Below are 115,343 nucleotides of genomic sequence, written 5' to 3'. Positions count from 1 at the left end.
TTCGCGATCGCTTCCGCGCCCTGAAAGCGGTGCTGAAGCCGGAAACAGAAACCGGCATGCACGCGCATCACAACCTGAGTCTTGGGGTGGCGAACTCGATCGCCGCCGTGGAAGAGGGCTGTGACCGCATTGACGCCAGCCTGGCGGGAATGGGAGCCGGGGCGGGCAACGCGCCGCTGGAAGTCTTTATTGCCGCGGCCGATAAGCTCGGCTGGCAGCACGGCGCCGATCTGTATGCGCTGATGGACGCCGCCGACGATCTGGTGCGCCCGTTACAGGACCGCCCGGTGCGCGTGGATCGCGAAACCCTCGCGCTGGGCTATGCCGGCGTGTACTCCAGCTTCCTGCGTCACTGCGAAGTGGCGGCGGCACGCTACGGCCTGAGCGCGGTCGACATCCTCGTCGAACTGGGGAAACGCCGGATGGTGGGCGGCCAGGAAGACATGATCGTCGATGTGGCGCTGGATCTGCGCAACTGTCAATAAATAAGAATGATGCGGCTGGCAACGTATCAGCCGCCATTCACCTGCCCCGTGAACTCAGAGGGAGATCTTATGCATCCTCGTCCCTACGCTACATCGCGCCTGATGCTGACCATCGGGCTGTGTTTTCTGGTCGCCCTGATGGAAGGGCTCGATCTCCAGGCCGCCGGTATCGCCGCCGTGGGCATCGCCCGGGCATTCTCGCTGGATAGCATGCAAATGGGCTGGATCTTCAGCGCCGGGATCCTCGGCCTGTTACCCGGCGCGCTGGTCGGTGGCATGCTGGCGGATCGCTATGGACGCAAGCGCGTCCTGATCGCCTCCGTGGCGCTGTTCGGCGTGTTTTCGCTGGCGACCGCCCTGTCGTGGAATTTCTTCACGCTGGTGTTTGCCCGCCTGATGACCGGCGTGGGCCTGGGCGCCGCGCTGCCGAATCTGATTGCGCTCACCTCCGAAGCCGCGGGGCCACGCTTTCGCGGCACGGCGGTCAGCCTGATGTACTGCGGGGTTCCTATTGGCGCCGCGCTGGCGGCAATGCTCGGTTTTGCCGGTGTCGCAACGGCCTGGCAGACCGTCTTCTGGGTGGGCGGCATGATTCCGCTGCTGCTGGTGCCGTTGCTGATGCGCTGGCTGCCCGAGTCGGCAGTATTTGCCGGTCAAACCCCGGGCGCGCCACCGTTGCGCGCGCTGTTTGCCCCGGCGACGGCCAGCGCCACGCTGCTGCTCTGGCTGTGCTATTTCTTCACCCTGCTGGTGGTCTACATGCTGATCAACTGGCTGCCGATGCTGTTGGTGGAACAGGGATTCCAGCCTTCGCAGGCGGCGCGGGTGATGTTTTCCCTGCAAATCGGCGCGGCGGCAGGCACGCTGATCCTCGGGGCGTTGATGGACAAGCTGCGGCCGCTGACCATGTCGCTTCTGATCTATAGCGGGATGCTGGCCTCGCTGCTGGCGCTGGGCACCGTCTCTTCCTTCAGCGGTATGCTGATGGCCGGATTCATCGCCGGGCTGTTCGCCACCGGCGGGCAAAGCGTGCTCTACGCGCTGGCGCCGCTGTTCTACAGTACCGACATTCGGGCGACAGGGGTCGGCACCGCCGTGGCGGTCGGGCGCCTCGGAGCGATGAGCGGGCCGCTGCTGGCCGGGAAAATGCTGGCGCTCGGCACCGGTACCGTCGGTGTGATGGCGGCGTCAGCGCCAGGGATCCTGCTGGCGGGACTGGCGGTGTTTGTGCTGATGAGCCGGACATCGCGCCGCCTGGCGGCTGGCTGAGTTTTGCATTCCGCCCGTAAACACGGTATAACAAACCTTCTTTGGATGTTTAGATGTCCATACGTTTAGAAGGTTATATGCAAACAACACAACAACATGCGCCACTGAAGCGCACCATGAAAACCCGCCATCTGATTATGCTGTCTCTGGGCGGCGTAATCGGTACCGGCTTATTTTTCAATACCGGATACATTATTTCGACCACCGGGGCGGCAGGGACGCTGCTGGCTTATCTGATTGGCGCGCTGGTGGTCTGGCTGGTGATGCAGTGTCTTGGCGAGCTGTCGGTCGCGATGCCGGAAACCGGGGCGTTTCACGTCTATGCCGCGCGCTACCTCGGTCCGGCGACGGGGTACACCGTGGCATGGCTTTACTGGCTAACCTGGACTGTGGCGCTCGGCTCCAGCTTTACCGCCGCCGGATTTTGCATGCAGTACTGGTTTCCCCAGGTACCCGTCTGGATCTGGTGTGTCATTTTCTGTCTGGTGATATTTGGTCTGAACGTGGTGTCCACCCGCTTTTTTGCCGAAGGCGAGTTCTGGTTTTCACTGGTGAAGGTGATCACCATCATCGCGTTTATTGTTCTCGGCGGGGCGGCGATTTTCGGTATCATTCCGATGCAGGACGGTTCACCCGCGCCGGGGTTAAGCAATATTACCGCCGAAGGCTGGTTTCCACACGGCGGTCTGCCGATTCTGATGACCATGGTGGCGGTGAATTTCGCCTTTTCCGGCACGGAGCTTATCGGCATTGCCGCCGGTGAAACGGAAAACCCGCAAAAAGTCATCCCGGTGGCGATTCGTACTACCATTGCGCGGCTGATCATTTTCTTTATCGGCACCGTGTTCGTACTGGCGGCGCTGATCCCAATGCAGCAGGCGGGGGTTGAAAAAAGCCCGTTTGTGCTGGTATTTGAGAAGGTGGGCATTCCTTACGCGGCGGATATTGTGAACTTCGTGATCCTGACTGCGATCCTGTCGGCGGCAAACTCCGGGCTGTACGCGTCCGGGCGGATGCTGTGGTCGCTGTCTAACGAGCGCACGCTGCCCGCCTGTTTTGCGCGGGTGACTCGCAATGGCGTGCCGCTTACCGCGCTGTCGGTGAGTATGCTCGGCGGCGTGCTGGCGCTGTTTTCCAGCGTGATCGCGCCGGATACGGTCTATGTCGCGCTGTCGGCGATTTCCGGCTTTGCTGTGGTGGCGGTGTGGCTGAGTATCTGCGCGTCACACTTTGTTTTTCGTCGTCGTCACGTTCAGCAGGGCAAAACGCTTGATGCGCTACAGTATCGCGCCCCCTGGTATCCGTTGGTGCCCGTGTCCGGGTTCGTCCTTTGCCTGGTGGCCTGTATCGGGCTGGCTTTCGATCCGAGTCAGAGAATTGCGCTGTGGTGCGGTTTACCGTTTGTGGCGCTGTGTTATGGTGTTTATTTCCTTACTCAATCGCGAGATAAACAACAGGAGTCTGAACATGTCGCAGAATAATCCGTTAAGCGCCATTCTCGAAAAGCACGATTTTCTGTTGCTGGACGGGGCAATGGCGACGGAGCTGGAAGCGCGGGGGTGCGATCTTACCGACAGTTTGTGGTCAGCCAGGGTGCTGGTAGAAAACCCGGAGCTGATCCGCGAAGTGCATCTGGACTATTTTCGCGCCGGGGCCCAGTGCGCGATTACCGCCAGCTACCAGGCCACGCCGGAAGGGTTTGCGGCGCGCGGACTGGATGAAGCGCAGGCCAAAGCGCTGATCGGCAAAAGCGTGGAGCTGGCGCGTAAAGCTCGCGAAGCCTGGCTGGCGGAAAATCCGCAGGCGGGCACGCTGCTGGTGGCGGGATCGGTCGGCCCGTATGGCGCGTTCCTGGCGGACGGGTCGGAATATCGCGGTGACTACGTGCGCACCCCCGAGCAATTTCAGGCCTTCCACCGTCCGCGCGTTGAGGCGCTACTGGATGCTGGCGCCGATCTGCTGGCCTGTGAAACGCTGCCTAACTTTGTTGAGATTCAGGCGCTGGCGGCGCTGTTGACCGACTACCCGCGCGCCCGCGCATGGTTCTCTTTCACCCTACGCGACAGTGAACATCTGAGCGACGGCACGCCGTTGCAGGAGGTGGCCGAGTGGCTGAATCATTATCCGCAGGTGGTCGCGATTGGCATTAATTGCATCGCGCTGGAAAACACCACCGCCGCGTTACAGCATTTGCGCGGCGTAACGGCGCTGCCGCTGGTGATTTACCCGAATTCGGGTGAGCATTACGATGCGGTGAGCAAAACCTGGCATCATCATGGTGAAGCGTGCGAGACGCTGGCGGATTATTTGCCGCAGTGGTTAGCGGCGGGGGCGAAGCTGATAGGCGGCTGCTGCCGGACGACGCCAAAGGATATTGCCGAATTAAACGCCCGGCGCTGAGGGTGCGCCGGGTGGCGTCGCGCCACCCGGCAACGATCACGCCGCGTCCGCTAACATAAACATGCCGTACGGGTGGATTTCGAGGTAGTACTGCTCGCCGACGTCCGGCTGTAAGCGCGTAGCGTTGACCTGTAATAAAATCTCCTGCCCGTGCCACTCCACCGTTACTTCATACTGTGGCCCCATATAGGCCACGTGCCGGATGGCGCAACGCTGACTCTCTTCCCCACGATCGCTTAAGGTGATCGCTTCCGGACGCACGCCCACGGTCCCGGCGCCTTCAGCCACAAAGTGCGCGGGGCGCGGCAGGCGATAACCGTAAATATTCACCGCTTCCGGGGTGAAGGTGGCCGGGAACAGGTTGGCATCGCCCATAAAGCTCGCCATAAAACGTGACGCGGGCTGGCGGTACAGTTCCTGCGGCGAACCGATCTGCATAATATGTCCTTTGTTCATCACCAGCACGGTGTCGGAAACGGCAAAGGCTTCGCTTTGATCGTGGGTGACGTACAGTGAGGTAATATCAAACTGCTTTTGCAGTTCGCGGATCTTGTCACGCATGCTGCGCCGGAGGTTAGCGTCGAGGTTACTCAGCGGCTCATCGAACAACAGCACCTTTGGTTTGAGGATCAAGGCGCGCGCCAGCGCCACGCGCTGCTGTTGGCCGCCGGAGATCTGATCGACATAGCGCGCTTCAAAGCCGTCAAGATCGACCATCGCCAGCGCCTCCTTCACCCGGGCGTTGACTTCCTGCCGTGAGACGCCGAGCATCTTCAGGCCGTAGCCAACGTTTTCTCCCAGCGACATATGCGGGAACAGAGCATAGGACTGGAACACCATACAGATATCGCGCTGCTGAATGGAACGGTGGGTAACATCTTCGCCATCGATAAAAATCTGCCCTTCACTCGGTTTTTCCAGCCCGGCGACCAGACGCAGAATAGTGGTTTTACCGCAGCCGGAGGGACCGAGCAGCGTCACCATTTGTCCCTGCGGAATCGTGAGAGTGATATTGTCGATCACCGTGTTGCTGCCGAATCGTTTGGTGACGTTGCGCAGTTCAACAAAATTTTTCTGACTCATAGTGCGCTCCATTACGCCTGATTTTTCGCTTTCGAACGGGAGATACGCGCTTCCCCGATCAGCCAGTCAAAGATGAAAATGATTGCCAGCATCACCACGATCAGAATCGAACCGTAGGCAATCGCCACCCCGTATTCGCCGTCTTCTACGCGGTTTAAAATGTAGGCCGTCGCCACCCGGGTGTCCGGCGTCACGAGGAACACAATGGCGCTGACGGTGGTAATGGCGCGCACAAAGCTGTAGATCAGCGCGGAGAGGATCGCCGGGCGCAGCAGCGGCAGCAGAATGTGGGTAATGGTGCGTAAACTCCCGGCGCGCAGACTGAGCGAAGCTTCATCCAGCGATTTATCGATTTGTCCTAAGCCCGCAATTCCGGCGCGAATCCCTACCGGCACATTCCGCATCACCATTGAGATAATGACAATGGCCGCCGTACCGGTGAGATACACTGGCGCGCTGTTAAAGGCGAGAATGTACGACACGCCCGCCACGGTGCCGGGTACGGCAAAGCACAGCATGGTGGTGAACTCGATGGTCTTCTTGCCTTTGAACTGCTGGCGCACCACGATCCATGCGATAAGCAACCCGAAGGCGGCGGTGATTGGCGCGGCAATCCCGGCGTAAAGCAGGGTATCCAGTAGCGAAGGCCATGCGCCGTCACTCATGCCCTGGCCGAACAGCTTAATAAAGTTATCCAGCGTCAGGGTGTAGTCCACGCCCCAGTTAACGGTAAAGCTGCCGTAGAAAATGCTGCCGTAAAGCAGGGCGTTAAAGGCCACCCACACCGCCAGGATCACCACCACGCTCCACACGAGCGTCACCGGCAGCGGCTGCACATCACCGCGATACGATTTACCGGACACGGTGACGTAGGAGCGCTTACCGATCCACATGTACTGGACGCAGAACACCAGCAGCGAAAAGAGCAGCAAGAACGCACCGAGGGTACTGGCGGCCTGATAATCCAGTTGTGAACCGGTAATGTAAAAGTAGATTTGCGTGGCCAGAACGTCGAAGTTACCGCCGAGAACCAGCGGGTTACTGAAGTCGGCCAATGACTGCACAATGACGATCAGAAACGCGTTCGCCAGCGCCGGTTTGAGCAGCGGCACAAACACGCCGTTAAACGTCTGCCAGCGGCTGGCGCGCAGGGTATAGGAAGCCTCTTCCAGCGATGGATGAATGGTTTTGATCGCGCCATCGAGGATCATAAACGCCATTGGGGTAAACGCCAGCACCTGCGCCAGCCAGATGCCGGTAAAACCGTACAGCCAGTTGGTATTGGTCAGCCCGAACCAGTCGACCATCCATTCAGTGACATAGCCGGAGCGGCCCATCATCAGCGTCACCCCCAGCCCCACGACGAACGGCGGGGTGACGATCGGCAATATTGAAAAAATACGGCCAATAATGGCGCTGCGGCGGGCGATACGGGTGGTGTAAATCGCCAACACCAGACCAAAAAACGTGCAGCCGACGCCCACCGCTATCGACAGCGCGATAGAGTTGATAATGACCTGGATGATGTGTGCCTGTGACAGCACGGTCAAAAACGCCAGCGGCGCGAATTCACCGGTATCGCCGGTGAACATCGGAATAAAAATAGCGATGCTTGGCCAGACGATAAACACGCCAATCAACGCCACGATGGCGACCAGCGAGCCGATGACGAAACGGTCGCCGCCCAGCCATTCCAGACGGGTCAGCGCCAGGGTCATCATCGCGCCCAGCGCCACAAACAGTACGAGGGTCGCGTAGCCTAAGCCGCGACCTTCCACAGTGGCGCTGATGACAACAAACGCCATACAGAATAACGACCAGCCTGCGTCGAGGTAATGGCGGTTGCGCTGCTCCCGCGTGGCTTCCTGAAAAGGACGTATCAGCAGCAGGCCTGGCAGCAGATACCACAGCCAGCTAACATTAACCTGCGACCAGCCGTAGGCGTCGACAATCTCATCGCGCGTCGACTCCAGCAGGCCATAATCCAGGCTCCAGCTCGGCAGCAGCGCAAATGCCAGCCAGCTCAGCAAAACCCAAAGGAATACCGCATCCCGTTTTTTCACGGAATGGCGTGCAAGTGTGTGTGACATAGCGGTTCCGGTGTTGAGGAAGATCCTGGCCGGGTAGGGCGTAGCCGCCACCCGGCATGACCGCAAAAGTGGGCTTATTTACCCATTTTCACTTCGCTGACCCATTTATTGATGAGCGCTTTGCGAACATCCGTTGAGCCATATTTATCCATGTCGTAATTGATCAGCTTCAGGCCGTCGAGTTTCAGTGAGTTAGGTGACGTTTCCGCGGTGGTATTGGTCAGGATCTGATAAGACTTACCTTTCTTCCATGCCAGTTCCTGCGCCTCTTTCGACAGCACCCAGTCGACGAACAGTTTGGCGTTGTCGAGATTGCGCGCGCCTTTCAGAATGCTGACGCCGCCGATTTCGTAGCCGGTGCCTTCACACGGGGAGATCAGCTCCAGCGGTGCGCCTTGCTCTTTTTCCAGCGAGTAGTCATGAAGGAAGCCGATACCGATAGCCGTTTCACCGCGCGCGGCGTTTCGCGCCGGGGCGATACCGGACTTGGTGTACTGAGAAACGTTGCTGTTTAGCTGTTTCAGGTAATCAAAGGCCTGATCTTCCCCCCACAGTTGCGCAAAAGTCGCCAGTGCGGTGTACGCCGTTCCGGAACTTTGCGGGTCGGCAATTTGAATTTCGCCTTTGTATTCTGGTTTAGTCAGATCCTTCCAGCATTTTGGCACCGGCAGGTTTTTCTCTTTCAGGCGTTCGGTGTTAACGCCAAAGCCGAGAATGCCCACATACACCGCCGACGAATAATTTCCTTTCAGTTTGGCAGGGTCGCGGAACTGTGTCATGACCTGCTCAAGGTTGGGCGATTTATACGGTTGCAGCAGACCCATTTCCCCAGCCTGAGACTGCGGATCAAGCGTACCGCCGTACCAGACGTCAGCCTGCGGGTTTTTCTTTTCGGCATCGACTTTCGCCAGCGTGCTGCCCGAGCCGTTGCGGATGAATGACGTTTTCACGTCGTACTTTTCCCCAAAAGCTTTGGTTTCTGCTTCGCACATTTCATTGGTAGCGCTGCAATAGACCACCAGACGACCTTTCGCCTGCGCCGCGCCGGAAAGTGTTGCCAGCGCCACGGCAGAGGCAATAAGGGTAGAGGTAAAGGTCATTTTCATTGTTTTATCCTTTGACTGAGTGGGGTGGTGATGCCCGACATCAGCAGGGGCATCAGCAGTAAACCCATTAATACCGCGGCGATCGAGAGCAAACTGAACATCCCCGACCAGCCGTAGCGTTCTATGACCAGCGACAGAGGCCAGCCCGCCAGCGCTGCTCCCAGATAGGCGAACAGGCCGAGAAACCCGGTGATCGACCCGGCCGCTGCTTTGTGTCCGCACTCCACCGCAGCAAGACCGATCAGCATTTGTGGGCCAAAGACAAAGAAACCCACCGTAAAGAAACAGACCGCCAGCAGCGCGTAATGATGCACCGGCGCCAGCCACAGCGCGGCGACGGCCACCATCAGCCCCAGCGTGAACAGCAAAATCATCGGCGCCCGCTGGCCGCTGAACAGTAAATCTGACCCCCAGCCAGCAAACAGCGCGCCGAGCAGTCCGCCCACTTCAAACAGCATAACCGTGGCGTTGGCGCTCAGCAGATTGACGCCGTGACTCTCGGTCAACCAGATGTTGCCCCAGTCGTTCAGGGCGATGCGGATGAGATACACCAGCACATACGACACGCCTAACAACCAAATCATCGGGTTTTTCAACATGGTGGTTCGCAGCATCTGCCACAGCCCCATCGGCGGGCTTAACTGCTCCTGGCGCAGTTCCAGTGGGTCGTTACGCCAGGCGCCGACTGACGGTAATCCCTCTTCGCGGGGCGTTCCTGTCAGTTGCAGTGTTAACCAGATACCCAGCGCCATGCTGATGATCCCCGGCGTCAGCATCGCCGCCTGCCAGCCCCACCAGTGGGCGGCAAAGGCGCTAATCAGCGGGATAATCGCCCCGCCGATGTTGATCGACATGTTCCAGCAGCCCCACCAGAAACCGCGTTCATTGCGTGAATACCAATGGGTCAGCAAACGGGCGCACGGCGGCCAGCCCCAGCCCTGAAAAAATCCGTTCAGCGTCCAGACAGCAAGAAGAAGCGTCAGTGACTCGCCAAACGCGAACGCGACGTTCAGAACGCCGGTAGCGAAAAGTCCCGCGCCCATAAATCCACGCTGTCCGTGGCTGTCGTGCCACAGTCCGGCGGTGAATTTCGACAGCCCGTAGCTGAGGTAAAACAGCGATCCCAGGAGACCGATATCGCCTTTATCCAGCCCCAGATCGGTTTGTAACGCAGGTAACACATAGTTCACGCTTTTGCGCGTCAGGTAGAACGCCGCGTAGCCAATCACCATGCACAGCAGTAATCTCGGGCGCAGCGTCCGGTAACGTTGTTCAATGTCAATCGCTGGGCGTGCGTGCATACCGTCTCCGTTTTTCTGACTATAAAAAAATGAAACCGAAAGGGGATGAGAGAAAGTCCGGAGTGACTAAGACTTTTTCCTGGTTAAAAGGCGATTTGTTGCAAATTTGTGGGCAAGTTAACACTCACCCGCGTGCCGTCCCGTGACTCCAGGGTCAGTTCACCGCCGAGCGCGCTGACGCGTTCGCGCATTCCCTGAATACCGAAGCCAGACATGCGCGCCACGTCGATGCCCACGCCGTTGTCTTTTACGTCCAGATACACCGTCTCACCGCGCTGGCGCAAAACAATCGAGACCTCACTGGCGGCGGCGTGCTTACAGACGTTGTTCAGCAGTTCCTGCAACAGACGGTAGAGGGTAAAGCGCACCGTTTCGCTTTCGGGCGTGGAGGGCAACTGATAGTCAAACCGGCAGCGGATACCGCGCTCCTGAAAAGCAAACTCGTTGAGCAAATGATGCAGCGCCTCTTTGAATGACAGTTCATCCAGCGCGGGCGGTCGAAGCTGGCGCAGAAGCTGACGGGTAGAGTGGTGAATGCGCTGGGCCAGTTCGTTAATCTGGCTGGCGGCGGCCTGGGTGTGCGCCGGATCGCGCGCCCGTTTTACTAATTGTGACTGGATCTGTATGGCGGTAATGTTCTGGCCGATTTCATCGTGCAGCTCGCGCGCCAGACTTTTACGCGTGTCTTCCTCTGTATGGATCAGCTTTTCAGTCAGCGCCCGTCGCGCCGCCAGTTCGGCCTCCAGCCGTTGCCGGTAATGGTGCAGGTTTTGCGCCAGATGCTGCTGACGGCTGATGGCGATCCCCAGCCCGATGCCCAGCAGCGACTGGGTGGCGAGGAAGATCTCCAGCTCAATCAGGTTACTGAATCCAACCCCAACCTGACGGGCGAGAGTGATCATCATGCTGCCGAGCAGGCCAGAAAGCACGCCGCCCTGCCAGCCGAATTTCCATGCCATCACGACGTTGGGGAGAAAGACCACAATCAGCAGCAGCCGTTCAATTTCCGGCGAAAGCACCATCTGGGTACCGATGCCAATGATAAAAAACAGGCTGCACCAGATAATCAGCGAGGTGCGCAGCGGTGGATTAGTGGTGTCCAGCCCCAGCAGATGATAACGGTGCTGCTGGCGAAGAAATTCAAAAATCAGATAAACAAACGGCGTCAGCAGTACGCCGCCAGTAAATGAGGCCAGCCCGAGCAGTAATGCCGGGCTTTTCACAAACGGAGAGAGCAGGACAGTATTCAGAAGAGAAGCGACGGTGACCGTCGCCAGCAGCAGGGTGAGCCGCTGCCAGTAAAGTGGGAAACGGCGCCAGTACTGCTGCGCGAGGCTGGCGGGAAGCAGGCCGATCAACGGTGCGACCGTCAGCAGATAGCCATTCAGTAAGTGTTCGCTGTGCAGCCAGAAGAGCATCGCTATGGGGGGTAAGACCAGCGCGGGCCAGTAACGACGCGAAAGCAGGATCAGCAGCGCCAGATAAACGCCGTGCGGTAAAAACAGCGCCGCTTGTTGACCGTTGTGGGTCAGGTAAAAACTGAGCGTCCACAGCATCAGCCAGCCCGTTCCCCAGGCCAGCAGGATAAACAGCGAAATGACGACGTGGCGAACGCCGCGCGACATCAGTGCCCCGCCAGCAGTTGGTGGTCGAGCGCAAAATGCACCAGCTCAATGGTGCTGTGACAGTTCAGCTTGCCGAGCACGTTGGCGCGATGCACATGTACCGTTTTATGGCTCAGGTCGAGCTTAAAGGCGATCGCTTTCACGCTATCGCCCTTCACCAGCAGGTCGAATACCTCGCGCTCGCGTGGCGTAAGCGCTTCCAGGACCGGTGACGACTGTTTCCCGCCGCGCAGCGCGCGTAGCGCATCGGCGCAGAGATAGTGCCCGCCCATGCCGACGGAACGTACGGCCTGAACCAGTTCCTCCGGTCCACAACGCTTGGTGAGATAGCCGCTGGCGCCTGCATCCAACGCGCTTTGCACAAAGGTCGGCGAGTCATAAATACTGAGAATAATGGCGCGGAACTGCGGTTTTTGCGCCCGCAGTCGCTTCAGCAGGCTCAGGCCGTTTTCATCCGGCATGGCGATATCCATCACCGCCACGTTGACCTCCTCGCGCAGCAGCGCAGGCCACGCTTCTGCCGCGCTGCTGTACTGGCCCGCGACGTCCAGATCGTCTTCAAGACTCAGTAGCTGCGCAAAACCGGATCGCACCACCACATGGTCGTCCACCAGCACCACACGTATCATCTTTTTGCTCTCTTGCCGGATCATATCGCTATGATGCCTGCCGCCGCTGCGCTGGCAATCAATCAGGCGTAGTTATGGAATGGACGTAACAAAAACGTCATGCAACCTGACAGAGACGTCGTTTGGGGTAATGCGCGAAATCACTAACCATTGCCGATTTTTTTCTAAAAACGCTTTGCTATTAGCAAGACTTTTTAATTCCTTTATCAATTTCTTTTGCGACGAAATACTGCCTCTATAACAAGACAAGGGAGCAGACCTATGGCACGTTCATCGCATTATTCACTTCTTGCCGTTCTGGCATTCATCGCGTTTCAGGCGCAGGCGGTTAACGTCACCGTCGCGTATCAGACCTCCGCTGAACCGGCAAAAGTCGCCCAGGCGGACAGCACGTTTGAGAATGCGAGCGGCGCAACCGTCGACTGGCGCAAGTTCGACAGCGGGGCGAGCATCGTACGCGCGTTGGCCTCGGGCGACGTTCAGATTGGTAATCTCGGTTCCAGCCCGCTGGCGGTCGCAGCCAGCCAGCAGGTGCCTGTCGAAGTTTTCCTGCTCGCCTCTAAACTCGGCAGTTCCGAAGCGCTCGTGGTGAAGAAGAACATCCACACGCCCACGGATCTGATTGGCAAACGTATTGCGGTACCGTTTATCTCCACCACCCATTACAGTCTGTTGGCGGCGCTGAAGCACTGGGGAATAAAGCCTGATCAGGTACAGATTATAAACCTGCAGCCACCGGCAATTATTGCCGCCTGGCAGCGTGGCGATATTGACGGCGCGTATGTCTGGGCGCCCGCGGTTAATACGCTGGAAAAAGAGGGCAAGGTACTGACCGACTCCGCTCAGGTTGGGGAATGGGGCGCGCCGACGCTTGATGTCTGGGTGGTGCGGAAAGATTTTGCCGATTCACATCCGGAAGTCGTGAAAGCCTTCGCCAAAAGCGCGCTCGACGCGCAGCAGCCTTATATTGCAGATCCGGACGCGTGGCTGAAGCAGTCGGAGAACCTCCGCAAGCTGTCGCGCCTAAGCGGGGTGCCAGAAGCCGATGTGCCGGGTCTGGTGAAAGGTAATTCTTACCTGACGGCGCAGCAGCAGATAGCGGAACTGAATGGGCCGGTGAATAAAGCGATTATCGACACGGCGCAGTTCCTGAAAGCGCAGGGCAAAGTTCCCGCCGTGGCAAGCGACTACAGCCAGTTCGTTACCGATCGCTTTATACCGTAAAGGAGGCGAGGATGCTGCAAGTCTCTCATTTATATGCCGATTACGGCGGAAAGCCCGCGCTGGAAGATATCAGTCTGACGCTGGACAGCCGCGAACTGCTGGTCGTGCTGGGCCCGTCCGGCTGCGGTAAAACCACGCTACTGAATCTGATCGCCGGGTTTATGCCGTATCAGCGCGGGACGATACAACTGGCAGGGAAGCGTGTTGACGGACCGGGGGCGGAGCGAGGCGTGGTGTTTCAACAGGAAGGACTGCTGCCGTGGCGCAACGTGCAGGACAACGTCGCGTTGGGTCTGCAACTGGCGGGCGTGAAAAAAGCGCAGCGTGATGACATTGCGCAGGCGATGTTGAGGAAGGTCGGATTGGACGGGGCCGGCCAGCGTTACATCTGGCAGCTTTCCGGCGGGCAACGCCAGCGCGTGGGTATTGCCCGCGCGCTGGCGGCAAACCCGCAACTGTTGCTGCTCGACGAACCTTTTGGCGCGCTGGATGCGTTTACCCGCGAGCAGATGCAAATCCTGCTGCTTAAGCTCTGGCACGAGACGGGAAAACAGGTGCTGCTCATTACCCATGATATTGAAGAAGCAGTATTTATGGCCACCGAACTGCTGTTGCTCTCTCCCGGACCTGGGCGGGTGCTGGAACGGCTGCCGCTCGACTTTTCCCGGCGCGTTGTCGCGGGGGAAAGCGGGCGTAGTATCAAGTCCGACCCACAGTTTATCGACACCCGCGAGTATGTATTGCAGCGCGTTTTCGCCGAGCGGGAGGCCTTTTCATGAGCGTGTTGATTAACGATAAACCGCGCCCGCGCGCGCTGAAATGGCGCAGGCCATTCTCCCGCCAGTTCACGTTGAGCATTGCCACGCTGGCGGCGATCCTTCTCGCGTGGTGGGCAGTGGCGGCGATGCAACTGGTGAGTCCTTTGTTCCTGCCGCCGCCGGAGCAGGTACTGAAAAAGCTGATTGCTATTGCCGGGCCGCAGGGGTTTATGGATGCCACGCTGTGGCAGCATCTGGCAGCCAGTCTGAGCCGCATCGCGCTGGCGCTGCTGGCGGCAGTCGCTGTCGGTATTCCGGTGGGGATCGCGATGGGGCTTAGCCCGACGGTGCGCGGCATGCTTGATCCGATCATTGAGCTGTATCGGCCCGTGCCGCCGCTGGCGTATCTGCCGCTAATGGTGATCTGGTTTGGCATCGGCGAAACCTCGAAGATCTTACTGATCTATCTCGCGATTTTTGCGCCAGTGACGATGTCGGCAATGGCCGGGGTAAAAAGCGTACAGCAGGTGCGCATTCGCGCGGCGCAGTCGTTGGGCGCCAGCCGGCTTCAGGTACTTTGGTTCGTGATCCTGCCGGGAGCATTGCCGGAGATCCTGACCGGCTTGCGTATCGGACTTGGCGTCGGCTGGTCGACGCTGGTGGCGGCGGAGCTGATCGCCGCGACGCGGGGCTTAGGATTTATGGTGCAGTCGGCAGGGGAATTTCTCGCGACCGACGTCGTGTTGGCAGGGATCGCGGTCATTGCGGTTATCGCTTTTATTTTAGAACTGGGTTTGCGCGCGCTTCAGCGCCGCCTGACGCCCTGGTATGGAGAAGTCCAATGAGTGAACGTTTAGCAATTACCCCGCTGGGGCCGTTTATTGGCGCACAGATTTCCGGCGCGGATTTGACCCGTCCGCTAAGCGATAATCAGTTCGAGCAGCTTTACCATGCGGTACTGCGCCATCAGGTGGTGTTTTTGCGCGGGCAGGCCATCACGCCCCGGCAGCAGCGCGCGTTGGCTCTGCGGTTTGGCGATCTGCATATTCATCCTGTTTATCCCCATGCCGACGGGGTGGATGAGATTATCGTGCTGGATACGCACAACGATAATCCACCGGATAACGACAACTGGCACACTGACGTTACCTTTATTGAGACGCCGCCAGCCGGGGCGATACTTGCTGCCAAAACGTTACCCGATACCGGCGGCGATACGGTGTGGAGCAGCGGTATTGCCGCCTATGACGCGCTTTCTGAACCATTTCGCCTGTTATTGCGCGGGCTACGGGCGGAGCACGACTTTCGCAAATCTTTCCCTGAGTATAAATACCGCCGGACGGAGGAGGAGCATCAGCGCTGGCGGGAAGCCGTGGCGAAACATCCGCCGCTGCTGCATCCGGTGATTCGCACCCATCCGGTAAGCGGTAAACAAGCGCTGTTCGTCAACGAGGGATTCACCACGCGCATTGTCGATGTCACAGAGAAAGAGAGTGAGGCGCTGCTCGGTTTCCTGTTCGCCCACATGACGAAACCGGAGTTCCAGGTGCGCTGGCGCTGGCAGCCGAATGATGTGGCGATTTGGGATAACCGGGTGACGCAGCATTACGCCAACGCCGATTACCTGCCGCAGCGACGAATTATGCACCGGGCCACTGTTCTCGGGGATAAGCCGTTCTTCCGGGCAGGTTAAATTAAAGCGCTACGTATGCGCGCCGATATAACGCGCGTAGCGGTTGGCCTTCAGTCGGGTTAAATCCACCAGGACCAACCCGTCCACGCAGTTGTTGAAATCCGGGTCACGGCCAAAATCGATAAACTGCACGCCGCCCGGTTCGCACAGCTCGGAATATTGCTTATACAGCGGCGGGATCCCGCAGCCGAGATTGCCCAACAGCGATTTCAGACGGGTGAGATCTTCGGCGTAATCGTTGCCGGTAAACTGCGCCAGCACATCGGGAAGCGATGCCGGACAGGGTTGGCGGGAGACGGCCAGCGGATGCGTGGGCGGGAACCACAGACGATAGAACGCCACCAGCAGATCCCGGGCATCGGGAGGCAGTCCGCCGGAGATCGACACCGGTCCGAACAGGTAACGGTACTGCGGATTGCGCGCGAGCCAGGCGCCGATGCCGGACCACAGATAGTCCAGCCCCCGTCGTCCCCAGTAGCGCGGCTGGATAAAGCTGCGCCCCAGTTCAATACCTTGCTGCATAATGTCCGCCATGCGCGCATCGTAGTCGAACAGGCTGTGGCTATACAGACCGTCAAGCCCCTGTTTTTGTTGCACCAAAGCGCAGGGGGCAAAGCGGTACGCGCCAACAATCTCCAGATCGTCTTCATCCCATAAAATCAGGTGCAGGTATTCATCGTCGTAACGGTCGATGTCGCGGCGTTTACCACTGCCTTCACCGACCGCGCGAAAAGCGATTTCCCGTAACCGTCCCAGCTCGCGCAGGATGGTCGCGTCTTCTTGCCCGTTACGTTGCCAGAGATAGATGATTTTGCCATCTGCTGTACGGCCCAGACACTCCGCGTTTGCCAGTTGGCGTTTCAACCGCGCTCTGTTCTCTGGCGGCGCGATGGTGCTTTCGGTGCGAAACACGCCGGCCCGGTTCTGGCCCAGCGCAATGACGTGCTCACGGCACTTCCCGGCCAACTCGCGAACGGTGCGTTGGGGGGCGGACCACTGCGTCCAGGCAATCTGCTGTCCGATACGCACGGGCAGGGTGCTGCCACGGCGACGAAACATTTGCTGCATTAACAGCAGCAGCGAGGCCTGCGCGGAGATAAGGCCGCAGGCATAGAACAACGGGCTGTTACGTGCGTGAATGTAAACGGGCAGCAGCGGCGCGCGGTACTTCTCCGCCATTCTGATGAACCCGGAATGCCAGTGCCGCTCCGCTATCCCCTTCAGGGTCAGGCGGGAAACTTCTCCGGCGGGAAAGAACACCAGTGCGCCACCCGCCTGCAGATGCGCATCCATTTGCTGCAATGAGGATTTCGGCGTACGGCCATGAATATTGTCTACCGGGATGAACAACGAGCGGAGCGGGGTAAGGTGTGAAAGCAGTCGATTCGTCACGACTTTGATATCACGTCGGGCGCGGGAGAGGGCATAGATCAGCGCCAGTCCGTCCAGCGTGCCGGTGGGATGGTTGGCAATCACCACCAGGGGACCCGATTCGGGAATATTTTCAATGTGATGTTCGGGGATCTCGCAGCGAATCTCCAGATGTTCAAGGACCTGTTCGACCATATCCACCCCTTTGAGATGGGGATGGCGTGTCGCAAACTGCTGAAACTCTTTTTCATAGAGCAGACGCTGTAATAATGACTTCTGCCACGGCGTGGTCCTCGCCTCGGGCCAAAGGTCGTTGAGTACGTTCTCGAGACTAAACATAGCATCCCCTCCATCTGTCCTGAGCAGACAGTAGAAGGCGTAAGTGTCGCTTGTATGACGGTCGGGTGACGTTTTGGGGAAAGGCCGGATGGGCACGCCATCCGGCAAAAAGCAGGAACCTTAGCGGAGGATGTTTTTCTCCGCCAGATCCAGCGCGAAGTAGCTGAAGATCAGGTCCGCGCCCGCGCGTTTGATCGCGCCTAAGCTTTCCAACACCACTTTTTCTTCATCGATCGCGCCCGCCATGGCGGCAAATTTGATCATCGCGTACTCGCCGCTGACCTGATACGCGCCGAGCGGTAATTCGGTGCGTTCACGGATATCGCGCAATACGTCAAGGTACGCGCCAGCGGGTTTCACCATCAGGCAGTCCGCGCCCTGTGCTTCGTCGAGCAGGGATTCACGGATCGCTTCTCGGCGGTTCATCGGGTTCATCTGATACGTTTTACGATCGCCTTTAAGCGCGGTACCTGCCGCTTCACGGAACGGGCCGTAGAACGATGACGCGAACTTGGTGGAGTAGGACATGATCGCGGTGTCCGTAAAGCCCGCGGCGTCCAGCGCCTGGCGAATGGCCTGTACTTGTCCATCCATTGCCGCGGACGGCGCGATGAAGTCAGCGCCCGCGGCTGCGGCAACAACCGCCTGCTTGCCGAGGTTCGCCAGCGTCGCGTCGTTATCAACGCCGTGCTCACACAGTACGCCGCAGTGGCCGTGGGAGGTGTACTCGCAGAAGCAGGTATCTGACATCACGATCATGTCAGGCACAGTCTGCTTGCAAATGCGTGACATGCGCGCCACCAGACCGTCTTCTTTCCAGGCATCGCTGCCGGTGTCATCGGTATGGTGAGAGATACCAAAGGTCATGATGGAACGGATGCCCGCGTTCGCGATGCGTTCGATCTCGCGCGCCAGATGCTTTTCCGGAATGCGCATAACGCCGGGCATGGCCTCAATAGCCTTGTAGTCGTCGAGTTCTTCTTCAACAAAGATCGGCAACACCAGGTCGTTTAAGCTCAGTGTTGTCTCTTCAAACATGGCGCGCAGCGCAACGGATTTGCGCAGGCGGCGAGGGCGGTGGATTAAGTCTGTCATGGGATGCCTGATGTTTGTGAAAACGAAGTCGCTAGTATACCTGAATCTGGCCATCCGTGTTTTACGAAAGTTGGCGCTATGCGCGGTTTGTACGTCAATTTAAAGAAATATCTGAACAATAAATTGTTATGCATAGCTCATTATTCATATACGAGAATGAAATTAATTCTTGTGGCTGTATTTTGAATACTAATTGATTTTATTTTTTAGCGGTCTGAGGTGATTGCAGGATTATTCATTCAGTATCGTGTTGATAATGCTGTATTGCATTTATTTTCTGTATGCCTTTAGAGTTGCTCATATTGTAACTGATTGTTTTTGTGATTCTTTTTATTTGATGCTGTTAATGCATTTTTAATGTTATTATTAATGTCCGATTCCGGACGGAAAACAAAGTTTAATTGAACCTTTCCGTAAAGGCATCGCATAATCCTCCTCGCAAAACAAAATTGTTTTCTATGCATTAATAATTGATGGATCAACACTATTACGTCCCTGAGGAGGGATGACAAATGCACTCCTGGAAAAAGAAACTTGTAGTCTCACAATTAGCATTGGCTTGCACTCTGGCAATCACTTCTCAGGCGAATGCTTCAACGGATATCTCCGGCACAACGTATAATACGTTTGTGCATTATGATAATTCCTCTTACGCTGACGGCGTCTATTTTGAAGGTTATGTCGGCTGGAATAACTACGCTACGGACAGCGTGTACAACGGAGATATTTACCCGGTAATCAAGAATGCAACCGTTAATGGCGTCATTTCAACGTATTACCTGGATGATGGTCTGAGCACCAACACCAATGACAACAGCCTGACGATCAAAAACAGTACCGTTCACGGTATGATCACCTCGGAATGCATGACCACCGATTGTGTGGGCCGTGACACCACGGGGTATGTTTACGACCGCCTGACGCTCACCGTTGATAACTCGACCATCGACGATAATTACGAACACTATACCTACAACGGCACCTATACCGACGGCACAGCGGATACCCATGTTGTCGACGTGTATAATATGGGCACCGCGATTACCCTGGATCAGGAAGTTGATCTGACTATCGCCAATAATTCTCACGTGGCGGGTATTACGCTGACTCAGGGATACGAGTGGCAAGATGTTGACGACAATACGGTCAGCACTGGCGTTAACAGCGGCGAAATTTTCAACAACACAATTACCGTTACCGATTCTACTGTGACCTCAGGGTCTCTCTCCGACGAAGGCACGTCAGGTTGGTTTGGCAACAATAACAATGCCAGCGATTACAGTGGCGAATACAGTGCGGATGACGTCGCCTTAGCCGTGGTTGCCACGCCGGCAGCCGATAATGCAATGCAAACCACTGCGTATCTGAGCAATTCCTCGCTGATGGGGGATGTGGTCTTCTCCAGCAACTTTGACGAGAACTTCTTCCCGAACGGTGCGGACAGCTATCGCGATACTGACGACCACGTGGACACTAACGGCTGGGATGGCACCGATCGCCTGGATCTGACGCTGGACAACGGCACTAAGTGGGTTGGCGCGGCGATGTCTGTTCATCAGACGGATACCGATGGCGACGGTATTTACGACAGCGTTGCTGCAGGTACTGACGCAACCTCTACGCTGATTGATATCGCCGCTAACAGCCTGTGGCCGTGGTCAACCTATGGCGTGGATAACAGCGACACTGCCTACGGTGAAGATGGTCACGTCATTGGCAACAACGTATATCAAAGCGGTTTATTCAACGTCACGCTGAATAATGGTTCTCAGTGGGATACGACGAAGTCCTCTCTGATCGATACCCTGAACATCAACAGCGGTTCTGTCGTGAATGTTGCAGATTCTTCACTGGTTTCTGACACCATCGCACTGACCGGCGGCGCGGCGCTGAATATCAATGAAGATGGTCATGTTGCGACCGATGCGCTGACAATCGACAACAGTACCGTGACCATTGCTGATGATGTCTCTGCGGGCTGGGGCACTAATGATGCGGCACTGTATGCCAACTCGATCACGGTGACCAACGACGGCGTACTGGACGTGGGCAATAGCACCGCGTATGCACTGCAAGCGGATACCCTGAACCTGACCAGTTATACTGACGCCAACGGCAACGTACACGCCGGTGTCTTTGATGTTCACAGCAACAGTTTCGTGCTGGACGCCGATCTGACTAACGATCGTACCTGGGACAACAGCCAGTCTAACTACGGCTACGGCGTTATCGCCATGAACTCTGATGGTCACCTGACCATTAACGGTAACGGCGATGCGTATAGCGCGGACCTGGCTGAAGTTGATAATGCGGGTGATGGCGTTGCGGCTGCAACCGGCAACTACAAAGTGCGTATCGACAACGCGACGGGCGAAGGCGCTGTTGCGGATTATCAGGGCAAAGAGCTGATCTACGTAAACGATAAGAACAGCACTGCCACCTTCTCCGCCGCTAACAAAGCGGATCTGGGTGCCTACACCTATCAGGCGCAGCAGGAAGGCAATACCGTTGTTCTGCAGCAGATGGAGCTGACAGACTATGCGAACATGGCGCTGAGCATCCCGTCTGCTAACAACAATATCTGGAATCTGGAGCAGGACACCGTAGGGACTCGCCTGACCAACGCGCGTCACGGTCTGGCCGATAACGGCGGCGCATGGGTGAGCTACTTCGGCGGCAGCTTCAGCGGCGACAACGGCACCATTAACTACGATCAGGATGTTAACGGCATCATGGTCGGTGTTGATACCAAAATTGATGGTAACAACGCGAAATGGATCGTCGGTGCCGCGGCAGGCTTCGGCAAAGGCGACATGAGCGACCATACCGGTCAGGTGGATCAGGACAGCCAGTCCGCGTACATCTACTCTTCCGCGCGTTTTGCAAACAACATCTTTGTTGATGGCAACATGAGCTACTCGCACTTCAACAACGATCTGTCCGCCAACATGAGCAATGGACAGTATGTTGATGGCAGCGCGTCTACGGATGCCTGGGGCTTCGGTCTGAAACTGGGTTATGACTGGAAACTGGGCGATGCGGGTTACCTGACGCCGTACGGCAGCGTGTCTGGCCTGTTCCAGTCTGGCGACGACTACCAGCTGAGCAACAATCTGCAGGTTGACGGTCAGTCTTACGACAGCATGCGTTATGAACTGGGTGTTGACGCAGGTTATACCTTCGCTTACAGCGAAGATCAGGCGCTGACGCCATACTTCAAACTGGCCTACGTCTATGACGATGCCAATAACGATGCTGACGTAAACGGTGACTCCATCGATAACGGCACTGAAGGTTCCGCCGTTCGCGTGGGTCTGGGTACACAGTTCAGCTTCACCAAAAACTTCAGCGCATACACCGATGCTAACTACCTCGGTGGCGGCGATGTCGACCAGGACTGGTCTGCTAACGTCGGCGTTAAATACACCTGGTAATCGTTCCCGTGTGGAACAGATGTAAGCGTATTTAAATTGGTAAACAATGCCCGTCAAGGATTTGACGGGCATTAATGCAAGGAACGCTAATATGTTGCCTGTCAGTAAACCATTAACCGAATTCGCTCGGCTCGACGCATGTTTATCAAAATATGGAACGCGTTTTGAGTTTTCCCTTAATGAGAAACAGACTCTTTATTCCAGTGATGTGAATCGTGATAACACCGTAGTTATCCTTGATGGCATCATTTCATTAAGACGGCAGGAACACATTTTGGTCGGCATAGGGCAGGCGCCTTTTATCATGGGCCTTGCTAACGGCGTGATGGAAAACAACGTGCCGTATGAGCTGATCTCTGATGGAACTTGTTCCGGTTATTTTCTGCCTTCATCGCAAACCGTGACTCTTATCGAAGAGTGCCAGCTGTGGCGTGATGCATTTTGCTGGCTGGCGTGGCTGAACCGCATTCTTGAACTGCGCGATCTGCAACTGATCGGCAACAACTCCTATGAACAAATTCGTTCGACCCTGTTTTCAATGAATGAATGGGAGGAAGGATTACGCGCACGGGTGGGCGTCATGAATTATATACACCAGCGCACGCGTATATCCCGCTCGGTGGTAGCGGAAGTGTTGGCGGCATTACGTAAGGGCGGCTATATCGAAATGAATAAAGGCAAACTGGTGGGAATTAACCGTCTGCCTTCAGAATACTGATCAGGATGCCGGAACCACTAACGGTTTATTTTCGCTCAGTTCGACGACCAGATCGTTAATACCGTCACTCATATTTTTGAAACGCGTCAGCGGTGAGCGCGTCACGACCACAAACGCCCCGACGTTTTGCTGAGGAATCATCGCCATATAGGTAATGAATCCACCACCGCCGCCGGTTTTTTGAATAATGCCCGGACGGCCCTCTTTCGGCGCCATATATACCCAGCCTAAGCCAAGCGCATCTGCTTTACCCGGCACATCCATGCCCGTCACGCGGGTGAGTTGCGCGCGCTGATAGATCAGCGTCTGCATCCTGTCGGCCTGACGACTGCGATGGTAAAAGTCAGAGGACAGATACTGCTGCATCCAGCGCATGATATCGCCCGGCGTTGAATAGACGCCGCCGCTGCCAATCGCTGCAAGGGTGTTATTGCACGGACTGGCGCCTTTTTCCGCCACCATCAGACGCTTGCACTGGTCGGGGGACGGCGTATAGGTCGTGTCTTTCATGCCCAAAGGCCGGGTGATCTTTTCTTCAAAGAGTTGGGTGTAAGGCTTACCGGCGGCGGTAGCCAACGCATCCGCCAGCAGGTCGTACGCCAGATTGGAATATGACGCCTGCGAACCCGGCGCGGCTTTTAGCGTGGCGTTAGAAAGATAGTGCCAGCGCTGCTCACGCGTCGGCCAGACAAAAACCGGACGTTTCGCCGCGCCGCCAGGCTGCTCGCGAGGCAGGGCGCTGGTGTGCGTCGCCAGGTTCACCAGGGTAATCGGTTTGCCCTGATACGACGGAACATATGCGCCTGGAGGAGCGTATTTACTCAGCGGATCGTCCAGCCTGACTGTGCCCTGGTCGAGCAGCTTCACCAGCATTTCACTGGTCATTAGCTTGGTTATCGAGGCAATACGGATAACCGAGTCCAGCTGTGGGCGCACATTATTACCTGGGCGGGTTTCGCCAAAGCTGCGAAAGACCCGCTGGTTGCCGTCGATCACAACCAGCGCCATCCCCGTTGCGCCGCTGCCATAAAAAATATGATTGGCGTAACGTTCAACGATATCAGATGCGAAAACCGGTTCAGCGATAGGCTGCGCCGCCTGGACTGAGGTCAATGACGCCGCACACAGCGCGGCAGAAAAAAGCAGACTACGTTTCAACGGTGGTGTCCATGCATGAATAAGGAAGAAGACAGTTCGTATTTATACTACGGCGCGTTCTTTTTCAAAGCGCTAATTAAAGCAAGGATAGTTATAAAAACGTAACGACGAGTAAATCCACGTTTTTTGCGGCGAAAGAAAGTTCGCTTTTGTGATCCTGAGCGTATAGTAGCCGTCGTTTTTGTGCGGGAGGCTGTAATCCGTCGAAACAATATTTCAGCAATGGCAGGCGAACTAAGCGCCGCCGTTCTGGTCACAATGGCGGTTTCGCTGGTGTGACGTTTTTACTTTCTTCAGCACAGCCGTTGTCATAACGATAAGAAGTTAGCAGGAGAGCATTATGTTCAAGTCATTTTTCCCGAAGCCGGGACCCTTTTTTCTCTCGGCGTTTATTTGGGCAGTCGCTGCCGTCATTTTCTGGCAGGCGGGTGGGGGAGACTGGGTTGCGCATTTCACCGGCGCAACGGACGACGTGCCCATTAGCGCCGCACGTTTCTGGTCTTTGAACTACCTGATCTTTTATGCTTATTACGTGCTTTGCGTGGGGGTATTTGCCCTGTTCTGGTTTATCTACAGCCCGCACCGCTGGCAGTACTGGTCGATTCTCGGCACGTCGCTGATTGTCTTTGTGACCTGGTTTCTGGTTGAAGTTGGGGTGGCCGTCAATGCCTGGTATGCGCCCTTTTACGATCTGATTCAGAAAGCGCTTAGCGCTCCTCATACTGTCACAATGGCGCAATTCTACAATGAGTTAGGTATCTTTCTCGGGATCGCGCTGATTGCTGTGGTGATAAGCGTGTTGAACAATTTTTTCGTCAGCCACTATGTGTTCCGTTGGCGTACGGCGATGAATGAATACTACATGGCGCAGTGGCAGCATTTGCGTCATATCGAAGGCGCCGCCCAGCGTGTGCAGGAAGATACCATGCGTTTTGCCTCCACGCTGGAAAGCATGGGCGTGAGCTTTATTAAGGCGATTATGACCTTAATCGCTTTTCTGCCAGTGCTGATTGCGCTTTCTCCACACGTACCGGAACTGCCGATTGTCGGCCATGTGCCTTACGGTCTGGTGATTGCCGCGATTATCTGGTCGCTGATGGGCACCGGTTTGCTGGCGGTGGTTGGGATCAAACTGCCGGGGCTGGAGTTCAAAAATCAGCGCGTCGAAGCGGCTTATCGTAAAGAGCTGGTGTATGGCGAAGACGACGCCAACCGCGCCACGCCGCCAACGGTTCGTGAATTGTTCAACGCGGTGCGCCAGAACTATTTCCGTCTCTATTTCCACTACATGTATTTTAATATCGCCCGCATTTTGTACCTGCAGGTGGATAACGTTTTCGGCTTGTTCCTGCTGTTTCCGTCGATCGTTGCCGGTACGATTACGCTCGGCCTGATGACGCAAATCACCAATGTGTTTAGCCAGGTCCGTGGGGCTTTTCAGTATCTGATAAACTCATGGACCACGCTGGTGGAGCTGATGTCTATCTACAAACGTCTGCGTAGCTTTGAGCGCGAACTGGACGACAACGATATTCAGGCTGTCACCCACACTCTTGGTTAATATAAGGAAGCATTATGTCGGCGGCGTCTCGTTTTTCCCCTTTGTCATTACTGGCCGGGCTGGTTCTTGTTGGATGCAGTACCCAGACGGCGCAGCCGCTAAAAAAAGGGGAGAAAGCCGTCGACGTCGCGAGCGTGGTGCGCCAGAAAATGCCAGCCAGCGTCAAAGACCGCGATAGCTGGGCCAAAGACCTGGCGAAAACCTTTGAGAGCCAGAAGATCGCCCCGACGGAGGAAAACGTCTGTTCGGTGCTGGCGGTCGCGCAGCAGGAGTCTAACTATACAGCCGATCCCACCGTGCCGGGGCTGAGCAAAATCGCCTGGCAGGAGATTGACCGCCGCGCCGGGCGCATGCATATTCCGCTTTTTCTGGTGCATACCGCGCTTAAAATCAACTCCCCGAATGGCAAGAGCTACAGCGATCGCCTTGATACGGTAAAAACCGAAAAACAACTTAGCGCGATTTTTGATGATTTCATCAATATGGTGCCGATGGGGCAGACGCTGTTTGGCTCGCTGAATCCGGTTCATACGGGCGGTCCGATGCAGGTCAGCATCGCTTTCGCCGAGCAGCACGCCAACGGTTACCCGTGGACGATGGACGGAACGGTGCGTCAGGAAGTCTTCACCCGTCGCGGCGGACTGTGGTTTGGGACCTACCATCTGCTCAATTATCCGGCGAACTACAGCGCGCCAATTTTCCGCTTTGCCGACTTTAATGCCGGATGGTATGCCAGCCGTAATGCCGCTTTCCAGAATGCCGTCAGCAAAGCCAGCGGCGTAAAACTGGCGCTGGACGGCGATTTGATCGCGTATGGCAGCAAGGCGGCGGGCAAAACCGAGCTGGCGGTGCGTAAGCTGGCGAACAAACTGGATCTCAGTGAAAGCGCTATCCGTCGACAGTTGGAAAAAGGCGACCGCCTGGCGTTCGAAGAGACGGATCTGTACAAAGGGGTCTACGCTCTCGCCGAGAAGAAAACGGGTAAAGCATTACCGCGAGAGATGCTGCCGGGTATTCAACTGGAAAGTCCCAAGATTACCCGTAATCTGACGACGGCGTGGTTCGCAAAACGGGTAGACGATCGACGGGCGAGATGTATGAAGCTGTAGCGGGTCGGGTGAGGGAATCCCACCCGACAGGAAAGATCAGTGATGGCGATGCCGCCAGTGCAGGAAGGCGGCAATCACGCCGAAAATCAGACTGCCGACCAGAAACGGCACCAGGCCAAATATTGTACCGACGCCCAGCCCGATTTCGACGCGCGGACGTCCCGTCTCCTGAACCTGCATCAGATGCTCATATACACCCGGCGCGTGAACCAACAGGTTCAGGATCTGCGCGCCAGCCCAGAAACAAAACAGCACAAACACCGCATACGCGATGTTGCCAGGGGTAGAGGAGGTTTCTCGATGTTTCCCATTAAACAGGGATTTTGAGAGAGTGAAATCAGCCATAAATGACCTCCGCGGGAATTTCTGCTTTCTGCCTGACATCTGCCAGGAACGTAGTGTGAGTCTGACAGGTCATCGCGTTTGTCAATATCAGAATGATGGTAAATTAAGCCTGGGATGAGTCCTGGAATGCAGATTTTTGCCGCTTGTCACAAATACATTACCTTAATTTAAATTTTGCAACATTTAAGAAATTCCGCATACGGCACAGACGGGTTTCCAGTACTATGCCACTATGCTTTTTTTCGTGCGGGAGACGCTATGAATTTGCCTGTAAAAATCCGCCGCGACTGGCATTACTATGCCTTCGCCATCGGGCTTATTTTTATTCTTAACGGTGTCGTCGGGTTGCTGGGATTTGAAGCTAAAGGTTGGCAAACCTATGCCGTGGGCGCGGTCACCTGGGTGATGAGCTTCTGGCTGGCGGGGCTGATCATTCGTCGTCGTGTGGAAGATGACGACGCTGCGTCAGTCAAATAATGTGCATTTGAGCGCCCGGTAAGCCTGACGCTACCGGGCAATCAAAAGTGCAGATTACATGGTCGTTTTCAGGGCGTTATCCGCCGCGTGACGCTCCAGCGCCAGCTCGATTAACCGGGTGATCAGGTCGGTGTAGCCTAACCCACTGGCCTGCCACAGTTTCGGATACATACTGATATTGGTGAATCCCGGCAGGGTGTTGATCTCATTGATCACCACCTCGTTATCCGCCGTTAAAAAGACATCCACCCGCGCCATACCGGCGCAGCCCAGCGTCTGGTAAGCCTGGATCGCGATATCACGGATCTTGTCGTTAACCTCAGGCGCGATCGCCGCAGGCACCACAACCTTCGCGCCGTTGTCGTCAATGTATTTGGTGTCGTAGGCATAGAAATCGCTGTTCAGCACGATCTCGCCGCAGGTGCTCGCTTGCGGATGATCGTTGCCGAGGACCGCGCATTCGATCTCGCGACCCCTGATCCCCTGTTCCACCACCACTTTGTGATCGAATCCGAACGCCAGTTCGATCGCCTGCGCATACTGCGCTTCACTGGTGACTTTACTGACGCCCACGGATGAGCCCTGGTTGGCAGGCTTCACGAAAAGCGGCAGACCAAGACGCGCTTCTACGTCGGCAAAGCTGATAGCGTGACGGTTGGCACGGGTGAGGGTGATAAAGGGCGCGATATTCAGCCCGGCATCACGCAGCAGACGCTTGGTGACGTCTTTATCCATACATGCCGCGGAGCCCAGCACGTCGGAACCGACAAACGGCAAATTCGCCACCCGCAGCATGCCCTGCAATGAGCCGTCTTCGCCCAGCGTGCCGTGAACGATCGGAAAAATTACGTCAACTGTCGGCAACGGCTGCGCGGTTTGCGCGTCAATCAGCTGCTGCTCATGTTTACCCGGCACCTGCGCGAGGCTGGTAGTGGAAGGGCGCAGCGCAATGCGCGCCGGATTGTCGGCGTTGAGCAGGTAATTTTCGGCATCGCTGACGTGCCACTGCCCTTGTTTATCAATGCCTAAAAGCACAACGTCAAAGCGGGTCTTGTCGATGGCATCGACAATATTTTTTGCCGATTGCAATGACACTTCATGTTCCGCTGATTTCCCACCAAATACGATTCCTACCCGCAATTTTGCCATCTTAAAACCCATTCCATCGAACGCAAAGCGTATACATTACCACGACAAAACGAGGGATTCGCGGGCTTCTGCCATAATGTTAAGCAGAAACGCAAAGGAGGGGGCGTGAAAGGTAAAGGCTGGCTGTTTATTATTCTCTTGGGCGTGGCGGGGGGCGTGGGGTACCGGTATCTGCCGTCATATTACAATCCCTTTACGCCGCTCGGGCTGACCGATCCACCCAACTGGCTGACCAAATTCAAGCTTCAGCGGCTGACGAAAGATCAATGTCAGACATTGCTGCAACAGGCGAACCAGCGAAAGCTGATCTCCTCGCAGCCGGTGGCCGACAGTGCGGGCGACTGTCCGTTAACCGACGTGGTGCGCGTCAGGGATTTCGGCGCGGTCAAACTGAGCAGCAGCTTTCTCGCTTCCTGCCCGCTGGCGCTCAGCGCAGCGCTGTTTGTTGAACAGCAGGCGCGGCCGTTAACCGAGCAGTTTATGGCCAGCAGGCTGACGCGTATCGATCACCTGGGCAGCTTCGCCTGCCGCAATATCTACCACCGTCCCGACGCGCGCCGAAGCGAACACGCCAGCGCGCAGGCGCTGGATATCAGCGGCTTTCGCCTTGCCGACGGGCGAAACATAAGCGTGCTGCGCGGCTGGAAGCAGGATGAAAGCGCCCCCTGGCTGCGCACGATGCTCAGCGCGAGCTGTCAGTACTTTGGTAACGGGTTGGGTCCAGAGTATAACGCCGCGCACGCTAACCATTTTCACCTCGGCATGCGCGGATACGGCCTTTGTCGTTAAGCATAACGCGCTGCATGTGGGGGTCATTTATGTGATTTGTTTCACAAATCTGATGAACGGGAAGATAAAATAGCAAACTCAGACCCATCGCATCTCTTGAACCATTCCGCGGCTGCATTATTGCTAAACTGTGCCGCGTTTTCAGTACGTTATCACAACGAGTATTTATGGAATCCTGGAAAGTTAACCTCATTTCCGTCTGGTTCGGCTGCTTTTTCACCGGTCTGGCAATCAGTCAAATCCTGCCGTTCTTGCCGTTGTATATTTCACAGTTAGGGGTTTCTTCCCACGAAGCGCTCTCGATGTGGTCTGGTCTGACTTTCAGTATCACCTTTCTTATCTCCGCCATTGTCTCGCCCCTGTGGGGCAGTCTCGCCGATCGCAAGGGCCGTAAGCTGATGCTGCTGCGCGCGTCCTTAGGCATGGCGATCGCGATTCTGCTACAGGCGTTTGCCACAAACGTCTGGCAGCTGTTTTTGCTGCGCGGCATCATGGGGCTCACTTCCGGCTATATTCCTAATGCGATGGCGCTGGTCGCGTCGCAGGTTCCGCGCGAACGAAGCGGATGGGCGCTCAGTACGCTGGCGACCGCGCAAATTAGCGGCGTGATTGGCGGCCCGCTGATGGGCGGCTTTATTGCCGACCATGTCGGGCTACGACCCGTCTTTTTTATTACCGCAATGCTGTTGATGGTGAGCTTTCTGGTGACCTTCTTTTTAATCAAAGAAGGCGTGCGTCCGACACTGAAAAAGAGTGAACGTCTGAGCGGCAGGGCGGTTTTTGCTTCGCTCCCGTACCCGGCGTTAGTTATTAGCCTGTTTTTCACCACGCTGGTCATTCAACTGTGCAATGGCTCCATTAGTCCGATTCTGGCGTTGTTTATTAAGTCGATGGCGCCGGACAGCAATAACATCGCTTTTCTGAGCGGATTCATTGCCTCGGTGCCGGGTATTTCCGCACTCATCTCTGCGCCGCGACTGGGAAAGCTGGGCGATCGGATCGGCACGGAGCGCATTTTAATGGCGACGCTTATCTGTGCGGTGGTGTTGTTTTTCGCTATGTCATGGGTCACTACGCCTTTTCAGCTTGGCGTACTGCGTTTTCTGCTCGGGTTTGCCGATGGCGCGATGCTGCCTGCGGTGCAAACGCTGCTGGTGAAATACTCCAGTGAGCAAATTACCGGACGTATTTTTGGTTATAATCAGTCGTTTATGTATCTTGGCAACGTTGCGGGGCCGTTAATGGGCGCGACGGTCTCGGCAATGGCCGGTTTCCGCTGGGTATTTATTGCCACCGCGGTCATTGTGCTAATCAACATTGTTCAGTTAATGCTGACGTTACGCCAGCGGGAAAAAGGTCGTACAACGGGTTGAATTAATAAAAGAAAGTGACTTAAGTTAAATCCATGCATTTTTATCATAACTTTAGATTATGGCTGAAGGTGATTATTTATTTGCTTTCTTTAATTTCAGTCTTCCTCACTGCTGGCGAGAAACGTTTCGCTATCGTTAATTTGTGATTATTTACGCAAAGTCATTTCTTTCTTTTAAAAATACTACCCTTCACCTCTAGGCAGCATGAGTTCACAGTGATAACGTCAGGCTTCTTTAGTTAAGGGAATACAGTCATGAAAAATCTCATTGCTGAGTTGTTGCTTAAGCTTGCCCAGAAAGAAGAAGAATCGAAGGAACTGGTTGCTCAGGTAGAGGCGTTAGAGATTATCGTCACGGCGATGCTGCGTAATATGGCGAAAAAAGAGCAGGATATCCTGATTCAACAGGTGGAAGGGGCTCTTGACGGGGTAAAGCCGGATGCCAGCATTTCTGATGACGATAAAGAACTGCTGCGCCAGTATGTCCAAAAACTCCTGAAACACCCTCGTTACTAACGTTATTCTTCGTGACAGACGCGTTGGCGGAAATTGACCAGGGCGCTTTTGTCCTGTCCGGCAACGCGAATGTGTTTTGGCTATAAGCCAGAACACGTTGTCATAAACCTGTCACGACATAACGTTATAGTCGCTTTGTTTTTATTATTTTACCCTGAAGACATCCGTTAAAAGTGTGTTGTAGCGTTGGCGCATATAACTCAATGCGTTTTCTACGCTCAGCGGGATTCATTCATTTGTCGCTTTCCTGCAAGGTCTGTTATTTAGGGTAAGTGAGTATTTTACATGGAGAATATAAAATGAAGCGAAGCGGTAAAACCCTTGCTTGTTACCGCTGATGTTGATTCCAGCCGGACGCGTAGAAATTCCCGTCATGACGCTATGGCGTCATTTCGAAATAACTGCTGCCGGGGATGTTGTCTGAGGGAAATATGCCGGTGCGCTGGAAAGCGGCGCCGGGTCTGACGTCGTCCATCCCCCGGCAGGATTACTTTTGCTGTCGGGTGGCTTTTTTGAGGTTAGCGACCAGACTTAATGACATCAGTACGAAATCAGGTTCGCGGATCGTCGCCATCCGGCATGGCAACGCATTTCGCGAAACGCTCGACTGTGTCCTGGTTCAAAAAAGGATGGTGCTATGAAAATAACATTACTGGTAACGCTATTATTTGGTCTGGTCTTTTTAACGACAGTCGGTGCTGCCGAGAAAACACTCACCCCACAACAACAGCGTATGACCACCTGTAATCAGCAGGCGACAGCGCAGGCGCTAAAAGGGGATGCCCGCAAGACGTACATGAGTAATTGCCTTAAAAACAGTCAATCCGATCCTAATGAGAAAAGCCTGACGCCGCAGCAGCAGAAAATGCGTGAGTGCAATTCTCAGGCGACACAGCAGTCGCTGAAAGGTGAGGATCGCAGTAAGTTTATGAGCGCCTGCCTGAAGAAAGCGGCCTAAGCGCGTAGTGCTAACGGGTGAGCCGATGGCATCGCTCACCCGAAATCTCATACTTTCCCCGCCACGCTCGTCTCTATAATTTGGGAAATTATTTCTAAATGTTCCCAAAAAATAATGAATGACGATAATTTTTACAAAAATCACATCGCGCCGGATGAGGGCGGTTACATCTCTTTGCAGCACGATCTTCAGCGTTCCGGACTGCGATTCGCCCGGCGCGTCAGGCTGCCGCGCGCGGTGGCGCTGGGCGGAATGTTCTTCCCCCTTGCGGCAACCCTGGTCAGCCAGCCGGTAGCAGGGGGCTGGTGGTTAGCGCTGGTTGGCTGGGCGTTCGTCTGGCCGCATCTGGCCTGGCAGATTGCCAGCAGGGCAAGCGATCCGCTGCATCGCGAGTTCAGCAATTTCAAAATAGATGCGATCTTCGCTGGCGTGTGGATTGGGCTGACTGGCGTTAACGCGCTGCCTTCCTGCGCGCTGTTGATGATGATGGGGATGAATCTGATGGGCGCGGGCGGTTCGCGGTTGTTTTTCGCCGGAACGGTGCTGATGACATTAGCCACCTTGCTGACACTGCAACTGACCGGCGGCGTGGTGTCGTTTTCCAGCACGCCGCTTGAAGGGGGACTGACGCTGCCCATTATCATCCTCTATCCGCTTTTATTTGCCTGGGTAAGTTACCAGACCGCGACAACGCTGGCGGAGCATAAGCGACGACTAAAGATCATGAGCACCCATGACGGGATGACAGGGGTCTTTAACCGGCGCCATTGGGAGATGTTATTGCGCGCGGAGTTTGAACGCTGTCGCCGGCAGCATTGCGACTGCACGCTCCTGATCATTGATATCGACCATTTCAAGGGAATTAATGATACCTGGGGACACGACATCGGCGATGAGGCCATTCAGGCGCTGACCCGACAGCTACGGATGACCCTGCGTAGCAGCGACCTGATAGGCCGCTTTGGCGGCGATGAGTTTGCGGTCATTATGCATGGGACGCCAGCCGGCAATGCCATTGCGGCGATGTCGCGGGTTCACGAAGGACTTCGCGCATTACGTCTGCCCTGCGCTCCGCAGGTGATGGTGCATATCAGCGTTGGCGTTGCTCCGCTGACACCGCAGTTTAGCCATTATCGCGAATGGCTGAAGTCCGCCGATCTGGCGCTCTATAAAGCAAAGCACGCCGGACGTAACCGCACCGAAGTGGCGGCGTAACGTCCGGTTACCTGCTCAGGACTTGCTGAGCTTCTCTGATTTTTCCATACACTTCGCCATCGCTTCGATCACCGCAGCCCGGAACCCGCGCTCTTCGAGGACGCGTACCGCTTCGATGGTGGTACCGCCCGGCGAGCAGACCATATCTTTCAACGCCCCCGGATGCTCACCCGTTTCCAGTACCATCTTTGCGGAGCCCATCACCGCCTGGGCGGCAAATTTATAGGCCTGGGCGCGCGGCATTCCACCCAGCACGGCGGCATCGGCCATCGCTTCGATAAACATAAAGACATAAGCAGGCGCGGAGCCGCTGACCCCGACAACCGGATGAATCATCGACTCAGCAATGACCTCCGCCTCGCCAAAGCAGCGGAAAATGTTCAGTACGTCAGCAGTATCTTCAGGCGTCACCAGCGCATTTGGCGTAATGGAGGTCATCCCGGCATTGACCAGCGACGGCGTGTTTGGCATCGCACGAACGATTTTACGGTCATGTCCCAGCGCGCGTGCCAACTGATCCAGCGTAACGCCCGCGGCAATCGACACCACCAGCGATTCTTTATTCAGGCTGGAGGTGATATCGCTCAGCACTTTGATCATGATGCCGGGCTTCACGGCGCCAAAAACAATATCAGCGATCTGCGCCACTTCCTGGGCGGATTGCGCAGCGTTAATGCCGTACTGGTCGCGCAGCGCGGCGACTTTTTCAGGGGAAGGCGTGTAAACCCAAATCTGGCCGGGGAGCACCTGACCGCTGGCAATCAGGCCGCCGAGGATCGCTTTACCCATATTACCGCAGCCGATAAAACCGATTTTCTTATCCATCTCGTCACTCCCTATGCGTGATAATTGTTGTTTTGACTGATAAAGCCTAGCTTAACGCGTTATGAAAGAGCCATGAAGGGCAAACAGCACTTTGCCGCAGGGCAAAAGCACGCGACAATAGAAAATTGCCTCTTAACGGGAAACAGTATGACGATTTGGGTTGATGCGGATGCGTGTCCGAACGTAATTAAAGAGATCCTTTTTCGCGCCGCCGGGCGAATGCAACAGACGTTGATCCTGGTGGCGAACCAGACCCTGCGCGTTCCACCGTCGCCGTTTATCCGCACGCTGCGCGTGCCCGCCGGTTTTGATGTGGCGGATAACGAAATCGTGCGCCAGTGCGCAGCAGGCGATCTGGTGATCACCGCGGATATCCCGCTGGCATCGGAAGTGCTGGCGAAAGGCGCCGCAGCGCTCAACCCGCGCGGGGAGCGTTACACCGAGTCGACGATCCGCGAGCGTCTGACCATGCGCGACTTTATGGATACCCTCCGCGCCAGCGGCATCCAGACCGGCGGGCCGGACAGCCTCTCGCCGCGTGACCGCCAGCACTTCGCGGCTGAGCTGGAAAAGTGGTGGCGGGAAGCTCAGCGCTGAAAAGGATGATGTAATTTATTTTTTACAGTTTTCTCAGCACTGTTTCTTGTTATAGTAGGCATATATTGTTACTTTTAGCCTGATGTGGAAATTAATGTTTACACTTTGGGCTATCTACGCATTGGGTGGTATGATTATTACTTTCACGACATTTTATTCCGCTACGTCGCGGCTTTTTGGGGAATTCCCGGTATGACGCAACCGCTTTATCTTGTGGGTCCGCGTGGATGTGGAAAGACAACGGTTGGCATGGCGCTGGCGTCGGCAATTGACAGCCGCTTTGTCGATACCGACCAATGGCTACAGTCGCAGATGCAAATGACAGTGGCGGAGATCGTTGAACGGGAAGGCTGGCCTGGGTTTCGCGCCCGGGAAACCGCCGCGCTGGAAGCGGTCACTGCCCCTGCGACGGTCGTGGCTACGGGCGGCGGCATTATTCTGACGGAATACAATCGTCACTTCATGCGCGAAAACGGCATTGTCGTTTATTTAAGCGCGCCGGTGTCCACGCTGGTGGGACGCCTGGAAGCGTCGCCTGAAGAAGAACTGCGCCCGGCGCTAACCGGCAAACCGCTCAGTGAAGAGGTGCGAGAGGTGCTTGCCCAGCGCGACATATTGTATCGCCAGGCGGCCCATTTCATCATTGATGCGTCAAACGCGCCCGACCAGGTGATTTCTGAAATTCGGGGCGCGCTGGCGCAGGTTACGCAGCGTAAACAAGGCGGCGTCTATACTTAAGGTTCATTCTGACAAAAAGGAAGAGCCATGCCGACCAGACCTCCTTATCCACGGGAAGCGTATATTGTCACCATTGAGAAAGGCGCACCGGGTCAGACCGTGACCTGGTATCAGTTGCGTGCCGATCACCCGAAACCCGACTCGTTAATCAGCGAGCATCCGACAGCGCAAGAAGCGATGGATGCGAAAAAGCGTTACGAAGATCCTGAAAAAAGCTGACGCCACAAGCGACTCGGAATGGATTCTGAGTTATCCCTAAACCGAAGCTGCATCACATATTTCGCAGATGACATTTTGTTTCAAAAAACGAACATTAAACGATAACAATATTTTACTGGAATCATTTGGAATCTTTACATAATACTTTGCCCATCTCCTGCTACGCTTTTTTGCATTTGAATTTGCATCAGGCAAATGTCGGCAGTGGCGTAGAGCATTTGTTCGCAAATAAACGACGAAATATAAAAAGGTGGCAAAAATGAGCGCGTCGTTGGCAATTCTCACTATCGGCGTTGTACCCACGAGCGAAATCCTGCCGCTCCTGACGGAGTACATCGACGAACAGCACATTACCCATCACAGCCTGCTTGGAAAAATGAACCGTGAAGATGTGCTCACGGATTATAAAATTGACGCAGGAGAAGCACCGCTATTAACCCTGCTTAGCGATAATCAACCGGCCCATGTCTCTAAACAAAAAGTCGAACGCGATCTGCAAAGCGTTATTGAGGTGCTGGATAACCAGGGTTACGACATTATTCTTTTGATGAGCACCGCGAGCATCAGAAGTATGACCGCCCGTAACAGTATTCTGCTGGAGCCGCGACGTATTATCCCGCCGCTGGTGGCCTCGATCGTTGACGGACATCAGGTGGGCGTTATCGTGCCGGTCGAGGAGCTTATGTCTGCCCAGGCGGAAAAGTGGCAGGTGCTGGCGTCGCCGCCGGTTTATTCACTGGCGAATCCGGTGCATGGCAGCGTCCAGCAGTTGATAGACGCCGGTAAAGCGCTGCTTGAGCAGGGCGCTGATGTGATTATGCTGGACTGCCTGGGATTTCATCAGCGTCACCGCGATGTGCTGCAAAAGTCGTTGGATGTGCCGGTCTTGCTCTCTAATGTATTGATTGCACGGCTGGCTTCTGAATTGCTGGTTTAATTTTGCGTGACAGGCGAAAGGTCAGGACCCTATATTGGGAGTGAATTTAATCACCAGACAGGGTCAGTTTATGCTTCAAAGTAACGAATACTTTTCCGGCAAAGTGAAATCGATCGGCTTTACCAGCAGCAGCACTGGCCGCGCCAGCGTTGGCGTGATGCTGGAAGGGGAATACACGTTTGGTACCGCAGAGCCGGAAGAAATGACGGTAGTGAGCGGCGCGTTGAATGTCCTGTTGCCGGGCGCAACCGAATGGAAAGTGTATGCCGCCGGCGAGGTATTTAACGTCCCTGGCCACAGTGAGTTCCATTTGCAGGTGGCGGAGCCGACCTCCTACCTTTGCCGCTATCTGTAAACGAGAAAGGCCGGATAGCGACACAAAAGCGTCTTGTCCGGCCTTTCCTTGCGCAGCAACCGCGCTTTAGCGCTGGGCTTCTCCACCCAGGCCTTCCACCAGATTCTGGATCAACGCCGCCAGCTCTCCGGTCATCAGGATAAAGTCAGCGTCGAAACGCTGGGCGAAATCTTCCCGATCGATATCTTCGTTTTGATCGCGCAGTTCGTCGCTGAATTTCAGACGCTTAATCGAACCGTCATCGCAAACCATAAACTGAATGCGCTGCTGCCAGTCGAGGGCCAGCTTGGTCACCACTTTACCGGCTTCAATGTGCACCGCGATTTCGTCGCTCACCAGATCCTGTTTTTTCGCCCGGATCACGCCGCCATCTTCCAGCATCGCTTTCAGTTCGGCTTCGTCCAGCAACTGGAAGCCCTGAGCCACGGTGCCGGAACGCACCCATTCAGTGAGCGTCAACTCGATCGGATTTTCCAGCGCCAGCGGAACCACCGGCAGCGAACCGAGGCATTTACGCAGCAGCGCCAGCGTATCTTCCGCTTTTTTGGCGCTGGCGCAGTCCACCATGATCAGCCCGTTAACCGTGTCGATCCACATCATTGTCTGGCTGAAGCGACTGAAGGCGCGCGGCAACAGAGAATGCAGCACTTCATCCTTCAGCGAATCTTTTTCCGTTTTTTTCAGCTTACGCGCTTGCTCGGCTTCCAGTTTGGCGATCTTCGCTTCCAGCGCCTGTTTGATGACCGGCGAAGGCAGGATCTTCTCTTCTTTACGCGCGCAAATCAGGATCTGGCCGTTGTGGGCATGCGTCAGTGCATCGCTGTGCGATCCCATTGGCGGCACCCAGCCCATTTTGGCCATATCCTGGCTACCGCAAGGGGTAAACGTCATTGAGGCTAGCTGTTTTTCCATCTCTTCAGCGCGCAACGAAATATCGCGGCTAAGACGGTAAACCATTAAATTTTTGAACCACAGCATGATAATTTCCACGGCCTTGTCGTTAAATCCAGCGCGTATAGTAGCGAATTGTCGGCGGCCTTGCATTGCTTAAGCGAAAGCCCGACTCTACGCTATTGATATTGCCGAAAAAAATAAGGAGTGGCCTGTGCGTATAGGTATTGACCTTGGCGGTACCAAAACGGAAGTGATTGCGCTCGGCGAGGCGGGGGAGCAATTGTTCCGCCATCGCCTGCCGACGCCGCGTGAGGATTATCAGCAAACTATTGAGACCATTGCGACGTTGGTTGCCATGGCCGAACGCGCTACCGGGCAGACGGGAACGGTCGGAATAGGCATTCCCGGTTCCCTGTCGCCCTACACCGGCGTGGTGAAAAACGCCAATTCGACCTGGCTTAACGGACAGCCATTCGACCGCGATCTGTGCGCGCGTTTGCAGCGTGAGGTGCGCCTGGCGAATGACGCAAACTGTCTGGCGGTTTCTGAAGCGGTCGACGGCGCGGCTGCCGGAGCGCAAACGGTGTTTGCGGTGATTATTGGTACCGGCTGCGGCGCAGGCGTTGCGCTGAACGGACGGGCGCACATCGGAGGGAACGGTACGGCGGGCGAGTGGGGGCATAATCCATTGCCGTGGATGGATGAAGATGAGCTTCGCTATCGCGAGGAGGTGCCCTGCTATTGTGGCAAACAGGGGTGTATTGAAACGTTTATCTCCGGCACCGGCTTCGCGACCGATTACCACCGCCTGAGCGGGCATCCGCTGCAGGGCAGCGACATCATGCAGCGTGTGGCGGCGCAGGATCCGGTGGCCGAGCTGGCGTTAAGCCGCTATGAGCTGCGGCTGGCGAAATCGCTTGCCCATGTAGTGAACATACTCGATCCGGATGCGATCGTGCTGGGCGGCGGGATGAGCAATGTCGATCGTTTGTATAAAACCGTCCCGACGCTTATCAAACAGTTTGTCTTTGGCGGTGAGTGTGAAACGCCAATCCGTAAAGCGCTACACGGCGACTCCAGCGGCGTGCGCGGCGCCGCGTGGCTGTGGCCGCAAGGGTAATTTTTCTGCGGGCAGGACGTGTAGGCCGGACGCGCGTCAGCGCCCTCCGGCCACCGGTAACACCGGGTGTTGTCGGCGCTTAACGCGTCCATACATCAACAATGACGCCATAGCCGTAAACGACAGCAGGGCGGCGGGCAGCGCCACATAGTGATAGGCAAAACCCAGCGTCAGCATCATTCCGCCGCAGTATGCGCCAATAGCGCTCCCGAGATTAAAGGCGATTTGCCCCCCTGCCGCGCCCAGCAGTTCGCCGCCTTTGGCATTTTCCAGCAGCAGGATCTGCAGCGGCGCGGAAAGGGCAAACAGTCCGGCGCAGCAGATAAACGCAAACGTCAGCGACGCGACTTTTATCCCGCCCACATAAAAGAGCAGCAGCAGACACAGGACGATGACAAAGTCGGTTGTCGCCGCGATCCGAAGCGGAGAAAAGCGACCCGATAACCGTCCGCTAAGCAGGTTGCCCAGTACCATCCCCAGCCCGACCAGCATCATGATGAAAGTCATGACCGTCTCGCTGAAGCCGGAAACGTAAATCATGTACGGTTTGATATAGCTGAACCAGGCGAAAACCCCTGCATTGCCGAACAGGGTGGCGGAAAATATCAGCCATGGCGCGGGGCTTTTCAGGAAATGAAACTGTTCACGCAGCTTTCCTTTCGCTTCATCATGCAGATCAGGCACCCAGAAACCGATCGAGACCATCACCGCAACGTTAAACACGGCGATCAGCAAAAAGGTATAGCGCCAGCTGAATTCATGGCTGAGAAACGTCCCGAGCGGGATGCCAACCAGATTTGCGACGGTCATTCCGGCCACCATCCCCGCCACGGCGGCGGTGACTTTTCCCGGCCGGACGAGTTTAGACAGAATTATCGCGCCCACGCCAAAGAAAGCGCCGTGCGGAAAGCCGGAGACCAGCCTGCCGACCGCCAGCATGGCGTAAGAAGAGGAGAGGGTAAATATCGCGTTGCCGATGACGCACAGGGTCACCAGAAACAGCAGAATATGCTTGAGCGAAAAGCGACTGGAAAAAAGGGCGATAATGGGGGCGCCCAGCACCACGCCAAACGCGTAGTACGAGATCATATGTCCGGCGGCGGGAATCGAAATGCCAACGTCGCGGGCTAATTCCGTTAATACCCCCATGATGCCGAATTCGGCCATGCCCAGCCCAAACGTCCCGAGCGCTAAAGAAAAAATAACCTTGTTCATACCACCTGCCATTATTGTGCGCGGGTTAAGCGCAACGGCTGCGCATTGCCGCAGCCAATCGCGTCATAGCTTGCGGTTAAGTCGGGCGGAATACCATTCCTTATTCGTCTCTGAGTATTGACGATCGTGCTAACGCATCGGTCTTTGCCGGATGGCGGCGTGACTGTTGAGCAGGCCGGATAAGCGAAACGCCACCCGGCATGCCATTCACTTCGTCACCGCAAACAGGGGGGCAAGTTTGCTATAACCGAGCCCGTTGATTTTCTTCACCTTAATTTGCACCGGGATCCGCTCTTTCATCGCCTCCACATGGCTAATCACGCCGATGGTCTTGCCGCTGGCGTTCAGCGCATCCAGCGCATCCAGCGCGGTGTCCAGCGTTTCGCTATCAAGGGTGCCGAAACCTTCATCGAGAAACAGCGAATCAATGCGCGTTTTGTGGCTCACTAGATCCGAAAGCGCCAGTGCCAGCGCGAGGCTGACGAGGAAACTCTCGCCGCCGGAAAGGGTGCGGGTATCCCGCACGGCGTCCGCCTGCCAGGTATCCACCACCTCCAGTTCCAGCGCGTCGCTGGCTTTTCGCGAAAGCAAATAGCGACCATGCAAACGCGTGAGCTGGTTATTCGCCAGCCAGACCAGATTATCCAGCGTCAGGCCCTGAGCGAATTTACGGAACTTATCACCCTCTTTTGAGCCAATAAGCGCGTTCAGATAGCCCCAGTCCTCAACCTGCTGGCTGGCGCTGGCGATCGCCTGCATCAGGCTTTGCTGTTGTTGTCGATTGTCGGCGTCCTGCTTCAGCTGCTGGCGAATCTCTCCCTGCCGGGTGGCGTTTTCGCGTAGCTGGCCGTTGAGCTGCGCGGCATCCGCCTGGATCTGCGCAATCGATAATGTGGGATCCAGACCGGCAGGCGGCTGTTGCTGATGCGTCGCCAGTGCCTGCGTGGACTGTGCCGCTAACGTGCGGGCCTGCTGCAACTGGTTTTCCAGCGACTGCCTGAGTTGCTCAAGGCGCGCAAGGGTCTCCTCATCCAGCAACGCGGCGAGAAACGCCGCCTGGTCGGCAAAAATGCTGCTTTCCAGCGCCGCCGTAAACTGCGTTTGGGCTTCGCTGGCGCGCTGATTCTCGTTCACCGCCTGTTGCTCTAATGTTTGCAACTGGCTTTGCAGCGACAGACAGTCGTCGTGCACCTGACGCCAGTGGTCCAGCGAAACCGGCGCAGGATCTTCTGAATCCGCCTCGGCTGGGGGCAGGGTCTCGAGTAGTGGGGTCAACTGCGCGATACGCGCCTGCAGTTCGTTAAGCTCGGTCTGCTTTTGTTGCCACGTCTGCGCCTCCGCGGCGCGTGCGTGTAGCCACGCCTCTTCGTGCCCCTCGTCCGGCAGGGAGAGTGCGTAGCGACTGAGCTGCGCGGTCAGCGTCGCCTGACGCTGGTTAATCTGCTGACTAAACTGCATGATCTGCTGTTGATGCGCGACGAGTTGCGCGTCCAGATCATGGCGTTGGCTGAGCTGGTAAAGCTGTTTTTCATGATCGTCCTGCGCCGTTAGCCAGGGTTGAATATCATCCTGTGGCTGCAGCGTGATGTTGAGATCGCGAATTAATGCCTGCCATTCAACAGTGAGCGCTTGCTCATCTTTCGCCAGCGCCTGCGCTTCGTTCTCGTCGCGCTGCACCTGTTGCTTCAGGGCGTCGCACTGCCCGCGCAGCGTAGCGCCTTGTTCCGCCAGCGCGTTGACCTCTTTTTCCAGCGCGTCACGTCGCACCTGATTGACGCTGAGTTCGAGCGCCTGATAGGCCGCTACCGCCGGATGCGTGGTCGAGCCGCAAAGCGGACAGGGCTGTCCGGACTGCAACAGCGCGCGCTGGCTTTCGAGATCTTTAATTCGCGATTCCTGTTCACAGAGGGTTTTGACGTCGAGGTAATGCTGGTTTTTCTCTTTATACTGCTGGCGCCTGGCGTCCAGTTGCGCGGTTTGCTCCGCCAGCGTGCGCGTATTCTGCGCAATCAGCGTTTTAAGCTGCTCCAGACGCTTAATGTTGGGGGCGAGCTGGCCATGCAGCGCCAGCAGGCGCTGGCGAGTTGGGCGCTGTCGCGCATGTTGGGCCAGCGCTGCGGTAACCTCATCTGGCGTGAGGGAGAGGGTCAGCGTCGGCAATGCTTCCCGCTTGCGGGTATCTGACGCCAGCTGTTGCCGCCATTTCTCCCGCTGGACGGCGTCGCTGGCCTGCTGGGCAAACAGCGCCCGCCAGCCGCCCAGTTCGTTGCTCCACATGCGGAAGCGATCGTGTTCGCTAAGCCAGGCCGTCAGCGTTTGCTGAGCGTTTACCAGCGTCGCGGACTGCTGTTGCGCATAGCGGCGAATACGGCTGCGCAGCGTAAGCGTACTTTGTAAGCGAGCATTTACTTCTTCAATCTGCTGGCGGGTGCGGGAAAGGATAGCGGATTGTTCCTGAATACGTTCCCAGTGTGGGCGTAACGCTCTGGCTGGCTGCGCCAGGTTCAGCGGCGCAAGCTGCGGCTGGGCCTGCTGTAATGCCGCTTGCGCTGTTTCCAGCGCCTGCTGCCGACGCTGTGTTTCCGCGTGCAGTTCGTGCTGCCGCGTCAGCCAGTTCAGGTGCTGTTGCAGGGTTAACTGCCGCGCGGCAAGCTGTTGTTCTTCGTCAGTGAGCGCCTGCAAACGTTCATTCAGCGCCTGTCGCGCCTCAGGCGCTAACAGCGCGACGCCGCTGGCCTGCGCCTGAAGTTTCTCCAGATCGGCCCGCGCGGTTTTGTGTTGATCAAACACCTTCGCCGAAATTTGCCCGTAGATTTCCGTCCCGGTCAGCTCCTCCAGCAGTTCTGCGCGCTCCTTCGGTTTAGCATTGAGGAAGGCGGCGAATTGTCCCTGAGAGAGCAGCATTGAGCGGGTAAAGCGTCCGTAGTCCAGACCGGTCAGTTCGGCGGTCATCTCAAGCTTATCTTTCACCTTATCGGCAAGAATTTTCCCGTCGGCGCAGCGCGCCAGCTCCACGCGCGGCGCTTGTAAATTGCCGTCAGGCTGGTTGCGGGCGCGGTTCTGGCTCCAGAATGCGCGGTAGGCTTCGCCTTTTACCTCAAATTCCACTTCCGCCAGACATTCAGCGGTGTCGCGGGTCATCAGATCGTTTTGCGACTGTGAAACAGTATTCAGACGCGGCGTCTCGTGGTAGAGCGCCAGACAGATGGCGTCCAGCAGCGTCGTTTTTCCGGCGCCCGTGGGGCCGGTGATGGCGAACAGACCGTTACTGGCGAAGGGTTCAGCAGTAAAATCAACCTTCCATTCCCCTTTCAGCGAGTTGAGATTTTTCAGGCGCAGGCTGAGAATCTTCATGCGTCATCCTCCCCGGACAGCGTCTGTAAGGTGGTGTGAAACAGCGAGATCAGGCGCTGGCGCTGAGGATCGTCGAGTGCCTCCAGGGCCAGACGGCGGGTAAACACCTCGTCAACGCTCAGCTCGCTCAGCGTCTCCCGTCGTTCGTTGCTTAGCATACGTTCGCGCTGTTCGCGACTGCGGCGCACCAGCAGCACTTCCACGGGCAACGTTTCGGTCAGCGCCTGGATCTTGCGCTGCATATCATGCAGGTATTCGTCGGTGGTGATCTCAATATCCAGCCAGACCGGCGGCGTTTGCGGCGCGTCACGCCACTGTTCAAGCTGCTCAGTGATAGCGGCGAAATCGCCTTTCAGTACCGCCAGCGGCTGTGTTACCGGCACAGTGAGGTTGTCGACGCTCGCCAGTTTGCCGTTTTCAAAGCTCACCAGATGGACGCATTTATGTTTACCGCACTCGTCAAAGCTCAGGGCGATGGGGGAGCCGCAGTAACGGATGTGCCCGGTACCGCCAATCTGCTGCGCACGGTGGATATGACCCAGCGCGATATAATCGGCGGGAGGGAAATTTTGCGCGGGAAACGCATCGAGGGTGCCAATATAAATGTCACGCACCGCGTCACTTTTACTCGCGCCGACGGTAGTCAGGTGACCGGTGGCGATAATCGGCAGCGTGTGTTCGCCGCGCAGGGCGCAGGCGGCCTGATACTGTTGCTGATAGTAGTCGGTGATAGCGCTCAGCAGGTGCTGCTGTTTTTCCAGACCACTCAATCCGGCCTGACTGGTAACGATGTCGCGCGGGCGTAAAAAAGGAATTGGGCACAGTACCGCGCCGGGCGTTCCGTCGCGGCGATGCAGAAGCTGTGGACCGTGTCCGGCGCTGGCGACAACGGTGGTATTCAGAAAGGCGAGAATTTCGCGGGACTCGTTGAGCGTGGCGACGGAGTCATGGTTGCCCGCCAGCACCACCAGATGACAGCCAGTTTGCTGTAAATTGACGACAAAACGGTTGTACAGTTCGCGGGCGTAGCTTGGCGGCGAGCCGGTATCAAAAATGTCACCTGCGACAATAATGGCATCCACCTGCTGCTCGGTCGCCGTTGCCAGCAGCCAGTCGAGAAAGGCCTGGTGCTCAGCGGCGCGGCTTTTGCTGTAAAAATTCTGTCCAAGATGCCAGTCAGAGGTGTGTAAGATGCGCATAACGGTTCCATGGCAAAAAAGCGTGGCGGGGATTATACCTTTTCACGGACGGTAATATCTCCTGTATGGCTTGTAATAAATCAACAACCTGTCATCAGCCTGCGCTATCTTTTTCATAAATCTGTCATAAAAGTGACGCATAATGACGCCGCATTGATGACTAGCAATTTATCTAAAACAGGGCAAATCATGGCGAGACGTATTCTGGTCGTAGAAGATGAAGCTCCAATTCGCGAAATGGTCTGCTTCGTGCTCGAGCAAAATGGCTTTCAGCCTGTCGAAGCCGAAGATTATGACAGTGCGGTGAACCAACTTAATGAACCCTGGCCGGATCTGATCCTCCTTGACTGGATGTTGCCTGGCGGTTCTGGTCTCCAGTTTATTAAACACCTCAAACGCGAAGCGATGACCCGGGATATTCCGGTGATGATGCTCACCGCCAGAGGCGAAGAAGAAGACCGCGTGCGCGGCCTGGAAACCGGCGCAGACGACTACATAACCAAGCCGTTTTCCCCGAAAGAACTGGTGGCGCGTATCAAAGCCGTTATGCGCCGCATTTCGCCTATGGCAGTGGAAGAGGTGATCGAGATGCAGGGGCTGAGCCTGGACCCGACCTCCCACCGCGTCATGACCGGCGAAAACCCTCTCGATATGGGGCCGACGGAATTCAAGTTACTGCACTTCTTTATGACTCACCCGGAACGCGTTTACAGCCGTGAACAGTTGTTGAACCACGTCTGGGGCACTAACGTTTACGTTGAGGATCGCACGGTCGATGTGCATATTCGACGTCTGCGCAAGGCGCTGGAAACCAGCGGTCATGACCGGATGGTTCAGACGGTACGTGGGACAGGGTATCGTTTTTCAACCCGCTTCTGAAGGGTAAAACAAGCGCCAGGCGCAGGCCTGGCTCAGAACGGAGTATGACGCGTGCTGGAAAGACTGTCATGGAAAAGGCTGGTGCTGGAACTGATACTTTGCTGTATCCCGGCCTTTATCCTCAGCGCTATTTTTGGTTACCTGCCGTGGTTTTTGTTGGCGTCGGTAACGGGACTGCTCATCTGGCATTTCTGGAATTTATTACGCCTGTCATGGTGGCTGTGGGTTGACCGCAGCATGACGCCGCCGCCGGGCAGCGGAAGCTGGGAGCCGCTGCTGTACGGGCTGCATCAGATGCAGCTTCGTAACAAAAAACGTCGGCGTGAATTGGGAAACCTGATCAAACGCTTTCGCAGCGGGGCGGAGTCGCTACCGGATGCGGTGGTATTAACCACCGAAGAGGGCGGAATTTTTTGGTGTAACGGCCTGGCGCAACAGGTGCTGGGGCTACGCTGGCCCGACGATAACGGGCAGAATATCCTGAACTTGCTGCGTTATCCTGAGTTCACTCACTATCTCAAAACGCGTGATTTCACCCGGCCGCTGAATCTGGTGCTCAATACCGGACGGCATCTGGAGATTCGCGTGATGCCTTATACCGACAAGCAGTTGCTGATGGTCGCCCGGGACGTGACCCAGATGCATCAGCTTGAAGGGGCGCGACGCAACTTCTTTGCCAACGTCAGCCACGAGCTACGCACGCCGCTCACTGTGCTGCAGGGGTATCTGGAAATGATGTACGAACAGCCGCTGGAAGGGGCCACGCGCGAGAAAGCGTTGCTGACGATGCGCGAACAGACTTTCCGGATGGAAGGACTGGTGAAACAATTGCTGACGCTGTCGAAGATTGAAGCCTCGCCGACGCTGTTGCTCAATGAGCAGGTCGATGTGCCGATGATGCTGCGCATGGTGGAACGCGAAGCGCAAACGCTGAGCCAGAATAAGCACACCTTCAGCTTTGAGGTCGATAATCAGCTTAAGGTGCTGGGGAATGAAGAACAGTTGCGTAGCGCGATTTCTAACCTGGTGTATAACGCGGTAAACCATACGCCGGAAGGGACCCACATCACTGTGCGTTGGCACGCTGTGCCGCACGGTGCGGCGTTCAGCGTGGAGGATAATGGTCCGGGGATCGCGCCGGAACACTTGCCGCGTCTGACCGAGCGTTTTTACCGCGTCGACAAGGCCCGTTCGCGGCAAACCGGCGGCAGTGGGCTTGGGCTGGCCATCGTTAAACATGCGGTGAATCATCATGAAAGCCGCTTATCGATTGACAGTGAACTGGGCAAAGGCACGCGCTTTAGTTTTGTGCTGCCGGAACGTTTAATTGCCAAAAAATCGGCTTAATGCCCGATCGTAAGGCTATCTTTCCATAAGCCAGCGAATGCTGGCTTATTTTGTTTGCGGTTAAGAACAGTCCACTAAATTTCGCAACGTCTGGTCGTTTTTTGTTCGCATGATAAGCCATGACTTTTTCTTAAGAATGGTGTTTTATGCCAACTCTGAATTCGATATCGAGATAATGTTCCGGTTTTTAGATCCCTCCTTGCTTTAAAACGTTATAAGCGTTTAAATTGCGCCCCAGATGCTGGCGGTCTGACTGCATTCAGGCGGTAATTCGAAAAACTATTCTTCGCCGCGCCAGCCCAGGAGCATATCCCGCTGGAATTGCTTAAAAAATCCGCTGTATCTTCCCGTAGGGAAAGGTAAAAAAATTTAATTTAATCAACACCACATCCACAGGCCGTAAGCTTTATGACCCATCAGTTAAAATCGCGCGATATTATCGCCCTTGGCTTTATGACTTTTGCGCTGTTCGTCGGCGCAGGAAACATTATCTTTCCACCAATGGTTGGTCTGCAGGCGGGCGAGCACGTCTGGACTGCGGCTTTCGGCTTTCTGATTACCGCCGTGGGTCTGCCGGTGTTGACCGTGATCGCGCTGGCGAAAGTGGGTGGCGGCGTGGACAGCCTGAGCACCCCAATCGGTAAAGTGGCGGGCGTCCTGCTGGCAACCGTCTGTTACCTGGCGGTTGGACCACTGTTTGCGACCCCGCGCACCGCGACCGTGTCGTTTGAAGTGGGCATCGCGCCGCTGACCGGCGACTCGGCGATGCCGCTGTTTATCTATAGCGTGGTCTATTTCGCCCTCGTTATTCTGGTGTCGCTCTATCCTGGCAAACTGCTGGATACGGTAGGGAATTTCCTGGCGCCGCTGAAAATTATCGCGCTGATCGTCCTGTCCGTTGCGGCAATCATCTGGCCGGCGGGCCCTATCAGCAATGCCATGGACGCTTATGAAAACGCGGCGTTCTCTAACGGTTTTGTGAACGGCTATCTGACCATGGATACGCTGGGCGCGATGGTATTTGGTATCGTGATTGTGAACGCGGCGCGCTCGCGCGGCGTGACCGAAGCGCGTCTGCTGACCCGCTATACCGTTTGGGCTGGCCTGATGGCGGGCATTGGTCTGACGCTGTTGTATCTGGCGCTGTTCCGTCTGGGATCAGACAGCGCGACGCTGGTCGATCAGTCCGTTAACGGCGCGGCGATCCTGCATGCATACGTTCAGCATACCTTCGGCGGCGCGGGGAGCTTGCTGCTGGCGGCCCTCATCTTCATCGCCTGTCTGGTCACCGCGGTTGGCCTGACCTGCGCCTGTGCGGAGTTCTTCGCGCAGTACGTCCCGCTTTCGTATCGCACGCTGGTGTTTATCCTCGGCGGCTTCTCGATGGTGGTCTCCAACCTGGGGCTGAGCCACCTGATTCAGATCTCCATTCCGGTGCTGACGGCGATCTATCCGCCGTGTATCGCACTGGTTGTATTAAGTTTTACCCGCTCATGGTGGCATAATTCGTCCCGCGTTATCGCACCGGCGATGTTTATCAGCCTGCTTTTTGGTATCCTTGACGGGATTAAAGCATCGGCAATCGGCGACGTGTTACCGGCCTGGACCCAGCGTTTACCGCTGGCGGAACAGGGACTGGCGTGGTTAATGCCCACCGTCGTGATAGTGGTCCTGGCAATTATCTGGGATCGCGCAGCGGGTCGGCAGGTGACCTCCAGCGCCCACTAAGATTGCTGACAGTATGTTTTGACCACGGGGTTATCTTGCTTAACCCCGTGGTTTTTTATTGTGTAGATGGGTCAGGAATTGATGGAAAGTAATAACAAGCTAAAGCGTGGGCTAAGCACCCGGCACATTCGCTTTATGGCACTGGGTTCAGCAATTGGCACCGGGCTATTCTACGGCTCGGCGGACGCCATCAAAATGGCGGGGCCAAGCGTACTGCTGGCGTACATTATTGGCGGGGTTGCTGCGTATATCATTATGCGCGCATTGGGCGAAATGTCCGTTCACAACCCCGCAGCCAGTTCCTTTTCGCGCTATGCGCAAGAAAACCTCGGCCCGCTGGCGGGCTACATCACCGGCTGGACCTACTGTTTTGAAATACTGATCGTCGCCATCGCCGACGTGACCGCGTTCGGTATCTATATGGGCGTCTGGTTCCCGGCGGTGCCGCATTGGATCTGGGTGCTTAGCGTGGTGCTGCTGATTTGCGCCATCAACCTGATGAGTGTGAAGGTTTTCGGCGAACTGGAGTTCTGGTTCTCCTTCTTTAAAGTCGCCACCATTATCATCATGATTGCCGCCGGTTTCGGCATTATCATCTGGGGGATTGGCAACGGCGGTCAGCCGACCGGTATTCATAACCTGTGGAGCAATGGCGGCTTTTTCAGCAACGGCTGGCTGGGCATGGTGATGTCTCTCCAGATGGTGATGTTCGCCTACGGCGGGATTGAGATCATCGGTATCACCGCCGGGGAGGCGAAAGACCCGGAGAAATCGATCCCGCGCGCGATTAACTCAGTGCCGATGCGTATTCTGGTGTTCTACGTGGGAACGCTGTTTGTCATTATGTCGATCTACCCGTGGAACCAGGTGGGAACTAATGGTAGCCCGTTTGTACTGACCTTCCAGCATTTGGGAATAACGTTTGCCGCCAGCATTCTGAACTTCGTGGTGCTTACCGCTTCGCTGTCGGCGATTAACTCTGACGTCTTTGGCGTGGGTCGTATGCTGCACGGCATGGCGGAGCAGGGTAGCGCGCCGAAGGTGTTTGCCAGGACTTCGCGCCGCGGCATTCCGTGGGTGACCGTGATGGTGATGACCGTTGCGCTGCTGTTTGCGGTTTATCTGAACTATATCATGCCGGAAAACGTCTTCCTGGTTATCGCTTCGCTGGCGACCTTCGCCACGGTGTGGGTGTGGATTATGATCCTGCTGTCGCAGATTGCCTTCCGTCGCCGTCTGCCGCCCGACGAGGTCAACGCGCTGAAATTTAAAGTGCCAGGCGGTGTGGCGACCACTACCGCCGGGCTGATCTTTCTCGTCTTTATCATTGGGCTGATTGGCTATCACCCGGATACCCGCATCTCGCTGTATGTTGGTTTTGCGTGGATTGTCCTGCTGCTGATTGGCTGGATGTTCAAACGCCGTCGCGATCGTCTGATGGCGCAGTAACGGTGTGTGTCCGGTCTGCGAATGCTCGCAGGCCGGATAAGACGCGTCAGCGTCGCCACCCGGCAATGCCGTCAAAATATCCTCCCCCACACTCCTCCCCCAATAAACCTGCAGATGATGAGTTATCCTGTAAATTGCTGTGGCAAGGTGAGCGCATTTTCATCAAAGGGGATACGTGATGTTGAACGCCTGGCACCTTCCGGTTGCCCCATTTGTTAAGCAAAACAAAGCGCAACTGAGCATTACGCTTTGGCTGGCGGGGGAAAACCTGCCTCAACGCGTGACGCTGCGCGCGGAAAATGACAACGAAGAAACGTCGCTGGCAATGCACAAACTACGCAGCCAGCCACATCCCGGCGTCACCGCATGGCGCGCGGTCATCGACCTGAGTCGCGGCCAGCCGCGTCGCCGCTACAGCTTTAAGCTGCTCTGGCACGATCGCCAACGCTGGTTTACGCCACAGGGATTCAGCCGCTTCCCGCCGGCCCGCCTTGAGCAGTTTGCCGTTGACGTGCCGGATAACGGCCCGCAGTGGGTGGCCGATCAAATTTTTTATCAGATCTTCCCCGATCGTTTTGCGCGTAGCCAGCCGCGCGAGGCGCAGCAGGATAACGTCTATTTCCATCATGCGGCTGGTCAGGACATTGTTTTGCGCGACTGGGACGATCCCCTGACCGCGCAGGCCGGGGGATCGACCTTTTATGGCGGCGATCTGGATGGGATCAGCGAGAAGCTGCCGTATCTGAAAAAGCTCGGCGTGACCGCGCTGTATCTGAATCCGGTCTTCATCGCGCCAAGCGTGCATAAATATGACACGGAAGATTATCGTCACGTGGATCCGCAGTTTGGCGGCGATCCGGCGCTGATGCGTTTGCGGCAGAAGACGCAGCAGCAGGGGATACGGCTGGTGCTGGACGGCGTGTTTAACCACAGCGGTGATTCCCATGCATGGTTTGACCGGCATAACCGGGGGACGGGCGGCGCGTGCCATAATCCGGCGTCTCCCTGGCGCGACTGGTACAGCTTTTCAGAGGATGGCGTCGCGCTGGACTGGCTGGGCTACCCCAGTTTGCCAAAACTGGACTACCGATCGGAAAGTCTGGTTAATGAAATTTACCGCGGTGAAGACAGCATTGTGCGGCACTGGCTGAAAGCGCCCTGGAATATGGACGGCTGGCGGCTCGATGTGGTGCATATGCTTGGCGAAGACGGCGGAGCGCGGCATAACCTCCGGCACGTCGCGGGCATTACGCAGGCGGCGAAAGAGACGCAGCCGGGCGCCTATATTGTCGGCGAGCACTTTGGCGATGCGCGGCAGTGGCTGCAGGCGGACGTCGAAGACGCGGCGATGAACTACCGCGGTTTTACTTTCCCGCTGTGGGGGTTTCTCGCGAACACGGATATTTCTTACGATCCGCAACAGATTGACGCGCAGACCTGTATGGCGTGGATGGAGAATTACCGCGCGGGGCTCTCGCACCAGCAGCAGTTGCGGATGTTCAACCAGCTCGACAGCCACGATACGGCGCGGTTTAAATCGCTGCTTGGAAAAGATGTCGCGCGTCTGCCGCTGGCGGTTGTCTGGCTGTTTAGCTGGCCGGGCGTCCCCTGCATTTACTACGGCGATGAGGTGGGACTGGATGGCAACAACGACCCGTTCTGCCGCAAACCCTTCCCCTGGCTGGCGGAGAAGCAGGATGCCGCGCTGCTGGCGCTGTACCAGCGTCTGGCGAAGCTGCGCCAGCGCAGCCAGGCGCTGCGCTATGGCGGCTGTCAGGTGATATATGCGCAAGACAATGTGGTGGTGTTTTTACGCGTTTATAACCAACAGCGCGTGCTGGTCGCGATCAACCGCGGCGAAGCCTGCGAGGTGGTTTTACCGGCGTCGCCGCTGCTAAATGTTAACGCCTGGCAGATCAAAGAAGGTAAGGCCGATTTGCAGGACTGCGTACTGTCATTACCGGCGATATCCGCTGCCATTTGGTTAGGTCATTAATCCTTATTAAAGGCAGGTATTAAAACCTGCCTTTTTATCTTGTTCGGTTAAATTAAACAGAGCGGACAAATTTCTTTAATATCCTCACAATCAATTCTCGCTATACTCAATTTGCTTTATCAATCCGGGCCCGAACGTATATAGCACACACAGAAGTTTACCCATAACTTATTGATTGTAAGGTGTATTTATGTCTATCCGTGAATTGATTGATCCGTCTAATTCCGCCCTGATTTTTATTGATCATCAGCCGCAGATGTCATTCGGTGTAGCTAATATAGACAGACAGCTTTTAAAGAATAATACGGTTGCGTTGGCGAAAGCAGGCAAAATATTTAATGTGCCGGTTATCTATACTTCAGTTGAAACGAAAAGTTTCAGCGGCTATATCTGGCCGGAATTGCTCGCTGTTCATCCGGATGTCAAACCCATCGAACGCACGTCCATGAATTCCTGGGAAGATGCGGCGTTTGTCAAAGCCGTTGAGGCTACCGGGCGTAAAAAACTGATTATTTCTGCGCTGTGGACTGAAGTGTGCCTGACCTTCCCGGCGCTGATGGCGCTGGAAGCCGGTTACGAAGTTTATGTGGTTACCGACACTTCCGGCGGGACGTCGGTTGATGCGCACGAACGCGCTATCGATCGTATGGTGCAGGCTGGGGCGGTGCCGGTGACATGGCAGCAGGTTCTGCTTGAGTACCAGCGCGACTGGTCGCGCAAAGAGACCTATGACGCGGTTATGGATCTGGTGCGTGAACACAGCGGCGCCTACGGTATGGGGGTGGATTACGCTTACACCCTGGTACATGGCGCGCCTGAACGTAAAGCCTGATTCCCATGGCGGGGCAACCCGCCATTGACCTTCGGTAAGGAATTTGTCATGGCGCAGAATAAATCTGTGACGTTGGTGATTACCCACACTCTCCGGCCTGAACAGGCGGCGCGGTATGAATTATGGCTTGGAAAAATTATGCCGGTCGCGGCGGAGTTCCCCGGTCATTTGGGGGCAAACGTCATTCGCCCCACCGATGGGCAAAATCACTGGAATATCATCATCCGCTTCGACACGCTCGAGCATCTCTACAACTGGACGCAGTCGGACACCCGGCGGATTCTGGTCGACGAAATCGCTCCGCTGCTGGCGGATGGCGATAAAACGGAAATTCATACGGAAGCCGCGTTCTGGTTCACCCCACCCGCGCCGCATGTCCGGCAGCCACGCCGCTGGAAGCAATTTCTTATCACCCTGCTGGTCATTTTTCCCAGCACCAATCTGGTGCCCTGGCTGACCGGGATGATCCTTCCCACCCTGAAGGCATCGTTAGCGTTGCATCTGATCAACGATGCGTGCGTGGTTGCGCTGGTTGTCTGGTTCTGGATGCCCATCGTCACCCGTCTGTTTGCCGGCTGGCTGAAAAAAGCCTGACCGACTCATCAGGAGAATATTATGTCTCACACTGCCTCATTAATTTTGACTCACGGAAAAATACACACCCTCGATAGCCAATGCCCGCAGGCGGAAGCGGTTGCCATTAAAGACGGTAAAATCCTCGCCACGGGAAGCCACGACCAGATGATGGGTCTGGCCGCTGACGGTACGCAGGTTGTCGACCTGAAAGGCCATACCGTAATCCCCGGTCTTAACGACTCGCACCTGCACCTGATTCGCGGAGGGCTGAACTACAATCTTGAGCTACGCTGGGAAGGCGTGCCGTCACTGGCGGACGCGCTGCGTATGCTGAAGGAGCAGGCAGACCGAACGCCGTCGCCGCAGTGGGTTCGCGTGGTGGGCGGCTGGAGTGAATTCCAGTTTGCCGAACGCCGAATGCCGACGCTGGAGGAGCTTAACGAGGCTGCGCCGGATACGCCGGTGTTTGTGCTTCATTTGTACGACCGCGCGCTGCTCAACCGTGCGGCGCTGAACGCGGTCGGTTACACCAAAGCAACGCCAGACCCGGTAGGCGGCGAAATTGTTCGCGACGGTAACGGTAATCCAACCGGAATGCTGATCGCCAAACCAAACGCCATGATCCTCTATTCGACGCTGGCGAAGGGACCGAAGCTGCCGCTGGACATGCAGGTCAACTCGACCCGCCAGTTTATGCACGAGCTGAATCGCCTTGGGCTGACCAGCGCCATCGACGCGGGCGGCGGCTTCCAGAATTACCCGGAAGATTATCAGATTATTGAGCAGTTACATGCAAACCATCAGATGACCGTGCGCATTGCCTACAACCTGTTTACTCAGCGTCCGCAGCAGGAGTTTGAAGATTTTGAGCGCTGGACCGATATGCTCAAACCGGGGCAGGGGACCGACTTTTATCGCGCGAACGGGGCGGGGGAAATGCTGGTCTTTTCGGCGGCGGATTTTGAGGATTTCCTTCAGCCGCGCCCGGATCTGCCGGAAGGCATGGAGGATGAACTGGAGCGCGTGGTGCGCCATCTGGTCGAACACCGCTGGCCGTTCCGCCTGCACGCCACTTACGACGAATCGATAGGCCGGATGCTGGATGTGTTTGAGAAGGTGAATCGCGATATCCCGTTTAACGGTCTGCACTGGTTCTTCGACCATGCCGAGACCATCAGCGAACGCAACATCGACCGCGTGAAGGCGCTCGGCGGCGGGATAGCGGTACAGCACCGCATGGCGTTTCAGGGCGAATATTTTATTGACCGCTACGGCAAAGAGGCGGTGAAGCATACGCCGCCGGTCGCGAAAATGTTGACGGCCGACGTTCCGGTCGGGCTGGGGACGGATGCGACCCGCGTTGCCAGTTATAACCCGTGGACAGCGCTTTACTGGCTGGTGTCCGGGCGTACGGTGGGCGGGACGGCGATGTATGACGAGAACAACCGTTTGCCGCGCGACGTGGCGCTTGAGCTGTGGACGGCGGGTAGCGCGTGGTTCTCCAGCGAACAGGGCAAAAAAGGCCGCATTGTGAAAGATCAACTGGCGGATTTGGTGGTGCTGTCGAAAGACTATTTCAGCGTTACGGAGGAGGAGATCAAAGGCATTGAGTCAGTGATGACGATTGTGGATGGTAAAGTGGTCTATGCCGCCGGGCCTTTCACGCCGTTGGCGCCGCCTGCTATCCCGGTGGTGCCGGACTGGTCGCCGGTGGTGAATGTGCTTGGACATTACCGCGCCGCGCCGCCATCGTCGGCGAAGGTGGGAGCGGTAGTGCAAATGCATCAGTGCTGCGGCAGTTGCGGCGTTCACGGTCATCAGCACGACATTGCCCGAAAATCCGGAATTGCGGTTTCCGACGATCGCGCATTCTGGGGAGCGCTGGGCTGTTCTTGCTTCGCTTTTTAACCTGACGGGCGGGGGCGCTGGCGCCTGCCCGATACGGTAAAGTCCCGTTGTTGCCGGATGAGATGCTGACGCGCCATCCGGCATTTTCATCTTCAGAGATAGCGCAAATGCAACAATTTGTGTCAATCTTAGACGATCCCGTACAGTGAAGGTGACAACATGGACGACCTTTTAATCCTTGGCTGCATCATCGTGTTTTTCGCGCTGGTGGTGGTGCCGATCCTGGCGATTGTCGCGTTTAACCGAAGCGCGACCACCCGCGATGAGCTTGCCAGACTGCGCCGCCGGGTGGAAGAACTCGAGCAGCGCGCTGTCGCAGCGCCGACGGTTGCGCAGACAACGCCGACGCCAGCGCAGCCGGTTGAAACGGTCATCCCGACCGAATCTGTGCCCGACGTTGCGTCTGAACCGGCGAGCCCGTGGCGAGCGCAGCGTCCTCAGCGCGCGGCAAACAACGATGTTGTCCCGCCGCGCGACCCGGCCCCTGCAGTGGCAAAGCCGCCTTCCGCCTTTGGCGGCATGATTACTTCGCTGGCGCGCTGGTTTATGCAGGGCAATCCGCTGGCGAAACTCGGTATTCTGCTGCTGTTTCTTGGGCTGTCATTCCTGCTGCGCTATACGGTTGAGCACGCCCTGTTCCCGCTTGAACTGCGCCTGGTGGCGGCTGCGCTGTTTGCCATTGTCCTGCTCGCCGTCGGCTGGCGGCTGCGGCATAGACAGCCCGTCTATGCGTTGATTTTGCAGGGGGGCGCAACGGGCGCACTCTATCTCACGGTCTTTGGCGCCTTTCGTCTCTGGCAGATGCTGCCGATGACGCTGGCCTTTGCGCTGCTGGTGGTGATCTGTGCGGCGAGCGTCGGGCTGGCGATATTACAAAAGGCGCTCAGCCTGGCGATGCTGGCGAGTCTCGGCGGCTATCTCGCTCCGCTGCTGCTGTCTACCGGCAGCGGCAACTATGTCGCGCTGTTCTCCTTCTATTTACTGCTTTCAGTTGGCATTCTCGCGATCAGCATCTGGCAGCACTGGCGCGAACTTAATCTGCTCGGCCTGCTCTTTACCTTTGGCGTCGGCGGACTGTGGGGGCTGAGCGACTATCAGCCAGCGTATTACCTTCCCTGCCAACTTTTCCTGGCGGCGAATATCCTGATTTTTGGCGTGCTGAGCGTGGCGCTGTCGCTGCGGGCGCAGGAGAAAGGCCGACAGATTGTCGACGGCGTGCTGCTGTTTGCGCCGCCGTTAATAGGTTTTGGGATGCAGTACGCGATGACCCGTCACTGGGAGTACGGTCCGGCGCTCAGCGCGCTGGGCTATGGCGGAGTCTACTTATGTCTCGCCTGGCTGGCGCTGCGTCGCTATCCGTCTCTGGGACGTCCTCTGGTGCTGGCGGCGCTGGCGTTGGGCGGCGCATTTGCGACGCTGGCTATCCCGTTGGCGCTGTCGGCGCGTTGGACGGCGATGGCCTGGGCGCTGGAAGGCCTGGGTATTTTATGGCTGGGCGTTCAACAGCAGCAACGTCGTATGAGCTACAGCGGCACAGCGCTGCTGGTGCTGGCGCTCGGCAGCGCGTTGTGGGCGTTGACGGATGCAAGCGATGCGCTGAGCCTGATGCTGATTTTCGCGGTGCTCAGCCTGTGCTGGCTGGCAGCAGCGTGGTTATGGCGGCAGATCGCGATACGGGGAAGCTGGGGACTGCTGGCGGGCGGGGTGCTGTTCTGGCTTATCGCGCTGGCCGGCGCTTCGCAATTGATCTTCAACAAAGATGCCTGGGTGGTGTCCGGCGTGCTGGCGCTGATGGCGGTGTCGGTCTGGGGTTGGCGGAGCGTCGGAAAACGCCTGGCGTGGCACGCGCTGGAGGCCAGTAAGTGGCTGCTGTGGCCGGTGATGTTGATGGCGCTTTTGCTGCAAATTTCCCGCCAGTCACTGTTTGCTGCGGGCTGGCAGAATCTGGCATGGTGTCTGGCGCTGCCTGCCGCGCTGATGTTGCTGCGCCGCGACGAGCGCGCGTTACCGCCGCGAATCTCCCAGGGGCTGCATCTTTCACTCCTGTGGATGTTATTACTGGCGCTGGCCGCCGAATTGTTCTGGTTTGCCCGCGATTTGCCGTGGGGCATGGCGGCCTGGGGAAGCGGCGTGATGATGGCGACAGGCGGGCTGCTGATTATTTTCATCGGCGCGGCGGTGCGCCGTCGGTTCTGGCCGTTTAAGGTCTGGCCGGCGCTATATGCTGTGCAGGCGATGGTGCCGGTAGCGGTTGCGCTGGCAGGCTTGCTGGCGCTGGCAAACTTACAGGATGGCGTAGTGTACCGCCAGGCATACCTGCCGCTGGTTAACCCGCTGGAGGAAGGCGCCGCCTTCGCGTTGCTGGGGCTGGTCGCGTTGTACCGCGCCGCGCGGCGCTATTTTCCTGCGACATTCTCTTTATGCCAGCCCTGGCCCGTGGTCGCGCTGATAGCGCTTGCATTCTGGTGGCTGAACGGTGTCCTGCTACGTGCGCTCGCCTGGTACGGCGAAGTGGCCTGGGAGCTTGAATCACTATGGCATTCGCGGCTTATTCAGACCTGTTTCGCCCTGTTCTGGATGCTCAGCGCGTTGGTAATGATGCTGCATGCGACCCGTCAGGCCTCGCGGCGGGAATGGCTCTGCGGCGCGGTGCTGCTGGGGCTGGTGATTGTTAAACTGATGCTGGTGGACAGCGCTGGCGGGGGCGGTCTGGCGCGCGCGGTAGCCTTTATCGGCGTGGCGATTCTGGTGCTGATCGTTGGCTATTTCTCACCGTTACCGCCCAAAGCAGGAGAAGAAAAATGAAATGGATAAACGCCGTAGTCTGTACCACGCTGCTAACGCTGGCTGGCCCGGTATTGGGTAACGAGACGCCAGTGGCATCGCCGCAGGACTACGCTTTTGGCGTGACGCTTGGCACATCCACCCCTTCGCAGTGGTACCGAATCGCGCTGCCTCAGGACGTCTATCAGCAAAGCGCCTCACCGGAACTGCAGGATGTGCGCGTATTTAACCAAAGGGGAGAAGCGGTGCCGTTTAGCCTGGTGAAGGCGGCGCGCCAGCAGGCGGCGTCTGAGCCGACGGCGCTGCGGCTGTTCCCGCTGGACTCTTCGCCGGTAACGTCACGCCAGACAACGGAAGACGACACCGATAAAATCCTGCTGCGTTCCAAAAGCGGCGTAGAGATCGTGCTGGAAGGGGAGAAAGCGAAACCCGTCGGTCAGCACTATTTGCTGACGTTGCCGGAAAAGGCGAGCGAAGCGGTTTCGCTGTCCCAACTTCAGCTCGCCTGGGATACACCGCGGACGCCGTGGCAGGGGAAAGCATCGGTCTATTACAGCGTCAATCTCAAGCGTTGGCATTCGCTGCGCGAGGAGATGCCATTGATGGATATCGCCAGCGGCAACGATCGTCTGAAACTCGACAGGATTGACGTCGATATCACGTTATCCCCGCATGCCATTCGTTATCTGCTGCTTGTGCTGGAAGCGCCCCGCGCCACCGTCGCGCTAACGGGCGTTAAGGCTGTCAGCGCCCCCGCGCACGTCGTGGCGGAGCAAATGGCGATGCAGGGCGAGGGACGGCGGTTGTCGGCAACGGAGGCGCAATGGCAGTGGACGCGTCCTCAGCCGCTCAGTTCGCTGGATATCACTCTGAACAGCGATGGCGTTCTTCCCGTCGAGATTGCCTGGCGCAGTACGGCGAAGAGTGACTGGCAGGTGCTGAAAAAAGAGGTGCTCTATCAGCTGGAGGGGAGGGCATCGGCGCCCGTCCCGCTGCCCGGAACCTTGGTGGAGGCGATAAAAATCACCACGCTTAACGCGCGCTTACCGGAAACGCTGCCGCAGGTGACAGGCTACCGCGATCGTTATGATCTGGTGTTCAACGCGCAAGGGAAAGCCCCCTATCTGCTGGCCTGGGGGAATGGCGCAGCGGAACCGGCAAGCGTTGGCGTGGATATGCTTATTCCGGCCGATTTGCGAACAACCTATGATGTGGCGACGCTACCCTCGGCCTCCGTCAACGAAGCGGTCAAACTGGGCGGGGAATCACGGTTAACTGCGACCTCAGCGACGGAACGTGAAAGCCAGGCAAAACGGTTGCTGGTCTGGGGCGTGCTGATTGTCGGCGTCGCGCTGTTGGCGCTGCTGGCCTTTCGTCTCTGGCGTGAAGTAAAAAAAGACGGCGCGACGTAACGCAATAAAAAAGGCTCGCTATGCGAGCCTTTTTACGTGATTCGTGCCGGTTACAGGCTGGAAACGTTTTCGGTCAGGTATTTCGCCACGCCGTCCGGAGACGCGTTCATACCTTCTTTACCTTTTTCCCACTGTGCCGGGCAGACTTCGCCGTGCTCTTCGTGGAACTGCAGCGCGTCAACCATACGCAGCATTTCGTCGATGTTACGGCCCAGCGGCAGGTCGTTAACCACCTGGTGGCGAACAATGCCGTTTGCGTCGATCAGGAAGGAACCACGCAGCGCAACGCCCGCTTCCGGGTGCTCGATGCCGTAGGCTTTCTGAATTTCACGCTTAACGTCAGCAACCATTGCGTATTTCACCGCACCGATGCCGCCTTTGTCGACAGGGGTGTTACGCCATGCGTTGTGGACGAATTCGGAGTCGAAGGAAACGCCAACCACTTCAACGCCGCGCTTCTGGAATTCTTCATAACGTTTGTCGAACGCGATCAGTTCGGACGGGCAAACGAAGGTGAAATCCATTGGCCAGAAGAACAGAACGGTCGCTTTACCGTTGGTGTGCTGTTTGAAATTGAAGTTTTCAACGATTTCACCGCTACCGAGTACCGCAGCTGCTGTAAAATCCGGAGCCGGACGAGTCACCAGTACCATATTATTCTCCTGCAAAGTTAAGGGTTTTTGGAACGCAACGCGGGCCAGTATAGAGAGTGTTCGCGCATAAGACAAAGAGGTGGCGACAATCGTTCAGCAAGCTTTTGCCTATCATTGATCATGCTGTCAGAGCTGCTTATTTCTCGCCTGCGCCATCATGCGCGGGTAGAACTGCCAGAAACGCGTTTCCAGTGCGTCGTAATGTTCGTCCAGGTCGTACCAGGAGTCGCGCAGCGCATCCAGACGCGGGCGACGGCTGGCCATGCCGTTGAGTACGTTCTGAATGAAATTCATCTCGCGATAACGCTCCAGCCAGCGTTCCGACCACAGGTAATTATTGAGATTAACGAAACGCGGCGGCGAGTCTGGCAGAATGATCGACACCTGCTGATGGGCATAGCGCACAAACTCCGGCAACGGCATCTCCGGCGAAAGCCGTTCCCAGTGGCGCGACAAAAAATGATCCCACATCACGTCAAGGGTAATCGGCGCAACACGGCGCGTTTCGGGACGGAACCAGGCTTTGGCTTCCGTTACTTCCGGCAGGTTATCGGTAAGCACGTCGATACGGCGGTGCATAAAAATCCCGTCGACAACCTCTGACGAGTAGATATCGGCAGGGTTGCCGCGCACGAAATCGGCCAACAAATTGCCGGAAAGGGAGCTGTCCGCGAGGTGCGCGAGATGCAGGTGAGCGAGAAAATTCATGCGTTTTATTTGTCCGGTGGCGGCTAGTTGTTGCAGCAAAAGGGTGTGAGCACTAGACTATGCCGCCTGTTTTTAAGTCACGAGTATACGTCATGCGCGTCGCCGATTTCTCCTTTGAACTACCTGAATCCCTGATTGCTCACTATCCCATGCCTGAGCGCAGCAGCTGTCGCTTGCTATCACTGGACGGGCCAACGGGCGCGCTGACGCACGGTACTTTCACCGATCTGCTCGACAAGCTCAACCCTGGCGATCTGCTGGTCTTTAACAATACCCGCGTGATCCCGGCGCGCCTGTTTGGCCGTAAAGCCAGCGGCGGCAAGATTGAAGTGCTGGTCGAACGTATGCTTGATGATAAACGTATTCTGGCACATATTCGCGCATCCAAAGCGCCGAAGCCGGGCGCAGAACTGCTGCTGGGCGATGACGAGAGCATTAAAGCAACCATGACCGCGCGCCACGATGCGCTGTTTGAAGTGGCGTTCCATGACGAACGCTCGGTGCTTGATATCCTCAACGCCATAGGCCATATGCCGCTGCCGCCGTATATTGAGCGCCCGGACGAAGAGGCCGACCGCGAGCTGTACCAGACGGTTTACAGCGAAAAGCCTGGCGCGGTCGCGGCGCCAACCGCCGGTTTGCACTTTGACGAACCGCTGTTGGAAAAACTGCGCGCCAAAGGTATTGAGATGGCGTTTGTCACGCTGCATGTCGGCGCGGGGACGTTCCAGCCGGTACGCGTGGACACCATCGAAGATCACATCATGCATTCTGAGTATGCCGAAGTGCCGCAAGAGGTGGTTGATGCGGTGCTGGCGGCGAAAGCGCGCGGCAACCGTGTGGTGGCGGTCGGCACCACCTCGGTGCGCTCTCTCGAAAGCGCGGCGCAGGCGGCGAAAAACGACATCATCGAACCGTTTTTTGGCGATACACAGATCTTCATCTATCCCGGCTATCAGTACAAAGTCATTGATGCGCTGGTGACCAATTTCCATCTGCCGGAATCTACGCTTATCATGCTGGTCTCCGCGTTTGCCGGTTATCAGCATACAATGAACGCCTACAAGGCTGCGGTAGAACAAAAATATCGCTTTTTTAGCTACGGGGACGCGATGTTTATCACGTACAATCCGCAGGCTTTGAATGAGCGTGTCGGGGACTAAGGCCGCGGCACTGTAATCACCATCAGACTGTCTCTCTGATGCAGGAGAAATAATGAAGTTCGAACTTGATACCACCGATGGTCGTGCGCGTCGCGGTCGCCTGGTGTTTGATCGTGGCGTAGTGGAAACGCCTGCTTTTATGCCTGTGGGCACCTACGGCACCGTAAAAGGGATGACGCCGGAAGAGGTGGAAGCCACCGGCGCGCAAATTATCCTCGGTAATACTTTCCATCTCTGGCTGCGTCCGGGCCAGGAGATCATGAAACTCCACGGCGATCTGCATGACTTTATGCAGTGGAAAGGCCCGATTCTCACCGACTCCGGGGGATTCCAGGTGTTCAGCCTGGGCGACATTCGGAAGATCACCGAGCAGGGTGTCCATTTCCGTAACCCGATCAACGGCGATCCGATTTTCCTCGATCCGGAAAAATCGATGGAGATTCAGTACGATCTCGGTTCCGATATTGTGATGATCTTTGACGAATGCACACCGTATCCGGCGGACTGGGACTATGCTAAACGTTCGATGGAGATGTCATTGCGTTGGGCGAAGCGTAGCCGCGACCGTTTCGATAGCCTCGGCAACAAAAATGCGCTTTTTGGCATCATTCAGGGCAGTGTTTACGAAGATTTACGCGATATCTCCGTGAAAGGTCTGGTAGAGATTGGCTTTGATGGCTACGCTGTCGGCGGCTTGGCTGTGGGTGAACCGAAAGAGGACATGCACCGCATTCTGGAGCACGTCTGCCCACAAATTCCGGCAGATAAACCGCGTTACCTGATGGGTGTCGGTAAACCGGAAGATCTGGTTGAAGGCGTACGTCGCGGTATTGACATGTTTGACTGCGTGATGCCAACCCGCAACGCCCGTAACGGTCACCTGTTCGTGACCGACGGCGTGGTGAAAATTCGTAACGCGAAGCATAAAAGCGACACCAGCCCACTCGACGCTGAGTGTGATTGCTATACCTGTCGCAATTATTCACGCGCCTACTTGCATCATCTCGATCGTTGCAACGAAATATTGGGCGCGCGACTCAATACCATTCATAACCTGCGTTACTACCAGCGTTTGATGGCGGGTTTACGCAAGGCTATTGAAGAAGGTAAATTAGAGAGCTTCGTGACCGATTTTTACCAACGTCAGGGTCGACCTGTTCCACCTTTAAACGTTGATTAATTTTAATAATGAGGGAATTTGAATGAGCTTTTTTATTTCTGATGCGGTAGCGGCAACAGGTGCTCCGGCGCAGGGCAGCCCGATGTCTCTGATTCTGATGCTGGTTGTGTTTGGCCTGATCTTCTATTTCATGATCCTGCGCCCACAACAGAAGCGCACCAAAGAGCACAAAAAGCTGATGGATTCTATCGCGAAAGGTGATGAAGTCCTGACGAATGGCGGCCTGGTGGGTCGTGTGACCAAAGTAGCAGAAACTGGCTACATCGCTATCGCGCTGAATGACACCACGGAAGTGGTTATCAAACGTGACTTCGTAGCTGCCGTTCTGCCGAAAGGCACCATGAAGGCGCTGTAATAGTAACTTTCCCGAAGGGAACTGCCGTGTTAAACCGTTATCCTTTGTGGAAGTATGTCATGCTGATCGTCGTCATTATCGTCGGTCTGCTGTATGCGCTTCCCAACCTGTATGGTGAGGATCCGGCCGTTCAAATCACTGGCGCGCGCGGTGTCGCCGCCAGTGAGCAAACGCTGATCCAGGTCCAGAATACGTTACAAAAAGAAAAAATTACCGCGAAGTCTGTGGCACTGGAAGAGGGCGCTATTCTCGCGCGCTTCGACACCACCGACACTCAACTGCGCGCACGTGAAGCGCTGGTGGGCGTGCTGGGTGATAAATACGTCGTGGCGCTTAACCTTGCTCCGGCTACCCCGCGCTGGCTGGCTGCCATCAAAGCAGAACCGATGAAACTCGGTCTTGACCTGCGTGGCGGCGTTCACTTCCTGATGGAAGTGGATATGGACACCGCGCTGGGTAAATTGCAGGAACAAAATATCGATAGCCTGCGCAGCGATCTGCGTGAAAAAGGCATCCCGTATACTACCGTTCGTAAAGAAGACAACTACGGTCTGAGCATCAATTTCCGTGATGCCAGCGCGCGTGACGACGCGATTGCGTATCTCAGCAAACGCCACCCGGATCTGGTGATCTCCAGCCAGGGAAGCAACGCGCTGCGTGCGGTAATGACCGATGCGCGCTTAAGCGAAGCGCGTGAATACGCGGTTCAGCAGAACATCAATATTCTGCGTAACCGTGTGAATCAGTTGGGCGTCGCCGAGCCGGTGGTGCAACGCCAGGGCGCTGACCGCATTGTGGTTGAACTGCCTGGCATTCAGGACACGGCGCGCGCGAAAGAGATCCTTGGCGCGACCGCGACGCTGGAATTCCGTCTGGTTAACACCAACGTAGACCAGGCTGCGGCAGCGTCCGGACGCGTACCGGGCGACTCCGAAGTGAAGCAGATGCGTGAAGGCCAGCCGGTTGTGCTGTACAAACGCGTCATCCTGACCGGTGACCATATCACCGACTCTACGTCCAGCCAGGACGAGTATAACCAGCCGCAGGTGAACATTTCGCTCGATAGCGCAGGCGGCAACATCATGTCTAACTTCACCAAGGACAATATCGGCAAGCCGATGGCGACCCTGTTTGTGGAGTATAAGGACAGCGGTAAGAAAGACGCCAACGGTCGTGCCGTGCTGGTGAAACAGGAAGAGGTGATTAACATCGCCAACATCCAGTCTCGTCTCGGTAACAGCTTCCGTATTACCGGCATCAACAACCCGAACGAAGCGCGTCAGCTCTCTCTGCTGCTGCGTGCCGGCGCGCTGATTGCGCCGATTCAGATTGTTGAAGAGCGGACCATCGGTCCAACCCTGGGTATGCAGAACATTAAGCAGGGTCTGGAAGCGTGTCTGGCGGGTCTGGCGGTCTCCATCCTGTTCATGATCTTGTTCTATAAGAAGTTTGGTCTGATTGCGACCAGCGCGCTGATCGCAAACCTGGTGCTGATTGTCGGCGTGATGTCGCTGCTTCCGGGGGCCACGCTGAGTATGCCTGGGATTGCGGGGATCGTCTTAACCCTTGCCGTTGCCGTCGATGCGAACGTGCTTATCAACGAACGTATCAAAGAAGAGTTGAGCAACGGGCGTTCGGTGCAGCAGGCAATTAACGAAGGTTATGCGGGGGCGTTCAGCTCTATTTTCGATGCGAACATCACCACGCTGATCAAAGTTATCATTCTGTACGCGGTCGGCACCGGGGCGATTAAAGGGTTCGCGATTACGACCGGTATCGGTGTAGCGACGTCAATGTTTACCGCAATTGTCGGTACACGTGCCATCGTAAACCTGCTGTATGGCGGCAAGCGCGTCAAAAAGCTGTCAATCTGAGGAGTGCGAAGTGGCACAGGAATATACTGTTGAACAATTGAACCATGGCCGTAAAGTCTGGGACTTTATGCGCTGGGACTACTGGGCTTTCGGCATCTCAGGCGCTCTGCTGATTGCGGCCATTGTGATTATGGGCGTACGCGGCTTTAACTGGGGGCTCGATTTTACCGGTGGTACGGTTATCGAAATCACCCTGGAAAAACCTGCGGAGATGGATGTGATGCGCGATGCGCTGGAAAAAGCGGGCTTTGTTGATCCGCTTTTACAGAACTTCGGCAGCAGTCACGACATCATGGTTCGTATGCCGCCGACCGAAGGGGCGAACGGCGGCCAGGTGCTGGGCAGCAAAGTGTTGAGTGTGATTAACGAGTCCACCAACCAGAACGCGGCGGTGAAGCGAATTGAATTCGTCGGACCGAGCGTGGGGGCTGACCTTGCGCAAACCGGCGCGATGGCGCTGTTAGCCGCGCTGATTTCTATCCTCGTTTACGTCGGTTTCCGCTTCGAGTGGCGACTGGCGGCCGGGGTGGTGATCGCGCTGGCGCATGACGTGATCATCACGCTTGGGATCCTGTCGCTGTTCCATATTGAGATCGACCTGACAATCGTGGCGTCGCTGATGTCCGTTATCGGTTATTCGCTTAACGACAGCATTGTGGTATCTGACCGTATCCGTGAGAACTTCCGCAAGATTCGTCGCGGTACGCCGTACGAAATCTTTAACGTGTCGTTGACCCAGACGCTGCACCGTACGTTGATCACCTCCGGTACCACGTTGATGGTGATTCTGATGCTGTTCCTGTTCGGCGGCCCGGTGCTGGAAGGCTTCTCGCTGACCATGCTGATCGGTGTCTCTATCGGTACCGCGTCTTCCATCTACGTTGCGTCGGCGCTGGCGCTGAAGCTGGGTATGAAGCGCGAGCACATGCTGCAGCAGAAAGTCGAAAAAGAAGGGGCGGATCAGCCGTCAATTCTGCCGTAATCTGATTTTCAGCTCCCTGATGAAATCCCGGTCGTAAGATCGGGATTTTTCTTTTTCCTTTCTGGCTTGTTCCGCAATCATTACTGACAGTATGCTGTCAGGAGCCCTGTTTTATTCTTCTTCTGAACTCAACCACACAGGCAGGAGGAAGGATGAAAAGTAAAAGCATCATTAACTGGTTTGAAATTCCCGTCACCGATATGGCGCGCGCTATCGCGTTTTATGAGCCGGTGCTGGGGCTGTCGCTGCGCCGCGAAAAAATGGACTGTGCCGATCTGGCGGTCTTTCCCTATGACGATCCGGCTACCGGCGGCGCGTTGGCGAAAATCGACGGCGTCTTGCCTTCGCCGCAGGGCGCAATCGTTTATCTGCACACCGACGATCTTGCGGCAACGCTGGATCGCGTCGCCAGCGCCGGTGGTGAATGCGTGTTCGGCCCGATCGATTTGGGCAACGAGATTGGCACCGTGGCGCTGTTTACCGACAGCGAAGGTAACCGTGTCGGATTACATCAACCCGCTTAACGTAAGAGAGTCACTATGACGCGTCGCGCCGACCGTTTGTTTCAGATTGTGCAGATCCTGCGCGGCAGGCGACTGACGACGGCGGCGCTACTTGCCGAGCGGCTGGAGGTGTCAGAACGGACGATCTACCGTGATATCCGCGACCTGTCGCTGTCCGGAGTACCGGTGGAAGGAGAGGCGGGCAGCGGGTATCGCCTGATGGCGGGATTTGATTTGCCGCCGCTGATGTTGACTCACCGGGAATCCGAAGCGCTGATTGCGGCTATTCGTCTGTTGACGACCTGGGGCGGAGATTCCCTGTCGCGCGAACTGGCGTCAGCTCAAGAGAAAGTGCTGGCGATCCTGCCGGAAGAAAGCCGCCGCAAAGCCGAGCAGGCGCGGATATTCGCCCCGGACTTTGGGACACAGCCGCATTCACGCAGCGCATTCGACCTTATTCATCGTGCCATTTCCGGCCAACAGGTGCTGGCGCTGCATTATCGCGACGAGGCCGGACAGCTCTCCTGGCGGGAGGTGCAGCCGCTGGGGATGTATTTCTGGGGCGAATACTGGCTTTTGGTCGCCTGGTGCGAACGGCGGGATGATTATCGCTGCTTTCGGCTCGACAGATGTTTGCAGATCACGATGACGGAGCGGCGCTTTTGCGAGAGTGCAGAGCGCTCGTTGGCGGATTTTTTGCGCAAGGTAAGCGATAAAAAGCCCGCTTGCGGAACAGCGGGCGACGCGCGGAGGCCGGGTCAGGCATAAGTTGCCACCCGGCTATTTGCGCTACTTAGAAGTTGTAACCTACCACCAGGTACCAGCCGAAGCCGTTAGACTTGATCGGTTCCGCCTGCCATACCGGCTCATCGCCATCTTTCCACTGACCACCGTTATGGAAGTAACGGGCGACCACCGAGTAATGCCAGTGATCGTAGTTCAGCGCCAGAATGTGGCTGGACGCGATAGAGTTGCTGGTGCGGTACTGATCGTCGCCCAGATCAGAGCCCCAGTCGAAGTTGGTGAAGCCAATGTAGCTCAGGTTACCGCCCCACAGATCGGTAATCGGCACAAAGTATTTCACTTTGAAACGGTAGCCATCCCATTCGTTTTCATTGGACGCACCGTAGTTCTGCCACTGATATTTCGCATAGACGTTCAGGGACAGGCTCATCGGCAACCCTGTGTCGATGTCGGTACCGAGACCCATATACCAGGTGCTCTGGCGGCCTTCGCTGTTACGACCCATATCGTAGATATAGTTATTCGCGAAATACCACTCTTTGAACGGACCAAAGCTCAGGTCGCTGTTGGTCAGCTTATCGATCGAGAAGCGTGGTTCGATTTCCATAAACAGCGGAGAACCGTGGTTCCAGATCCCGCGGGAGTTGCTGTCGCCGCCGAAGAAGCGAGGCGCATCGACGTAGCCATAGAAATCAAACCAGTCTTTTTTGGCGAAAGCTTCGTATTCGAGATAGGTGTCATTGCGCAGTGTCGGTCCGAAGCGGGTATGGTAGGAACCCACAACGTTGACGCTCTGGTGCCACCAGTCGGAAAGATACTGCGGTTTGTCGTTGTCGGCGGCGTTCACGGTGAAAGACGTAGAAAGCGCGAGCACTGCACCGGCTGCAAGTAATGTTTTTTTCATATTTATGCCACTGATTGAAAATCCCTAACGGGAGTGAAAAAGGCGCGAATTAGGTTTCTAAATATTTCGTGTTTCTGCGGAGCCTATTATAAAAATCATTGCTCACAAAAATCTGTCATGTTTCACATTTCTATCATTCACGTAATCGATTGCGTTCACGTTTGCGTGTTTTAGCGCGGCGATTGTACTGACTTTGATGAATGTTGCAAAGGATTAGCAAAAATTTCGGTGATGTCAGTAGAGTCACAAAAAGGGCGGGTGAGATGTTGCGGAACGCACAAAACGTTCCGCAGAGGCGTTTAGCGCGTCACAGGCTGGATATCATGAATACGGATAAAGCCTAACTGCTCGGGTGTAACACCATTGAGTTGAAGCGGAATGTCCACATCGGCTGGCGCCAGGAGGGTGGCAGGGGCGTTAATCAACATATTCTGCACATTGACTTCCTGATAATTGTCAGTTGTTCCCTGAATTTGCCCATATTCAACGGTGCCGCTGAAAGCCGGTAACGGATCGTTGGACTCACCCTGAATCCGTAGCGTCACGCGTGTGCCGTCAGCATTCGGCGCGATATTTTTTAGCGACATGCGCAGCGTGCCAATCTGGCTGTTCAGACGCGCCGGCGTATTTGAGCCCGGCAACAGGTACACGCCGCGGGTGGATTTCACGTTCAGGCTGTTCTGCTGCGTAATTTTTACCGTTTCCTGATTAAGCTGATTCATCTCTTTATTTAACGTACTGATGCTTTGATGCATCTGACGAACCTCGCTTTGCTGGGCGCAGGCGGTAAGGCTAAACAGGCTTCCCACCAGGAGAATTCTTAGGTAACGTTTTGTCATATCGCGGTTTTCCTGGAATATTGCACTGACCTAATGGTAGTGCGTAAACGGCGCAAAAACACCGATCCTTTGTCTCAAAAGCGTTGCGCCTTTGTTGTCACGTCAGTTCAGGGTAAAATAGATTTCTGTTAACCACCTGGTCAGGACGCCGTATGCATTGCCCATTTTGTTTCGCCGTAGACACGAAAGTAATTGACTCTCGTCTTGTGGGCGAGGGATCGTCAGTACGCCGCCGTCGGCAGTGTCTGGTTTGTAACGAACGCTTCACCACTTTCGAAGTCGCGGAACTTGTGATGCCACGGGTTGTGAAAAGCAACGACGTGCGCGAACCTTTTAATGAAGAAAAACTACGTAGCGGCATGTTACGTGCGCTGGAAAAGCGTCCGGTCAGTTCAGATGACGTCGAAATGGCGCTGAACCACATCAAGTCGCAGCTGCGCGCCACCGGTGAGCGTGAAGTGCCGAGTAAAATGATCGGCAATCTGGTGATGGAACAACTGAAAAAACTCGACAAAGTCGCCTATATCCGTTTTGCCTCCGTCTACCGTAGCTTCGAAGATATCAAAGAATTCGGCGAAGAGATCGCTCGCCTACAGGACTAAGCCATGCAGGATGAGATATACATGGCGCGCGCGCTGAAGCTTGCTGCGCGCGGGCGGTTCACCACTCACCCCAATCCCAACGTCGGTTGCGTGATTGTGAAAGAGGGCGAAATTGTCGGCGAAGGTTACCATCACCGCGCCGGGGAACCCCACGCCGAAGTCCATGCGCTGCGGATGGCCGGCGAAAAAGCCAAAGGCGCGACGGCTTACGTTACCCTTGAACCCTGTAGCCACCATGGCCGCACCCCGCCGTGCTGCGATGCGCTGATTGCTGCCGGAGTATCACGCGTGGTCGCGGCGATGCAGGATCCGAATCCACAGGTGGCCGGACGTGGGCTGTACCGTCTGCAACAGGCAGGGATCGACGTCAGCCACGGTCTGATGATGCGCGAAGTGGAAGCGTTAAATAAAGGCTTTCTCAAGCGAATGCGCACCGGTTTTCCGTATGTTCAGCTTAAGCTCGGCGCCTCGCTGGACGGGCGTACGGCGATGGCGAGCGGTGAAAGCAAGTGGATCACCTCGCCGCAGGCGCGACGCGACGTTCAGCGCCTGCGTGCGCAAAGCCACGCCATCCTGACCAGTAGCGCAACGGTACTGGCGGACGATCCGCAACTGACCGTACGCTGGACTGAACTGGACGACGCGACGCAGGCGGTATACCCGCAGGACACGCTGCGCCAACCGGTGCGGATTGTGATCGACAGTCAGAATCGCGTGACGCCGGAACACCGCATTGTTCAGCAGCCGGGAGAAACCTGGTTTGCGCGTACCAAAGATGATTCCCGCCAGTGGCCGGAAACGGTGCGTACGCTTCTGGTGCCGGAACACAATGGCCATCTTGATCTGGTGGTGCTGATGATGTTGTTAGGCAAACAGCAGGTCAACAGCCTCTGGGTGGAGGCGGGGCCGACCCTTGCGGGCGCGCTGCTGCAGGCTGGCGTGGTGGACGAGCTAATCGTTTATGTTGCGCCTACACTGTTAGGTAATGACGCCCGCGGATTATGCGTCCTGCCAGGGCTTGAACAACTTAGCCAGGCGCCGAAGTTTACATTCAATGAGATACGTCGTGTAGGTCCGGACGTTTGCCTGCATTTGATTCCCGCGTAATGGCTGCCTGAATTTAGGAAGCAGCGCGACGATATTTATGATAAAATCCGCCCCCCTGCGGGGGCTTATACCGAACCCGAAGGAAGAATATGAACATTATTGAAGCTAACGTTGCTACTCCGGACGCTCGCGTCGCCATCACCATTGCGCGTTTCAACAACTTTATCAATGACAGCCTGCTGGACGGCGCGGTTGACGCACTGAAACGCATTGGCCAGGTTAAAGATGAAAATATTACCGTCGTTTGGGTTCCAGGCGCATACGAGCTGCCGCTGGCGGCTGGCGCATTGGCGAAAACCGGTAAATATGACGCGGTGATTGCGCTTGGCACCGTGATCCGTGGTGGCACCGCACACTTTGAATATGTTGCTGGTGGGGCAAGCAATGGCCTGGCGCATGTCGCTCAGGACAGCGAAATTCCTGTCGCCTTTGGCGTACTGACCACCGAAAGCATTGAACAAGCGATTGAACGTGCTGGCACCAAAGCCGGTAACAAAGGCGCGGAAGCTGCACTGACCGCGCTTGAAATGATTAATGTATTGAAAGCCATCAAGGCCTGATTTTTGTAAGGGGAAATCCGTGAAACCTGCTGCTCGTCGCCGCGCTCGTGAGTGTGCCGTTCAGGCGCTCTACTCCTGGCAGTTGTCCCAGAACGACATCGCTGATGTTGAATACCAGTTCCTGGCAGAACAGGACGTAAAAGATGTTGACGTCATGTACTTCCGCGAACTGCTGTCCGGGGTGGCGACTAACAGCGCGTACCTGGACGGTTTGATGAAGCCTTACCTGTCCCGCCTGTTGGAAGAACTGGGTCAGGTGGAAAAAGCGGTCCTGCGCATTGCGCTGTTTGAGCTGTCTAAGCGTAGCGATGTGCCGTATAAAGTGGCCATCAACGAAGCGATCGAACTGGCGAAAACCTTCGGCGCAGAAGACAGCCACAAGTTCGTCAATGGCGTACTGGATAAAGCAGCGCCTGCGATTCGCCCCAACAAAAAGTAATCACCAGGCCGTCAGTGACGCGGGGACGCCTCCGCTCCGCTGGCGGCTTTTTCTTTATTTCTGCTGAGGCATAACGTATGGCATGCGGCGAGTTCTCCCTGATTGCCCGTTATTTTGACCGTGTTAGAAGCTCTCGTCTCGATGTCGAAACCGGTATTGGCGACGATTGCGCACTCCTGAATATTCCTGAAAAACAGACCCTGGCGATCAGTACCGATACGCTGGTGGCGGGCAATCACTTCCTGGCCGATATCGATCCGGCGGACCTGGCATATAAAGCGCTGGCGGTCAATTTAAGCGATCTGGCGGCAATGGGCGCCGATCCGGCGTGGCTGACGCTGGCGATAACGCTGCCGGAGGTCGATGAACGCTGGCTGGAAATATTCAGCGACAGTCTGTTCGAACTACTCAATTATTACGATATGCAGCTGATTGGCGGCGATACCACGCGTGGGCCGCTCTCCATGACGCTGGGTATCCACGGCTACGTCCCTGCGGGCCGCGCCCTGAAACGCTCAGGGGCGAAGCCGGGCGACTGGATTTACGTTACCGGTACGCCAGGCGACAGCGCGGCAGGGCTGGCGATTTTACAGCACCGTTTACAGGTTGCGGATGAGGTTGACCGGGAATATCTGCTAAAACGCCACCTGCGACCGACGCCGCGTATTCTTCAAGGGCAGGCGCTGCGCGACAAGGCGAGCGCGGCGATCGATCTGTCGGATGGGCTGATTTCCGATCTTGGGCATATCGTCAAAGCCAGCGCCTGCGGCGCGCGCATAGACATTGAAACGCTGCCTTTCTCCGACGCGGTCAAACGTCATGTCGAAAGCGAACAGGCGCTGCGCTGGGCGCTCTCCGGCGGCGAAGACTATGAATTATGCTTTACGGTACCGGAACTGAATCGCGGGGCGCTGGATGTCGCGCTCGGCCATCTCGGCGTGCCGTTTACCTGCATCGGGCAGATGAGCGCGGATGTGGAAGGGATCTGTTTTACGCGTGACGGCGAGCCTGTCACCTTCGACTGGAAAGGATATGACCATTTTGCCACGTCATAAAGATACGGCGAAAAGCCGCCTGAAACTGACTAACCCGTGGCATTTGTTGGCTACCGGTTTTGGCAGTGGTCTGAGTCCGGTGGTTCCGGGCACGATGGGGTCACTGGCGGCGATCCCGTTCTGGTATGTGATGACCTTTCTGCCCTGGCAGCTCTATTCACTGGTGGTGATGCTGGGCATCTGTATCGGGGTCTATCTCTGCCATCAGACGGCGAAAGACATGGGCGTCCATGATCACGGCAGTATTGTCTGGGATGAATTCATCGGGATGTGGATCACCCTGATGGCGCTGCCGACCCGCGACTGGCAGTGGGTGGCAGCCGGGTTCGTTATTTTCCGCATTCTTGATATGTGGAAGCCATGGCCGATCCGTTGGTTTGACCGCAACGTCCACGGTGGGATGGGGATCATGGTTGACGATATCGTTGCAGGGGTGATTTCTGCCGGTATTTTGTATTTTATCGGCCACCACTGGCCGATCGGTATGTTTTAACCGATTCCTGAAATGCGGGAGAGGCCCGATAGCGTCGTGCTATCGGGCGCTGTCTTCACTTGAATCCCACCACCGGATGCGGTTTGTACGGTGTTTCCAGTTCGGCTATTTGCTCCGGCTTCAGCGTTAAATCCACCGCGTTCAGCAGTTCATCCAGTTGTTCTTCCCGAGATGCGCCGACAATCGGCGCGGCGACACCGGGTTTGCTGAGCAGCCACGCCAGCGCCACCTGAGCGCGCGTCGCGCCAAGCTCTTCACTAACGCCTGCCAGGCGGGCGGCGATCTGCGCATCGTTTTCGTCGCTTTCGCGGTACAGATTTTTACCCACCTCATCGGAGACGACGCGCGCGGTGGTTTCCCCCCACGGACGGGTCAGACGACCCCGCGCCAGCGGACTCCACGGGATCACCGCGATGCCCTCCTGATAGCACAGCGGCAGCATCTCGCGCTCTTCCTCACGATAGATCAGATTGTAATGGTCCTGCATACTGATGAACTGTGCCCAACCGTACTGTTTTTGCAGAGCCAGCGCCTGGGCAAATTGCGAGGCGTGCATTGAGGATGCGCCGATGTAACGTGCTTTCCCGGCTTTCACGACATCATTCAGCGCTTCCAGCGTTTCTTCTATCGGCGTGTTGTAGTCCCAGCGGTGAATTTGCAGGATATCAACGTAGTCCATACCCAGACGCCGCAGACTGTCGTTGATAGAGCGCAGGATCTGCGCGCGGGATAAACCTTCCGGCAGGTCGTCAACCTGATGAAAGACCTTGGTCGCCACCACCACCTCGTCACGACGGGCAAAATCGCGCAGGGCGCGACCGACAATCTCTTCGCTGCTGCCTGCGGAATAACTGTTGGCGGTGTCGAAAAAGTTGATGCCGCCCTCAAGGGCGTGTTTGATGATCGGACGACTGCTTTCTTCGGGAAGCGTCCAGGCGTGATTGCCGCGGCTCGGTTCGCCAAACGTCATACAGCCCAGACACAGGCGGGAGACCCGAAGGTCGGTTTTTCCTAAGACGTTGTATTGCATTGTTTCGCTCCTGTTATGCTGATTATGGGATAAGCATAGCAGGAGCAAATAGACGATTATGCCAGCCAGGCCTTGATTTTGGCTTCAATGCCAGCGGCATCAAGCCCCAGTTCGGCGCGCGCCTCATCCTGAGTGCCCTGCGGGATAAAGAAGTCCGGCAGGCCGATGTTCAGTACTGGCACCGGCTTACGATGCGCCATCAGCACCTCGTTCACGCCGCTGCCCGCGCCGCCCATAATGGCGTTTTCCTCCAGCGTCACCAACACGTCGTGCTGGGCAGCCATTTCCAGAATCAGCGCGTCGTCCAGCGGCTTCACAAAACGCATATCCACCAGGGTTGCGTTAAGCGATTCTGCGGCCTTTGCCGCTTCCGGCATCAGCGTACCGAAGTTCAGGATGGCCAGTTTTTCTCCGTGACGTTTCACCACGCCTTTGCCGATAGGCAGTTTCTCCAGCGGCGTCAGTTCAACGCCCAGCGCGTTGCCGCGCGGGTAGCGGACCGCGGTCGGACCTTCGCTGTAGTGATAGCCGGTAAACAGCATCTGGCGGCATTCGTTTTCATCGCTGGGGGTCATGATAACCATATCCGGCAGGCAGCGCAGATACGAGAGATCGAACGCCCCCTGGTGGGTCTGCCCGTCGGCGCCGACAATCCCGGCGCGATCAATGGCAAACATCACCGGCAGCTTCTGGATCGCCACGTCATGAATAACCTGATCGTAGGCGCGTTGCAGGAAGGTGGAGTAAATCGCCACCACCGGCTTGTAGCCGCCAATCGCCAGACCGGCGGCAAAGGTTACCGCATGTTGTTCGGCGATGGCGACGTCAAAATAGCGATCCGGGAATTTACGCGAAAATTCGACCATGCCGGAACCTTCGCGCATGGCCGGGGTAATCGCCATAAGCTTGCTGTCTTTCGCTGCGGTTTCGCACAGCCAGTCGCCAAAGATCTTCGAATAGCTCGGCAGGCCGCCGCTGCTTTTCGGCAGGCAGCCGCTGGAGGGATCGAATTTCGGCACTGCATGGAACGTGATCGGATCTTTTTCGGCAGGCTCATAGCCACGCCCTTTTTTGGTCATGATGTGCAGAAACTGCGGACCTTTCAGATCGCGCATATTCTTGAGCGTCGTGATAAGTCCCAGTACGTCGTGACCATCCACAGGGCCGATATAGTTAAAGCCCAGCTCTTCAAACAGCGTGCCCGGCACCACCATGCCTTTGATATGTTCTTCTGTGCGCTTCAGGAGTTCTTTAATCGGCGGTACGCCAGAAAAGACCTTCTTGCCGCCTTCACGCAACGAGGAGTAGAGCTTGCCGGAAAGCAGCTGCGCCAGGTGATTATTGAGCGCGCCGACGTTTTCGGAAATCGACATTTCGTTGTCGTTGAGGATCACCAGCATGTCCGGCTTGATATCGCCCGCGTGGTTCATTGCTTCAAACGCCATACCGGCGGTGATCGCACCGTCGCCAATCACGCACACGGTGCGGCGATCTTTTCCCTCTTTTTCGGCGGCGACGGCAATGCCAATTCCTGCGCTGATAGACGTCGAAGAGTGACCGACGCTCAGGACGTCGTATTCGCTCTCGCCGCGCCATGGGAATGGGTGCAGGCCGCCTTTCTGGCGGATGGTGCCGATTTTATCGCGGCGACCCGTGAGAATTTTGTGCGGATAAGCCTGATGGCCCACGTCCCAGATAAGCTGGTCAAACGGCGTGTTATAGACATAATGCAGCGCCACGGTGAGTTCCACCGTGCCCAGCCCGGAGGCGAAGTGTCCGCTGGAACGACTGACGCTGTCGAGAAGATAGCGGCGCAGTTCGTCGCAGAGTTTCGGCAGACTCTCTTTGGGTAAAAGGCGTAACTCCTGGGTGGAGTCGACCAGTGCCAGGGTAGGGTATTTGGCTATATCAAAACTCATCGCAAGCCCATAGGATTGGTTGTTTATTTATCACGCTGGATTATGTAGTCCGCTAGCGCTTCCAGTGCCGAGGTATCGAGAGACTGAACGGCCAGCTGGTTTAATGACTGACGGGCCTCTTCGATTAAATCCCGGGCTTTATTCCGGGCTTGCTCAAGACCCAGAAGTGCAGGATAGGTACTTTTGCCAAGCTGCTGGTCGGCACCCTGGCGTTTACCCAACGTTGCAGTATCGCCCACCACATCCAGAATGTCATCCTGAACCTGGAAGGCCAGGCCGATACTTTCTGCGTATTTGTCGAGTATCGGCAGGGCGTTTCGCCCTTTTTCGCCCGCGCTTAACGCGCCCAGGCGCACTGCGGCGCGGATCAATGCGCCGGTTTTATGGCGGTGGATTTTCTCCAGCGCGTCCAGCGGCACCTGCTTACCTTCAGCGTCCAGATCGAGCGCCTGACCGCCGCACATCCCCGCAATCCCACTGGCGTTCGCCAGTTCGGAAATCATCGCGATGCGATCGCGGTCGCTCACTTCCGGCATCGGCGCGTCGCTGATGATGGAAAACGCCAGCGTTTGCAGGGCGTCGCCAGCGAGAATGGCGTTCGCTTCGCCAAATTTGACGTGGCAGGTCGGCAGGCCGCGGCGCAAATCGTCGTCATCCATCGCCGGTAAATCGTCGTGAATGAGCGAATAGGCGTGAATGCACTCAACGGCGGCGGCCGGGGCGTCCAGCGTACCCTTGCTGACGCCAAACATCTGGCCGGTGGCGTAAACCAAAAACGGGCGCAGGCGTTTACCCCCTAATAATGCGCCATACAACATGGTTTCGACCACGGGAGTGTTCTGAAAGGGCAGTGGAGCGATAAAACGGTTTAGCGCCTGATTGGCCTGCTCCACGCAAGCCTGTAGCTGCTGGGTAAAATCCATTTACGCGTTATCCGGTGTAAAAGGCGTCGTCTCTGCGTCTTCGTTGTCAGACAGCAGGATCTGCACGCGCTGTTCAGCCTGCTGCAGCTTAACCTGGCCCTGACGCGCCAGCTGCACGCCACGTTCAAATTCGTTCAGCGCCTCGTCAAGCGGAAGATCGCCGCTTTCCAGACGGGTTACAATTTGCTCCAGCTCGTTCAGCGATGTTTCAAAGCTGACGGGCGCCTCGTTTTTCTTCGGCATAATGAATGTCTGACTCTCAGTAATGGCAGCACAAGACTATGGTAACGGACTCGCACTGATAAGCAAATAACGCACAATGGTAAGGGGATGTGCACAGGACGGGCCGGTTGATGGTATACTCCCGCGCCTGGATGCAGCTTCATGTTTGGGCTGCTGTACTATTCTCCAATACAAGCCTTTGATGGCTTGCTTAAGAACCATTGCCGCCATGAAGTTTATCATTAAATTGTTCCCGGAAATCACTATCAAAAGCCAATCTGTGCGTTTGCGCTTTATAAAAATTCTGACCGGGAACATTCGTAACGTTTTAAAGCACTATGATGAGACCCTCGCTGTCGTTCGCCACTGGGATAACATCGAAGTTCGCGCTAAGGATGAAAGCCAGCGCCTGATGATTCGCGATGCGCTGACCCGCATTCCGGGTATCCACCATATCCTTGAAGTGGAAGATGTGCCGTTCACCGACCTGCACGATATCTTCGAGAAAGCGCTGGTGGAGTACCGCGACCGTCTGGAAGGCAAAACCTTCTGCGTACGTGTGAAGCGTCGCGGTAAGCATGCGTTTAGCTCCATCGAAGTGGAACGTTACGTGGGCGGCGGATTAAATCAGCATATTGAATCTGCGCGCGTGAAGCTGACCAACCCGGATGTAACGGTGCATCTTGAAGTTGAAGATGACCGTCTGCTGATCATCAAAGGTCGCTATGAAGGGATTGGCGGTTTCCCGATCGGTACCCAGGAAGACGTGCTGTCGTTGATTTCAGGCGGTTTTGACTCTGGCGTTTCCAGTTACATGTTGATGCGTCGCGGCTGCCGCGTACATTACTGCTTCTTTAATCTTGGCGGCGCGGCGCATGAAATCGGTGTTCGCCAGGTGGCGCATTACCTGTGGAACCGTTACGGCAGTTCGCACCGCGTCCGCTTTGTCGCCATTAACTTTGAGCCGGTGGTCGGTGAGATCCTCGAAAAGGTCGACGATGGCCAGATGGGCGTCGTGCTTAAGCGCATGATGGTGCGCGCAGCGTCGAAAGTGGCGGAGCGGTATGGTGTGCAGGCGCTGGTGACGGGCGAAGCGCTGGGGCAGGTTTCCAGTCAGACGCTGACTAACCTGCGTTTGATTGATAATGTCTCTGATACCCTGATTCTTCGTCCGTTGATCGCATACGACAAAGAGCACATCATCAATATCGCCCGCGAAATTGGTACCGAAGATTTCGCCCGCACGATGCCGGAATACTGCGGCGTGATCTCAAAAAGTCCGACGGTGAAAGCCATCAAGGCGAAAATTGAAGCGGAAGAAGAGAACTTCGATTTCAGCATTCTTGATAACGTGGTGGCGGAAGCCAGCAACGTCGATATCCGCGAGATCGCCCAACAGACCGAGCAGGAGGTGGTTGAAGTGGAGACCGTCAGCGGCTTCGGCCCGAACGACGCGATCCTCGATATCCGCTCCATCGATGAGCAGGACGACAAACCGCTGAAGGTGGAAGGCGTGGATGTGGTTTCCCTGCCGTTCTACAAGCTGAGCACCAAATTCGGCGATCTCGATCAGAGCAAAACCTGGCTGCTGTGGTGCGAGCGTGGCGTGATGAGCCGTCTGCAGGCGCTTTATCTGCGCGAGCAGGGCTTTGAGAACGTGAAGGTTTACCGTCCGTAATTGATTGCCCGGTGGCGCAGTGCTTACCGGGTCGATAATACAGATCACTTATTAGGCCGGGTAAGGCACAACTGCACCCGGCTTTTACCCGCTTACTCGTAATAGTTGTAAATGCCCGCCGCCAGCACCAGTTGTGACGCCACTTCGTGGGCTTTTTCACGTCCAACCAGCAGATCAATAATTTTCAACCCAAAGTCGATGGCGGTCCCCGGCCCCTGGCTGGTTAACAGCTTCACACGTGCGTCCCATACGACGCGCTTGTCCTGCCACTGTTCGGCGGGGATGTTATCTTTCAGTGCCGGAAAGCCGGTCATATTGCCGATGGGGAAAATATCATGTGGAACCAGCACGGTCGCAGCGGCCGCGCAAATAGCGGCGACAATGCGCCCGGAGCGGTGGAACTGTTTGACCGTTTCCACCAGCAGCGGACTGTCGCGAAAGCATTCCGCACCCTTAATGCCGCCGGGTAAAACGATCGCATCATAATCGCCGTCGGCGACTTCAACCAGCGGCGCGTCTGCCAGCAGTTTAACGCCACGGGAACACACAATCGTGAGATTGCCATCGCTGGCGACGCTCGCCGTGGTGACGTCAATACCGCCACGCACTAACAGGTCGATGGTAGTGACCGCTTCGGTCTCTTCACTACCAGGGGCGAGGCAGACCAGTGCCGATGCGCTCATACTCACTCTCCTTTCGTTTCACTAATTCAAACAGGCGGCTATTTTCCGGCACAGTGATGCCGTGCGCCCGGGCGCGTTTCAGCAAATAACCGGTGATGTAATCAATTTCGGTATGCCGCATCGCCCGGATATCCTGCAACATGGAAGATATGTTTTCTGCCGTACTCTCAATGACTTGTTCGACATAATAGCGTAAATCGTCTTCTGACGTATGATGACCTTCACGTTCAATCACCGCCGCGACTTCCCGACAAATCAGCGCGACCTCGTCGGAATGATGGCGAAGCTCGCCGTTTGGGCAGTTCCACAACGCGGTGAGCGGATTGATCACGCAATTTACCGCCAGCTTCCGCCACAGCTCCGCGCGAATCGTGTTGTGCCAGGCGACGTCAGGCAGCGCGCATTGCAATGTATCCGCAAGATAACTGTAGTCGCCATCCTGCTCCCGGGCTGGACCAATATGCGTGGTGCCGCTGGCAACGTGGATGATGACGTTGCCATCGCGACGCGCCGCGTGGGTGGTGGTGCCCATCAGCAGCGGCTGGCGGAGCGATTTCAGCTCCTCAATGGTACCCATACCGTTGTGAATCAACAGAACAGGCGTACTGACGGGTAACATGGCTGCCAGCGCTTTTACGGCGTCGGAAACCTGCCAGGCTTTCAGGGTAACCAGCAGCAGATCGCTGTCGGCAAGAAACTCCGGGTCGTTCGCCGTCAGAGATTCGTTAAAAATCGAACCGTCGGTCTCGATCACATTCACACTGCAATAGGGCTGGGGAATACGCAGCCAACCCTGAACGTCATGTCCCTGTTTGCACAACGCTGTAAGCCAGAGTTGACCCAGGGCGCCGCATCCAAGCACTGTTACTTTCATTGTTCCTCCTCACCTGCAACTGCGCCAGGTGTTATGGCCTAAGTATAGCGCCATCAGCTAAGCTTCTCGTTAAGCCTCGTTGCAGGTATTATGCAACGCAACGAAAATGAAGGGAGAAGAAAAGATGCCATCTTTCGATATTGTTTCCGAGGTTGATCTGCAGGAAGCGCGTAACGGCGTAGATAACGCGGTTCGTGAAGTCGAGTCGCGTTTCGATTTTCGCGGCGTAGAGGCCAGTATTGAGCTGAACGACGCGAATAAAACCATCAAAGTGCTGAGTGAGTCCGACTTCCAGGTGAACCAGTTGCTGGACATTTTGCGTGCCAAACTGCTGAAACGCGGCATTGAAGGGGCTTCGCTGGATGTACCGGAAGAGTTTGTGCACAGCGGCAAAACCTGGTTTGTGGAAGCGAAGCTGAAGCAGGGCATTGAAAGCGCGGTGCAGAAAAAAATCGTTAAGCTGATCAAAGACAGCAAGCTGAAGGTGCAGGCGCAGATTCAGGGTGATGAAATTCGCGTAACCGGTAAATCCCGCGACGATCTTCAGTCCGTTATGGCGCTGGTGCGTGGCGGGGATTTAGGTCAGCCGTTCCAGTTCAAAAACTTCCGCGATTAAGCGTTTATGCCGGATGGGATCGGCGATAACCCCCATCCGGCAACCATCACGCTAGCCTGATTGCCTGCTCAACCTCAAAACGGTTCGTCACTTTACTGTCGATCTTAACATACGCAGAATGCTCATTTTCCGCGATCAGCACCTCACTCACGCCATCTGTTGCCAACAGACGCTGCTTTAATGTGTCATCGGCGGCGATATCGGACGGGATTTCTACCCGCAGGCTACTGACATAAGGCGGTTCTTTCATTGTGCTGGCGACCGCCAGCCAGACAACGGCTAACAGCGCGCCGACGAGGAAAACGGTTTGTCCATCGAACATGCCGTCGACCCAACCGCCCAGCGAGCCGCCAATCGCCACGCCGAGGAACTGGCTGGTGGAATAGACGCCCATCGCTGTGCCTTTATAGCCCGCTGGTGACTCTTTACTGATGAGCGAAGGCAGAAGGGCTTCCATCAGATTAAAGGCAAGGAAGAAAATCTGGACGCCAATAATCAGCTCCCAGAAATGATTTCCCGCGCCCCACAGCACGATCTCCGCAATCACAATCAACGCCACGCAGAGCAGGAATACCCGCTTCATTTTGCGCTTCACTTCGGCGTAAATAATAAAGGGCACCACGGAGGCAAAAGAGATCAGCATCGTGACCAGATAGACTTTCCAGTGCCCGGCGGCAGGCAACCCGGCGTCTGCGAGTTGACCGGGTAAGGCGACAAAAGTCGACATCAGCAGAATGTGCAGACACATAATACCGAAGTTAAGTTTCAACAGCTTAGGTTCAGCCAGCACTTTCCGGAAGCTGCCTTTCACCATACCGGACTCGCGGTTTAGCACATGGGTAGTGCTGTTTGGCACGACCCAGATTGTCAACACAATACCGGTAGTGGCGAGAACAGCGATCATCCAGAACAGGGCGTTCAGCCCCAGCGCGTGGGTGATTATCGGGCCAAGCACCATGGCGATAGCGAAGGTGATGCCAAAGCTGACGCCGATAAACGCCATCGCCTTGGTGCGGTTTTGTTCGCGGGTGAGATCGGACAGCAACGCCATCACGGCGGCGGCGATCGCTCCGGAGCCCTGAAGCGCCCGCCCTAAAATAATCCCCCAGATGGAGTGGGAGAGGGCGGCGATAATGCTGCCTAAAACAAAGATGGCCAACCCGCCGACAATGAGTGGTTTACGGCCAACACGGTCGGAAAGCAGTCCAAACGGAATTTGAAATATCGCCTGCGCGAGGCCGTAAATACCAATTGCGATACCAATCAACGCTTCACTGGCACCCTGTAATGCCATGCCGTATGTGGTCAGAACCGGCAGGACCATAAACATGCCAAGCATGCGCAATGAAAACACGGTCCCTAAACCCCAGGTGGCGCGCAACTCGCCCGGCGTCATTTTATAATCGTTCATTCCCACCTCTGTCTTAATGTCGCGCCTAGTGTAAAGCGGCGAGGTAACAGGGTAAACCACTACGATATGTAGAATTGTGAAGAGACATAAAAGGGTTTGTTACTTGTGTAACTAATTTACTTTTCATAATTGCAAAAGTATTCTTTTTCCCGAATCTCATCATGGAGATGAAGGAGAGAAAGAAAATGGCTATTCCAGGCAATATTTGGATTTATGACGACGGCGGCACGCTCATTAAGGGCGGGTGTGATGTTAAAGGGAGGGAATACAGTATTGAGTTCAAAGGGTTTCACCATAATCTTTCTATACCCACTGATAACGCAACGGGCAAACCCACGGGAACCCGTCAGCACTCCCCAATGATGATCGTTAAGGAGTTTGACTACTCCAGCCCGTATTTATACAAGGCCGTCGCGACAGGGCAGAATTTAAAATCTGCCGAGATACGCTGGTATAAGATTAATGATGCCGGGATGGAGGTGGAGTATTTCAACATGCTGCTTGAAGGTGTGCGCATTGTTTCTGTCTCTCCCACGATGGCGGCGCCTGAAGACCAGAACAACAATCACCTTGAGACAATAGAGTTGCGCTACGAGAAAATCACCTGGAAGCACTGTGATGGAAATATTATCTACAGTGATGCCTGGAACGATCGGCAAACGATCTGACGGAGGCGAGAATGGATACAACGGAAGAAGCGAATGGAACTTACTGGTATCACGGGCACGCTAATGTTACACCTGGTGAACTGTTTGATTTAATATTTGTTGAACAATTAGCTAATGCGTTAGGCATATCTACTGAAGCAACGGCACTGGTACTGCTAGGGCAACCGTTCATTCCTGTAAAAGGAAAACTTTCGGCGGCCACGAATACCCCCGGCACTAGCGTTGCTTCTGTGCTATGCCGTAAGTTGCTACGTGGTGCTCGTTTCCCATTTGAGTTAAGACTTAAGGCTCCAATGGGTAAATTTTCAAAGTTGAAAATGGTTCCCACAAATCAAATCGCGACCTTCATTGGCCGGTGGATTCCTTTTGTCGGTCATGCGCAACTTCTGGTGATGTTGTTTGTTGTGACAAGAAATACCCGTAGTCAATACAACCTCATAGCGAGACCTAAAGATCGTATACAGTGGACATCCTTCTAATGAGAAACTTCGAGGCAGAAGTTATTGAATACATTATGGAGAAGTATCCTATCAGGGAGCATTGGTTTAGGCCTGGTCTGAAGCAAGTGACGAAAGAATGGAATTTAACGGATGATTTTGAGTTTTTACCAGAGGATGCCTATGATTTTTTAGCTGATTTATTTGAACATTTTGGTATCGAGTGTTCAAACTTTGATGGAAGTAATTATATTGTCACAGAATATCCCTTCTGGAAAAAGGAGCCTCCAGAGAGAGAGCTGAAACCACTTACCGTAGAGATGATTATTGAGTCAGCAAAAGTGGGAAAATGGCTTTATGATTGACCTTTGATAAGTGAAGCGCCATCAGGAATACAAGCCGACCACTAAAAAAGGGTGCCGAAGCACCCTTTTCAACGTGAGTTAGCGCAAGGCTGTCTTACCAGACGTAAGTCAGCAGGCTGTGCGAATCCGGCACCATAAAGTCGACGGACATCATTACGCTAAGCGCAGTAATGGCGATGATCGAAAAGCCGAACAGCTTGCGCGCCCAGACGCGATCGTCTTCCACTTTATAGCCGCGCAGCGCCATTCCTAACCACCAGACGCTCACCGCCGCCGCGACCACCAGGTATTTATACCCGGCGTAACCGCCCAGCGAGAGCATCAGCGTAGCGATCGCAAAGGCGATGATGTACAGCGTAATGTGGTTTTTCGCCACCGAAATACCTTTCACCACCGGCAGAACCGGGATGTTTGCCGCCTGATAATCCTTAAAGCGGAAAATGGCGATGGCATACGAGTGCGGCATCTGCCACAGGCTAAAAATCGCCAGCAGAATCAGCGCGCCGCTGTCGAAGTCGCCGGTCACGGCGCAGTAGCCAATCACCGGCGGCGCAGCGCCGGAGAGAGAACCAATCAGCGTACCGTAAACTGAATGGCGCTTCATATACAGGCTGTAGACGCCTACATAGACCACAAAGCCCATCACGCCCAGCCAGCAGGCCAGAGGATTCGCGCCAAACCACAGCAGCATGAAGCCAGCAATACCCAGCAGGGTGGCGTACACCAGCGAGACAGCAGGAGAAATCAGGCCCTTAACCAGCACCCGGTTTTTGGTCCTTTCCATCTTCCTGTCGATATCCCTGTCGATGTAGTTGTTAAATACACAACCCGACGCCACAACCAGTGACACCCCAACCAACGTGTAGATAAACAGGGGATAATCAATGCTGCCCTTGGAGGCCAGCAAGAACCCCCCGATCACCGAGATCAGGTTGCCAAAGATGATGCCTGGTTTCGTTACTTGCAGGTATTGCTTAAACATCATAACCGCCGCTCTTAGTGCATCATCATGTTGTAGTTGAGGTTCCACATGATCCAGATGGAACCGACAACCAGGATGGCGATGATCAGCACGGTAAAGACAAAAGCCGTCATGTTCCAGCCTTCATCAGACTTCGTGTTCATGTGCAGGAAGCACACCAGATGCACTAAAATCTGCACCACTGCCATTGCCAGGATTGTCCCCAGAATAACGCCTGGAGAAGCCGCCCCCGTCATCACCATCCAGAACGGGATCACCGTCAGGATGATCGACAGGATAAAGCCTGTCATGTAGGTCTTTACGCTGCCATGGGACGCGCCGCCGTGATCGTTAGAATGACTCATTACATCGCCCCCATCAGATAAACAACAGTGAACACGCAAATCCACACCACATCCAGGAAGTGCCAGAACAGGCTCAGGCACATAATGCGGGTACGGTTAGTGCTGGTCAGGCCGCGACGGGCGATTTGCACCATCAGTACCGCCATCCAGATCAGTCCAGAGGTTACGTGCAGGCCGTGGGTACCGACCAGCGCGAAGAACGCCGACAGGAAACCGCTGCGATCCGGACCCATACCGTTAACAATCAGGTGATGGAATTCATAGATTTCCATCCCGATGAACCCGGCGCCAAACAAGAAGGTCAACGCCAGCCAGGAAACCACCTGGCTCTTGTTGTTCTTGTGCATGGCGATCGCCGCCATGCCGTAGGTGATGGAGCTGAATAACAGCAGGAAAGTTTCAACCAGAACGAACGGCAGTTCGAAAATGTCCTTACCCGTCGGGCCACCCGCGGTGCCGTTCACCAGAACGGCATAGGTTGCGAACAGAATCGAGAACAGAATGCAGTCGCTCATCAGGTAGATCCAGAATCCGAAGATTTTGTTCTGACCTGCGTCGTGGTGCCCGTGATCGTGCGCGTGGGCAGTCGCGTGCGTTAAAGTATCAGTTGCCATTTTTCAGCCCTGCCTTAGAAATCTCATCGAAATGCTGGTTTTCCAGTTTTTCGACTTCACGGACTGGTACGTAGTAATCCACGTCCTCGTCAAAGCTCTTCACAATCCAGCTGATGATCATGCCTGCGAAGCTTGCGATTGCCAGCCACCAGATATGCCAGATCATGGCGAAACCGAAGAGGGTTGCGAAGGCGGCAATCACAATGCCCGCGCCGCTGTTTTTCGGCATATGAATTTCTTCATACTGCGCAGGCTGTTTGTACGCTTCGCCTTTTTCTTTCATTTCCCAGAAGGCGTCACGCTCGTGAACGTGCGGCACAACGGCAAAGTTATAGAACGGAGGCGGAGAAGAGGTTGCCCACTCCAGCGTACGGCCACCCCACGGGTCACCGGTCAGGTCACGGTTCTGCTCGCGGTCGCGGATAGAAACGTAAATCTGAATAACGAGGCACAGAATACCAATCGCAATCAGCGCCGCACCGACAGCCGCAACCATCAGCATCGGGTGGAACTGCGGATCGATCTGCTGGCTGAGACGACGGGTCATCCCCATGAAGCCCAGCACGTACAGCGGCATGAACGCCACGAAGAAACCGATGATCCAGAACCAGAACGCGCGTTTACCCCAGGTTTCGTTCAGCTTGAAGCCAAACGCTTTCGGCCACCAGTAGGTCATACCAGCGAAGCACCCGAAGACCACGCCGCCGATGATGACGTTATGGAAGTGCGCAATCAGGAACAGACTGTTATGCAGAACGAAGTCCGCGCCCGGTACCGCCAGCAGAACACCGGTCATACCGCCGACCGAGAAGGTCACGATAAAGCCAATCGTCCATAGCATCGCTGAATGGAAGACGATACGGCCCTGATACATGGTGAACAGCCAGTTGAAGATCTTCACCCCGGTCGGGATGGCGATAATCATGGTGGTAATACCGAAGAAGGCGTTGACGTTCGCGCCTGCACCCATAGTAAAGAAGTGGTGCAGCCAAACGATGAACGACAGAACGGTAATACACACTGTCGCCCACACCAGCGAGGTGTAACCAAACAGACGCTTGCGGGAGAATGTCGCGGCGATCTCGGAGAACACCCCAAACACCGGCAGGATCAAAATGTACACTTCCGGATGGCCCCAGGCCCAAATCAGGTTGATGTACATCATCATATTGCCGCCCATATCATTGGTGAAGAAATGGGTGCCCAGATAGCGATCCAGGGTCAGCAGCGCGATGGTCACTGTCAGAATAGGGAACGAGGCGATAATCAGCACGTTGGCGCACAGCGAAGCCCAGGTAAATACCGGCATCTTGAACATCGTCATGCCCGGCGCACGCATCTTCAGAATGGTCACGAAGAAGTTGATGCCGGTTAACGTTGTCCCAATACCGGAGAGCTGCAGCGCCCATATCCAGTAATCGACCCCGACGCTTGGACTGTACTCTATTCCCGAAAGCGGCGGATAGGCCAGCCAACCGGTCTGTGCGAATTCACCAACGCCCAGAGAAAGGTTAACCAGGATCACGCCAACAACGGTGAACCAGAAGCTCAGGTTGTTGAGGAACGGGAACGCAACGTCACGCGCGCCGATCTGCAGGGGAACCACCAGGTTCATCAGACCGATAACGAATGGCATGGCCACGAAGAAGATCATGATCACGCCGTGAGCCGTAAAGATCTGGTCGTAGTGGTGCGGCGGCAGGAAACCCGCTTCGCCCGCCGAGGCCAGCGCCTGTTGGCTACGCATCATGATGGCGTCGGCAAAGCCACGCAGTAACATTACGATAGCGACGATGACATACATGATGCCAAGACGTTTGTGGTCAACTGACGTTAGCCACTCTTTCCACAGGTAGGTCCACTTACCGAAGTAAGTGATTAAGCCCAGTAAGGCCAGACCACCGATGATAATGCCAGCAATCGTGACCATGATAATGGGTTCATGGTACGGGACTGCATCCAGTGATAATTTTCCGAACATCGTTTTCTTCCTCGGCCCCTTAGTGAGCGGCTTCCGCGTGGCTCATGTCCATGCCTTCCATCCCTTCGTGCGAGCTGTGCTCACCTTCCGGTTGGGTCATGTCCATGCTCTTGCCGTGAGCCATAAATTTGTTAATGACGTCTTTAAACAAATCCGGTTTCACGTTGGAGAAATATTCCACCTGGTTGTATTCGCTTGGCGCAGCCACTTTCTCGAACGCAGCCATGTCGCTCATGGTGTTTGGAGATTGTTTCGCTTTAGCAACCCATTGGTCGAATGCGGCGCGGTCTGGTGTGGCGATAGCTTTAAACTTCATACCGGAGAAGCCTGGACCGCTATAGCTGGCGGAGATACCGTCATAGGTACCGGCTTCGTTGGCGATCAGGTGCAGACGAGTCTGCATACCGGCCATGGCATAAATCTGGCTACCCAGACGCGGAATAAAGAAGGAGTTCATCACGGAGTTGGAGGTCACTTTGAAGTAAACCGGAGTGTTCGCCGGGAAGGCGATTTCATTCACGGTAGCAATGCCCTGTTCCGGGTAGATGAAGAACCATTTCCAGTCCATGGAAACCACTTCGATGGTAATAGGCTTCTCGTCATGCACCAGCGGTTTGCTTGGCTCAAGAGAGTGAGTGGTTTTCCAGGTAAGTACCGCAAGGAAAATGATGATCAGAATCGGCACCGTCCAGACCACAGCTTCCACTTTATTGGAGTGTGACCAGTTCGGGCTGTACTTCGCATCTTTATTGCTCGCACGATACTTCCAGGCGAAACCAATTGCCATCAAGATTGCAGGGATAACGACAATCAACATCAGGCCAAAGGCCGTCAGTATCAGTGAACGTTGCTCCAGTCCAATCTGTCCTTTGGGATCTAACAGCGCAGAATTACAGCCACTGAGTAATGCAGTGCCTGCAATTAATGACAACCATCCCAAACTTTTATTGTATTTCCTGAGTCTCATTTAACGACCTCAATTCCACGGGACCTGGTGGCGTTTAAAGTGTGTGGGCATTTTACGGGAAGGTTACATTACTGTAAACATCATTGGATCTGTGTTACCGGGTTCTGCCGCACGTGTCACATATGTTGCAAGATATGTCAGTATAGCATTAAGAACCTGTTGCAACATCGCGTTATAACGAAAGGGGACTAAGAGGAAGGGGCGGGAGGGCAATTGGTATAACCAATGCAAAAATAAAACAATTGGTTAACAATTAATTATCAAAAAAGAGACAAACAAAATACAAAAAATAAATGCGCTCTGGCTGAATCGAGTAAGGAAAATAAAATACATTAAAGGCGTCAATAATTTCCAGTTTCTATTGCGCACAAAACAACAAATATTATTTTTCTCAAGTGTTGATTATTTAACCGTTATAATCGCGCAGGGTGATTACAACGGCTAAATAATGTCTGCCACTTACACCAGACGGGTTTTGCGCAGCGCCAGATAATCCAGCACGCCGCCCACGACAACGCCAATGATTGCCACGATCACCGCCACTTCCAGTAGCCCGGCGAGGAAGGTGAAGTTGGACAAGTTCAGCGCATTCATCGTCAGCAGTAACAGCCAGACGCCCAACATCGCGCAGCCCGCCATCAGTATTTTCAGCGCCAGACGGTAAGCAGAACGGAATTCCGTACGCGGCAGGAAGCTTTCGCTCTCTCGCGTGTACTCCAGCGTTTGTTTGCATATCAGCAGCAGAAGCAGACCGGGTAGCGCAGCGACAACGGAGAAGAGATAAAAAGTCGACCAGCCGTGCGCTTCAACAAACCAACCTGCAACCGGGCCGACATACACGCGACCCACAGCAGAAAGCGCGGAAAGAAGCGCAAATTGGGTGGCGGAAAAGGACTTATTACACAGCGTCATCAACAAGGCGACAAACGCGGATGTCCCCATCCCCCCGCACAGGTTTTCGAAGAATACTGCCGTTGCCATGCTGAACATGTGCTTATCAGTGACCGACAGCAGCCAGTATCCCGCGTTAGAAACCCCTTGCAGGATGCCGAAGATCAGCAACGCGCGGAACAGGGTCAGTCGCTGCATTAATATGCCGCCGTACAGCGCGCCGACGATGGTCGCCAGTAACCCCAGCGTTTTGTTCACCACGCCCACTTCACCGGCGTCAAATCCGACGCCGCGAATCAAAAAGGTCGTCGTCAGGCTCATGGCAAACGCGTCGCCGAGTTTATAAAGGATGATGAGCAGCAAAATCAGCCAGGCGTTGTTACGGCCAAAAAAGTCGCGCAGTGGGGCGGCGACGGCCTGTTCAAGGGTTTTGGGCACCGGAATGGCGTCGGTTGGCTCCGGCGCCAGCAGCGTTGAGATAATGCAGGGAATAAGCAGCGCCGCCATCAGCCAGTACATACCCTGCCAGCCAAGCCAGCGGTCGGCCATCCACAGCGCAAGTCCGCCCGAAACTAACATCCCCAACCGATACCCCAACACGCTGATCGCCGCACCCGCGCCGCGTTCTTCCGCGGCTAAGACGTCTGTTTTCCACGCGTCGAAAACAATGTCCTGCGAGGCGGAACAGAAGGCGATGACGACCGCGAGGGCCGCCATCCAGCGCAACTGGTTGCCAGGCTCAAGGAAACCCATCGCCGCGATGGAGATCAAAAGCAGGATCTGGGTGGTCAGCAGCCAACCGCGACGGCGGCCCAAAAAAGGCGGCGTGTAGCGGTCCATGACCGGCGACCAGAGAAATTTAAAGACGTAAGCCTGACCGACAAGCGAGAAAAAACCGATGGTTTTAAGATCGATATTCTCGACAGTCATCCACGCCTGAAGCGTGCCGGACGTCAGCGCGAGCGGTAAGCCGGAGGCGAACCCTAGCATCAGCAAAATCGCTGATTTTGGTTGCTGAAAAATACGTAAGTAGTGACTGGACATGGGCTCAGAAAACTGACCCGGCGTGAGGCCGGGTCAGGATGCAGATATTAACGTGCGTTTTGCTTGATGAAGTCGTGGACGCTGGTGTCCTGAGACATATCCGCGATGGTGTCGGTCAGCACGCTGTTAACCGCGTTAGCGATATTTTTGTTGGTCGCCGTGAAGGCGCCTTCAACGGAGTAGCTGGCACGATAGTTTTTCGTCATCTTGTTGCCGTTTGCCGCGGTGGCGATGATGGCGATATCGGCTTTGGTGGCGATGTTATAGCGGACGTTGCCCTGGGAGACGTCGGCATACAGCTGATTAACAATGATTTGCAGGTTAACCGCACCGTTCGGACCCACCATATATCCGCGCGCGGTCATCTGTTTTTCCAGCACTTCTTGTAACAGGAAGCGCAGATCGCGGGAGGCGGTCAGGGTGACGAGCTGGTTGTCGCGGGTGACTTTCGCCAGCGCCTGATCCGTACGCTGGTCGGCGCCGTTAATACTGACGGTCACACCCATCAGGCTTGGATCCTGCTGAGGCAGAGTCATTTTCGGGGACACGTCGATGGTGGTCGGCGGCGTCGCGCAGCCTGCCAGCATAAAGATAGCGACTAACGGAAAGAGGATTTTTTTTAACATGTTCGGACTCTCAGTAAATCTTCAGCAGAGAAAGTGAAAAATTCCCGCCATCATAACACCGCTAACGGCGAGGGGAAGTGGGTAACGCATGTAAATTCATCGCGTTGACCGTTTTATGACTGCATGGAGAACAAACTTCGGCTTTTTGCAATCTTCGGAATGTATAAATCAGTAAACTTCACGAGTTTGACGCTGAAAATCAGACGAAGGCTAAATATTTGTTGTAATGGTGTAATGGAACCGGTAAAAGCGGCTAATATTTAAAGGGATGGGTGACATCTCAGCGTGGTTTGAGGAGATCTTTCATGATGATACGTGAGCAAATAGAAGAAAAATTAAGGGCAGCGTTCCAACCCGTGTTCCTCGAAGTTGTGGATGAGAGTTATCGTCACAATGTCCCGGCAGGTTCCGAAAGCCACTTTAAAGTGGTTCTGGTTAGCGATCGCTTCGCAGGCGAACGGTTTTTAAATCGTCATCGGATGATCTACGGCACATTAACGGCTGAACTGTCCACGACGGTCCACGCGCTGGCGCTGCACACCTACACCATTAAGGAATGGGAAGGGTTGCAGGATACGATTTTTGCGTCACCGCCATGCCGTGGAGCAGGAAGCATCGCCTGAAAACCTATTTGCAACCGCTGGCGCTTTTCCAGTATGTTGCTAATGATTGTGTGAAAACGGCCTGCGGGCCGTTTTATTTTGTCTGAATTTTGTTCTGGTTTGACGGTTTTCAGACCAAAATTAGCCGGGAATTGTGAAAAAAGCCGCAGCAACGCGCAATCACCGTTCTCGACTCATAAAAGTGATGCCGCTATAATGCCGCGTCTATTTGAATGTCTTCGGGATGATTCTGACGACAGGGAATGTGATTGATTATGAGAACATCCCGGTTCCGCGAAGCCAATAATCTGTGCTTGCGGAGTAGAGTTGACCGAGCACTGTGATTTTTTGAGGTAACAAGATGCAAGTTTCAGTTGAAACCACTCAAGGCCTTGGCCGCCGTGTAACGATTACTATCGCTGCTGACAGCATCGAGACCGCTGTGAAAAGCGAGCTGGTCAACGTAGCGAAGAAAGTACGTATTGACGGCTTCCGTAAAGGCAAAGTACCTATGAATGTTGTTGCTCAGCGTTATGGCGCGTCTGTTCGCCAGGATGTTCTGGGCGACCTGATGAGCCGCAACTTCGTTGATGCGATCATCAAAGAAAAAATCAATCCGGCTGGCGCGCCGAACTACGTTCCGGGCGAATACAAGCTGGGTGAAGACTTTACCTATTCTGTAGAATTTGAAGTCTATCCGGAAGTTGAACTGACGGGTCTGGACGCTATCGAAGTTGAAAAACCGGTGGTTGAAGTGACCGACGCTGACGTTGACGTCATGCTGGACACCCTGCGCAAGCAGCAGGCGACCTGGAAAGACAAAGACGGCGCTGCTGATGCAGAAGATCGCGTGACCATCGACTTCACCGGTTCTGTAGACGGCGAAGAATTCGAAGGCGGAAAAGCGTCTGACTTCGTCCTGGCAATGGGCCAGGGACGTATGATCCCGGGCTTTGAAGACGGTATCAAAGGTCACAAAGCCGGTGAAGAATTCACCATTGACGTCACCTTCCCGGAAGAATACCACGCTGAAAACCTGAAAGGTAAAGCCGCGAAGTTCGCGATCAACCTGAAGAAAGTGGAAGAGCGCGAGCTGCCGGAACTGACTGAAGAATTCATCAAGCGTTTCGGCGTTGAAGATGGTTCCGTTGCTGGTCTGCGTACCGAAGTGCGCAAGAACATGGAGCGCGAACTGAAAGGCGCTGTACGTAACCGTGTTAAATCTCAGGCCATCGAAGGTCTGGTGAAAGCGAACGACATTGACGTTCCTTCCGCTCTGATCGACAGCGAAATCGACGTACTGCGTCGCCAGGCTGCTCAGCGTTTCGGCGGCAACGAGAAACAAGCGCTGGAACTGCCGCGCGAACTGTTCGAAGAACAGGCTAAACGCCGCGTCGTTGTTGGCCTGCTGCTGGGCGAAGTGATTCGCACTAACGAGCTGAAAGCTGACGAAGAGCGCGTAAAAGGCCTGATCGAAGAGATGGCTTCTGCGTACGAAGATCCGAAAGAAGTGATCGAGTTCTACAGCAAAAACAAAGAGCTGATGGACAACATGCGTAACGTTGCGCTGGAAGAGCAGGCTGTTGAAGCCGTTCTGGCGAAAGCGAAAGTGACTGAAAAAGCCACAACGTTCAACGAGCTGATGAACCAGCAGGCGTAATTTCGCGCTATCGCGTGACATTCGCACAAGGACCCGTCACCCCTCTGGTGGCGGGTCTTTTTTTTGCCGGACCTTTTGCAGCGAGAGGGCGAAAAAGCGTTTTTCGGTGTTAGCGTTAAAGCAAAAGATTGTTATGCTTGAATTATAGCGATGCCGTACCCATAACAGAGGGACTAGCTGATAATCCGTCCATAAGGTTACAATCGGTACAGCAGGTTTTTTCAAATTTTATCCAGGAGACGGAAATGTCATACAGCGGCGAACGAGATAACTTTGCACCCCATATGGCGCTGGTGCCGATGGTCATTGAACAGACCTCACGCGGTGAGCGCTCATTTGATATCTATTCTCGTCTACTTAAGGAACGCGTCATTTTTCTGACCGGCCAGGTCGAAGACCATATGGCTAACCTGATTGTGGCGCAGATGCTGTTCCTGGAAGCGGAAAACCCGGAAAAAGATATCTACCTGTATATTAACTCCCCAGGCGGCGTGATTACCGCAGGGATGTCTATTTACGACACTATGCAGTTTATCAAGCCGGACGTCAGCACCATTTGTATGGGGCAGGCGGCATCTATGGGCGCGTTCCTGCTGACCGCAGGGGCGAAAGGTAAACGCTTCTGTCTGCCGAATTCTCGCGTCATGATCCACCAGCCGCTGGGCGGCTATCAGGGCCAGGCGACGGACATCGAAATTCATGCTCGTGAAATTTTAAAAGTGAAAGGGCGCATGAATGAACTTATGGCGCACCATACGGGTCAATCTCTTGAGCAGATTGAACGCGATACAGAGCGTGACCGCTTCCTCTCTGCTTCCGAAGCGGTAGAGTACGGCTTAGTCGACTCGATTTTGACCCATCGTAATTGATGCCCCGGGCGCAAGCGTGCCGCGACACTCATCATTCTACGGGCGTTTGCCTCATGTAGCGTGGATGATTTTGTGTATATACTAATGAAAGGCGGCACAACGCGACTAAGCGACTTGCGCCTGAGAATGGCATTTTGCGTCGTCGTGTGCGGCACAAAGAACAAAGAAAGAGGTTTTAACTCATGACAGATAAACGCAAAGATGGCTCGGGCAAACTGTTGTACTGCTCTTTTTGCGGCAAAAGCCAGCATGAAGTGCGTAAGCTTATAGCCGGTCCATCGGTGTATATCTGCGACGAATGCGTCGATTTATGTAACGACATCATTCGCGAAGAAATTAAAGAAGTGGCGCCGCACCGCGAACGCAGCGCATTGCCGACGCCGCATGAAATTCGCAACCATCTTGACGATTATGTTATCGGCCAGGAACAGGCGAAAAAAGTGCTGGCGGTTGCGGTCTACAACCACTACAAACGTCTGCGCAACGGCGACACCAGTAACGGCGTCGAGTTGGGTAAAAGTAACATTCTGCTGATCGGTCCCACCGGTTCCGGTAAAACGCTGCTGGCCGAAACGCTGGCGCGCCTGCTGGATGTTCCGTTCACCATGGCGGATGCCACCACCCTGACCGAAGCCGGTTATGTGGGGGAAGACGTTGAGAACATTATTCAGAAGCTGCTGCAGAAGTGTGATTACGACGTGCAGAAAGCTCAACGGGGTATCGTCTATATCGATGAAATCGACAAGATTTCCCGTAAATCTGACAACCCGTCCATCACCCGTGACGTTTCCGGCGAAGGCGTGCAGCAGGCGCTGCTGAAGCTGATCGAAGGGACCGTCGCCGCGGTTCCGCCGCAGGGCGGACGCAAACATCCTCAGCAGGAGTTTCTGCAGGTTGATACCTCGAAAATCCTGTTTATCTGCGGCGGCGCGTTCGCGGGTCTGGATAAAGTGATCGCGAACCGTGTTGAAACCGGCTCTGGTATTGGTTTTGGCGCGACGGTGAAAGGCAAATCCGACAAAGCCAGCGAAGGTGAGCTGCTTTCTCAGGTCGAACCGGAAGATTTGATTAAGTTCGGGTTGATCCCGGAGTTCATCGGTCGTCTGCCGGTCGTGGCAACGCTGAGCGAACTGAGCGAAGAAGCGCTGATTCAGATCCTCAAAGAGCCGAAAAATGCCCTGACCAAACAGTATCAGGCGCTGTTTAACCTGGAAGGCGTGGATCTGGAATTCCGTGACGAAGCGCTGGATGCTATCGCCAGGAAAGCGATGGCGCGTAAAACAGGCGCCCGTGGTCTGCGTTCCATCGTTGAAGCCGCGCTGCTCGACACCATGTACGATCTGCCTTCTATGGAAGACGTCGAAAAAGTGGTGATTGACGAGTCGGTCATCGGCGGTCAAAGCAAGCCGTTACTGATCTACGGCAAGCCGGAAGCGCAGCAGGCATCTGGCGAATAATTAGCCAAAATATACAACTGGTTAATCAAAAAGGGGGGATTTTATCTCCCCTTTTATTTTTCCTGAATCCTGCCGTTGAATGTCTGGGAAACATCCCCATATACTGACATACATGTTAAAGGTGAGATGAAGCACAGCGTGTCACCTGATTACCTGGCGGACACTAAACTAAGAGAGAGCTCTATGAATCCTGAGCGTTCTGAACGCATTGAAATCCCCGTATTGCCGTTGCGCGATGTGGTGGTTTATCCGCACATGGTCATACCCTTGTTTGTAGGGCGGGAAAAATCTATCCGTTGTCTGGAAGCGGCTATGGACCATGATAAAAAAATCATGCTGGTCGCCCAGAAAGAAGCATCAACGGATGAGCCGGGTGTAAACGATCTTTTCACCGTCGGGACCGTGGCCTCTATTCTGCAAATGCTGAAACTGCCTGACGGCACGGTAAAAGTGCTGGTCGAGGGGTTACAGCGTGCACGTATTTCTGCGCTGTCTGATAACGGCGAACACTTCTCTGCGAAAGCGGAATACCTTGATTCACCGGCCATCGACGAGCGTGAACAGGAAGTGCTGGTGCGCACGGCAATCAGCCAGTTCGAAGGCTATATCAAGCTGAACAAGAAAATCCCACCGGAAGTGCTGACGTCGCTCAATAGCATCGACGACCCGGCGCGTCTGGCGGATACCATCGCGGCGCATATGCCGTTGAAGCTGGCGGACAAACAGTCCGTGCTGGAAATGTCCGACGTGAACGAGCGTCTGGAATATCTGATGGCGATGATGGAGTCCGAAATCGATCTGCTGCAGGTTGAGAAGCGTATCCGCAACCGCGTTAAGAAGCAGATGGAGAAATCTCAGCGTGAGTACTATCTGAATGAGCAAATGAAAGCCATTCAGAAAGAACTTGGCGAAATGGATGATGCCCCGGACGAAAACGAAGCGCTGAAGCGCAAGATCGACGCGGCGAAAATGCCGAAAGAGGCGAAAGAGAAAGCGGAAGCGGAGCTGCAGAAGCTGAAAATGATGTCTCCGATGTCGGCAGAAGCGACCGTTGTGCGCGGCTATATCGACTGGATGGTGCAGGTTCCGTGGAATGCGCGGAGCAAAGTCAAAAAAGACCTGCGTCAGGCGCAGGAAATTCTTGATACCGATCATTACGGCCTTGAGCGCGTGAAAGACCGTATCCTCGAGTATCTCGCGGTGCAGAGCCGTGTGAACAAAATTAAAGGACCGATCCTGTGTCTGGTTGGGCCGCCGGGGGTAGGTAAAACCTCTCTGGGCCAGTCCATCGCGAAAGCGACCGGGCGTAAATACATCCGTATGGCGCTCGGCGGCGTGCGCGATGAAGCGGAAATTCGCGGTCACCGCCGGACTTACATCGGTTCTATGCCGGGTAAACTGATCCAGAAAATGGCCAAAGTGGGCGTTAAAAACCCGCTATTCCTGCTTGACGAGATCGACAAGATGTCTTCGGACATGCGTGGCGATCCGGCGTCCGCCCTGCTTGAAGTGCTGGATCCCGAGCAGAACGTGGCGTTCAGCGATCACTACCTGGAAGTGGACTACGACCTCAGCGACGTCATGTTTGTCGCGACGTCTAACTCGATGAACATTCCGGCGCCGCTGCTGGATCGTATGGAAGTGATCCGTCTGTCTGGCTACACCGAAGACGAGAAACTGAATATCGCGAAGCAGCATTTGCTGCCGAAGCAGATCGAGCGTAACGCGCTGAAAAAAGGTGAGCTGACGGTCGACGATAGCGCCATTATCGGCATTATTCGTTACTACACCCGTGAAGCGGGCGTACGTAGCCTGGAGCGTGAAATCTCTAAACTGTGCCGGAAAGCCGTGAAGCAACTGCTGCTGGACAAGTCCCTGAAGCATATCGTGATCAACGGCGATAACCTGCACGATTACCTGGGCGTTCAGCGCTTTGACTATGGCCGTGCGGACAACGAAAACCGTGTGGGCCAGGTCACGGGTCTGGCGTGGACGGAAGTGGGCGGCGATCTGCTGACCATTGAAACCGCCTGCGTGCCAGGTAAAGGTAAGCTCACCTATACCGGTTCGCTGGGCGAGGTGATGCAGGAGTCCATTCAGGCAGCGTTGACGGTGGTACGCGCGCGCGCGGAAAAACTGGGTATTAATCCGGACTTTTACGAAAAACGCGATATCCACGTTCACGTACCGGAAGGCGCGACGCCGAAAGACGGCCCGAGCGCCGGTATCGCAATGTGTACTGCGCTGGTCTCCTGTCTGACCGGTAACCCGGTACGCGCCGATGTCGCGATGACCGGTGAGATCACCCTGCGCGGCCAGGTGTTGCCTATCGGCGGGTTGAAAGAAAAACTGCTGGCGGCACACCGTGGCGGCATTAAAACGGTCTTAATTCCTGACGAGAACAAACGTGACCTGGAAGAGATTCCGGATAACGTGATTGCGGATCTGGACATTCATCCGGTGAAACGTATCGAGGAAGTTTTGACCCTTGCGCTGCAAAATGAGCCGTCTGGCATGCAGGTTGTAACCGCAAAATAGTGACCTCGCGCAAAGAGCACTAATAAAAACAGGGCTGGCAGGCCATTTCGGGCTTGCCAGCCTTTTTTTGTATAGCTAATTTAGATGACGGATTAGGCTTGCCATCATTAACGGGTGTTGTAAGGGCATGGCAGGCCTGATATAACTGCTGCGCGGTCGCACTTTGAAGGACTCAGGTGCGATATAAATTATAATGAGGAAGAGAAGAGTGAATAAATCTCAACTGATCGACAAAATTGCTGCAGGGGCTGATATCTCTAAGGCTGCGGCTGGACGTGCGTTAGATGCAATTATTGCATCTGTTACCGAATCTCTGAAAGAAGGGGATGACGTTGCGCTGGTAGGTTTTGGTACTTTTGCCGTTAAAGAGCGTGCTGCCCGTACTGGTCGCAACCCGCAAACCGGTAAAGAGATCACCATTGCTGCGGCGAAAGTTCCTGGCTTCCGTGCAGGTAAAGCACTGAAAGACGCTGTAAACTAAGCGTATTCCCTTCAGGGGAACAGGATCCAGTACAAGGGCGCATCATCTGATGTGCCTTTTTTATTATTGAACCGATTTTCTATACGTTGTGGGCTGACAATCGCCCCTGTTTCTTGTCACAATAGGCCTTTATGCGCAGCGTTCAGGAAACACTATGCTGCGTGCAGTGTATAGTCACCTACAGCGGAGTGTGGTTACACCATGATGGACAGCTTACGCACGGCTGCTAACAGTCTCGTGCTCAAGATTATTTTCGGAATCATTATCGTGTCGTTCATTCTGACCGGCGTGAGTGGTTACCTGATTGGCGGAGGCAACAACTACGCCGCTAAAGTGAATGGCCAGGAAATCAGCCGTGGGCAGTTTGAGAATGCGTTCAACAGCGAACGTAATCGCATGCAGCAACAGCTTGGCGATCGGTATTCAGAACTGGCCGCCAATGAAGGCTATATGAAAACCCTGCGCCAGCAGACGCTGAATCGCCTGATCGACGAAGCGCTGCTCGACCAGTACGCGCGCGAACTCAAACTTGGCATCAGCGACGAACAGGTTAAACAAGCGATTTTCACTACGCCCGCTTTCCAGGTTGACGGTAAATTTGATAACAATCGCTACAACGCGATTATTAATCAGATGGGCATGACCGCGGACCAGTATGCCCAGGCGCTGCGTAATCAACTGACTACCCAGCAGCTGATCAGCGGCGTTGCGGGTACCGACTTTATGCTCAAAGGCGAAACAGACGAACTGGCGGCGCTGGTGGCTCAGCAGCGCGTGGTGCGTGAAGCCACTATCGACGTCAATACGCTGGCGGCGAAGCAGCAGGTGACCGAACAGGATGTCAGCAGCTATTACGAGCAGCACAAAAACAGCTTCATGACCCCGGAACAGTTCCGCGTCAGCTATATCAAGCTCGACGCTGCGGCGATGCAAAAACCGGTGAGCGATGCAGACATCCAGTCTTATTACGATCAGCATCAGGATGAATTCACTCAGCCGCAGCGCACCCGTTACAGCATCATCCAGACCAAAACGGAAGATGAAGCCAAAGCGGTGCTGGACGCGCTGAATAAAGGCGGTGATTTTGCAGCGCTGGCGAAAGAAAAATCGGCTGATATCATCTCAGCCCGTAACGGCGGCGACATGGGTTGGCTGGAAGAATCAACCATCCCTGACGAACTGAAAAATGCCGGTCTGAAAGAAAAAGGCCAGCTTTCCGGCGTAATCAAATCTTCCGTCGGTTTCCTGGTGGCGCGTCTTGACGACGTCCAGCCGGCGAAGGTCAAACCGTTGAGCGAAGCACGTGATGACATTGCCGCGAAAGTGAAACAGGAAAAAGCGATCGACGCCTTTTTCGCCTTGCAGCAGAAAGTTAGCGACGCGGCGAACAATGACACCGAATCGCTGGTGGGCGCTGAGCAAGTCGCCGGTGTGAAAGCGGTGGAAACGGGCTGGTTTAGCCGCGACAGTCTGCCTGAAGAACTCAATTTTAAACCGGTGTCAGACGCGATCTTTGACGGCTCGCTGGTAGGTGAAAACGGCACGCCGGGCAGAAACTCCGATATCATCACCGTTGACGGCGATCGTGCGTTTGTACTGCGCATTAGCGAGCATAAAGCGGAAGCGGTGAAGCCTCTGGCTGAGGTAAAAGATCAGGTCACTGAAATAGTGAAACATGAAAAAGCCACGCAGCAGGCCAAACTGAGCGCGGAAAAACTGCTGGTTGATCTGAAAGCAGGAAAAGGCGCAGAAGCGATGAAAGCGGCGGGCCTGCGCTTTGGTGAATCGAAAACCCTGAGCCGTACGGGACAGGATCCGATTAGCCAGGCGGCGTTTGGCCTGAGCCTGCCAGCCAAAGATAAACCAAGCTATGGCATTGCTGACGACATGCAGGGTAACGTCGTGATCCTGGCGCTGGACGAAGTGAAAGCCGGCTCCATGCCGGAAGATCAGAAAAAGGCGATGGTTCAGGGTATCACCCAGAACAATGCGCAGATTGTGTTTGAAGCGCTGATGAGCAATCTGCGTAAAGAAGCGAAGATCAAAATCGGTGATGCGATGGAGCAACAGCCTTAATCATCGAGATGTCTCGCAAAAAATAGCTCAACAGTTGTAACACCAAAAGGCCGCTTTCGCGGCCTTTTCCATTTCTGAACTTTGCCGTTTGTTCGCTTTCTGCCGTCCCGCTATTGTGCTTTCACTGTTAACAAACAAGGAGAAACAGTATGAAACACGGATTCAAAGCGCTACTCATTACCCTTTCTTTAGCCTGCGCGGGCATGACGCACAGCGCGCTGGCCGCCGCGCCAGCAACAAAGGGCGCGGTGGCGGAAAACAAAGCGGAAGCCCATACCGCTGCGCAAAACAAAGCGGCGGCGCCAGTGAAAGCCAGCGACGAAGACGGTACCCGGGTCAGCATTAACACCGCAACGGCAGAGGAGCTGGCGCGCGCGATGAACGGCGTCGGGCTGAAGAAAGCACAGGCGATCGTCAGCTATCGCGAAGAGTACGGTCCTTTTAAAACGGTAGACGATCTCAAGCAGGTGCCGGGCATGGGTAGCGCGTTAGTTGAACGTAATCTGTCAGCGTTGACGCTTTAAGCACTTGCGTAGTGGCTAAAATTTGCCAGGATTACGGAGGTCATACCAGTTATGACCTCTTTACTTCTGTCATACCTATAACGATAAATTAAGGTTTCAGCGCTATGCAAACACAAATCAAAGTCCGTGGTTATCATCTCGATGTTTACCAACATGTGAATAACGCCCGCTATCTGGAATTCCTTGAAGAAGCCCGCTGGGACGGGCTGGAAAACAGCGACAGCTTTCAGTGGATGACGGCGCACAACATCGCCTTCGTGGTGGTAAATATCAATATTAATTATCGCCGTCCGGCGGTGCTGAGCGATCTGTTGACCGTCACCAGTCAGGTCCAACAGTTAAACGGTAAAAGCGGTATTCTGAGCCAGGTCATCACGCTTGAACCAGAAGGGCAGGTGGTGGCCGATGCGCTGATCACCTTCGTTTGCATCGATCTGAAAACACAGAAAGCGTTACCGCTGGAAGGGGAATTGCGGGATAAGCTGGAGCAAATGGTCCAGTAGAAAACCGCGAAGCGTACCTGATGGCGCTTCGCGTATCCGGCCTGCGCATCAGACGGCGTAGGCCGGACACGACACGTCGTTTCGTCATCCGGCCATGCTACAGGCGTTATTGTAAACCGGTTTTGTGTTTCATCGCCGCCATTACCGCAGGCTTATTAGCCAGATAATGGTGCAGACCGTTGGCGCGAAGATGACAGGCCGCGCACTGGCCGCAACCGTCGCCTTTAATGCCGTTATAACAGGTCAGTGTTTCATGACGCACAAGATCCAGCTTGCCCCAGTAGTCTGCCAGCGCCCAGGTTTCAGCTTTATCAATCCACATTAACGGCGTTTCAAATCGAATGTCCTTCGCCATGCCAAGATTAACCGCGTGATTGAGTGCTTTCACAAATTCGTCGCGGCAGTCCGGGTAGCCGGAAAAATCGGTTTCACACACGCCGGTGATCACCGCTTCTGCCTTCACCTGATAGGCGTAAATGGCCGTTAGCGTCAAAAACAGAATATTGCGTCCGGGAACAAAAGTATTGGGGATCCCGTTTGCTTCCGGTTCGTAATCCGGTACCGGGATATTGTCGCGCGTCAGGCTGCTGACGGCGAGTTCGCTGAGTAACGTCACATCCAGCACTTTGTGCGCACGGGCGCCCAGTTTCAGGGCCAGTTCACGGGCCACATCGATCTCAGCGCGATGGCGCTGACCATAGTCAAAGGTCACGCAATGCACTTCATCATACTGATGCAGCGCCTGCGCCAGACAGGTGGTGGAGTCTTGTCCTCCACTGAACACAACGACGGCACGTTTCATGGTATTTTCCGTAAATCTACAAAACCATTATGTTAACGCCTGAAATGCGCGCCGACCAGCGACTTCACGGCCCCGGCGGCGGCAGCCAGGCTTCCGTAAAGGCAAACCAGCCGCGCGGATTCAGGCGCACGCCGTTCACGCCTGGGGGAGCGCTGATGCGGTAATGATAGTTAAACAGCGGCGTCAGCGTCGCCTCATTCATCAGAGTGGTGAAAACCTGCCGGAGCGCGGCGTGCCGATGCGCTTCTTCGGGGCGAATTTGCAGCGCATCCAGTGTCGCCTGTAGGTGCGAGAACCCAGGCGCGTCGAGCACATGTGGCCAGAGCGCGTCGCAGCGCAGCCATTGTTCGAGGGTATATTCTGGCGCTTCGCCAATCAGCCTGTCCCCCATCATCAGATCCGCTTCGGCAAGCAGATGACAGCCCTCCCAGGTTTTCGCATTGTGGAAAATTAACGTCAGTTCGCAGCCCAGATCCGCCAGAGTCAGGCGCAAGCGTTCGGCCATGGTGTGCAGTTCCACTGGCAGATGGTAGACCAGGGTCAAGGTTTTTGGCAGCGCAACCTCCTCAAGCCCTTGCCAGCGTGGAATCGACCAGCCTGGCAGCAGCGCGCGGCTGGGCGTGATTAAATTCTCGCCGACATCGAGCGTCTCAAGCAGCGAAGAACGATGGATGAGTTCGACCAGCCAACGCGCCTGGTGCAGGGATAATCTTGCGCTCTTTTTCAACGTTAAGTAGCAAAAGCCCAGGCTGATTCCGGTACTGACCGGGCTTACCGTGGCGAGTTCCTCTGGTTTTCCAATGGTGATCTGCACCGGGTGACGGCAACTGGTGCCCAGATCCTGCGCGAACAATTGTGGTGTGATCCAGTATTCAATGGCTTTAAGCAGGGGATGCGTAAGATGGTAATGGTCGTGGCTTTCCAGACGCACCAGTTCCGGAGTAAAAAGCGTCAGGCGAAACGGCCCGGTGCCGACGAGTGGCTGTTCCGGATGCGCCAGATGGCTACAGTAGCTTGCCAGACGGTGCGCCAGCCAGAAGTCCGGGCGGTGAAGGGTGAACGTCAGGCATTGCGGATGGGTCACTTCTATCGACTTGACGCTGATAAACAGCCTGTGCAGCGCCGGAAGCGCCAGCAGCATCAACAGCCGCTGGTGTAACTGCGTGGTTGCCACCGGGTCGCCGTTGTGCCAGTACAGCGTGGATCGGATATAAAAATCCCAGCGTAAGCCGTCGCGGGAAATCTCCCAGTGGTGCGCTAGATCGCCGCAGGGTTGCTGCGTCTCGCTGTCGAAGCGGGTCAGACCCGAGAAAATCTGGCTTGCCAGATGCTGTTCGGCGCGGCCAGGCAGGAAGCCAGGGTGCAACGGATCCAGCGGGCGATAATAGGGAATTCGCAACGTTGGCGTCGCATTCTGCCACTGACCCCCCATAAAAGGCTGGAGCATGGCGCGCAAATCGCCGGGCGCCAGTTGCGCCAGCTCCAGTACGCTAAGCTGTTGCCCTTTTTCCAGTGCCTGCTCCATCATCGTGGTGCGCAGCGATTCCGGCGTCACCAAAAAACGCAGCAATCCGCGCTTACCCCGCCCGGACTGCGACGTCCAGACAAGCCACCCCGCCGCCTGCGCCTGACGTAGCAGGGTGCGGATGTGACGCTCGCTGCAAAAGCAGCGCTCCGCCAGTTCGCCCACGGTCACGCTTTGCGGTTCGCCGCCAGAAGGTTGCCACAGCCGCTGGTATTGATTAAGACGATTAAGAAGTCGCATAAAAACCCGGAACAATTCAGATTATCTATTCACTATTACTTCCGTATATATCAGGTGATACTCATCCACAAGTTAACCCCGTCACAGAGTGGAGAAAGAGATGGCTCGTCTGGCTGCATTTGATATGGATGGCACCTTGCTGATGCCAAACCACCTGCTGGGTGAGGAAACGATTTCCACGTTGTCCCGCCTGCGTGAACGTGACATCACGCTGGCTTTTGCGACCGGGCGTCACGTGCTGGAAATGCGCCATATTCTCGGCGCCGTTTCGCTGGAGGCGTTTTTAATTACCGGCAACGGTACGCGCATTCATTCGCTGGAAGGGGAGGTGCTGCATCGACAGGATCTGGATCCGGCGGTCGCGCAAATCGTCCTGCAGCAGAAGTGGGACACCCGGGCAAGTATGCATGTTTTTAACGACAATGGCTGGTTTACCGGCGAGGACATTCCGGCGATCCTGCAGGCCCACGTCTACAGCGGCTTTCGCTACCAGATCGTCGATATCAAACGTCTCCCGGCGGATCAAGTCACCAAGGTTTGCTTCTGCGGCGATCATGACGATCTGTCGCGACTGAAAACGCAGTTGCATGAAACGTTAGGCCCACGGGCGCATCTGTGCTTCTCTGCCGTTGATTGCCTGGAAGTATTGCCGGTGAACTGTAATAAAGGTTCCGCATTGACAGTGTTGAGTCAGCACCTTGGACTGACGATGGCGGAATGCATGGCGTTCGGCGACGCGATGAACGACCGTGAAATGCTCGGTAGCGTTGGTCATGGCCTGATTATGGGCAATGCGATGCCGCAGTTGATTGCCGAGCTGCCGCATCTGCCGGTTATTGGCCACTGCCGTAATCAGGCGGTATCACACTTTTTGACACATTGGCTGGACAATCCGCATCTACCTTATTCCCCCGAATGAGAGATCCTTTCCGGCAACGGGCAGCATCACGTTGCCCGTTTTTTTATTTAAGGCGTAGCAACTGAGCAAGCGCATCCTGCCACGGCGTCAAATCGCCCATGTTCGCCTTTACCCACTCGGGGTGGTAGTAGGTGTCCAGATACCGCTCCCCGCTGTCGCATAACAGCGTCACCAGTGAACCGGTTTCACCCGCGTCGCGCATTCTGGCGGCAAGGTGCAGCATTCCCCACATATTGGTTCCCGTGGAAGCCCCAACCTTACGACCGAGCTGGGTTTCCAGCCAGTGCGCGGTTGCCACGCTGGCGGCATCGGGCACGCGCAGCATTTCGTCCACCACGTCCGGAATAAAAGAAGGCTCCACGCGCGGACGGCCTATGCCTTCGATTTTACTGCCCGTCGGGCTGCGAAGCGTGGCGTCACGGTTTTGCCAGTAGGGGAGGAATACCGAATTTTCCGGGTCAACCACCATCAGACGGGTCGCATAGCCCTGACAGCGAATATAGCGTCCAATAGTGGCGGAAGTGCCGCCTGTGCCCGCACTCATAACGATGTGCGCGGGAACCGGGTTCGGTTCGCACTGCATCTGGCGGAAAATACTGTCGGCGATGTTATTGTTGCCGCGCCAGTCGGTGGCGCGTTCAGCATAGGTGAACTGATCCATGTAATGACCGTTCAGCTCACGCGCCAGTTGCTCCGAGGCGGCGTAAATTTCACACGCGCTTTCGACGAAATGACAGCGACCGCCGTAAAATTCAATCTGCTCAATCTTACGCTTTGCCGTACAGGATGGCATGACGGCGATAAACGGCAACCCCAGCAGGCGAGCGAAATAGGCTTCAGAAACCGCGGTCGATCCCGAAGAGGATTCTATAATAGTAGTGCCTTCTTTGATCCAGCCGTTGCACAGCCCGTAGAGAAACAGCGAGCGCGCCAGCCGGTGTTTCAGGCTGCCGGTCGGGTGCGTGCTTTCATCTTTAAGATACAGCTGGATACCCGGAAAGGCAGGCAGCGGCAAGCGAATAAGGTGAGTATCGGCGGAGCGATGGTAATCCGCGTTGATTTCATTGATGGCGTTTTTAACCCATGCACTATTCATCATTAATATCCATTTGTCATTTTGTGCCAAGCGTAGCGAAAAGCACGGAAAAAATTGTTGCTATTTGACCTTTAAAATAGAATGAATGGAGAAAATTGTTCTCTGAGACGTCGATATGTTAGATAAAATTGACCGCAAGCTACTGGCGCTGTTGCAGCAAGACTGCACCCTCTCTTTGCAGGCGCTGGCGGATGCCGTTAATCTGACCACCACACCCTGCTGGAAGCGCCTCAAACGGTTGGAAGACGACGGCATTTTGCTGGGCAAAGTCGCGTTGCTGGACCCGGAAAAACTGGGGCTGGGATTAACCGCCTTCGTGCTGATCAAAACCCAGCACCACAGCAGTGAATGGTACTGCCGTTTCGTGACGGTGGTCAGCGAGATGCCCGAAGTGCTTGGCTTCTGGCGCATGGCCGGGGAGTACGACTACCTGATGCGGGTACAGGTGGCCGACATGAAACGCTACGATGATTTCTATAAGCGCCTGGTGAACAGCGTGCCGGGCCTCTCCGATGTGACATCCAGTTTCGCGATGGAACAGATTAAATACACTACCGCTTTACCCATTGAATAACCCTCCCGGACGATGAGCCGGAAAATCAGGTCAGGACATAACGCGTGCGATTATTTGCTCAATTAAGCTGGTATTTTCGCCGGGAGTGGCGTCGCTACCTCGGCGCTGTTGCCTTGCTTATTATCATCGCCATTCTTCAGCTCATTCCGCCAAAGGTGGTGGGCATTGTCGTGGATGGCGTCACCGCGCAGCACTTTACGACGCAGCGGGTGCTGATGTGGATTGGCACCATCGCCCTGATTGCCGTAGTGGTGTATCTGCTGCGCTACGTCTGGCGCGTGCTGCTGTTTGGCGCGTCTTACCAGCTTGCGGTGGAACTGCGGGAAGATTACTACCGTCAGCTGAGCCGTCAGCATCCTGAATTTTATCTGCGCCACCGTACCGGCGATCTGATGGCGCGCGCCACCAACGATGTGGATCGCGTAGTGTTCGCCGCAGGCGAAGGCGTCCTGACGCTGGTGGATTCGCTGGTGATGGGCTGTGCAGTGCTGATCGTGATGTCCACGCAGATCAGCTGGCAACTGACCCTGTTAGCGCTGTTGCCCATGCCGGTTATGGCGTTGATGATTAAGCGCTACGGCGATAAGTTGCACGATCGCTTTCGCCTGGCGCAGGCTGCTTTCTCCAGCCTGAATGACCGTACCCAGGAGAGCCTCACCAGCATCCGCATGATCAAAGCCTTTGGTCTGGAGGATCGCCAGTCGGCGCTGTTTGCGGCCGATGCAGACGACACCGGTAAGAAAAACATGCGCGTGGCGCGCATTGACGCGCGCTTTGATCCCACGATTTACATCGCCATCGGGATGGCGAACCTGCTGGCGATTGGCGGCGGCAGCTGGATGGTTGTCCAGGGCGCTCTGACGCTGGGACAATTAACCAGCTTTATGATGTATCTCGGGCTGATGATATGGCCAATGCTGGCTCTGGCGTGGATGTTCAACATCGTCGAGCGCGGCAGCGCGGCATACAGCCGCATTCGCGCGATGCTGGCCGAAGCGCCGGTAGTTAACGACGGCACGGAACCGGTGCCGGAAGGGCGGGGAGAACTGGCGGTCGCGATACGTGAGTTCAGCTATCCCCACACCTCGCATCCGGCGCTGGAAAACGTGGCTTTTCGCCTTCAACCGGGGCAGATGCTTGGCATTTGCGGGCCCACCGGCGCGGGCAAAAGTACGGTGCTGTCGTTGATTCAGCGTCATTTCGACATTACCCAGGGGGACGTGCGTTTTCACGACATTCCGTTGCCGCGTTTGCAACTGGACAGCTGGCGCAGCCGCCTGGCGGTGGTTAGCCAGACGCCTTTTCTGTTTTCCGATACCGTGGCCAATAACATTGCGCTGGGCTGCCCGAACGCCACGCAGCAGGACATTGAGCATGTGGCGCGGCTTGCCAGCGTTCATGAGGATATTTTGCGTCTGCCGCAGGGCTATGACACCGAGGTGGGCGAGCGCGGCGTCATGCTGTCTGGCGGGCAAAAACAGCGCATCTCCATTGCGCGAGCGCTGCTGCTGAATGCCGAAATTCTGATCCTTGATGACGCGCTGTCGGCAGTGGATGGCCGCACCGAGCATCAGATCCTGCATAACCTGCGCCAGTGGGGAGAAGGGCGCACGGTGATTATCAGCGCGCACCGACTGTCGGCGCTGACCGAAGCGAGCGAAATCATCGTTATGCAGCATGGTCATATCGTGCAGCGTGGCGACCATGAGACGCTGGTTCAGCAGGCGGGCTGGTATCGCGACATGTACCGTTACCAGCAACTGGAAGCCGCGCTGGACGATGCGCCGCAAAACGATGAGGAGACGGCGAATGCGTAGTTTCGGGCAGTTATGGCCGACCCTCAAGCGCCTGCTGGCCTACGGATCTCCGTGGCGTAAACCGCTGGGTATCGCGGTCGTGATGCTGTGGATTGCGGCGGCGGCGGAAGTCAGCGGCCCGTTGTTGATCAGTTATTTTATCGACAATATGGTGGCGAAAAACACGCTGCCGCTCGGCATTGTCGCCGGGCTGATAGCCGCTTATCTCGGCTTGCAAATCCTGGCCGCCAGTTTGCATTACGCGCAGTCGCTGCTGTTTAACCGCGCCGCAGTCGGGGTGGTTCAGCAACTGCGTACCGACGTGATGGACGCCGCGCTGCGACAGCCGCTAAGCGAGTTTGACACCCAACCCGTCGGCCAACTGATTTCACGCGTCACCAATGACACCGAAGTCATTCGCGATCTGTACGTCACGGTGGTGGCGACCGTGCTGCGCAGCGCGGCGCTGATTGGCGCGATGCTGGTGGCGATGTTCAGTCTTGACTGGCGTATGGCGCTGGTGGCGATCCTGATTTTCCCGGCCGTGTTGGTGGTGATGGTGATCTACCAGCGCTACAGCACGCCGATAGTGCGCCGGGTACGCGCTTATCTCGCCGATATTAACGACGGTTTTAACGAAGTCATCAACGGCATGAGTGTCATTCAGCAATTCCGCCAGCAGGCGCGTTTTGGTGAAAGAATGGGGGAGGCCAGCCGATCGCATTATATGGCGCGGATGCAGACACTGCGTCTGGACGGCTTTTTATTGCGTCCTCTGTTGAGCCTGTTTTCAGCGTTGATTCTCTGTGGGCTGCTGATGCTATTCAGCTTTACCTCTGTCGGCACTATTGAAGTCGGCGTACTGTACGCCTTCATCAGTTATCTGGGGCGCCTGAACGAACCGCTAATTGAACTCACTACGCAGCAGTCGATGCTGCAACAGGCGGTAGTGGCGGGTGAACGCGTGTTTGAACTGATGGACGGCCCGCGTCAGCGTTACGGTCAGGACGCTCGTCCGCTGGCATCCGGGCAGATCGAAATCGACGATGTTTCGTTTGCTTATCGCGATGATAATCTGGTGCTGCAAAACATCAGCCTCTCAGTGCCGTCGCGCAGTTTTGTGGCGCTGGTGGGGCACACCGGCAGCGGCAAGAGCACGCTTGCCAGCCTGCTGATGGGCTATTATCCCCTTCGCCACGGCGAAATTCGTCTTGATGGCCGTCCGCTGAGTACGCTCAGTCACGGTGCGTTACGCCAGGGCGTGGCGATGGTGCAGCAGGATCCGGTGGTGATGGCGGATACGTTCCTTGCCAACGTTACCCTGGGACGGGATATTTCCGAGGAGCAGGTCTGGCAGGCGCTCGAAACCGTGCAGCTCGCGGAGCTGGCGCGCGGCATGAGCGAAGGTATCCATACCCGTCTTGGCGAGCAGGGAAATAACCTCTCCGTCGGGCAAAAACAGCTGCTTGCGTTGGCGCGGGTTCTGGTCGCGACGCCGCAAATCTTAATTCTCGATGAAGCGACCGCCAGCATTGACTCGGGCACTGAGCAGGCAATTCAGCGGGCGCTGGCGGCGGTGCGCGAACATACCACGCTGGTGGTGATCGCTCATCGACTGTCAACTATCGTGGAAGCGGATACCATTCTGGTGCTGCATCGCGGACAAGCGGTGGAGCGCGGGACCCATCATCAACTGCTCGCCGCGCAGGGACGCTACTGGCAGATGTATCAGCTCCAGCTCGCCGGAGAGGAACTGGCGGCCAGCGTGCGGGAAGAGTCGCAACCCGCCTGATGCACCGACGCCGTTAGCCCCGACGGCGGTGGTGCAAAAATGTAACGCATCATGCACTGCCATGGTGCGTTTTTCTTTTCTCGCTTCGCCTCGCCCCTTTTCACATCAATTCTTTCGCCAGCCGCAGGCCGCTCTTCGGGGAATTTTCATTTCTGGCATAACCCTTGCAATCACGTATACGTGTAGCAGCGCCATTACCGAATTCTGACTGGAGGGGATCTATGAAGCTGGTTACCGTGGTAATCAAACCGTTCAAACTGGAAGACGTTCGCGAAGCGCTCTCTTCTATAGGTATTCAGGGACTGACCGTCACCGAAGTGAAAGGCTTTGGGCGGCAGAAAGGTCATGCTGAGCTTTATCGCGGGGCGGAATACAGCGTCAATTTCCTGCCCAAAGTGAAAATTGATGTGGCGATTGCCGACGACCAGCTTGATGAAGTGATTGATGTCATCAGTAAAGCGGCATACACCGGAAAAATTGGCGACGGCAAAATTTTCGTCGCTGAGCTGCAGCGTGTGATTCGTATTCGTACCGGCGAAGCCGACGAAGCGGCGCTGTAACGCCTGGCACACAGTAACGGGAAACGACAAAATGAAGATAGCAACGATGAAAACGGGCCTTGCTTCACTGGCGATGCTGCCTGGGCTGGCAGCGGCTGCTCCGGCAGTTGCCGAAAAAGCGGACAACGGTTTTATGATGATTTGCACCGCGCTGGTGCTGTTTATGACCATTCCCGGCATTGCCCTGTTCTATGGCGGTCTGATCCGCGGTAAGAACGTGTTGTCGATGCTGACGCAGGTGACGGTCACCTTCGCGTTGGTGTGTATTATGTGGGTGGTATTTGGCTATTCACTGGCGTTTGGCGAAGGGAACAACTTCTTCGGTAATGTTAACTGGGTGATGCTCAAGAACATTGAGCTGACCGCCGTGATGGGCAGTATCTACCAGTATATTCACGTTGCTTTTCAGGGCTCGTTTGCCTGTATCACCGTCGGGTTGATCGTCGGGGCGCTGGCGGAACGTATCCGTTTCTCTGCCGTGCTGATCTTTGTGGTGGTCTGGTTGACGCTCTCCTATATTCCGATCGCCCATATGGTGTGGGGCGGAGGCCTGTTGGCGTCACATGGCGCGCTGGACTTCGCCGGCGGTACCGTGGTGCATATTAACGCGGCGATTGCCGGGCTGGTGGGCGCATACCTGATTGGCAAACGCGTCGGTTTTGGCAAAGAGGCGTTTAAACCGCACAACCTGCCGATGGTGTTTACCGGCACGGCGATCCTTTATATCGGCTGGTTTGGTTTTAACGCCGGCTCTGCCGGGGCGGCGAATGAAATTGCGGCATTGGCCTTCGTCAATACCGTTGTCGCAACGGCGGCGGCAATCCTCGGCTGGATTTTCGGGGAGTGGGCGCTGCGCGGTAAACCTTCTCTGCTGGGCGCCTGTTCCGGTGCGATTGCCGGTCTGGTTGGCGTAACGCCTGCCTGCGGCTATATCGGCGTAGGCGGCGCGTTAATCATCGGCGTGGTCGCCGGGCTAGCCGGGCTGTGGGGCGTAACCATGTTGAAGCGTCTGCTGCGAGTTGACGACCCGTGCGATGTGTTTGGCGTTCACGGCGTCTGCGGGATCGTCGGCTGTATTCTGACGGGCGTATTCGCCTCCAGCGCGCTGGGCGGCGTGGGGTTCGCCGAGGGCGTAACGATGGGGCATCAGGTGCTGGTACAACTGGAAAGTATTGCCATCACCCTCGTCTGGTCCGGCGTGGTGGCGTTCATCGGTTACAAGCTGGCGGATATGACCGTAGGGCTGCGCGTGCCGGAAGAGCAAGAGCGCGAAGGGCTGGATGTCAACAGCCACGGCGAGAACGCGTATAACGCGTAACGTCAGGGCCCGGCAGCGTATTGCTGACCGGGCCTGCGTGCGTTATCAACCGCATACGGCGTCTGCCGGTTTAGTTGTGATTGCGCATCACCCCTTCCTGCACGGTTGAGGCGACCAATATGCCGTCCTGGGTATAAAACTCACCGCGTACAAAGCCCCGGGCGCTGGACGCCGAGGTGCTTTCCACGCTGTACAACAGCCACTGATTCAAATCAAAGGGACGGTGGAACCACATGGAGTGATCGATGGTGGCGATCTGAATCCCTTTTTCCAGAAAACCAATGCCGTGCGGCTGTAGCGCAACCGGCAGAAAATTAAGATCCGACGCGTAGCCCAGCAGATACTGATGCACGCGGATATCATCCGGCAGCGTGCCGTTAGCGCGGATCCACACCTGACGGGTGGGTTCGGCCACATGGCCTTTCAACGGATTGTGGAACTCAACCGGTCGCACCTCCAGTGGGCGGTCGCAGAGAAATTTATCCTTCAGCACCGGTGGCAGCAGATGCGCCAGCGACTGGGCGATTTCGGTTTCTGATTTCAGGCCATCTGGCGCGGGGGCGTGCGGCATGGTTTTTTGATGTTCAAAACCGTTTTCTGGCGCCTGAAACGACGCGGTCATATAAAAAATAGGCTTGCCGTTCTGGATAGCGGCAACGCGGCGGGCGCTGAAACTGTTGCCGTCGCGCAGCACTTCCACATCATAAATAATCGGTTTCTGGCTGTCGCCGGGGCGTAAAAAATAGCTGTGGAAAGAGTGAACCAGGCGTTCTTCCGGTACGGTCTCTTTAGCGGCATACAGCGCCTGACCGACAACCTGGCCGCCAAAGACCTGGCGCAGTCCTAAGTCTTCACTCTGGCCCCGAAAGAGTCCTTCCTCAATTTTTTCCAGATTCAATAATGTCAGCAAATTACTCAGTGCCTGACTCATACATGCTCTCCAGGTAACAACGGCGCCGAAGCGAGATAGGCAGAGTATAACGCAATTTATTAAGTGGTCCGATGGGTGCAATAGTCTGAATAAAAGGCTTAATCCAGGCAAAAATCAGTGATATGTGCCACACTTATTGACGTTATGTATTTGTTAACCACTCTTCCGGCGGGGGGAAAGGCCTGCTGGTGCATTGATGATAAGGAGAATTGAATGAAACTCGTGCACATAGTAAGTGGTTTAGCGGTTGCGGTGTCCCTGGCTGCCTGCGCGGATAAAAGCGCGGACATTCAGACGCCTGCGCCAAACCCGAACACTTCCATTACTGCCACACAGTCCACTATTCAGCAACCTAATGTTTCAGGTACCGTATGGATCCGTCAGAAAGTGGCGTTGCCGCCTGACGCTGTTCTGACCGTTACCCTGTCAGACGCTTCGTTGGCCGATGCGCCGTCTAAGGTGCTGTCGCAAAAAGCGGTACGAACCGAAGGGAAGCAAGCGCCGTTCAGCTTCGTACTGCCGTTTAACCCGGCCGATATCAAGCCGAATGCCCGCATTCTGCTGAGCGCAGCCATCACTGTGAACGACAAACTGGTCTTTATCACCGATACCGTTCAGCCGGTTATCAACCAGGGCGGAACGAAAGCCGATCTGACGCTGGTCCCTGTCCAGCAGACGGCAGTGCCTGTTCAGGCCAGCGGCGGCGCAACCACAACGGTGCCGTCGACGTCGCCGACACAGGTGACGCCTTCTTCTGCCGTACCAGCACCTACGCAGTATTAAGACGTAAAACGACCCTCTCCGCCCGGAGAGGGTCAGTAGTTCCAGCGATAACGCTGCAAATCGATTTGCCCGCTTCCGGACACCTGAACCCCTTCTGATAATAATGCCTGACGTTGACGCTGAAGATCCGGCCCGGATAACGAGATCGCGCCGTGTCGGTTAACCACCCGATGCCAGGGAAGGGTGCTGCCTTCGGGTAAGCGTTTGAGGACGCCGCCTACCTGGCGC

The 115,343-nt window shown here is 55.6% G+C and carries 107 protein-coding genes (2 of these 107 cut by a window edge); 68 read left to right on the top strand and 39 right to left on the bottom strand.

From position 1 onward, the window contains the following. The 4 genes from mhpE to mmuM all read left to right on the top strand — a co-directional run. Positions 1–485, top strand: partial view of a 4-hydroxy-2-oxovalerate aldolase gene (gene mhpE, locus CSE01S_RS07080; RefSeq protein WP_042286099.1) — the end only. The gene continues 529 nt to the left of window position 1, outside the view; the window shows 485 of its 1,014 coding nt (coding positions 530–1,014); its start codon lies beyond the left edge, outside the window; it ends in the stop codon at positions 483–485. A gap of 69 nt (positions 486–554) precedes the next feature. After that, positions 555–1,754 carry a 3-(3-hydroxy-phenyl)propionate transporter MhpT gene (gene mhpT, locus CSE01S_RS07075; protein WP_042286098.1) on the top strand — a complete coding sequence of 400 codons (1,200 nt, stop codon included), beginning with the start codon at positions 555–557 and terminating at the stop codon, positions 1,752–1,754. 77 nt (positions 1,755–1,831) lie between these two features. Next, positions 1,832–3,235, top strand: a complete 1,404-nt coding sequence (mmuP, locus tag CSE01S_RS07070) for an S-methylmethionine permease (protein ID WP_042286096.1) — start codon at positions 1,832–1,834, stop codon at positions 3,233–3,235. After that, complete coding sequence (mmuM, locus tag CSE01S_RS07065; protein ID WP_042286094.1) at positions 3,222–4,154, top strand: homocysteine S-methyltransferase; 933 nt, start codon at positions 3,222–3,224, stop codon at positions 4,152–4,154. Before mmuP ends, mmuM begins: the two co-directional genes overlap by 14 nt. A 36-nt stretch (positions 4,155–4,190) precedes the next feature. Here mmuM and fbpC read toward each other — a convergent pair whose 3' ends face one another. From fbpC to CSE01S_RS07035, 6 genes are all read right to left on the bottom strand, one after another. Beyond that, on the bottom strand, positions 4,191–5,237 hold the full coding sequence (gene fbpC / locus CSE01S_RS07060) for a ferric ABC transporter ATP-binding protein (RefSeq protein WP_042286092.1): 1,047 nt from the start codon (positions 5,235–5,237) through the stop codon (positions 4,191–4,193). A gap of 11 nt (positions 5,238–5,248) precedes the next feature. After that, entirely contained in the window at positions 5,249–7,327 is a 2,079-nt protein-coding gene (locus CSE01S_RS07055) for an ABC transporter permease (protein WP_042286090.1), read from the bottom strand. 74 nt (positions 7,328–7,401) lie between these two features. Further along, entirely contained in the window at positions 7,402–8,433 is a 1,032-nt protein-coding gene (locus CSE01S_RS07050; RefSeq protein WP_042286088.1) for an ABC transporter substrate-binding protein, read from the bottom strand. Beyond that, positions 8,430–9,734 carry an MFS transporter family glucose-6-phosphate receptor UhpC gene (uhpC, locus tag CSE01S_RS07045; protein ID WP_042286086.1) on the bottom strand — a complete coding sequence of 435 codons (1,305 nt, stop codon included), beginning with the start codon at positions 9,732–9,734 and terminating at the stop codon, positions 8,430–8,432. The genes CSE01S_RS07050 and uhpC overlap by 4 nt, the downstream gene beginning before the upstream one ends. An 83-nt stretch (positions 9,735–9,817) precedes the next feature. Then, positions 9,818–11,359, bottom strand: coding sequence for an MASE1 domain-containing sensor histidine kinase (locus tag CSE01S_RS07040; RefSeq protein WP_042286084.1), 1,542 nt, complete (start codon positions 11,357–11,359; stop codon positions 9,818–9,820). Then, positions 11,359–11,988 carry a response regulator transcription factor gene (locus CSE01S_RS07035; protein ID WP_042286212.1) on the bottom strand — a complete coding sequence of 210 codons (630 nt, stop codon included), beginning with the start codon at positions 11,986–11,988 and terminating at the stop codon, positions 11,359–11,361. Before CSE01S_RS07035 ends, CSE01S_RS07040 begins: the two co-directional genes overlap by 1 nt. Positions 11,989–12,249: 261 nt before the next feature. On the opposite strand from CSE01S_RS07035, the gene tauA reads away from it, so the two are divergent. Genes tauA through tauD form a run of 4 tightly spaced genes read left to right on the top strand, consistent with a single transcriptional unit; the run spans position 12,250 to position 15,663 of the window. Next, positions 12,250–13,212 (top strand): taurine ABC transporter substrate-binding protein, encoded by a 963-nt coding sequence (gene tauA / locus CSE01S_RS07030; protein WP_042286082.1) that lies wholly within the window; start codon positions 12,250–12,252, stop codon positions 13,210–13,212. A gap of 11 nt (positions 13,213–13,223) precedes the next feature. Further along, a complete protein-coding gene (gene tauB / locus CSE01S_RS07025; RefSeq protein ID WP_042286080.1) occupies positions 13,224–13,991 on the top strand; it encodes a taurine ABC transporter ATP-binding subunit in 768 nt (255 codons plus the stop codon). Beyond that, positions 13,988–14,815 carry a taurine ABC transporter permease TauC gene (tauC, locus tag CSE01S_RS07020; RefSeq protein ID WP_042286078.1) on the top strand — a complete coding sequence of 276 codons (828 nt, stop codon included), beginning with the start codon at positions 13,988–13,990 and terminating at the stop codon, positions 14,813–14,815. The genes tauB and tauC overlap by 4 nt, the downstream gene beginning before the upstream one ends. After that, positions 14,812–15,663: a taurine dioxygenase gene (tauD, locus tag CSE01S_RS07015; RefSeq protein WP_042286076.1), complete on the top strand. Its 852-nt coding sequence runs from the start codon at positions 14,812–14,814 to the stop codon at positions 15,661–15,663. The genes tauC and tauD overlap by 4 nt, the downstream gene beginning before the upstream one ends. Positions 15,664–15,672: 9 nt before the next feature. Here the strand turns inward: tauD and olsF are convergent, their stop codons facing one another. Then, on the bottom strand, positions 15,673–17,373 hold the full coding sequence (gene olsF / locus CSE01S_RS07010) for a bifunctional ornithine lipid synthase OlsF (RefSeq protein ID WP_042286075.1): 1,701 nt from the start codon (positions 17,371–17,373) through the stop codon (positions 15,673–15,675). Positions 17,374–17,493: 120 nt separating this feature from the next. Next, the gene (gene hemB / locus CSE01S_RS07005) at positions 17,494–18,468 is read right to left on the bottom strand and encodes a porphobilinogen synthase (protein WP_042286073.1); all 975 of its coding nucleotides are present in this window, start codon (positions 18,466–18,468) and stop codon (positions 17,494–17,496) included. A 512-nt stretch (positions 18,469–18,980) separates the two neighbouring features. Between hemB and ehaB the strand changes: the two genes are divergently transcribed. Together ehaB and iprA are read left to right on the top strand one after the other, a co-directional pair. Next, complete coding sequence (ehaB, locus tag CSE01S_RS06995; RefSeq protein ID WP_042286069.1) at positions 18,981–21,902, top strand: autotransporter adhesin EhaB; 2,922 nt, start codon at positions 18,981–18,983, stop codon at positions 21,900–21,902. Positions 21,903–21,993: 91 nt separating this feature from the next. Further along, positions 21,994–22,620, top strand: coding sequence for a hydrogen peroxide resistance inhibitor IprA (iprA, locus tag CSE01S_RS06990; protein WP_042286068.1), 627 nt, complete (start codon positions 21,994–21,996; stop codon positions 22,618–22,620). Here the strand turns inward: iprA and ampH are convergent, their stop codons facing one another. Continuing rightward, positions 22,621–23,778, bottom strand: coding sequence for a D-alanyl-D-alanine-carboxypeptidase/endopeptidase AmpH (gene ampH / locus CSE01S_RS06985; RefSeq protein ID WP_042286067.1), 1,158 nt, complete (start codon positions 23,776–23,778; stop codon positions 22,621–22,623). 340 nt (positions 23,779–24,118) lie between these two features. Here ampH and sbmA point away from each other — a divergent pair, with 340 nt between their 5' ends. Continuing rightward, on the top strand, positions 24,119–25,339 hold the full coding sequence (gene sbmA, locus CSE01S_RS06980) for a peptide antibiotic transporter SbmA (RefSeq protein WP_042286065.1): 1,221 nt from the start codon (positions 24,119–24,121) through the stop codon (positions 25,337–25,339). A gap of 14 nt (positions 25,340–25,353) precedes the next feature. Further along, positions 25,354–26,448 (top strand): DUF1615 domain-containing protein, encoded by a 1,095-nt coding sequence (locus CSE01S_RS06975; protein WP_042286064.1) that lies wholly within the window; start codon positions 25,354–25,356, stop codon positions 26,446–26,448. 36 nt (positions 26,449–26,484) lie between these two features. On the opposite strand, the gene CSE01S_RS06970 is transcribed toward CSE01S_RS06975, so the two are convergent. Beyond that, positions 26,485–26,793, bottom strand: coding sequence for a YaiY family protein (locus CSE01S_RS06970; RefSeq protein ID WP_012904778.1), 309 nt, complete (start codon positions 26,791–26,793; stop codon positions 26,485–26,487). A gap of 258 nt (positions 26,794–27,051) precedes the next feature. On the opposite strand from CSE01S_RS06970, the gene CSE01S_RS06965 reads away from it, so the two are divergent. Next, on the top strand, positions 27,052–27,270 hold the full coding sequence (locus CSE01S_RS06965) for a DUF2754 family protein (protein WP_042286062.1): 219 nt from the start codon (positions 27,052–27,054) through the stop codon (positions 27,268–27,270). A 54-nt stretch (positions 27,271–27,324) separates the two neighbouring features. Here the strand turns inward: CSE01S_RS06965 and ddlA are convergent, their stop codons facing one another. Then, positions 27,325–28,419 carry a D-alanine--D-alanine ligase gene (gene ddlA, locus CSE01S_RS06960; protein ID WP_042286060.1) on the bottom strand — a complete coding sequence of 365 codons (1,095 nt, stop codon included), beginning with the start codon at positions 28,417–28,419 and terminating at the stop codon, positions 27,325–27,327. Positions 28,420–28,524: 105 nt separating this feature from the next. On the opposite strand from ddlA, the gene CSE01S_RS06955 reads away from it, so the two are divergent. The 5 genes from CSE01S_RS06955 (at position 28,525) to adrA (ending at position 33,269) form a co-directional block, all read left to right on the top strand. Continuing rightward, on the top strand, positions 28,525–29,208 hold the full coding sequence (locus CSE01S_RS06955) for an extensin-like domain-containing protein (protein WP_042286057.1): 684 nt from the start codon (positions 28,525–28,527) through the stop codon (positions 29,206–29,208). A 167-nt stretch (positions 29,209–29,375) separates the two neighbouring features. Next, positions 29,376–30,581: a multidrug efflux MFS transporter gene (locus CSE01S_RS06950; protein ID WP_042286054.1), complete on the top strand. Its 1,206-nt coding sequence runs from the start codon at positions 29,376–29,378 to the stop codon at positions 30,579–30,581. A gap of 254 nt (positions 30,582–30,835) precedes the next feature. After that, a complete protein-coding gene (iraP, locus tag CSE01S_RS06945; protein WP_042286052.1) occupies positions 30,836–31,096 on the top strand; it encodes an anti-adapter protein IraP in 261 nt (86 codons plus the stop codon). A 637-nt stretch (positions 31,097–31,733) separates the two neighbouring features. Next, positions 31,734–32,054, top strand: a complete 321-nt coding sequence (psiF, locus tag CSE01S_RS06940) for a phosphate starvation-inducible protein PsiF (RefSeq protein WP_042286050.1) — start codon at positions 31,734–31,736, stop codon at positions 32,052–32,054. A gap of 114 nt (positions 32,055–32,168) precedes the next feature. Further along, complete coding sequence (adrA, locus tag CSE01S_RS06935) at positions 32,169–33,269, top strand: diguanylate cyclase AdrA (RefSeq protein ID WP_042286048.1); 1,101 nt, start codon at positions 32,169–32,171, stop codon at positions 33,267–33,269. Between the two features lie 15 nt (positions 33,270–33,284). Here the strand turns inward: adrA and proC are convergent, their stop codons facing one another. Further along, entirely contained in the window at positions 33,285–34,094 is an 810-nt protein-coding gene (gene proC / locus CSE01S_RS06930; RefSeq protein WP_042286044.1) for a pyrroline-5-carboxylate reductase, read from the bottom strand. Positions 34,095–34,241: 147 nt separating this feature from the next. On the opposite strand from proC, the gene CSE01S_RS06925 reads away from it, so the two are divergent. The 5 genes from CSE01S_RS06925 to ppnP all read left to right on the top strand — a co-directional run bounded on the left by CSE01S_RS06925 (position 34,242) and on the right by ppnP (position 36,940). Then, positions 34,242–34,691 (top strand): YaiI/YqxD family protein, encoded by a 450-nt coding sequence (locus CSE01S_RS06925; RefSeq protein WP_042286041.1) that lies wholly within the window; start codon positions 34,242–34,244, stop codon positions 34,689–34,691. Positions 34,692–34,883: 192 nt separating this feature from the next. Next, positions 34,884–35,429 (top strand): shikimate kinase AroL, encoded by a 546-nt coding sequence (aroL, locus tag CSE01S_RS06920; protein ID WP_042286038.1) that lies wholly within the window; start codon positions 34,884–34,886, stop codon positions 35,427–35,429. A gap of 27 nt (positions 35,430–35,456) precedes the next feature. Next, a complete protein-coding gene (gene yaiA, locus CSE01S_RS06915; RefSeq protein ID WP_042286035.1) occupies positions 35,457–35,648 on the top strand; it encodes a protein YaiA in 192 nt (63 codons plus the stop codon). Between the two features lie 259 nt (positions 35,649–35,907). After that, entirely contained in the window at positions 35,908–36,585 is a 678-nt protein-coding gene (locus CSE01S_RS06910; protein WP_042286031.1) for an AroM family protein, read from the top strand. Positions 36,586–36,655: 70 nt separating this feature from the next. After that, entirely contained in the window at positions 36,656–36,940 is a 285-nt protein-coding gene (gene ppnP / locus CSE01S_RS06905) for a pyrimidine/purine nucleoside phosphorylase (protein WP_042286027.1), read from the top strand. 66 nt (positions 36,941–37,006) lie between these two features. Here the strand turns inward: ppnP and rdgC are convergent, their stop codons facing one another. Next, a complete protein-coding gene (gene rdgC / locus CSE01S_RS06900; protein ID WP_042286024.1) occupies positions 37,007–37,918 on the bottom strand; it encodes a recombination-associated protein RdgC in 912 nt (303 codons plus the stop codon). Positions 37,919–38,045: 127 nt separating this feature from the next. On the opposite strand from rdgC, the gene mak reads away from it, so the two are divergent. Then, positions 38,046–38,954: a fructokinase gene (gene mak / locus CSE01S_RS06895; protein WP_042286021.1), complete on the top strand. Its 909-nt coding sequence runs from the start codon at positions 38,046–38,048 to the stop codon at positions 38,952–38,954. 36 nt (positions 38,955–38,990) lie between these two features. On the opposite strand, the gene araJ is transcribed toward mak, so the two are convergent. The 3 genes from araJ to sbcD form a co-directional block, all read right to left on the bottom strand. Then, the gene (araJ, locus tag CSE01S_RS06890) at positions 38,991–40,169 is read right to left on the bottom strand and encodes an MFS transporter AraJ (protein ID WP_042286018.1); all 1,179 of its coding nucleotides are present in this window, start codon (positions 40,167–40,169) and stop codon (positions 38,991–38,993) included. Between the two features lie 207 nt (positions 40,170–40,376). Beyond that, positions 40,377–43,523: an exonuclease subunit SbcC gene (gene sbcC / locus CSE01S_RS06885; protein WP_042286015.1), complete on the bottom strand. Its 3,147-nt coding sequence runs from the start codon at positions 43,521–43,523 to the stop codon at positions 40,377–40,379. After that, entirely contained in the window at positions 43,520–44,722 is a 1,203-nt protein-coding gene (gene sbcD, locus CSE01S_RS06880; RefSeq protein WP_042286014.1) for an exonuclease subunit SbcD, read from the bottom strand. The genes sbcC and sbcD overlap by 4 nt, the downstream gene beginning before the upstream one ends. A gap of 189 nt (positions 44,723–44,911) precedes the next feature. Between sbcD and phoB the strand changes: the two genes are divergently transcribed. From phoB to CSE01S_RS06830, 10 genes are all read left to right on the top strand, one after another. Next, entirely contained in the window at positions 44,912–45,601 is a 690-nt protein-coding gene (phoB, locus tag CSE01S_RS06875; RefSeq protein WP_042286011.1) for a phosphate response regulator transcription factor PhoB, read from the top strand. A 51-nt stretch (positions 45,602–45,652) separates the two neighbouring features. After that, entirely contained in the window at positions 45,653–46,948 is a 1,296-nt protein-coding gene (gene phoR / locus CSE01S_RS06870; protein ID WP_042286010.1) for a phosphate regulon sensor histidine kinase PhoR, read from the top strand. Positions 46,949–47,356: 408 nt separating this feature from the next. Then, a complete protein-coding gene (brnQ, locus tag CSE01S_RS06865; protein ID WP_042286008.1) occupies positions 47,357–48,676 on the top strand; it encodes a branched-chain amino acid transporter carrier protein BrnQ in 1,320 nt (439 codons plus the stop codon). 81 nt (positions 48,677–48,757) lie between these two features. Beyond that, positions 48,758–50,125 (top strand): proline-specific permease ProY, encoded by a 1,368-nt coding sequence (gene proY / locus CSE01S_RS06860; protein WP_042286005.1) that lies wholly within the window; start codon positions 48,758–48,760, stop codon positions 50,123–50,125. 178 nt (positions 50,126–50,303) lie between these two features. After that, a complete protein-coding gene (gene malZ, locus CSE01S_RS06855; RefSeq protein WP_042286001.1) occupies positions 50,304–52,121 on the top strand; it encodes a maltodextrin glucosidase in 1,818 nt (605 codons plus the stop codon). Positions 52,122–52,311: 190 nt separating this feature from the next. Then, positions 52,312–52,953: a hydrolase gene (locus CSE01S_RS06850; protein WP_042285998.1), complete on the top strand. Its 642-nt coding sequence runs from the start codon at positions 52,312–52,314 to the stop codon at positions 52,951–52,953. 48 nt (positions 52,954–53,001) lie between these two features. Further along, positions 53,002–53,547 (top strand): antibiotic biosynthesis monooxygenase, encoded by a 546-nt coding sequence (locus CSE01S_RS06845; protein ID WP_042285996.1) that lies wholly within the window; start codon positions 53,002–53,004, stop codon positions 53,545–53,547. A 21-nt stretch (positions 53,548–53,568) separates the two neighbouring features. Next, positions 53,569–55,437 (top strand): amidohydrolase, encoded by a 1,869-nt coding sequence (locus CSE01S_RS06840; RefSeq protein WP_042285994.1) that lies wholly within the window; start codon positions 53,569–53,571, stop codon positions 55,435–55,437. Between the two features lie 159 nt (positions 55,438–55,596). Beyond that, positions 55,597–58,242: a DUF2339 domain-containing protein gene (locus tag CSE01S_RS06835; protein WP_042285991.1), complete on the top strand. Its 2,646-nt coding sequence runs from the start codon at positions 55,597–55,599 to the stop codon at positions 58,240–58,242. Further along, the gene (locus tag CSE01S_RS06830) at positions 58,239–59,633 is read left to right on the top strand and encodes a DUF3999 family protein (RefSeq protein WP_042285988.1); all 1,395 of its coding nucleotides are present in this window, start codon (positions 58,239–58,241) and stop codon (positions 59,631–59,633) included. The genes CSE01S_RS06835 and CSE01S_RS06830 overlap by 4 nt, the downstream gene beginning before the upstream one ends. A gap of 50 nt (positions 59,634–59,683) precedes the next feature. On the opposite strand, the gene CSE01S_RS06825 is transcribed toward CSE01S_RS06830, so the two are convergent. Beyond that, positions 59,684–60,286 (bottom strand): peroxiredoxin, encoded by a 603-nt coding sequence (locus tag CSE01S_RS06825; RefSeq protein WP_042285985.1) that lies wholly within the window; start codon positions 60,284–60,286, stop codon positions 59,684–59,686. A gap of 126 nt (positions 60,287–60,412) precedes the next feature. Beyond that, complete coding sequence (acpH, locus tag CSE01S_RS06820; protein WP_042285982.1) at positions 60,413–60,994, bottom strand: ACP phosphodiesterase; 582 nt, start codon at positions 60,992–60,994, stop codon at positions 60,413–60,415. Positions 60,995–61,086: 92 nt separating this feature from the next. Between acpH and queA the strand changes: the two genes are divergently transcribed. The 7 genes from queA (at position 61,087) to CSE01S_RS06785 (ending at position 67,819) form a co-directional block, all read left to right on the top strand. Beyond that, a complete protein-coding gene (gene queA / locus CSE01S_RS06815) occupies positions 61,087–62,157 on the top strand; it encodes a tRNA preQ1(34) S-adenosylmethionine ribosyltransferase-isomerase QueA (protein WP_042285980.1) in 1,071 nt (356 codons plus the stop codon). A gap of 52 nt (positions 62,158–62,209) precedes the next feature. Next, positions 62,210–63,337, top strand: a complete 1,128-nt coding sequence (tgt, locus tag CSE01S_RS06810; RefSeq protein WP_042285978.1) for a tRNA guanosine(34) transglycosylase Tgt — start codon at positions 62,210–62,212, stop codon at positions 63,335–63,337. 22 nt (positions 63,338–63,359) lie between these two features. Continuing rightward, the gene (gene yajC, locus CSE01S_RS06805; RefSeq protein WP_012904809.1) at positions 63,360–63,692 is read left to right on the top strand and encodes a preprotein translocase subunit YajC; all 333 of its coding nucleotides are present in this window, start codon (positions 63,360–63,362) and stop codon (positions 63,690–63,692) included. A 26-nt stretch (positions 63,693–63,718) separates the two neighbouring features. Further along, entirely contained in the window at positions 63,719–65,566 is a 1,848-nt protein-coding gene (gene secD, locus CSE01S_RS06800) for a protein translocase subunit SecD (RefSeq protein ID WP_072014962.1), read from the top strand. A gap of 10 nt (positions 65,567–65,576) precedes the next feature. Continuing rightward, positions 65,577–66,548 (top strand): protein translocase subunit SecF, encoded by a 972-nt coding sequence (secF, locus tag CSE01S_RS06795; RefSeq protein ID WP_042285973.1) that lies wholly within the window; start codon positions 65,577–65,579, stop codon positions 66,546–66,548. A gap of 152 nt (positions 66,549–66,700) precedes the next feature. Continuing rightward, positions 66,701–67,072 (top strand): VOC family protein, encoded by a 372-nt coding sequence (locus CSE01S_RS06790; protein ID WP_042285972.1) that lies wholly within the window; start codon positions 66,701–66,703, stop codon positions 67,070–67,072. Positions 67,073–67,087: 15 nt separating this feature from the next. Further along, positions 67,088–67,819, top strand: coding sequence for a helix-turn-helix transcriptional regulator (locus CSE01S_RS06785; RefSeq protein WP_042285971.1), 732 nt, complete (start codon positions 67,088–67,090; stop codon positions 67,817–67,819). 25 nt (positions 67,820–67,844) lie between these two features. Here the strand turns inward: CSE01S_RS06785 and CSE01S_RS06780 are convergent, their stop codons facing one another. Further along, entirely contained in the window at positions 67,845–68,699 is an 855-nt protein-coding gene (locus tag CSE01S_RS06780) for a nucleoside-specific channel-forming protein Tsx (RefSeq protein ID WP_042285970.1), read from the bottom strand. A gap of 299 nt (positions 68,700–68,998) precedes the next feature. Further along, the gene (locus CSE01S_RS06775; protein ID WP_042285968.1) at positions 68,999–69,538 is read right to left on the bottom strand and encodes a SadB/YajI family lipoprotein; all 540 of its coding nucleotides are present in this window, start codon (positions 69,536–69,538) and stop codon (positions 68,999–69,001) included. A 152-nt stretch (positions 69,539–69,690) separates the two neighbouring features. Here CSE01S_RS06775 and nrdR point away from each other — a divergent pair, with 152 nt between their 5' ends. The 6 genes from nrdR (at position 69,691) to pgpA (ending at position 73,794) form a co-directional block, all read left to right on the top strand. Then, positions 69,691–70,140: a transcriptional regulator NrdR gene (gene nrdR / locus CSE01S_RS06770; protein ID WP_012904816.1), complete on the top strand. Its 450-nt coding sequence runs from the start codon at positions 69,691–69,693 to the stop codon at positions 70,138–70,140. Between the two features lie 3 nt (positions 70,141–70,143). Beyond that, on the top strand, positions 70,144–71,247 hold the full coding sequence (gene ribD, locus CSE01S_RS06765) for a bifunctional diaminohydroxyphosphoribosylaminopyrimidine deaminase/5-amino-6-(5-phosphoribosylamino)uracil reductase RibD (protein ID WP_042285966.1): 1,104 nt from the start codon (positions 70,144–70,146) through the stop codon (positions 71,245–71,247). Between the two features lie 89 nt (positions 71,248–71,336). Further along, positions 71,337–71,807 (top strand): 6,7-dimethyl-8-ribityllumazine synthase, encoded by a 471-nt coding sequence (gene ribH / locus CSE01S_RS06760; protein WP_042285964.1) that lies wholly within the window; start codon positions 71,337–71,339, stop codon positions 71,805–71,807. Between the two features lie 19 nt (positions 71,808–71,826). Continuing rightward, positions 71,827–72,246, top strand: a complete 420-nt coding sequence (gene nusB / locus CSE01S_RS06755) for a transcription antitermination factor NusB (protein ID WP_042285962.1) — start codon at positions 71,827–71,829, stop codon at positions 72,244–72,246. Positions 72,247–72,323: 77 nt separating this feature from the next. After that, entirely contained in the window at positions 72,324–73,301 is a 978-nt protein-coding gene (thiL, locus tag CSE01S_RS06750; RefSeq protein ID WP_042285959.1) for a thiamine-phosphate kinase, read from the top strand. Continuing rightward, positions 73,279–73,794 (top strand): phosphatidylglycerophosphatase A, encoded by a 516-nt coding sequence (gene pgpA, locus CSE01S_RS06745; protein ID WP_042285958.1) that lies wholly within the window; start codon positions 73,279–73,281, stop codon positions 73,792–73,794. The genes thiL and pgpA overlap by 23 nt, the downstream gene beginning before the upstream one ends. A 55-nt stretch (positions 73,795–73,849) precedes the next feature. Here pgpA and CSE01S_RS06740 read toward each other — a convergent pair whose 3' ends face one another. Genes CSE01S_RS06740 through xseB form a run of 4 tightly spaced genes read right to left on the bottom strand, consistent with a single transcriptional unit; the run spans position 73,850 to position 77,909 of the window. Continuing rightward, the gene (locus tag CSE01S_RS06740; protein WP_042285956.1) at positions 73,850–74,824 is read right to left on the bottom strand and encodes an aldo/keto reductase; all 975 of its coding nucleotides are present in this window, start codon (positions 74,822–74,824) and stop codon (positions 73,850–73,852) included. 56 nt (positions 74,825–74,880) lie between these two features. After that, entirely contained in the window at positions 74,881–76,743 is a 1,863-nt protein-coding gene (gene dxs, locus CSE01S_RS06735; protein ID WP_042285953.1) for a 1-deoxy-D-xylulose-5-phosphate synthase, read from the bottom strand. A 23-nt stretch (positions 76,744–76,766) separates the two neighbouring features. After that, on the bottom strand, positions 76,767–77,666 hold the full coding sequence (gene ispA / locus CSE01S_RS06730) for a (2E,6E)-farnesyl diphosphate synthase (RefSeq protein WP_042285951.1): 900 nt from the start codon (positions 77,664–77,666) through the stop codon (positions 76,767–76,769). After that, positions 77,667–77,909 (bottom strand): exodeoxyribonuclease VII small subunit, encoded by a 243-nt coding sequence (xseB, locus tag CSE01S_RS06725; RefSeq protein ID WP_042285949.1) that lies wholly within the window; start codon positions 77,907–77,909, stop codon positions 77,667–77,669. A 208-nt stretch (positions 77,910–78,117) separates the two neighbouring features. Here xseB and thiI point away from each other — a divergent pair, with 208 nt between their 5' ends. Then, the gene (gene thiI, locus CSE01S_RS06720) at positions 78,118–79,566 is read left to right on the top strand and encodes a tRNA uracil 4-sulfurtransferase ThiI (protein ID WP_042285947.1); all 1,449 of its coding nucleotides are present in this window, start codon (positions 78,118–78,120) and stop codon (positions 79,564–79,566) included. Between the two features lie 92 nt (positions 79,567–79,658). On the opposite strand, the gene yajL is transcribed toward thiI, so the two are convergent. Then, positions 79,659–80,249, bottom strand: coding sequence for a protein deglycase YajL (gene yajL / locus CSE01S_RS06715; RefSeq protein WP_042285945.1), 591 nt, complete (start codon positions 80,247–80,249; stop codon positions 79,659–79,661). Continuing rightward, positions 80,212–81,123 carry a 2-dehydropantoate 2-reductase gene (panE, locus tag CSE01S_RS06710; protein WP_042285943.1) on the bottom strand — a complete coding sequence of 304 codons (912 nt, stop codon included), beginning with the start codon at positions 81,121–81,123 and terminating at the stop codon, positions 80,212–80,214. The genes yajL and panE overlap by 38 nt, the downstream gene beginning before the upstream one ends. 124 nt (positions 81,124–81,247) lie before the next feature. Between panE and CSE01S_RS06705 the strand changes: the two genes are divergently transcribed. Then, entirely contained in the window at positions 81,248–81,739 is a 492-nt protein-coding gene (locus CSE01S_RS06705) for a YajQ family cyclic di-GMP-binding protein (protein WP_042285941.1), read from the top strand. Positions 81,740–81,785: 46 nt separating this feature from the next. On the opposite strand, the gene CSE01S_RS06700 is transcribed toward CSE01S_RS06705, so the two are convergent. After that, the gene (locus tag CSE01S_RS06700) at positions 81,786–83,150 is read right to left on the bottom strand and encodes an MFS transporter (RefSeq protein ID WP_042285938.1); all 1,365 of its coding nucleotides are present in this window, start codon (positions 83,148–83,150) and stop codon (positions 81,786–81,788) included. A 185-nt stretch (positions 83,151–83,335) separates the two neighbouring features. Between CSE01S_RS06700 and CSE01S_RS06695 the strand changes: the two genes are divergently transcribed. From CSE01S_RS06695 to CSE01S_RS06685, 3 genes are read left to right on the top strand one after another with little or no spacing between them, the layout of a single operon-like run. Next, a complete protein-coding gene (locus tag CSE01S_RS06695; protein WP_042286210.1) occupies positions 83,336–83,818 on the top strand; it encodes an Hcp family type VI secretion system effector in 483 nt (160 codons plus the stop codon). Between the two features lie 11 nt (positions 83,819–83,829). After that, positions 83,830–84,297, top strand: coding sequence for an STM2901 family protein (locus tag CSE01S_RS06690; protein WP_042285936.1), 468 nt, complete (start codon positions 83,830–83,832; stop codon positions 84,295–84,297). Continuing rightward, positions 84,297–84,620, top strand: a complete 324-nt coding sequence (locus CSE01S_RS06685) for a DUF1493 family protein (protein ID WP_042285933.1) — start codon at positions 84,297–84,299, stop codon at positions 84,618–84,620. Before CSE01S_RS06690 ends, CSE01S_RS06685 begins: the two co-directional genes overlap by 1 nt. Before the next feature lie 94 nt (positions 84,621–84,714). On the opposite strand, the gene cyoE is transcribed toward CSE01S_RS06685, so the two are convergent. The 7 genes from cyoE to CSE01S_RS06650 form a co-directional block, all read right to left on the bottom strand. Then, entirely contained in the window at positions 84,715–85,605 is an 891-nt protein-coding gene (cyoE, locus tag CSE01S_RS06680) for a heme o synthase (RefSeq protein ID WP_082636756.1), read from the bottom strand. Positions 85,606–85,616: 11 nt separating this feature from the next. After that, complete coding sequence (locus tag CSE01S_RS06675) at positions 85,617–85,946, bottom strand: cytochrome o ubiquinol oxidase subunit IV (protein WP_012904838.1); 330 nt, start codon at positions 85,944–85,946, stop codon at positions 85,617–85,619. Then, a complete protein-coding gene (locus tag CSE01S_RS06670; RefSeq protein ID WP_042285929.1) occupies positions 85,946–86,560 on the bottom strand; it encodes a cytochrome o ubiquinol oxidase subunit III in 615 nt (204 codons plus the stop codon). Before CSE01S_RS06670 ends, CSE01S_RS06675 begins: the two co-directional genes overlap by 1 nt. Then, positions 86,550–88,541, bottom strand: coding sequence for a cytochrome o ubiquinol oxidase subunit I (cyoB, locus tag CSE01S_RS06665; protein WP_042285926.1), 1,992 nt, complete (start codon positions 88,539–88,541; stop codon positions 86,550–86,552). Before cyoB ends, CSE01S_RS06670 begins: the two co-directional genes overlap by 11 nt. A 19-nt stretch (positions 88,542–88,560) precedes the next feature. Beyond that, positions 88,561–89,508, bottom strand: coding sequence for a cytochrome o ubiquinol oxidase subunit II (gene cyoA / locus CSE01S_RS06660; RefSeq protein ID WP_042285924.1), 948 nt, complete (start codon positions 89,506–89,508; stop codon positions 88,561–88,563). 459 nt (positions 89,509–89,967) lie between these two features. After that, the gene (gene ampG / locus CSE01S_RS06655) at positions 89,968–91,443 is read right to left on the bottom strand and encodes a muropeptide MFS transporter AmpG (RefSeq protein ID WP_042285921.1); all 1,476 of its coding nucleotides are present in this window, start codon (positions 91,441–91,443) and stop codon (positions 89,968–89,970) included. Positions 91,444–91,490: 47 nt separating this feature from the next. Further along, entirely contained in the window at positions 91,491–92,069 is a 579-nt protein-coding gene (locus tag CSE01S_RS06650) for a lipoprotein (protein WP_042285918.1), read from the bottom strand. 305 nt (positions 92,070–92,374) lie between these two features. Here CSE01S_RS06650 and bolA point away from each other — a divergent pair, with 305 nt between their 5' ends. The 9 genes from bolA (at position 92,375) to fadM (ending at position 102,779) form a co-directional block, all read left to right on the top strand. Then, a complete protein-coding gene (gene bolA, locus CSE01S_RS06645; protein WP_042285914.1) occupies positions 92,375–92,692 on the top strand; it encodes a transcriptional regulator BolA in 318 nt (105 codons plus the stop codon). Positions 92,693–93,032: 340 nt separating this feature from the next. Further along, entirely contained in the window at positions 93,033–94,331 is a 1,299-nt protein-coding gene (tig, locus tag CSE01S_RS06640; protein WP_042285910.1) for a trigger factor, read from the top strand. 245 nt (positions 94,332–94,576) lie between these two features. Further along, complete coding sequence (gene clpP / locus CSE01S_RS06635) at positions 94,577–95,200, top strand: ATP-dependent Clp endopeptidase proteolytic subunit ClpP (protein ID WP_003021624.1); 624 nt, start codon at positions 94,577–94,579, stop codon at positions 95,198–95,200. 182 nt (positions 95,201–95,382) lie between these two features. Further along, positions 95,383–96,657: an ATP-dependent protease ATP-binding subunit ClpX gene (clpX, locus tag CSE01S_RS06630; RefSeq protein ID WP_042285907.1), complete on the top strand. Its 1,275-nt coding sequence runs from the start codon at positions 95,383–95,385 to the stop codon at positions 96,655–96,657. A 183-nt stretch (positions 96,658–96,840) separates the two neighbouring features. Further along, a complete protein-coding gene (gene lon, locus CSE01S_RS06625; RefSeq protein ID WP_042285905.1) occupies positions 96,841–99,195 on the top strand; it encodes an endopeptidase La in 2,355 nt (784 codons plus the stop codon). 193 nt (positions 99,196–99,388) lie between these two features. Then, the gene (gene hupB / locus CSE01S_RS06620) at positions 99,389–99,676 is read left to right on the top strand and encodes a nucleoid-associated protein HU-beta (protein ID WP_233459101.1); all 288 of its coding nucleotides are present in this window, start codon (positions 99,389–99,391) and stop codon (positions 99,674–99,676) included. Positions 99,677–99,877: 201 nt separating this feature from the next. Next, entirely contained in the window at positions 99,878–101,752 is a 1,875-nt protein-coding gene (ppiD, locus tag CSE01S_RS06615; protein WP_042285902.1) for a peptidylprolyl isomerase, read from the top strand. A gap of 149 nt (positions 101,753–101,901) precedes the next feature. Next, complete coding sequence (locus tag CSE01S_RS06610) at positions 101,902–102,276, top strand: helix-hairpin-helix domain-containing protein (RefSeq protein WP_042285900.1); 375 nt, start codon at positions 101,902–101,904, stop codon at positions 102,274–102,276. Positions 102,277–102,380: 104 nt separating this feature from the next. Next, positions 102,381–102,779 carry a long-chain acyl-CoA thioesterase FadM gene (gene fadM / locus CSE01S_RS06605; RefSeq protein ID WP_042285898.1) on the top strand — a complete coding sequence of 133 codons (399 nt, stop codon included), beginning with the start codon at positions 102,381–102,383 and terminating at the stop codon, positions 102,777–102,779. A 106-nt stretch (positions 102,780–102,885) separates the two neighbouring features. On the opposite strand, the gene queC is transcribed toward fadM, so the two are convergent. Both queC and CSE01S_RS06595 read right to left on the bottom strand, forming a co-directional pair. Beyond that, positions 102,886–103,581 carry a 7-cyano-7-deazaguanine synthase QueC gene (gene queC / locus CSE01S_RS06600; RefSeq protein WP_042285896.1) on the bottom strand — a complete coding sequence of 232 codons (696 nt, stop codon included), beginning with the start codon at positions 103,579–103,581 and terminating at the stop codon, positions 102,886–102,888. Between the two features lie 64 nt (positions 103,582–103,645). Continuing rightward, positions 103,646–105,346: an SgrR family transcriptional regulator gene (locus CSE01S_RS06595; RefSeq protein WP_042285893.1), complete on the bottom strand. Its 1,701-nt coding sequence runs from the start codon at positions 105,344–105,346 to the stop codon at positions 103,646–103,648. A gap of 100 nt (positions 105,347–105,446) precedes the next feature. Here CSE01S_RS06595 and cof point away from each other — a divergent pair, with 100 nt between their 5' ends. Then, a complete protein-coding gene (cof, locus tag CSE01S_RS06590) occupies positions 105,447–106,265 on the top strand; it encodes an HMP-PP phosphatase (RefSeq protein ID WP_042285890.1) in 819 nt (272 codons plus the stop codon). 43 nt (positions 106,266–106,308) lie between these two features. On the opposite strand, the gene CSE01S_RS06585 is transcribed toward cof, so the two are convergent. Continuing rightward, entirely contained in the window at positions 106,309–107,364 is a 1,056-nt protein-coding gene (locus CSE01S_RS06585; RefSeq protein ID WP_084588982.1) for a PLP-dependent cysteine synthase family protein, read from the bottom strand. 112 nt (positions 107,365–107,476) lie between these two features. On the opposite strand from CSE01S_RS06585, the gene decR reads away from it, so the two are divergent. The 5 genes from decR (at position 107,477) to amtB (ending at position 113,401) form a co-directional block, all read left to right on the top strand. Beyond that, positions 107,477–107,935, top strand: a complete 459-nt coding sequence (gene decR, locus CSE01S_RS06580; protein ID WP_042285884.1) for a DNA-binding transcriptional regulator DecR — start codon at positions 107,477–107,479, stop codon at positions 107,933–107,935. A gap of 44 nt (positions 107,936–107,979) precedes the next feature. Next, the gene (locus CSE01S_RS06575; RefSeq protein WP_042285882.1) at positions 107,980–109,752 is read left to right on the top strand and encodes a SmdA family multidrug ABC transporter permease/ATP-binding protein; all 1,773 of its coding nucleotides are present in this window, start codon (positions 107,980–107,982) and stop codon (positions 109,750–109,752) included. Further along, on the top strand, positions 109,745–111,523 hold the full coding sequence (locus CSE01S_RS06570; protein ID WP_042285880.1) for a SmdB family multidrug efflux ABC transporter permease/ATP-binding protein: 1,779 nt from the start codon (positions 109,745–109,747) through the stop codon (positions 111,521–111,523). The genes CSE01S_RS06575 and CSE01S_RS06570 overlap by 8 nt, the downstream gene beginning before the upstream one ends. Before the next feature lie 221 nt (positions 111,524–111,744). Beyond that, positions 111,745–112,083: a P-II family nitrogen regulator gene (gene glnK, locus CSE01S_RS06565; RefSeq protein WP_002891893.1), complete on the top strand. Its 339-nt coding sequence runs from the start codon at positions 111,745–111,747 to the stop codon at positions 112,081–112,083. 31 nt (positions 112,084–112,114) lie between these two features. Beyond that, positions 112,115–113,401: an ammonium transporter AmtB gene (amtB, locus tag CSE01S_RS06560; protein WP_042285877.1), complete on the top strand. Its 1,287-nt coding sequence runs from the start codon at positions 112,115–112,117 to the stop codon at positions 113,399–113,401. A gap of 70 nt (positions 113,402–113,471) precedes the next feature. Here the strand turns inward: amtB and tesB are convergent, their stop codons facing one another. Then, positions 113,472–114,332 (bottom strand): acyl-CoA thioesterase II, encoded by an 861-nt coding sequence (gene tesB / locus CSE01S_RS06555; protein ID WP_042285876.1) that lies wholly within the window; start codon positions 114,330–114,332, stop codon positions 113,472–113,474. 213 nt (positions 114,333–114,545) lie between these two features. Between tesB and CSE01S_RS06550 the strand changes: the two genes are divergently transcribed. Next, on the top strand, positions 114,546–115,115 hold the full coding sequence (locus CSE01S_RS06550) for a YbaY family lipoprotein (RefSeq protein ID WP_042285875.1): 570 nt from the start codon (positions 114,546–114,548) through the stop codon (positions 115,113–115,115). 32 nt (positions 115,116–115,147) lie between these two features. On the opposite strand, the gene CSE01S_RS06545 is transcribed toward CSE01S_RS06550, so the two are convergent. Then, on the bottom strand, positions 115,148–115,343 hold the 3' portion of the coding sequence (locus CSE01S_RS06545; RefSeq protein WP_199956501.1) for an MGMT family protein. It continues 116 nt past the right edge of the window; 196 of the gene's 312 nt are visible here — the last part of the coding sequence; the start codon falls outside the window, past its right edge — the gene reads right to left on this strand; it ends in the stop codon at positions 115,148–115,150.

It is taken from the genome of Citrobacter sedlakii NBRC 105722, assembly GCF_000759835.1.
Taxonomy (GTDB): Bacteria; Pseudomonadota; Gammaproteobacteria; order Enterobacterales; family Enterobacteriaceae; genus Citrobacter_A; species Citrobacter_A sedlakii.
The sequence above is the reverse complement of the archived record's forward strand: the minus strand, read 5'-3'. Positions and strand labels throughout refer to the sequence as shown.

Excerpts from the sequence above, each read along its gene's own strand:
- CSE01S_RS06825 (WP_042285985.1), bottom strand. The coding sequence starts at position 60,286 with ATGGTACTGGTGACTCGTCCGGCTCCGGATTTTACAGCAGCTGCGGTA.
- mhpT (WP_042286098.1), top strand. The coding sequence starts at position 555 with ATGCATCCTCGTCCCTACGCTACATCGCGCCTGATGCTGACCATCGGG.
- thiI (WP_042285947.1), top strand. The coding sequence starts at position 78,118 with ATGAAGTTTATCATTAAATTGTTCCCGGAAATCACTATCAAAAGCCAA.
- CSE01S_RS07035 (WP_042286212.1), bottom strand. The coding sequence starts at position 11,988 with ATGATACGTGTGGTGCTGGTGGACGACCATGTGGTGGTGCGATCCGGT.
- CSE01S_RS06965 (WP_042286062.1), top strand. The coding sequence starts at position 27,052 with ATGAATTTGCCTGTAAAAATCCGCCGCGACTGGCATTACTATGCCTTC.
- queA (WP_042285980.1), top strand. The coding sequence starts at position 61,087 with ATGCGCGTCGCCGATTTCTCCTTTGAACTACCTGAATCCCTGATTGCT.
- clpP (WP_003021624.1), top strand. The coding sequence starts at position 94,577 with ATGTCATACAGCGGCGAACGAGATAACTTTGCACCCCATATGGCGCTG.
- cyoB (WP_042285926.1), bottom strand. The coding sequence starts at position 88,541 with ATGTTCGGAAAATTATCACTGGATGCAGTCCCGTACCATGAACCCATT.
- CSE01S_RS06925 (WP_042286041.1), top strand. The coding sequence starts at position 34,242 with ATGACGATTTGGGTTGATGCGGATGCGTGTCCGAACGTAATTAAAGAG.
- CSE01S_RS06780 (WP_042285970.1), bottom strand. The coding sequence starts at position 68,699 with ATGAAAAAAACATTACTTGCAGCCGGTGCAGTGCTCGCGCTTTCTACG.
- glnK (WP_002891893.1), top strand. The coding sequence starts at position 111,745 with ATGAAGCTGGTTACCGTGGTAATCAAACCGTTCAAACTGGAAGACGTT.
- lon (WP_042285905.1), top strand. The coding sequence starts at position 96,841 with ATGAATCCTGAGCGTTCTGAACGCATTGAAATCCCCGTATTGCCGTTG.
- sbcD (WP_042286014.1), bottom strand. The coding sequence starts at position 44,722 with ATGCGCATCTTACACACCTCTGACTGGCATCTTGGACAGAATTTTTAC.
- proY (WP_042286005.1), top strand. The coding sequence starts at position 48,758 with ATGGAAAGTAATAACAAGCTAAAGCGTGGGCTAAGCACCCGGCACATT.
- CSE01S_RS06785 (WP_042285971.1), top strand. The coding sequence starts at position 67,088 with ATGACGCGTCGCGCCGACCGTTTGTTTCAGATTGTGCAGATCCTGCGC.
- CSE01S_RS06650 (WP_042285918.1), bottom strand. The coding sequence starts at position 92,069 with ATGTTAAAAAAAATCCTCTTTCCGTTAGTCGCTATCTTTATGCTGGCA.
- dxs (WP_042285953.1), bottom strand. The coding sequence starts at position 76,743 with ATGAGTTTTGATATAGCCAAATACCCTACCCTGGCACTGGTCGACTCC.
- adrA (WP_042286048.1), top strand. The coding sequence starts at position 32,169 with ATGAATGACGATAATTTTTACAAAAATCACATCGCGCCGGATGAGGGC.
- decR (WP_042285884.1), top strand. The coding sequence starts at position 107,477 with ATGTTAGATAAAATTGACCGCAAGCTACTGGCGCTGTTGCAGCAAGAC.
- tauC (WP_042286078.1), top strand. The coding sequence starts at position 13,988 with ATGAGCGTGTTGATTAACGATAAACCGCGCCCGCGCGCGCTGAAATGG.
- CSE01S_RS06670 (WP_042285929.1), bottom strand. The coding sequence starts at position 86,560 with ATGGCAACTGATACTTTAACGCACGCGACTGCCCACGCGCACGATCAC.
- nrdR (WP_012904816.1), top strand. The coding sequence starts at position 69,691 with ATGCATTGCCCATTTTGTTTCGCCGTAGACACGAAAGTAATTGACTCT.
- phoB (WP_042286011.1), top strand. The coding sequence starts at position 44,912 with ATGGCGAGACGTATTCTGGTCGTAGAAGATGAAGCTCCAATTCGCGAA.
- CSE01S_RS06850 (WP_042285998.1), top strand. The coding sequence starts at position 52,312 with ATGTCTATCCGTGAATTGATTGATCCGTCTAATTCCGCCCTGATTTTT.
- CSE01S_RS06705 (WP_042285941.1), top strand. The coding sequence starts at position 81,248 with ATGCCATCTTTCGATATTGTTTCCGAGGTTGATCTGCAGGAAGCGCGT.
- sbcC (WP_042286015.1), bottom strand. The coding sequence starts at position 43,523 with ATGAAGATTCTCAGCCTGCGCCTGAAAAATCTCAACTCGCTGAAAGGG.
- CSE01S_RS06585 (WP_084588982.1), bottom strand. The coding sequence starts at position 107,364 with ATGATGAATAGTGCATGGGTTAAAAACGCCATCAATGAAATCAACGCG.
- CSE01S_RS06675 (WP_012904838.1), bottom strand. The coding sequence starts at position 85,946 with ATGAGTCATTCTAACGATCACGGCGGCGCGTCCCATGGCAGCGTAAAG.
- fbpC (WP_042286092.1), bottom strand. The coding sequence starts at position 5,237 with ATGAGTCAGAAAAATTTTGTTGAACTGCGCAACGTCACCAAACGATTC.
- CSE01S_RS06910 (WP_042286031.1), top strand. The coding sequence starts at position 35,908 with ATGAGCGCGTCGTTGGCAATTCTCACTATCGGCGTTGTACCCACGAGC.
- CSE01S_RS06740 (WP_042285956.1), bottom strand. The coding sequence starts at position 74,824 with ATGCAATACAACGTCTTAGGAAAAACCGACCTTCGGGTCTCCCGCCTG.
- panE (WP_042285943.1), bottom strand. The coding sequence starts at position 81,123 with ATGAAAGTAACAGTGCTTGGATGCGGCGCCCTGGGTCAACTCTGGCTT.
- iprA (WP_042286068.1), top strand. The coding sequence starts at position 21,994 with ATGTTGCCTGTCAGTAAACCATTAACCGAATTCGCTCGGCTCGACGCA.
- CSE01S_RS06835 (WP_042285991.1), top strand. The coding sequence starts at position 55,597 with ATGGACGACCTTTTAATCCTTGGCTGCATCATCGTGTTTTTCGCGCTG.
- CSE01S_RS06830 (WP_042285988.1), top strand. The coding sequence starts at position 58,239 with ATGAAATGGATAAACGCCGTAGTCTGTACCACGCTGCTAACGCTGGCT.
- CSE01S_RS07050 (WP_042286088.1), bottom strand. The coding sequence starts at position 8,433 with ATGAAAATGACCTTTACCTCTACCCTTATTGCCTCTGCCGTGGCGCTG.
- cyoA (WP_042285924.1), bottom strand. The coding sequence starts at position 89,508 with ATGAGACTCAGGAAATACAATAAAAGTTTGGGATGGTTGTCATTAATT.
- ispA (WP_042285951.1), bottom strand. The coding sequence starts at position 77,666 with ATGGATTTTACCCAGCAGCTACAGGCTTGCGTGGAGCAGGCCAATCAG.
- ppnP (WP_042286027.1), top strand. The coding sequence starts at position 36,656 with ATGCTTCAAAGTAACGAATACTTTTCCGGCAAAGTGAAATCGATCGGC.
- ribH (WP_042285964.1), top strand. The coding sequence starts at position 71,337 with ATGAACATTATTGAAGCTAACGTTGCTACTCCGGACGCTCGCGTCGCC.
- tauD (WP_042286076.1), top strand. The coding sequence starts at position 14,812 with ATGAGTGAACGTTTAGCAATTACCCCGCTGGGGCCGTTTATTGGCGCA.
- CSE01S_RS06550 (WP_042285875.1), top strand. The coding sequence starts at position 114,546 with ATGAAACTCGTGCACATAGTAAGTGGTTTAGCGGTTGCGGTGTCCCTG.
- araJ (WP_042286018.1), bottom strand. The coding sequence starts at position 40,169 with ATGAACAAGGTTATTTTTTCTTTAGCGCTCGGGACGTTTGGGCTGGGC.
- CSE01S_RS07055 (WP_042286090.1), bottom strand. The coding sequence starts at position 7,327 with ATGTCACACACACTTGCACGCCATTCCGTGAAAAAACGGGATGCGGTA.
- yajL (WP_042285945.1), bottom strand. The coding sequence starts at position 80,249 with ATGAGCGCATCGGCACTGGTCTGCCTCGCCCCTGGTAGTGAAGAGACC.
- CSE01S_RS06700 (WP_042285938.1), bottom strand. The coding sequence starts at position 83,150 with ATGAACGATTATAAAATGACGCCGGGCGAGTTGCGCGCCACCTGGGGT.
- cof (WP_042285890.1), top strand. The coding sequence starts at position 105,447 with ATGGCTCGTCTGGCTGCATTTGATATGGATGGCACCTTGCTGATGCCA.
- ppiD (WP_042285902.1), top strand. The coding sequence starts at position 99,878 with ATGATGGACAGCTTACGCACGGCTGCTAACAGTCTCGTGCTCAAGATT.
- sbmA (WP_042286065.1), top strand. The coding sequence starts at position 24,119 with ATGTTCAAGTCATTTTTCCCGAAGCCGGGACCCTTTTTTCTCTCGGCG.
- tesB (WP_042285876.1), bottom strand. The coding sequence starts at position 114,332 with ATGAGTCAGGCACTGAGTAATTTGCTGACATTATTGAATCTGGAAAAA.
- CSE01S_RS06970 (WP_012904778.1), bottom strand. The coding sequence starts at position 26,793 with ATGGCTGATTTCACTCTCTCAAAATCCCTGTTTAATGGGAAACATCGA.
- CSE01S_RS06840 (WP_042285994.1), top strand. The coding sequence starts at position 53,569 with ATGTCTCACACTGCCTCATTAATTTTGACTCACGGAAAAATACACACC.
- CSE01S_RS06695 (WP_042286210.1), top strand. The coding sequence starts at position 83,336 with ATGGCTATTCCAGGCAATATTTGGATTTATGACGACGGCGGCACGCTC.
- ddlA (WP_042286060.1), bottom strand. The coding sequence starts at position 28,419 with ATGGCAAAATTGCGGGTAGGAATCGTATTTGGTGGGAAATCAGCGGAA.
- malZ (WP_042286001.1), top strand. The coding sequence starts at position 50,304 with ATGTTGAACGCCTGGCACCTTCCGGTTGCCCCATTTGTTAAGCAAAAC.
- xseB (WP_042285949.1), bottom strand. The coding sequence starts at position 77,909 with ATGCCGAAGAAAAACGAGGCGCCCGTCAGCTTTGAAACATCGCTGAAC.
- hemB (WP_042286073.1), bottom strand. The coding sequence starts at position 18,468 with ATGACAGACTTAATCCACCGCCCTCGCCGCCTGCGCAAATCCGTTGCG.
- rdgC (WP_042286024.1), bottom strand. The coding sequence starts at position 37,918 with ATGCTGTGGTTCAAAAATTTAATGGTTTACCGTCTTAGCCGCGATATT.
- CSE01S_RS06775 (WP_042285968.1), bottom strand. The coding sequence starts at position 69,538 with ATGACAAAACGTTACCTAAGAATTCTCCTGGTGGGAAGCCTGTTTAGC.
- yajC (WP_012904809.1), top strand. The coding sequence starts at position 63,360 with ATGAGCTTTTTTATTTCTGATGCGGTAGCGGCAACAGGTGCTCCGGCG.
- brnQ (WP_042286008.1), top strand. The coding sequence starts at position 47,357 with ATGACCCATCAGTTAAAATCGCGCGATATTATCGCCCTTGGCTTTATG.
- ehaB (WP_042286069.1), top strand. The coding sequence starts at position 18,981 with ATGCACTCCTGGAAAAAGAAACTTGTAGTCTCACAATTAGCATTGGCT.
- ampG (WP_042285921.1), bottom strand. The coding sequence starts at position 91,443 with ATGTCCAGTCACTACTTACGTATTTTTCAGCAACCAAAATCAGCGATT.
- CSE01S_RS06610 (WP_042285900.1), top strand. The coding sequence starts at position 101,902 with ATGAAACACGGATTCAAAGCGCTACTCATTACCCTTTCTTTAGCCTGC.
- CSE01S_RS06975 (WP_042286064.1), top strand. The coding sequence starts at position 25,354 with ATGTCGGCGGCGTCTCGTTTTTCCCCTTTGTCATTACTGGCCGGGCTG.
- uhpC (WP_042286086.1), bottom strand. The coding sequence starts at position 9,734 with ATGCACGCACGCCCAGCGATTGACATTGAACAACGTTACCGGACGCTG.
- queC (WP_042285896.1), bottom strand. The coding sequence starts at position 103,581 with ATGAAACGTGCCGTCGTTGTGTTCAGTGGAGGACAAGACTCCACCACC.
- amtB (WP_042285877.1), top strand. The coding sequence starts at position 112,115 with ATGAAGATAGCAACGATGAAAACGGGCCTTGCTTCACTGGCGATGCTG.
- aroL (WP_042286038.1), top strand. The coding sequence starts at position 34,884 with ATGACGCAACCGCTTTATCTTGTGGGTCCGCGTGGATGTGGAAAGACA.
- mmuP (WP_042286096.1), top strand. The coding sequence starts at position 1,832 with ATGCAAACAACACAACAACATGCGCCACTGAAGCGCACCATGAAAACC.
- ribD (WP_042285966.1), top strand. The coding sequence starts at position 70,144 with ATGCAGGATGAGATATACATGGCGCGCGCGCTGAAGCTTGCTGCGCGC.
- mmuM (WP_042286094.1), top strand. The coding sequence starts at position 3,222 with ATGTCGCAGAATAATCCGTTAAGCGCCATTCTCGAAAAGCACGATTTT.
- iraP (WP_042286052.1), top strand. The coding sequence starts at position 30,836 with ATGAAAAATCTCATTGCTGAGTTGTTGCTTAAGCTTGCCCAGAAAGAA.
- cyoE (WP_082636756.1), bottom strand. The coding sequence starts at position 85,605 with ATGATGTTTAAGCAATACCTGCAAGTAACGAAACCAGGCATCATCTTT.
- olsF (WP_042286075.1), bottom strand. The coding sequence starts at position 17,373 with ATGTTTAGTCTCGAGAACGTACTCAACGACCTTTGGCCCGAGGCGAGG.
- bolA (WP_042285914.1), top strand. The coding sequence starts at position 92,375 with ATGATGATACGTGAGCAAATAGAAGAAAAATTAAGGGCAGCGTTCCAA.
- yaiA (WP_042286035.1), top strand. The coding sequence starts at position 35,457 with ATGCCGACCAGACCTCCTTATCCACGGGAAGCGTATATTGTCACCATT.
- CSE01S_RS06845 (WP_042285996.1), top strand. The coding sequence starts at position 53,002 with ATGGCGCAGAATAAATCTGTGACGTTGGTGATTACCCACACTCTCCGG.
- pgpA (WP_042285958.1), top strand. The coding sequence starts at position 73,279 with ATGACCATTTTGCCACGTCATAAAGATACGGCGAAAAGCCGCCTGAAA.
- hupB (WP_233459101.1), top strand. The coding sequence starts at position 99,389 with ATGAGGAAGAGAAGAGTGAATAAATCTCAACTGATCGACAAAATTGCT.
- fadM (WP_042285898.1), top strand. The coding sequence starts at position 102,381 with ATGCAAACACAAATCAAAGTCCGTGGTTATCATCTCGATGTTTACCAA.
- CSE01S_RS06690 (WP_042285936.1), top strand. The coding sequence starts at position 83,830 with ATGGATACAACGGAAGAAGCGAATGGAACTTACTGGTATCACGGGCAC.
- tauA (WP_042286082.1), top strand. The coding sequence starts at position 12,250 with ATGGCACGTTCATCGCATTATTCACTTCTTGCCGTTCTGGCATTCATC.
- clpX (WP_042285907.1), top strand. The coding sequence starts at position 95,383 with ATGACAGATAAACGCAAAGATGGCTCGGGCAAACTGTTGTACTGCTCT.
- psiF (WP_042286050.1), top strand. The coding sequence starts at position 31,734 with ATGAAAATAACATTACTGGTAACGCTATTATTTGGTCTGGTCTTTTTA.
- tig (WP_042285910.1), top strand. The coding sequence starts at position 93,033 with ATGCAAGTTTCAGTTGAAACCACTCAAGGCCTTGGCCGCCGTGTAACG.
- tgt (WP_042285978.1), top strand. The coding sequence starts at position 62,210 with ATGAAGTTCGAACTTGATACCACCGATGGTCGTGCGCGTCGCGGTCGC.
- CSE01S_RS06950 (WP_042286054.1), top strand. The coding sequence starts at position 29,376 with ATGGAATCCTGGAAAGTTAACCTCATTTCCGTCTGGTTCGGCTGCTTT.
- thiL (WP_042285959.1), top strand. The coding sequence starts at position 72,324 with ATGGCATGCGGCGAGTTCTCCCTGATTGCCCGTTATTTTGACCGTGTT.
- proC (WP_042286044.1), bottom strand. The coding sequence starts at position 34,094 with ATGGATAAGAAAATCGGTTTTATCGGCTGCGGTAATATGGGTAAAGCG.
- CSE01S_RS06570 (WP_042285880.1), top strand. The coding sequence starts at position 109,745 with ATGCGTAGTTTCGGGCAGTTATGGCCGACCCTCAAGCGCCTGCTGGCC.
- CSE01S_RS06790 (WP_042285972.1), top strand. The coding sequence starts at position 66,701 with ATGAAAAGTAAAAGCATCATTAACTGGTTTGAAATTCCCGTCACCGAT.
- tauB (WP_042286080.1), top strand. The coding sequence starts at position 13,224 with ATGCTGCAAGTCTCTCATTTATATGCCGATTACGGCGGAAAGCCCGCG.
- CSE01S_RS06595 (WP_042285893.1), bottom strand. The coding sequence starts at position 105,346 with ATGCGACTTCTTAATCGTCTTAATCAATACCAGCGGCTGTGGCAACCT.
- CSE01S_RS06685 (WP_042285933.1), top strand. The coding sequence starts at position 84,297 with ATGAGAAACTTCGAGGCAGAAGTTATTGAATACATTATGGAGAAGTAT.
- acpH (WP_042285982.1), bottom strand. The coding sequence starts at position 60,994 with ATGAATTTTCTCGCTCACCTGCATCTCGCGCACCTCGCGGACAGCTCC.
- CSE01S_RS07040 (WP_042286084.1), bottom strand. The coding sequence starts at position 11,359 with ATGTCGCGCGGCGTTCGCCACGTCGTCATTTCGCTGTTTATCCTGCTG.